This is a genomic window from Bacteroidota bacterium, assembly GCA_005882315.1.
GTDB lineage: Bacteria > Bacteroidota > Bacteroidia > Chitinophagales > Chitinophagaceae > VBAR01.
Genome location: VBAR01000001.1, coordinates 1 through 115,343, shown reverse-complemented (window position 1 = coordinate 115,343; position 115,343 = coordinate 1). Strand labels below are relative to the sequence as shown.

At 38.5% G+C, this 115,343-nt stretch carries 95 protein-coding genes, 1 tRNA gene and 1 pseudogene (1 of these 97 running past the window's edge); 46 read left to right on the top strand and 51 right to left on the bottom strand.

Annotated elements, in window-relative coordinates:
• A protein-coding gene (locus E6H07_00485) for an ABC transporter permease (GenBank protein TMI64428.1) crosses the window boundary here: on the top strand, positions 1-649 show its 3' portion. 596 nt of this gene lie to the left of the window's left edge; only the last 649 of its 1,245 coding nucleotides appear in the window; the start codon falls outside the window, past its left edge; the stop codon is at positions 647-649.
• A gap of 20 nt (positions 650-669) precedes the next feature.
• Here E6H07_00485 and E6H07_00480 read toward each other — a convergent pair whose 3' ends face one another.
• Positions 670-1,518: a transketolase gene (locus tag E6H07_00480; GenBank protein ID TMI64427.1), complete on the bottom strand. Its 849-nt coding sequence runs from the start codon at positions 1,516-1,518 to the stop codon at positions 670-672.
• Positions 1,519-1,738: 220 nt separating this feature from the next.
• Between E6H07_00480 and E6H07_00475 the strand changes: the two genes are divergently transcribed.
• Positions 1,739-2,872 (top strand): undecaprenyl/decaprenyl-phosphate alpha-N-acetylglucosaminyl 1-phosphate transferase, encoded by a 1,134-nt coding sequence (locus E6H07_00475; protein TMI64426.1) that lies wholly within the window; start codon positions 1,739-1,741, stop codon positions 2,870-2,872.
• Positions 2,873-2,981: 109 nt separating this feature from the next.
• Positions 2,982-3,545, top strand: a complete 564-nt coding sequence (locus E6H07_00470) for a ribosome recycling factor (GenBank protein TMI64425.1) — start codon at positions 2,982-2,984, stop codon at positions 3,543-3,545.
• Between the two features lie 29 nt (positions 3,546-3,574).
• Here the strand turns inward: E6H07_00470 and E6H07_00465 are convergent, their stop codons facing one another.
• Positions 3,575-4,495, bottom strand: coding sequence for a DMT family transporter (locus E6H07_00465; protein TMI64424.1), 921 nt, complete (start codon positions 4,493-4,495; stop codon positions 3,575-3,577).
• A gap of 84 nt (positions 4,496-4,579) precedes the next feature.
• Between E6H07_00465 and E6H07_00460 the strand changes: the two genes are divergently transcribed.
• The 5 genes from E6H07_00460 (at position 4,580) to E6H07_00440 (ending at position 8,242) form a co-directional block, all read left to right on the top strand.
• Positions 4,580-5,326 carry a polyphosphate kinase gene (locus tag E6H07_00460; protein TMI64423.1) on the top strand — a complete coding sequence of 249 codons (747 nt, stop codon included), beginning with the start codon at positions 4,580-4,582 and terminating at the stop codon, positions 5,324-5,326.
• Positions 5,327-5,422: 96 nt separating this feature from the next.
• Positions 5,423-5,821, top strand: a complete 399-nt coding sequence (gene mscL, locus E6H07_00455; protein TMI64422.1) for a large conductance mechanosensitive channel protein MscL — start codon at positions 5,423-5,425, stop codon at positions 5,819-5,821.
• A 124-nt stretch (positions 5,822-5,945) separates the two neighbouring features.
• A complete protein-coding gene (locus E6H07_00450; GenBank protein TMI64421.1) occupies positions 5,946-6,869 on the top strand; it encodes a DUF3078 domain-containing protein in 924 nt (307 codons plus the stop codon).
• A gap of 109 nt (positions 6,870-6,978) precedes the next feature.
• Positions 6,979-7,764 carry a chromosome segregation protein ScpA gene (locus E6H07_00445; GenBank protein ID TMI64420.1) on the top strand — a complete coding sequence of 262 codons (786 nt, stop codon included), beginning with the start codon at positions 6,979-6,981 and terminating at the stop codon, positions 7,762-7,764.
• A gap of 19 nt (positions 7,765-7,783) precedes the next feature.
• The gene (locus E6H07_00440) at positions 7,784-8,242 is read left to right on the top strand and encodes an OsmC family peroxiredoxin (GenBank protein TMI64419.1); all 459 of its coding nucleotides are present in this window, start codon (positions 7,784-7,786) and stop codon (positions 8,240-8,242) included.
• A 52-nt stretch (positions 8,243-8,294) separates the two neighbouring features.
• Here E6H07_00440 and E6H07_00435 read toward each other — a convergent pair whose 3' ends face one another.
• The 5 genes from E6H07_00435 to E6H07_00415 all read right to left on the bottom strand — a co-directional run bounded on the left by E6H07_00435 (position 8,295) and on the right by E6H07_00415 (position 19,549).
• Positions 8,295-8,936 (bottom strand): peptidase, encoded by a 642-nt coding sequence (locus E6H07_00435; GenBank protein ID TMI64418.1) that lies wholly within the window; start codon positions 8,934-8,936, stop codon positions 8,295-8,297.
• A gap of 233 nt (positions 8,937-9,169) precedes the next feature.
• Positions 9,170-10,543 carry a hypothetical protein gene (locus E6H07_00430; GenBank protein ID TMI64417.1) on the bottom strand — a complete coding sequence of 458 codons (1,374 nt, stop codon included), beginning with the start codon at positions 10,541-10,543 and terminating at the stop codon, positions 9,170-9,172.
• A 70-nt stretch (positions 10,544-10,613) separates the two neighbouring features.
• Positions 10,614-15,371 (bottom strand): CHAT domain-containing protein, encoded by a 4,758-nt coding sequence (locus tag E6H07_00425; protein ID TMI64416.1) that lies wholly within the window; start codon positions 15,369-15,371, stop codon positions 10,614-10,616.
• Positions 15,372-15,383: 12 nt separating this feature from the next.
• A complete protein-coding gene (locus E6H07_00420) occupies positions 15,384-17,333 on the bottom strand; it encodes a hypothetical protein (protein TMI64415.1) in 1,950 nt (649 codons plus the stop codon).
• Between the two features lie 284 nt (positions 17,334-17,617).
• Entirely contained in the window at positions 17,618-19,549 is a 1,932-nt protein-coding gene (locus E6H07_00415; protein TMI64414.1) for a 1-deoxy-D-xylulose-5-phosphate synthase, read from the bottom strand.
• 196 nt (positions 19,550-19,745) lie between these two features.
• On the opposite strand from E6H07_00415, the gene E6H07_00410 reads away from it, so the two are divergent.
• The 4 genes from E6H07_00410 to E6H07_00395 are packed head-to-tail and all read left to right on the top strand — an operon-like array spanning position 19,746 to position 24,139.
• Positions 19,746-20,792, top strand: coding sequence for a sensor histidine kinase (locus tag E6H07_00410; GenBank protein ID TMI64413.1), 1,047 nt, complete (start codon positions 19,746-19,748; stop codon positions 20,790-20,792).
• A 9-nt stretch (positions 20,793-20,801) separates the two neighbouring features.
• A complete protein-coding gene (locus E6H07_00405) occupies positions 20,802-21,530 on the top strand; it encodes a response regulator (GenBank protein ID TMI64412.1) in 729 nt (242 codons plus the stop codon).
• A 34-nt stretch (positions 21,531-21,564) separates the two neighbouring features.
• Positions 21,565-22,851, top strand: a complete 1,287-nt coding sequence (locus E6H07_00400; GenBank protein TMI64411.1) for a M20/M25/M40 family metallo-hydrolase — start codon at positions 21,565-21,567, stop codon at positions 22,849-22,851.
• Positions 22,852-22,864: 13 nt separating this feature from the next.
• Positions 22,865-24,139 carry a M28 family peptidase gene (locus E6H07_00395; GenBank protein ID TMI64410.1) on the top strand — a complete coding sequence of 425 codons (1,275 nt, stop codon included), beginning with the start codon at positions 22,865-22,867 and terminating at the stop codon, positions 24,137-24,139.
• A gap of 12 nt (positions 24,140-24,151) precedes the next feature.
• On the opposite strand, the gene E6H07_00390 is transcribed toward E6H07_00395, so the two are convergent.
• A complete protein-coding gene (locus tag E6H07_00390; protein TMI64409.1) occupies positions 24,152-24,907 on the bottom strand; it encodes a geranylgeranylglyceryl/heptaprenylglyceryl phosphate synthase in 756 nt (251 codons plus the stop codon).
• 602 nt (positions 24,908-25,509) lie between these two features.
• Here E6H07_00390 and E6H07_00385 point away from each other — a divergent pair.
• The gene (locus E6H07_00385; protein ID TMI64408.1) at positions 25,510-28,908 is read left to right on the top strand and encodes a vitamin B12-dependent ribonucleotide reductase; all 3,399 of its coding nucleotides are present in this window, start codon (positions 25,510-25,512) and stop codon (positions 28,906-28,908) included.
• 142 nt (positions 28,909-29,050) lie between these two features.
• On the opposite strand, the gene E6H07_00380 is transcribed toward E6H07_00385, so the two are convergent.
• The 3 genes from E6H07_00380 to E6H07_00370 all read right to left on the bottom strand — a co-directional run bounded on the left by E6H07_00380 (position 29,051) and on the right by E6H07_00370 (position 31,200).
• Positions 29,051-29,719, bottom strand: a complete 669-nt coding sequence (locus tag E6H07_00380) for a DUF664 domain-containing protein (protein TMI64407.1) — start codon at positions 29,717-29,719, stop codon at positions 29,051-29,053.
• A 112-nt stretch (positions 29,720-29,831) separates the two neighbouring features.
• Positions 29,832-30,845 carry a metal-dependent hydrolase gene (locus tag E6H07_00375; GenBank protein ID TMI64406.1) on the bottom strand — a complete coding sequence of 338 codons (1,014 nt, stop codon included), beginning with the start codon at positions 30,843-30,845 and terminating at the stop codon, positions 29,832-29,834.
• A gap of 61 nt (positions 30,846-30,906) precedes the next feature.
• Positions 30,907-31,200 (bottom strand): cell division protein ZapA, encoded by a 294-nt coding sequence (locus E6H07_00370; protein ID TMI64405.1) that lies wholly within the window; start codon positions 31,198-31,200, stop codon positions 30,907-30,909.
• Between the two features lie 122 nt (positions 31,201-31,322).
• On the opposite strand from E6H07_00370, the gene E6H07_00365 reads away from it, so the two are divergent.
• Entirely contained in the window at positions 31,323-31,577 is a 255-nt protein-coding gene (locus E6H07_00365) for a hypothetical protein (protein TMI64404.1), read from the top strand.
• 3 nt (positions 31,578-31,580) lie between these two features.
• Here the strand turns inward: E6H07_00365 and E6H07_00360 are convergent, their stop codons facing one another.
• The 3 genes from E6H07_00360 to E6H07_00350 all read right to left on the bottom strand — a co-directional run bounded on the left by E6H07_00360 (position 31,581) and on the right by E6H07_00350 (position 34,892).
• Positions 31,581-31,868, bottom strand: a complete 288-nt coding sequence (locus E6H07_00360) for a hypothetical protein (protein ID TMI64403.1) — start codon at positions 31,866-31,868, stop codon at positions 31,581-31,583.
• A 13-nt stretch (positions 31,869-31,881) separates the two neighbouring features.
• The gene (locus E6H07_00355) at positions 31,882-34,308 is read right to left on the bottom strand and encodes a phenylalanine--tRNA ligase subunit beta (GenBank protein TMI64402.1); all 2,427 of its coding nucleotides are present in this window, start codon (positions 34,306-34,308) and stop codon (positions 31,882-31,884) included.
• Between the two features lie 74 nt (positions 34,309-34,382).
• Entirely contained in the window at positions 34,383-34,892 is a 510-nt protein-coding gene (locus E6H07_00350; GenBank protein ID TMI64401.1) for a hypothetical protein, read from the bottom strand.
• 466 nt (positions 34,893-35,358) lie between these two features.
• On the opposite strand from E6H07_00350, the gene dnaB reads away from it, so the two are divergent.
• On the top strand, positions 35,359-36,912 hold the full coding sequence (gene dnaB, locus E6H07_00345; GenBank protein TMI64400.1) for a replicative DNA helicase: 1,554 nt from the start codon (positions 35,359-35,361) through the stop codon (positions 36,910-36,912).
• A 65-nt stretch (positions 36,913-36,977) separates the two neighbouring features.
• A complete protein-coding gene (locus E6H07_00340; protein ID TMI64399.1) occupies positions 36,978-37,688 on the top strand; it encodes a 16S rRNA (uracil(1498)-N(3))-methyltransferase in 711 nt (236 codons plus the stop codon).
• On the opposite strand, the gene mqnB is transcribed toward E6H07_00340, so the two are convergent.
• Entirely contained in the window at positions 37,685-38,332 is a 648-nt protein-coding gene (gene mqnB, locus E6H07_00335) for a futalosine hydrolase (GenBank protein TMI64398.1), read from the bottom strand. The two genes, E6H07_00340 and mqnB, sit on opposite strands and share 4 nt — an antisense overlap.
• A gap of 166 nt (positions 38,333-38,498) precedes the next feature.
• Here mqnB and E6H07_00330 point away from each other — a divergent pair, with 166 nt between their 5' ends.
• From E6H07_00330 to fabD, 4 genes are all read left to right on the top strand, one after another.
• Positions 38,499-38,912, top strand: a complete 414-nt coding sequence (locus E6H07_00330) for a 6-carboxytetrahydropterin synthase (GenBank protein TMI64397.1) — start codon at positions 38,499-38,501, stop codon at positions 38,910-38,912.
• Positions 38,913-39,003: 91 nt separating this feature from the next.
• Entirely contained in the window at positions 39,004-39,417 is a 414-nt protein-coding gene (locus E6H07_00325) for a 6-carboxytetrahydropterin synthase (protein TMI64396.1), read from the top strand.
• Positions 39,418-39,441: 24 nt separating this feature from the next.
• Positions 39,442-40,038, top strand: coding sequence for a GTP cyclohydrolase I FolE (gene folE / locus E6H07_00320; GenBank protein TMI64395.1), 597 nt, complete (start codon positions 39,442-39,444; stop codon positions 40,036-40,038).
• A 105-nt stretch (positions 40,039-40,143) separates the two neighbouring features.
• Positions 40,144-41,034 (top strand): ACP S-malonyltransferase, encoded by an 891-nt coding sequence (gene fabD / locus E6H07_00315; protein ID TMI64394.1) that lies wholly within the window; start codon positions 40,144-40,146, stop codon positions 41,032-41,034.
• On the opposite strand, the gene E6H07_00310 is transcribed toward fabD, so the two are convergent.
• The 4 genes from E6H07_00310 to E6H07_00295 are packed head-to-tail and all read right to left on the bottom strand — an operon-like array spanning position 41,027 to position 46,298.
• On the bottom strand, positions 41,027-41,479 hold the full coding sequence (locus tag E6H07_00310; protein ID TMI64393.1) for a GNAT family N-acetyltransferase: 453 nt from the start codon (positions 41,477-41,479) through the stop codon (positions 41,027-41,029). The two genes, fabD and E6H07_00310, sit on opposite strands and share 8 nt — an antisense overlap.
• 44 nt (positions 41,480-41,523) lie before the next feature.
• Positions 41,524-43,197: a D-aminoacylase gene (locus tag E6H07_00305; GenBank protein TMI64392.1), complete on the bottom strand. Its 1,674-nt coding sequence runs from the start codon at positions 43,195-43,197 to the stop codon at positions 41,524-41,526.
• Positions 43,198-43,199: 2 nt separating this feature from the next.
• Positions 43,200-44,999, bottom strand: a complete 1,800-nt coding sequence (locus E6H07_00300; protein ID TMI64391.1) for a serine hydrolase — start codon at positions 44,997-44,999, stop codon at positions 43,200-43,202.
• 21 nt (positions 45,000-45,020) lie between these two features.
• Complete coding sequence (locus E6H07_00295; protein TMI64390.1) at positions 45,021-46,298, bottom strand: PLP-dependent transferase; 1,278 nt, start codon at positions 46,296-46,298, stop codon at positions 45,021-45,023.
• Between the two features lie 65 nt (positions 46,299-46,363).
• Between E6H07_00295 and E6H07_00290 the strand changes: the two genes are divergently transcribed.
• The gene (locus tag E6H07_00290) at positions 46,364-46,909 is read left to right on the top strand and encodes a DNA polymerase (protein TMI64389.1); all 546 of its coding nucleotides are present in this window, start codon (positions 46,364-46,366) and stop codon (positions 46,907-46,909) included.
• A 137-nt stretch (positions 46,910-47,046) separates the two neighbouring features.
• On the opposite strand, the gene E6H07_00285 is transcribed toward E6H07_00290, so the two are convergent.
• Together E6H07_00285 and E6H07_00280 are read right to left on the bottom strand one after the other, a co-directional pair.
• Complete coding sequence (locus tag E6H07_00285; protein TMI64388.1) at positions 47,047-47,259, bottom strand: hypothetical protein; 213 nt, start codon at positions 47,257-47,259, stop codon at positions 47,047-47,049.
• A 95-nt stretch (positions 47,260-47,354) separates the two neighbouring features.
• Positions 47,355-48,350 (bottom strand): ketoacyl-ACP synthase III, encoded by a 996-nt coding sequence (locus E6H07_00280; protein ID TMI64387.1) that lies wholly within the window; start codon positions 48,348-48,350, stop codon positions 47,355-47,357.
• 143 nt (positions 48,351-48,493) lie between these two features.
• Here E6H07_00280 and ruvA point away from each other — a divergent pair, with 143 nt between their 5' ends.
• Positions 48,494-49,075 (top strand): Holliday junction branch migration protein RuvA, encoded by a 582-nt coding sequence (ruvA, locus tag E6H07_00275; protein TMI64386.1) that lies wholly within the window; start codon positions 48,494-48,496, stop codon positions 49,073-49,075.
• 42 nt (positions 49,076-49,117) lie between these two features.
• Positions 49,118-56,479, top strand: a complete 7,362-nt coding sequence (gene sprA, locus E6H07_00270) for a cell surface protein SprA (protein TMI64385.1) — start codon at positions 49,118-49,120, stop codon at positions 56,477-56,479.
• Between the two features lie 7 nt (positions 56,480-56,486).
• Here the strand turns inward: sprA and E6H07_00265 are convergent, their stop codons facing one another.
• Positions 56,487-57,020 carry a hypothetical protein gene (locus E6H07_00265; GenBank protein ID TMI64384.1) on the bottom strand — a complete coding sequence of 178 codons (534 nt, stop codon included), beginning with the start codon at positions 57,018-57,020 and terminating at the stop codon, positions 56,487-56,489.
• 135 nt (positions 57,021-57,155) lie between these two features.
• Positions 57,156-58,760, bottom strand: coding sequence for a phosphoenolpyruvate carboxykinase (ATP) (pckA, locus tag E6H07_00260; GenBank protein ID TMI64383.1), 1,605 nt, complete (start codon positions 58,758-58,760; stop codon positions 57,156-57,158).
• A 258-nt stretch (positions 58,761-59,018) separates the two neighbouring features.
• Between pckA and E6H07_00255 the strand changes: the two genes are divergently transcribed.
• The 7 genes from E6H07_00255 to E6H07_00225 all read left to right on the top strand — a co-directional run bounded on the left by E6H07_00255 (position 59,019) and on the right by E6H07_00225 (position 65,773).
• Positions 59,019-60,308: a M24 family metallopeptidase gene (locus tag E6H07_00255; GenBank protein ID TMI64382.1), complete on the top strand. Its 1,290-nt coding sequence runs from the start codon at positions 59,019-59,021 to the stop codon at positions 60,306-60,308.
• A gap of 53 nt (positions 60,309-60,361) precedes the next feature.
• Entirely contained in the window at positions 60,362-60,718 is a 357-nt protein-coding gene (locus E6H07_00250; protein TMI64381.1) for a four helix bundle protein, read from the top strand.
• Between the two features lie 48 nt (positions 60,719-60,766).
• Positions 60,767-61,531, top strand: coding sequence for a CDP-diacylglycerol--serine O-phosphatidyltransferase (pssA, locus tag E6H07_00245; GenBank protein TMI64380.1), 765 nt, complete (start codon positions 60,767-60,769; stop codon positions 61,529-61,531).
• Positions 61,528-61,773: a phosphoribosylformylglycinamidine synthase subunit PurS gene (gene purS / locus E6H07_00240; protein TMI64379.1), complete on the top strand. Its 246-nt coding sequence runs from the start codon at positions 61,528-61,530 to the stop codon at positions 61,771-61,773. Before pssA ends, purS begins: the two co-directional genes overlap by 4 nt.
• 85 nt (positions 61,774-61,858) lie before the next feature.
• The gene (gene rsmI / locus E6H07_00235; GenBank protein ID TMI64378.1) at positions 61,859-62,524 is read left to right on the top strand and encodes a 16S rRNA (cytidine(1402)-2'-O)-methyltransferase; all 666 of its coding nucleotides are present in this window, start codon (positions 61,859-61,861) and stop codon (positions 62,522-62,524) included.
• 139 nt (positions 62,525-62,663) lie between these two features.
• The gene (locus E6H07_00230) at positions 62,664-63,812 is read left to right on the top strand and encodes a M28 family peptidase (protein TMI64377.1); all 1,149 of its coding nucleotides are present in this window, start codon (positions 62,664-62,666) and stop codon (positions 63,810-63,812) included.
• A gap of 17 nt (positions 63,813-63,829) precedes the next feature.
• Positions 63,830-65,773 (top strand): M1 family metallopeptidase, encoded by a 1,944-nt coding sequence (locus tag E6H07_00225; protein ID TMI64376.1) that lies wholly within the window; start codon positions 63,830-63,832, stop codon positions 65,771-65,773.
• A 190-nt stretch (positions 65,774-65,963) separates the two neighbouring features.
• Here E6H07_00225 and E6H07_00220 read toward each other — a convergent pair whose 3' ends face one another.
• The 3 genes from E6H07_00220 to E6H07_00210 form a co-directional block, all read right to left on the bottom strand.
• On the bottom strand, positions 65,964-66,608 hold the full coding sequence (locus E6H07_00220; protein TMI64375.1) for a response regulator transcription factor: 645 nt from the start codon (positions 66,606-66,608) through the stop codon (positions 65,964-65,966).
• A 104-nt stretch (positions 66,609-66,712) separates the two neighbouring features.
• A complete protein-coding gene (gene rsmG / locus E6H07_00215; GenBank protein ID TMI64374.1) occupies positions 66,713-67,348 on the bottom strand; it encodes a 16S rRNA (guanine(527)-N(7))-methyltransferase RsmG in 636 nt (211 codons plus the stop codon).
• 67 nt (positions 67,349-67,415) lie between these two features.
• On the bottom strand, positions 67,416-68,543 hold the full coding sequence (locus tag E6H07_00210; protein ID TMI64373.1) for a glycosyltransferase: 1,128 nt from the start codon (positions 68,541-68,543) through the stop codon (positions 67,416-67,418).
• 97 nt (positions 68,544-68,640) lie between these two features.
• On the opposite strand from E6H07_00210, the gene tgt reads away from it, so the two are divergent.
• The 5 genes from tgt to E6H07_00185 all read left to right on the top strand — a co-directional run bounded on the left by tgt (position 68,641) and on the right by E6H07_00185 (position 75,599).
• A complete protein-coding gene (gene tgt / locus E6H07_00205; protein ID TMI64372.1) occupies positions 68,641-69,780 on the top strand; it encodes a tRNA guanosine(34) transglycosylase Tgt in 1,140 nt (379 codons plus the stop codon).
• A 191-nt stretch (positions 69,781-69,971) separates the two neighbouring features.
• Positions 69,972-71,249 carry a hypothetical protein gene (locus E6H07_00200; protein ID TMI64371.1) on the top strand — a complete coding sequence of 426 codons (1,278 nt, stop codon included), beginning with the start codon at positions 69,972-69,974 and terminating at the stop codon, positions 71,247-71,249.
• 3 nt (positions 71,250-71,252) lie between these two features.
• Positions 71,253-72,320 (top strand): S8/S53 family peptidase, encoded by a 1,068-nt coding sequence (locus E6H07_00195; protein TMI64370.1) that lies wholly within the window; start codon positions 71,253-71,255, stop codon positions 72,318-72,320.
• Positions 72,321-72,330: 10 nt separating this feature from the next.
• On the top strand, positions 72,331-74,325 hold the full coding sequence (locus tag E6H07_00190) for a hypothetical protein (protein ID TMI64369.1): 1,995 nt from the start codon (positions 72,331-72,333) through the stop codon (positions 74,323-74,325).
• Between the two features lie 170 nt (positions 74,326-74,495).
• Positions 74,496-75,599, top strand: coding sequence for a YjgP/YjgQ family permease (locus E6H07_00185; GenBank protein ID TMI64368.1), 1,104 nt, complete (start codon positions 74,496-74,498; stop codon positions 75,597-75,599).
• 11 nt (positions 75,600-75,610) lie between these two features.
• Here E6H07_00185 and E6H07_00180 read toward each other — a convergent pair whose 3' ends face one another.
• From E6H07_00180 to E6H07_00160, 5 genes are all read right to left on the bottom strand, one after another.
• Positions 75,611-76,402 carry a S1/P1 nuclease gene (locus tag E6H07_00180; GenBank protein TMI66424.1) on the bottom strand — a complete coding sequence of 264 codons (792 nt, stop codon included), beginning with the start codon at positions 76,400-76,402 and terminating at the stop codon, positions 75,611-75,613.
• 77 nt (positions 76,403-76,479) lie between these two features.
• Positions 76,480-77,232: a hypothetical protein gene (locus E6H07_00175; protein TMI64367.1), complete on the bottom strand. Its 753-nt coding sequence runs from the start codon at positions 77,230-77,232 to the stop codon at positions 76,480-76,482.
• A 49-nt stretch (positions 77,233-77,281) separates the two neighbouring features.
• Positions 77,282-77,680: a hypothetical protein gene (locus E6H07_00170; protein TMI64366.1), complete on the bottom strand. Its 399-nt coding sequence runs from the start codon at positions 77,678-77,680 to the stop codon at positions 77,282-77,284.
• 62 nt (positions 77,681-77,742) lie between these two features.
• Positions 77,743-78,264 (bottom strand): dihydrofolate reductase, encoded by a 522-nt coding sequence (locus E6H07_00165; GenBank protein TMI64365.1) that lies wholly within the window; start codon positions 78,262-78,264, stop codon positions 77,743-77,745.
• Between the two features lie 53 nt (positions 78,265-78,317).
• A complete protein-coding gene (locus E6H07_00160; GenBank protein ID TMI64364.1) occupies positions 78,318-78,926 on the bottom strand; it encodes a GNAT family N-acetyltransferase in 609 nt (202 codons plus the stop codon).
• 345 nt (positions 78,927-79,271) lie between these two features.
• Here E6H07_00160 and E6H07_00155 point away from each other — a divergent pair, with 345 nt between their 5' ends.
• A complete protein-coding gene (locus tag E6H07_00155; protein TMI64363.1) occupies positions 79,272-79,667 on the top strand; it encodes a hypothetical protein in 396 nt (131 codons plus the stop codon).
• Between the two features lie 155 nt (positions 79,668-79,822).
• Here the strand turns inward: E6H07_00155 and E6H07_00150 are convergent, their stop codons facing one another.
• The 4 genes and pseudogenes from E6H07_00150 to E6H07_00135 all read right to left on the bottom strand — a co-directional run bounded on the left by E6H07_00150 (position 79,823) and on the right by E6H07_00135 (position 81,812).
• On the bottom strand, positions 79,823-80,320 hold the full coding sequence (locus E6H07_00150; GenBank protein ID TMI64362.1) for an SRPBCC domain-containing protein: 498 nt from the start codon (positions 80,318-80,320) through the stop codon (positions 79,823-79,825).
• Between the two features lie 104 nt (positions 80,321-80,424).
• Entirely contained in the window at positions 80,425-80,835 is a 411-nt protein-coding gene (locus E6H07_00145) for a hypothetical protein (GenBank protein ID TMI64361.1), read from the bottom strand.
• Between the two features lie 7 nt (positions 80,836-80,842).
• Positions 80,843-81,585, bottom strand: a pseudogene (locus tag E6H07_00140) (hypothetical protein).
• A gap of 38 nt (positions 81,586-81,623) precedes the next feature.
• The gene (locus tag E6H07_00135) at positions 81,624-81,812 is read right to left on the bottom strand and encodes a hypothetical protein (protein ID TMI64360.1); all 189 of its coding nucleotides are present in this window, start codon (positions 81,810-81,812) and stop codon (positions 81,624-81,626) included.
• 86 nt (positions 81,813-81,898) lie between these two features.
• Between E6H07_00135 and E6H07_00130 the strand changes: the two genes are divergently transcribed.
• Complete coding sequence (locus E6H07_00130) at positions 81,899-83,224, top strand: citrate (Si)-synthase, eukaryotic (GenBank protein ID TMI64359.1); 1,326 nt, start codon at positions 81,899-81,901, stop codon at positions 83,222-83,224.
• Positions 83,225-83,488: 264 nt separating this feature from the next.
• Here E6H07_00130 and E6H07_00125 read toward each other — a convergent pair whose 3' ends face one another.
• From E6H07_00125 to E6H07_00090, 8 genes are all read right to left on the bottom strand, one after another.
• Positions 83,489-84,283 (bottom strand): 5'-nucleotidase, lipoprotein e(P4) family, encoded by a 795-nt coding sequence (locus E6H07_00125; protein ID TMI64358.1) that lies wholly within the window; start codon positions 84,281-84,283, stop codon positions 83,489-83,491.
• 51 nt (positions 84,284-84,334) lie between these two features.
• Positions 84,335-85,108, bottom strand: a complete 774-nt coding sequence (locus tag E6H07_00120; GenBank protein TMI64357.1) for an SDR family oxidoreductase — start codon at positions 85,106-85,108, stop codon at positions 84,335-84,337.
• 165 nt (positions 85,109-85,273) lie between these two features.
• Positions 85,274-86,098, bottom strand: a complete 825-nt coding sequence (locus E6H07_00115; protein TMI64356.1) for an amidohydrolase — start codon at positions 86,096-86,098, stop codon at positions 85,274-85,276.
• Positions 86,099-86,129: 31 nt separating this feature from the next.
• Positions 86,130-86,495 (bottom strand): four helix bundle protein, encoded by a 366-nt coding sequence (locus E6H07_00110; protein TMI64355.1) that lies wholly within the window; start codon positions 86,493-86,495, stop codon positions 86,130-86,132.
• An 87-nt stretch (positions 86,496-86,582) separates the two neighbouring features.
• Positions 86,583-86,915 (bottom strand): L-rhamnose mutarotase, encoded by a 333-nt coding sequence (locus tag E6H07_00105; GenBank protein ID TMI64354.1) that lies wholly within the window; start codon positions 86,913-86,915, stop codon positions 86,583-86,585.
• Positions 86,916-86,960: 45 nt separating this feature from the next.
• The gene (locus E6H07_00100) at positions 86,961-87,809 is read right to left on the bottom strand and encodes a fumarylacetoacetate hydrolase family protein (GenBank protein TMI64353.1); all 849 of its coding nucleotides are present in this window, start codon (positions 87,807-87,809) and stop codon (positions 86,961-86,963) included.
• A gap of 12 nt (positions 87,810-87,821) precedes the next feature.
• A complete protein-coding gene (locus E6H07_00095) occupies positions 87,822-88,586 on the bottom strand; it encodes an SDR family oxidoreductase (protein TMI64352.1) in 765 nt (254 codons plus the stop codon).
• Positions 88,587-88,688: 102 nt separating this feature from the next.
• Positions 88,689-88,765, bottom strand: a tRNA-Ala gene (locus tag E6H07_00090).
• Positions 88,766-89,233: 468 nt separating this feature from the next.
• Between E6H07_00090 and E6H07_00085 the strand changes: the two genes are divergently transcribed.
• The 5 genes from E6H07_00085 (at position 89,234) to E6H07_00065 (ending at position 93,950) form a co-directional block, all read left to right on the top strand.
• Positions 89,234-89,827 carry a c-type cytochrome gene (locus E6H07_00085; protein TMI64351.1) on the top strand — a complete coding sequence of 198 codons (594 nt, stop codon included), beginning with the start codon at positions 89,234-89,236 and terminating at the stop codon, positions 89,825-89,827.
• Between the two features lie 42 nt (positions 89,828-89,869).
• On the top strand, positions 89,870-90,805 hold the full coding sequence (locus E6H07_00080; GenBank protein ID TMI64350.1) for an NmrA/HSCARG family protein: 936 nt from the start codon (positions 89,870-89,872) through the stop codon (positions 90,803-90,805).
• A gap of 189 nt (positions 90,806-90,994) precedes the next feature.
• A complete protein-coding gene (locus E6H07_00075; GenBank protein TMI64349.1) occupies positions 90,995-92,062 on the top strand; it encodes a hypothetical protein in 1,068 nt (355 codons plus the stop codon).
• Positions 92,011-93,141 carry a hypothetical protein gene (locus tag E6H07_00070; protein ID TMI64348.1) on the top strand — a complete coding sequence of 377 codons (1,131 nt, stop codon included), beginning with the start codon at positions 92,011-92,013 and terminating at the stop codon, positions 93,139-93,141. The genes E6H07_00075 and E6H07_00070 overlap by 52 nt, the downstream gene beginning before the upstream one ends.
• Before the next feature lie 26 nt (positions 93,142-93,167).
• Complete coding sequence (locus tag E6H07_00065; protein ID TMI64347.1) at positions 93,168-93,950, top strand: response regulator transcription factor; 783 nt, start codon at positions 93,168-93,170, stop codon at positions 93,948-93,950.
• Between the two features lie 137 nt (positions 93,951-94,087).
• On the opposite strand, the gene E6H07_00060 is transcribed toward E6H07_00065, so the two are convergent.
• Positions 94,088-97,153 (bottom strand): hypothetical protein, encoded by a 3,066-nt coding sequence (locus tag E6H07_00060; GenBank protein TMI64346.1) that lies wholly within the window; start codon positions 97,151-97,153, stop codon positions 94,088-94,090.
• 266 nt (positions 97,154-97,419) lie between these two features.
• Here E6H07_00060 and E6H07_00055 point away from each other — a divergent pair, with 266 nt between their 5' ends.
• Positions 97,420-97,770, top strand: a complete 351-nt coding sequence (locus E6H07_00055; GenBank protein ID TMI64345.1) for a hypothetical protein — start codon at positions 97,420-97,422, stop codon at positions 97,768-97,770.
• A 66-nt stretch (positions 97,771-97,836) separates the two neighbouring features.
• Here the strand turns inward: E6H07_00055 and E6H07_00050 are convergent, their stop codons facing one another.
• The 5 genes from E6H07_00050 to surE form a co-directional block, all read right to left on the bottom strand.
• Complete coding sequence (locus E6H07_00050; GenBank protein ID TMI64344.1) at positions 97,837-99,888, bottom strand: acylase; 2,052 nt, start codon at positions 99,886-99,888, stop codon at positions 97,837-97,839.
• 15 nt (positions 99,889-99,903) lie between these two features.
• Positions 99,904-101,334, bottom strand: a complete 1,431-nt coding sequence (locus E6H07_00045) for an alpha-L-fucosidase (GenBank protein TMI64343.1) — start codon at positions 101,332-101,334, stop codon at positions 99,904-99,906.
• 219 nt (positions 101,335-101,553) lie between these two features.
• The gene (locus E6H07_00040; GenBank protein ID TMI64342.1) at positions 101,554-102,660 is read right to left on the bottom strand and encodes a lipid-A-disaccharide synthase; all 1,107 of its coding nucleotides are present in this window, start codon (positions 102,658-102,660) and stop codon (positions 101,554-101,556) included.
• A 72-nt stretch (positions 102,661-102,732) separates the two neighbouring features.
• The gene (locus E6H07_00035; GenBank protein TMI64341.1) at positions 102,733-103,038 is read right to left on the bottom strand and encodes a hypothetical protein; all 306 of its coding nucleotides are present in this window, start codon (positions 103,036-103,038) and stop codon (positions 102,733-102,735) included.
• Positions 103,029-103,808, bottom strand: a complete 780-nt coding sequence (gene surE, locus E6H07_00030; GenBank protein ID TMI64340.1) for a 5'/3'-nucleotidase SurE — start codon at positions 103,806-103,808, stop codon at positions 103,029-103,031. The genes E6H07_00035 and surE overlap by 10 nt, the downstream gene beginning before the upstream one ends.
• A 178-nt stretch (positions 103,809-103,986) precedes the next feature.
• Between surE and E6H07_00025 the strand changes: the two genes are divergently transcribed.
• Together E6H07_00025 and E6H07_00020 are read left to right on the top strand one after the other, a co-directional pair.
• Positions 103,987-104,736: a LexA family transcriptional regulator gene (locus tag E6H07_00025; GenBank protein ID TMI64339.1), complete on the top strand. Its 750-nt coding sequence runs from the start codon at positions 103,987-103,989 to the stop codon at positions 104,734-104,736.
• Positions 104,737-104,845: 109 nt separating this feature from the next.
• Positions 104,846-107,314, top strand: a complete 2,469-nt coding sequence (locus E6H07_00020) for a hypothetical protein (protein ID TMI64338.1) — start codon at positions 104,846-104,848, stop codon at positions 107,312-107,314.
• Here the strand turns inward: E6H07_00020 and pdeM are convergent.
• Both pdeM and E6H07_00010 read right to left on the bottom strand, forming a co-directional pair.
• Positions 107,311-107,982 (bottom strand): ligase-associated DNA damage response endonuclease PdeM, encoded by a 672-nt coding sequence (gene pdeM / locus E6H07_00015; GenBank protein TMI64337.1) that lies wholly within the window; start codon positions 107,980-107,982, stop codon positions 107,311-107,313. The two genes, E6H07_00020 and pdeM, sit on opposite strands and share 4 nt — an antisense overlap.
• Before the next feature lie 40 nt (positions 107,983-108,022).
• A complete protein-coding gene (locus E6H07_00010) occupies positions 108,023-110,599 on the bottom strand; it encodes a ligase-associated DNA damage response DEXH box helicase (GenBank protein TMI64336.1) in 2,577 nt (858 codons plus the stop codon).
• 382 nt (positions 110,600-110,981) lie between these two features.
• Here E6H07_00010 and E6H07_00005 point away from each other — a divergent pair.
• Positions 110,982-115,343 (top strand): immunoglobulin domain-containing protein (locus E6H07_00005; GenBank protein ID TMI64335.1); only part of this gene is annotated, 4,362 nt, incomplete at its 3' end.

Sequence of the window (115,343 nt, the reverse complement as noted above, 5' to 3'; positions counted from 1 at the left end):
ATCCAGCTTTGCCATCCAGCAGGATTTTGATAATAAATATGCCATCACCAGCATTGATTTTATGCGGAATGCATTAAAGCTTGGCGCAGATGAGTATAGCGGATTAGAAATTTCTTTGAATGATGCTTCAGCAACTGACCAGGTAAAAAGAAATCTCAAAAAAGTATTGGGCGATAAATACAAAGTGCAGGATAAATATGAACAGAACAAAAGCCTGTATTCAATAATGAACCTGGAGCGTTGGGCTATCTATGGTGTGTTCAGTCTTATACTTACCGTCGCAGCTTTTTGTATGATAGGTGCCATTACTATGCTTACGCTGGAAAAACAAAAAGATATTACCGTACTGCATGCAATGGGTGCTAATCGTAGTTTTATACAGCGAATTTTTTTAAGTGAAGGCGTTTTGCTTGCTTCAATCGGGTGTGTAGTAGGAATGCTGCTGGCCCTATTGCTTATTTATCTCCAAATAAATTTCAAGCTGATTAAAATTGGCGGCGTTTCTTTCCTGATCGATTATTTCCCGGTAGAGGTTCGCCTGAAAGATTTTATATTGATTGGTGCAACTGTATTTGTAATTGCAGTTCTCGCATCTTGGTTTCCTGCACGCAAAGCTGCATCGCTGGAGTTTTCGTTACGAAGTGAATAATTTCTATCTGCTTCAGGACTTTAATAATCTCCCAATGTCTCCGGGTTTTGAGCCAGTGCTTTTGCCAATTGTTCGTCATTTGGTGCAATACCATGCCATTCATGACTACCTTCCATAAAATCAACACCTTTTCCCATTGCTGTCTTCATTAATATCACGATTGGCTTTCCTTTTCCAATAAATGTTTTTGCTTTTTCCAAAGTAGCAACGACTTCGTCTACATCATTTCCTTTTTCAAGCTGAATAACCTCCCAGTCAAATGCTTTGAACTTAGCGGCAAGATCGCCGAGGTTCATAACTTTTGATGTGGGCCCATCTATTTGTTGTCCGTTCCAATCAATTGTTGAGATGAGGTTATCTACTTTATGGTGAGCAGCAAATAAAACTGATTCCCATATCTGGCCCTCATTCAGTTCGCCATCGCCATGTAATGAGAAAACGACATGCGGGTCTTTGTTTAATTTTTTTGAAAGCGCAGCACCGATGGCTACACTCATTCCCTGGCCAAGCGAACCGCTGGCGATACGAATACCGGGTAAATGTTCGTGTGTAGCAGGATGGCCCTGTAACCTGGAATTTATTTTTCTAAAAGTGGCTAATTCTTTTGCATCAAAATAACCGGCACGGGCCAGGGTCGAATAGTAAATCGGCGAAATATGGCCGTTTGAAAGGAAAAATACATCCTCATTCGGCGCATTCATATCAAACTTGGGGTTATGTTTCATAACCTTAAAAAATAATGCTGCAAAAAAATCGGTACATCCCAAGGAACCGCCCGGGTGGCCGCTTTGCACTCCATGTACCATTCTTACGATATCTCTTCGTAGTTGTGACGTTATCTGTCTTAGGTCGCTCATAATAATTTTGATTTTATTAAACTTTTAGTAACTTGTCGGCTCAAAACCTACCATTAGGAGGGTGCAAAAATGCAACCTTTTCCTATTTGAAATCCATTCGCCTGTATCAAACTATCCACAAATTCAATAGCCGTATGGTAAACTGTAAACACCGTTTACTAATTATTTAATGCAACCCATTGAAAACTATAAAAACTTAAACCTACTTTTGGCAACTTGAAAATTCTGTTTGATGCTTGATTTATTATTAACCTCCTCTGTCGCCTTTATCATTACATTCCTGGCTATTCCTGTAGTACTGCAGATAGCTGAGCAAAAGAAGCTCTTTGATGTACCTGATGAAAGAAAAGTTCACAAACTACCCGTGCCATCTCTAGGGGGTGTAGGTATTTTTGGTGGTTTTTTGCTCGCCAGTCTTTTGTCCGTACAAGGCTACCTGAATCCCGAATTCCAGTATTTTTTTGCAGCCGCATTGGTTATTTTCTTTCTAGGGCTGAAAGATGACCTAATGGTACTTTCTGCTACCAAAAAATTTATCGGTCAAATGATCGCTGCCTCCATTATCATTCATCTTGGAGGTATCCGGCTGGATAGTATGCATGGCTTATTTGGATTTGAACAACTACCGGAAGCTTTTAGTCTTGCACTGTCTTACCTGACTATAATAGTAGTTATTAATTCCTTTAACCTGATTGATGGGGTTGATGGCCTCGCCGGCTCACTCGGTACACTTACAATGGTCGTATTCGGTGCTTATTTTATTTCTATAGGCCAGGAAGCTTACGCTTTATTGTCATTTTCAATGGCAGGCAGTCTCGTTGCATTCCTGATTTTTAACCATAGTCCGGCAAAAATATTTATGGGTGATAGCGGATCATTAATGATCGGTCTTATCAATTCCATATTAGTTATAAAATTTATTACTGTTGCTGATTCAAAGGATGTAACAATACCAGTAACATCAGCCGTAGCGATAGGATTTGCTGTTTTGATCGTTCCCCTGCTTGATACTTTAAGAGTATTCAGTATCAGGATATTTAACCGCAAATCTCCTTTTACACCGGATCGTAATCATGTTCACCATCTTTTATTGGATCGTGGTCTGAGTCATACAGCAATTACATTTATTCTTACGATCGTAAATATTTTATTTATTGCATTTGCCATTTCTGCAAGAAATTGGGGAGCTACCTGGGTAATGTTAACGATGGTAGGGGCAGGATTTGCAGGAATAGGATTTCTTTATTATGGCAGGCCCCGCAGAACATTGGTGGTGGCAAAAGGCCTGAATGGCAAGGCTGAATTAAAAACTGCTTCAAAAGTGGTTGCAATTACCCAGGAAAAAGAAGCTGCAACTGCAGATTAATTTTATTTATAAAAAAATTATAAGCCGCCGGATCTGACTGGCGGCTTTTTTTATTAACATTGGTTTTGTTAGTTTTGCTCACTTTATTTTTAGAATAAAAAATAAGATTATGTCAGAAGATATTGGCTCTATAAAATCGAATGCAGCCGACCATATGCAAAAAGCGATCAGCCACCTGGAAGCGGAGCTGGTAAAAATAAGGGCTGGTAAAGCCAACCCCCAGATGATCGATGGAATTGTCGTTGACTATTATGGTAACCCTACGCCGATAAACCAGATAGGTAATGTCAGTGTGATGGATGCAAGAACATTGAGTATTCAGCCATGGGAAAAAAATATGTTGCAGCCAATTGAAAAAGCGATCATGGCTGCTAATATCGGGATCACTCCGCAGAATGATGGCAATATCATTCGCTTGTTTTTACCGCCATTGACAGAAGAACGCCGGAAGGAACTGGTAAAAAAATGCCAGGCTGAAGGAGAACATTGTAAAGTAGCTATCCGCAATATCCGTCGTGATGCAATTGAACATATTAAAAAGCTTCAGAAGACCGGTATGAGTGAAGATGCGGCAAAAGATGCTGAAGCAGACGTTCAAAACTCAACGGACAAGTTTATTTCTGCAGTAGATAAACATCTTGCTGCAAAAGAAAAAGAGATGATGGTCGTGTAACGGTGATTGATTAGTTAGTATCCGTGCATTTATTCAGGCGCAATAGAAATCGTATCATTCTCATCAATCTTGCCTTTTTTATCAGGCATATTGGCCAGATACACACCGGCCAATATCAATCCAAGACAGGCAATTTCAATCCAGGTGATTTTTTCGCCATCTAAAAAACCCCAAAACAGCGCAATGAATGGAATGCCATAAGTAACGAGTGAGGCAAATAAGCCCCCCGATCGTCTTACCAGTATGTAAAATAATGCCGTAGCAATTGCGCTGGCAACTATACCCAACAATGAAGAAGCGATCACTGAGTTTCTTACTATTTTATCAGTAAAGTCAAGCTCAAAAAAGCCGTTAAGCAAAAGTATAATGCCACTGGGTATGGCCATAAAACTGAGTGATATCGTTGCTATATGTACAGGGTTAAGTTTTTTCAGTTTATGTGCAACAATATTTACATTAAAGCCATATAAAATAGTAGCCAAAACAATCATTAAAGCATATGCAGAGTTTTGAAAACTCAAACCTTTTTGCGAAAGAGTAAGTATAACCAATCCGATAAACCCGACAATAACACCAATTATTTTCTTTTGTTTAATTACATCTTTAAAAAAAACTACACCCGTAATGACTACACAGATAGGTGTAAGAGAGTTCAGAATTCCTCCCAGTGAACTATCGATATTCTTTGATATTGCTTCTGCGAAAAGAAAGGCCGGAAGCAGGTTTCCTAATAAACCGGCCAAAAGAGTATATACCAATTTTTTCCGAGGAAATTTTGTTAATGCATAGATAGCAAATGGCAGCAAAACAACGCCGGCTGAAAAAATCCGCAAAGCAGCAATTTGACTTGCACTTAATCCATTCTTGCCGAGCTTCATTAGTATAAAAGAACTGCCCCAGATAAAACAAAGGACTACAAAGATCAGCCAGCTAATGGTTTTATTGTTCATTCATAAAATTGAAGTTGCAAATGTCTGAAATGAATGTGACAACAAACAGCTTTTTCTATAAATTGTGTCAAACAAAAAGCATTTATGGGTAAAATAAAGCTCAGTGATATCAGCACCCGTGCACCAAAAGATTTTGATAAAGCTGCTACAAAACAAAAAACCGAGAAAATACTCGAAGAGCTGGATGAATTGCAAAATCTTTTATATGCAGAACATAAACATGCTATACTGGTAATACTCCAGGGAATAGATGGAAGCGGAAAAGATGGGGTGATACGAAATGTATTTGGAGAATTGAACCCGCAAGGTGTAACTGTAAAATCATTTAAGGTGCCAACAGAAGAAGAACTTGCACATGATTTTTTATGGCGTATACATGCTGCAACGCCGGGCAAGGGTATGATACAGATTTTTAACCGAAGCCATTATGAGGATATACTTGTGACCCGTGTGCACAAATGGTGCGATGATAAAACTGCGGAGAAGAGAATGAAAGCCATTAATGATTTTGAAGATTTGTTGCAGCAGCATAACAATACACATATACTTAAATTTTACCTGCATGTTTCGAAAGAAGAACAGACTCAACGACTGACTGAAAGATTACATGAACCCAGTAAGATGTGGAAGTATAATGAAAAAGATCTTGAAGAAGCAAAGCTGTGGGATGTGTATATGGCGATGTATGAAGATTGTTTTAATAATTGTAATAATCCGTCCTGGACAATTGTACCGTCTGATCAGAACTGGTACAAAGAATTTATTATCGCTACACAATTACGGGACCTGCTGATAAATCTTAAAATGCAGTTTCCAGGGTTAAAAAAATAAACAGGTTTCGGGTAAATAATTTATTTTTAAATAAGCAACCATTTCTTGTTTCTAGAGAGGATATTCTTTCACTATACTAAAACCAATTTTATGGGAATGCTTAAGGAATTTAAAGAGTTTGCTTTAAAGGGTAACCTGATCGATATTGCTGTAGCCTTTGTGATGGGTGCCGCATTCGGAAAAGTTGTAACAGCATTTACCGGCGGAATTATAGCTCCTTTAATTGGCCTGCTTACCGGTAAAAGTCTTGCGGATAATAAATGGATAATTAAAGAAGAGATCAAAGATGCAGCAGGGAAAGTTACTCAAACAGAAGTATCCGTCCTTTGGGGTGCATTTATTACAACTGTTATCGATTTCATTATAGTAGCATTCGTCATGTTTCTAATTATTAAAGCCCTTAACACCCTTAAAAAGAAAGAAGAGCCGCCTCCGTCAGACACACCAGAAGACATCACATTATTAAGGGAAATACGGGATGCTTTAAAAAAATAAAATGATTTTTAAAACAAGCCGGGCTCATTCAATAGGTCCGGCTTTTTTTATGACGGAAAAGAACATTCTCTTATATTTGGAGAGGCGTTCAGCCTTTCTGATTGTAAACCTCAACTAACTTGATATGAGAAAACTTTTATTCTTCTTACTCGCAATTACTATTGCATTCTCTGTTGCTGCACAGGAAAAAGCAGCGACGAAAACAAAAAAAGTAAAACCTGCTACCGCATGGAAAGCTGGCGGAAGCATTTCTATTTTAGGCGGCGGTGGTAGCTCCAGTGATCATTATTCTGGCTTTAACCAGGACTTTGGCTTTGTTTATGGCGGATACCTGAAGTTACATGCTGACAAAAGCTGGGGCCGTAACGTATGGACCAACTCTCTGGTGGGCGGTTATCTACGTACTACAGCAGATGATAATGAGCCTGAACTGAACGAAAATAAAATTGAACTTAATACACGTTATGGTTATAAACTGAAGAATGAAAAATGGCAACCGGGGGTATTGTTCAGTGCCCGTACCCAGATTGTGAATGGGTATGATTATTCATACGCTACACCTAAAAGAACTTCCGGATTTTTTGCACCTGCATTTATCACATTCAGCGCCGGTACAAACCTGCAGTTATGTAAAAGCCTGGATGTGTTTGTAGGCCCTGCTGTTCGCTGGGTTACTGTAACCAACTCTCCTTACAGCCTCAATTACCAGGGAGGTGTCAAACCTGATGGCTCACCAGAACCAACACTTGCATCTTATTATAATGTTGATCCTGAAAAACAGGTTCGCTATGAGGCAGGTTTATTGGCTAATTTCTCATGGAAAAAAGAAATTGCAAAAAGAACGACTATAAAAAGTCGCCTGGAACTAATAAGCGATTTTCGTGATGGGGCTGAAAACTTTAATATGTACTGGACAACTGGTGTTGATGTTAACCTGGCTAAATGGTTTACCGTTGCCGGTAACTTTGATTTGATCATGGATGAAGACATTAGTAGCTCAGTAATGTACCGCGGTTTTGTCGGTATTGGGGCAATTTGCCGGTTTTAAGCACATTTTCCCTTAGTTTTGTCCGTCGAACGGCGGGCTTTTTGGAGATTCCCGTTTAGGTTCGGTTTCGCACCCAAACGGGAGTTTCTTTTAAATCAATCTATTTTTAGTGAATAATACAGCTTACCAGATAAAATTACCCCAGTTCGAAGGCCCTTTTGACCTTCTTTTGTTTTTTATTGAGAGAGACGAACTGGATATTTATAATATCCCCATCACTAATATCACAAACGATTTCCTGGATTATATACACCAACAGGATGAGCTGAATATTGAACTTTCAAGTGAATTTATTCTCTTTATTTCAACCCTTATGCGAATTAAGGCCAAAATGTTATTGCCGCGTAAGGAACTGGATGCACAGGGTAATGAAATAGATCCAAGACAAGAGCTGGTAAATAAAATTCTTGAATACAGAAGATTTAAGGAGGCATCGGCGCAGATGGCAGAAATGGAAGCTACCCGTATGCTAATGGTGAGAAGAGGAAATCTGCAAAAGGAATTAGCTGGCATCGGTGAAGAAGCAGGAGAGGGAACAGAGATTCAAACCATCACTATGTTCAGGCTGATGAAAGCCTTTGAACGTGTAATGCAGAAATACAGTGACCGGAGAAGCCGGCCGGTACATACGGTGGTGCAGTATAATTATACAATGGAAGAAAGCAGGGACAGTATGCTTTCGCTGGCACGCCAGCAAAAAACGGTTGCGTTTGAAAGGATTTTTAGTGAGTGTGAAAACAGGGTGCATGCTATTTTTCTTTTTTTATCATTACTGGAACTGGTGCAACTGAAGTTTTTGAAAATAATGATAGGTGAAGGGAAAAATAATTTCATAATCGAATACAACGAGCCGGAAAACAGGCTTGCTGAAATGGAAGAACAAACCCAACTTTAATAATTTTAAAAATTACATTATGAAAAGATCTGCAACAGCCAACTGGAAAGGCTCAGGTAAAGAAGGAAGCGGAAAACTGATCACACAATCAAAAGTGATCAAGAATAAAGCTTACGAATACCGCAGCCGTTTCGAAGACGGAACCAATACAAACCCTGAAGAATTAATAGCCGCTGCACATGCGGGTTGTTTTTCAATGAAATTAAGTTTTGTATTAGGAGCTGCTGGTTTTACACCAAGCCGTATCGAAACTACCTGTACTGTTACATTGGAGAATGGTACTATCACCAACAGTCATTTGGAAGTAAAAGCAAAGGTGCCGAAACTGAGAGCAAAAAATTTCCCCCAGTATGCTGAAGAAGCTAAAACAACTTGCCCGGTAGGTAAAGTGCTTAATTGCGAACAAACAATGAATGCACAGATCGTAAAAAGCTTTAAAGCCCAGGAAGAAGCTAGTGGTGGTGGAGAAGAAGCTTAATAAACTTTAGAAATAAAATATCGATCCCGTTCAGAACTTGAACGGGATTTTTTTATTCATAGATCCAAAGCAATACTGGCTTTGTAGATTCATCAATGATGGGTTTCAGTTGTTGTAAATAACCGGGAGCCACTGTTGGGCATCCATCACTTTGGCAGATATCATCTTTGATCTCTGTTTCCGGTACACACTCATGTGAATGCAATACAACAAATCTTTTAAAAGCATTGCTGTTTGTTTTATCAAGGCCATGAAGTTTGTAGGCCAATCCAAATCTGCCATAATACGAGTTGGCGATTTTATATTTACCCAAAGAGGTACAACCGCAACCGGGTTCATTACTGTATTTCCTTCCTTCTAGCCAGTTTTGATTGCAGCGGCCATGTGTAACTACGCCGGCATTCTTAATTGTATCTTTTTTTAAATCATAAACGAAAAACCTGTTCTGGCCTGAGGGTAAACTCATGTCAATTAAAAAACAGATCTGTTCATTGTATGATTTGTTTTTAATAAATATTTTAGCTTCTTCCACTTTTACTTTTAATGCCTCGAATGTTGAATTTGAAATTGCTCTTTTTTTCTCCGGGCTATTGAAATGAACAGCCTTTGTTCTTTTCCAGATACCGGAAGAACTAAACCATGAAAACGATAAGATCAGGATAAAAAGAATGAGGAGATTGCGTGGTTTCAGCATATAAGTTGGTTAAGCAAAAGGAGAGATGCTTAACTAACGAAAATCCATAGCTATGATTTTTGAATGATTGGTTAAAAAAAATGAAAGATAAATTACTTCATTCTTTTTAGGTGTTGTTGTGAAAAGCAATTGGCACAAAAAAATAAGTATGCAAGAAAGATTAGGATCTTTTGCATACTTATTTTTAATGAAACAAAATATAAACTGACGAACAAATAAATCCAGCAGCTTTCTTATCTCACAATACTCAAAGGCGATGATAACGAATAATACACCAGCTTGTCAAGCTTACCGCTGGCTGCATTATCCTGGTAAACCGTGAATTCCACCTTGAAATTTTTTCCTTTCAGATCCGGCATCTGGTCGTAAGGGAAATTTAACTCAAGATTTTTTACCAGGTTATTGTAACTGGCTTTTGTATTGGGCAGCAGGTTCATCCTTGCATATGTGGCTGCATAACCACCCCAGTTATATAAAGTACTGGTTGTAGAAAGATAATGCATGCCATCTTCAGTTGTTAACCTGGCAACAAAATAGGCATTGGCAAGTTTGGCACCGGTCTTTATGTCAAAAGTGGGACGTATTAAAAGTGTTTTGGCAACATCATCATTCTTTACCTCCAGCCGGGTGAAATTTGAAATGATTACTTTGGGAACAGCCAATGCTGATACTTTGGAATATTTTGGATATAAAGCTGCAATAATATTCTTGTCTCCCTGCGAAATTTCATTCGATTCAACGAGTGAATATCCGTCTGTTGTTTGCCATGATTCTACTGAATAGTGCATGATCGATTTAGGGTCATATACTGTACCGTTGGTGAAAAACTGGTCACTTGTTTCCAATACATTGAAATCAACTTTAGCTTTAGCCCAATGGTAGTTTTGCCAATAGTGTTTATAAATGGTATCCCTGTTCCATTTAATAGCACCGGGGAAACTTTGTTCATGTAATAGTCCTAATGCATGCCCGAACTCATGTAATGTAGTTCCCCGCATCAGATTATCGAGGTATTTTTTATTGGAAGAAGGATAGTAAACCAGGTCAGCATATAATTGCGAATAGGTATAGGTATCAAAGTTGGTATTCTTATTTACCAGGTATTGATAAAACGGGCCTTTGTCCTGGATTTCTTTTACATAATAATCAGCATCAAAAAAATCACTGGTGTCCAGGTTCATTGTTTGCTTAGTTTGCGGGCTTTTATTACAATCTACACCAACCAGTGAATTGTGCCCAAGTGAATCAAACTTGCTTCCTAGTTTTACCCGGATATTAGTAACCGGTGCGTAGTCGGTTACAAACTTAAGTGTGATATTGCCATATAATTCCCACTCTTTTGCATATCGCATTATCCGCTGTCTCATTGCCGGGCTTCCACTGTTGTCAAAAAATTTGACCAATATAGTATCGCCGTTTTCCCATGCTTTATAGTTGTCGGCTACATTCCGGCCAGGTGTTGTATCCACTTTTGCAAACATGAGATCTCCAAGTAATGTGGTACATGCCGCACCTATTGGTTTTTTACCTGCAAACAGTATTTTTTGAGAAAAGGCCAGGCCGTGGGAAATTGTAACTAGAAAACAAATAACTAATGCTTTTTTCATTTTTGGTGGTTTGAATTTGAGTAAAACTATTTATTAAATTAATATTTACAACTACACGCTACGTATTGTTTTATCTCCAGTCGCCATACATTGCAAATGCACCCCAGTAATTCGGATGGGTAAAACGTTTATCCTGGCTTAGTTTTATTTGCGCCTGTCTTAATGCTTCTGCTTTCTCCATTGATGCAGGGGACGAAAGATTTTCATAAAAATATTGCATTAATAATCCTGTAGGCTCATCAGCAACTTTCCATAAACTGGCAACAACTGTTTTTACATTACTAACCAGGAAGGAGTTGGCCGGTGAAATATTCCAGCCCTTTACCAACTGTTTACTTACGGCTGTCTGGCATGCAGATAGTATTACCATATTGCAATCTTTGATTCCAAGCGATTGAATTTCCCGCATAGTTAATTGCCCGTTATTACCATTACTGGTGTCTTTATCGGGTAATAATTTAAGATATGATTGCGAATAATCTGATGAATAGTTTAATACGCCATGTGTGGCAAAATGTATATATTTTTTATTACGCAGGCTTTGCTTAGCCATGCTTTCGGTAGCCCTTGCATCTGTATACACGGTGGAATCCGAGCCTACAATCTTCCCGATTTCTTTTACTTCAGTTATATTGAAACTCAGTACTGCATCCGGTACACCAAATGCTGCAAAAGATGTAAGGTTTGTTGTTTTTACAATTTCGTTTTCAGCATTATTAAATATCGACATTTTATTCGTGTAAAAAACATTATAGTCCTCTATTAAAAATTTAAAACCGTTATTAGTTGTCTTTGTGCCAAGACATTGAAAAGGCATATTGCTAAATACGCCGGTAGGAATAATGCATAGCTTTTTTTTGCCGATTATTTTATCTGATATGGTTTTGATGAGTATATTGTACAATTGATTTGAAAGATCTTTAAATTCAATATTGCCTGCAGGTTTGTCTTCATCTATCGGTTCGGATCTTAGCGTTAATGGCCCGGTACCCGTTGTCTTTGATGTGTTTTTTATTGCTTCAATAAATGTTTTCACTTTAGAGCTTATATCAAGTGTCATTGTATCTACAGAAAGATTTTCTCGTGTTAAAGAGAATATCATTAGTGTATTATTGTTGAGTAAGTATAACAATACTGCTACATCTTCTGGCAACTTGGCTTTATAATTATTAAATTCATCTGCATTTGATTTGCTGAAGTAAATACTTAACTCGGGGTATTTTTGCACAACATCCTCCAGGAAATTATTATAATCAGCTTCTACAATCTCTATTTTTTTCAGGGTTTCTTCTTTTGCCGATCCATCCTGTTTTTCCAGTGTGCTTTCCAGTGCCTTTTTAGATTGCTGAAAAGCAAGCAATTTTTTTAAGGCTTCGTTTTTTTCTTCGTTATTGGATGAAGAAGATAATGTACCCGACAATTCTTTCAAACCTGCAATATTGCTTCTGTTCGCATAAGCCCAGGCCTGATCGATATTGCCAAGGTTGTAGTAAGAAAATGTGATCTTATTATAGAGGTCGGATTTTTTCGGATCATTATTAAAAATTTTTAAAGCTTCTTCACCTCCGTATAAATTTTCTGAATTTTTATTAAGCAGCTCAACTGCTTTTTTAAAATATTGTATGGCGCTATCATATTTGTTTTTTGTATAAAACAGTAGCCCCAATTGATAAAAAGGTTCCCATCCCAGCGCAATTTTATATTCAATTGTAATGGCAATGGCTTTTCTAAAATCATCTTCAGCATCTTCCGTTTTGCCTTTGTCTTTATTGATTTGACCTAAAAAGTTTAATGCTTCAATTGCTTTTTCTTTTTCACCACTGCTGTTTGCATATTCGGCAGCATATAAAAAATAATCAATTGATTTGTCGGTTTTTTTTGTTTCGTAATACAATTTACCGAGGCAAAGTGCCATGCCTGATGCAACCCGGTGCAATTTTTTTCCTTTTGTAACCGGGTAAACTTCCAGCAATTCCTTTTCGGCTTCGCTGTATTTTTTCAAATAGAATAAATCTTCTCCAATATTTCCTTTACCCAAAAGATAGCTTTCATCAATTACCCCTTTTTTTAGCTGAGTTAATGCCAGCCTGTGGTATTTAAGTGCATTTACATAATCGTACTGGGTAAAATAAGTTACACCAATATTTGTAGAAACAGCATCTCTGTATTCTACTGCTTGTTGATCGACATATATGCTATCAGCGACTAGAAAAGCATTAATTGATTTGTTATAATCGCCCATGCTTTTATAGAGGGTGCCCCTGGATAGATAGGTGTTCGCTAAACGTAATATATTACCCGATCTTTTAAAAATTGCGAGGGCACTATCATTGTTTCTTAATCCTTCTTCAAACTCGCCATTGAGACCATATAAAAAAGAAGTTGCTCCTAATATAGATCCAAGGGCAATACTATTGTTGCTCATTTGCGCTAGCCTGGTTGCCTTGTTATAAACTTCTTTTGCTTTTAAAAAATTACCCATTGAAATATTTACTTCAGCGATACTATATAACTGCCAGATTACACCAGACTGACTTACCGTATCAAAAACCTGCATTGCCTGGTTATAATATTGTAATGCACTGTCTAATTGCAATTGTGTTTTAAAACCATAAGCTTTTAATGAAAGACAATCCCCATAACTCTGTGCAGTATTTAATTGTTTACTTAAATCAAGGCATTTTATATATAGCTTATCACCTGCTGCAATATTATTTGTGCGGTACGCAAGATTTGCCAGCGACCTTGTTGCATCAAAAAGATAAGCAGTGTTTTTTGTATTGTCGCTTAACTTGCTGCATTCGGTAAAATAATAACGTGCTTTAACTGAATCTATCTCAGACCATGCATTGCCGAGATTATATAAGGCCTCTACCGTGGCTTTACTATTTATCCCTTTTGCTTTTTCAAAAAACTCGACTGCTTTTTTATTGTTTTCATCATTATAGAAAACATTTCCTTTTTTATTGTAGGTTTCAGCAAGCCCGGAGCTGTCTTTTAACTGTTGATAGAACACAGCAGCAGAATCATAAGCAAACAAAGCCTTGTTTTTTTCGCCACTCAATAAATATAATTCACCAATACTTTTCCATGATTGTGCCTGGCCCGAAAGGTTATTTGCTTTTTCCCTTAATACGATAGATTCCTTGTGAGCAATTACGGCAGAATCATAATTACTCATTTCCCAATAACAGCTTCCCCGTAAAGATTTAGAATAGCCGGCGTCGTTAGAGTCATTGAATCGTAATAAATTTTCAAAAGCAGAATCGCAATAAGCTATGCTTTTACGATAATTGGCCAATTTGTAATAGCTATATGCCATATCATTTTGAACCTTAGCCCAATTCAGCGTATCACGATTTCGCCTGTAAATAAATGCAGCTTTTGTAAATGAATCCAGTGCCATTGATGGTTTTCCCTGGTCGTTATTTACACGGCCAATATATGTAAAGTATTCAGCATTTTTTTTTATTGACTCATAACTGTTTATTCCTTTATTTAATTCAATCAGTTGTCCGTAGGATTTAAGCGCAAGATCATAATTGCCTTCTGCATAATATATACTGCCTTCATATTCGTATCTATTTTTCCAGTTGCTGTTATATACAGATTCAGGCACTTTGGACCTGTATTCAATGATTTTTTTTTCAAATTCCTGTATCAATTTTTTAGATGCTGTGAACTGTAATAATTTAAAAAGACAAAATATTTTTTTTGAAATAGCAGCAAGCTCATATTCAGAATTATTTGCCAATACAGAATATTTTATTGCAGAGTCGCATAGAATAACGGCAATATCATATCTATCCTGTTTGTGGGTTATTTCTGTTTCGAATAGCCAGGAAAGTGCTTTACCGCTTGTGTCATTAAGTGCATAAGCCAGCGTTTTTATAAAATTAGTCAGCTCCGCAGCATCAGTAAGTTTACCAGCTGCAATTATTTGTTCAATTTCTTTAGCAAATATCGAGCAATAGGCTTGGTTAATAATATCCTGTTTATAAACGGGAAGCTTTTTTAAAAGCAGTGCTTTGTTTTTATAAACAGGGAACAACGCTTTTTTTACTTCGTCGGGACTATAGGGTGCCCCAAATATTATCCAGCCATTAAATTGACTTGTTAGTTTATTTGCTGCGCCTTTATATGGTTCAGGATGAGAGAATATAAAAAGCAAAAAACTTTCGAGGTCTTCTCTTTTAACATCCCGGTACATTTCAAGAGATGATTTTCCTGAATACCTTCCTCCTTTAATCTTTCGTGTTGTTGACTCATCTAAATCCGTTCTGTCCTTTATGTTTAAATACCTGTTATGCAAGTTGTTCAGCATTATTGAAAATATTGAATCTTCTTTATGCTTATTGTCGGCATAATATAAGTTGGATAAATCATAAAAAGGTTTATTATCATTGTCGAAAAAAAATATATTATTAAACGCCAGTTCTGAGAATAGGCTCCTGTAAGCTAACTTCGGAACATTTAGTTTTAATGAAAGCAGATCATCCTTACGAAGTGTATCTGCAAGCTTATTTAGTTTTACCAGCGCAGCAATAAAGCTGTCTGCTTTCACTATTCTGCCGGAACCAATAAATTTATATTGCCTGTTCACATTAAGATAACGATGAAATGCATTTACCGAATTACCTATTTGAACTCCCATGCCCTTGGATTCATCTATAAAAACAATCATGGTGTCATTTACCCTGTAGATAGCGTTGATGGAAAAGCACATTTCCTTTTCTTCTGTCTCAACAGCAGGCGTTTGAGCAGATGCAAATGCACTAATCAAAAGAAATTGGAGGAAGAGATAATATTTTTTAAAAATTGAATTCAATTGATAATATTATTACTGTTTAATAGTAAAGCTAACGCTAGTGATCCCGATTTCTTCTGCCTTAATGCTTGAAACATCAGCTCTTGTTGCAGCCTTTCCCTGTTTTTCATTAAACAAATCATCCAGTACAGTTTGAAACGATTGCATATTGTCTCTTGTGATTTTTTTCTCAAACACAGCCCTTAAATCCATCGGTTCCTTAGAAACAATTATTTTATAAAACTCAACTCCTGTTGGTGTGCCGGCACTTACCCGTAATCTTCTTTCTACAAAACTGTTTTTTTCAATCCTGTAATCCTGTGGCTCTTTTCCTGCTGTCGGATATAAAACCTCTACCCGATCATCCGGGTAAATATCCAGCACAGTATAAAACAGGCTCTGGCTGCTATTGTTATTTATTTTCAAGGTAAGTAGATCTCCACTGTTAAGTATTAAGTTTTCAGCAGGGTTGCCGGGCTTATCAGTTTTCAGTTCAGCGGAAACTACATTTGACAAATCACCTCCATCTGGCAAAGTGCGGAGATATTTTATTCGTAATGCATTTTTAATTCCGGCAACCATGTTTTTTTTGTCATCAGTTGCCAGCGTATCAGCATCGCTTTCTGAACCTGTCCAGATAATTTTTTTATTCCGGTCCTTGAGTATTGGTGTTTTGTCATTTTCAAAAATAAAATCAGCCTGGTCGGAAAACCGGATAAAACTATACTGGGAAAGAAATTGTTTAAGATTTTTTTCTAATACCGGTTTTGCGTTATTAAATTTTATATTGCTATGCAGGCTTCCGTAGTTTTCTTCAGTAAATCGGGCTTCATACAGTTCATCTTTTTTAAGAATTTTTTCAGCTACTCCAATGCTATTGAAGTGGTCCGTTCTTCTGATCGTAAAACTGGCAACAGGTTCATCTTTGCCGGGCTGGTATAATTTTCCTGTCATCCCTGCCGATAAATTATCCATCAGCCCAAGAGCAAGGGTAAATACGGAATCGCCAATTTCCGGCTGATTGATTTTTAGTCCAACATGTATAAAATTCTTTTTCTCTTTTGTTGAATATTTACCACTGAAGATTAACTGGTTTTCGTTTCCTTCTATCATCGGTAACTGATCAGGAATTACCGATTGAATAAAAGCTTTCATTTTCTGGAACAATAAATTATAATCGGCCCCAGCGGGCATCTCAGTAATCGCTTTATAAAATGAATAGGATAATGAGCCAACTTCTTCATGGTCTATCAGCATTTGTTTATTTACCTGGTGTGGGCCAGAGCCACTGATTACAACCATATTGGAAGCGCTGTCTTTGGGGTCATCAAAAAAACTGCCTTTGTTATCAATATCTGAAATGTCAGAAGGATCAAACGGATTTTCGGGATCTGTAAATGGAATTGGCTCGCCCCTGAAAGTTGGAAAATTTTCTTCTCGTGTGCCGGTACCCGAGTGACAGGCATCAATTAAAATTAATAAGCTGCCACCCATACCAATTTTTTTACGAATGTTGTTAAGTGGTACAACCAGGTCGTCATCTCTAAGGTGATTTTCGCCTTTATATTTTATTGGGTTATAAAATCCTTTTGCATCATACGGAAGCAGTGCTTCGTCATAACCGTCATCTTCATCCTTACCTGTTTCTATGGTACGCTGATCACGGATTTGCTGACCATGGCATCCAAAATGAATTACTACAATATCATCTTTCTTTGCTTTTACAGCCAATGCATTCAGTTTATTTAGAATAGCAATCTTTGTAGCTTTTGAATTTATAAGAGAATCAATATTCTTTAATGGGAACCCGTTTTTTAATAAACCCGCTTTTATGAACTTAATATCAGAGACAGATGCAATGGGGCGTAGCCTGCTTTCAGTTGGGTATGTACCTATTTCCACCAACAAAGCCAGTTTGTTTTGCGAATAAGTAAATGACAGTTGAATTAACAGTAAACAGGTGGTTAAGGACAGTTTCTGCATTGGTTAAAATTAAATATAGCTTATTTCTAAACAGCGAATCAGAAAAAATATTTCATGTGATTTCAAACAGTTGACTGGATATGACTTTTCACAGGAAGCTAAGCTCAATGATGACTCTAAAAACAGAAAGATGGTTGTAACTATAGATCTTATTATTTAAGCAATTCCATATACAGAGTTGTTAATGGTTTATTAAACAGGAACCGCCCGGGATGAAATTGAATTTAGAGTAAATTAAAAATCCGGCCTTTTGAGCCGGATTAACTTTTATGCAAAGAAATATTTCATTTATAAACTACAGCTCTCACTTTTCCCTTCATCATTTCCAGCACTGTTTCTTTTATTCCCTGTGCATCATAACCACATTCATTGTGAAGTTCTTTAGGAGTGCCGTGCTCAACTAAACGATCAGGGATGCCCAGCATTTTTATTTCAGCTTTGTAATTATGTGCATTCATAAACTCTAAAACAGCAGAACCAAAACCACCTACTATTGTTCCATCTTCAACGGTAATTATCTTTTCAAATTTTGCAAAAACTTCATGCAGCATTTCTTCATCCAGCGGTTTTACAAAACGCATATCATAATGTGCAGGGTTCAATCCATCTGCTTTCAGGTCACGGATAGCAGCGGCTGCAAAATTTCCCGGATGACCTAATGAAAGAATGGCAATATCATTTCCATCTTTCAACTTTCTTCCGGTGCCGATCTTTATTTCTTTCATTTCTGTTTTCCACTCAGGCATTACACCTTCACCTCTTGGATAGCGGATGACAAATGGATTTTTTGTAGACTCCAACTGCGCTGTGTACATCAGGTTACGCAATTCGCTTTCATTCATCGGTGCACTTACGATCATATTAGGTATGCAGCGCATATAAGGGATATCATAACAACCATGATGTGTCGGGCCATCATCACCAACCAAGCCGGCACGGTCCAAACAAAATATCACGGGTAATTTTTGTATTGCGACATCATGTACTACCGAATCATAGGCCCTTTGCATGAAGGATGAATAAATATTGCAAAATACTTTCATGCCTTGTGTAGCCATGCCAGCACTTACGGTTACTGCATGTTGTTCAGCAATACCCACATCAAATGCACGATGCGGCATTTTTTCCATCATATATTTTAAGGAAGAACCCGATGGCATTGCTGGAGTGATGCCAAAGATCTTTTCATTCTTTTCGGCTAGTTCAATAATTGTATAACCAAATACATCCTGGTATTTTGGCGGTTGTGGCAGATCAAATTTCTTTTTTTGTATCTCACCGGTTATTTTATCAAACAAACCCGGCGCATGCCATTTGGTTTGATCTTTTTCTGCCAATTCATATCCTTTACCTTTTACCGTAACGATATGTAAAATTTTCGCCCCAGGGATATCACGTAAGTCTTTTAAAGTATCTACCAACTTCGTGATATTATGTCCATCAATAGGGCCGAAGTAACGGAGATTAAGCGCTTCAAAAAGATTACTACTCTTGCTTACCATTCCTTTTAAACCAGCTTCCATTTTGCTAGCCATATCACGGGTAAATTTTTTACCAACTGGTAATTTGCCCATCAGGTTCCAAAGTTCATCCCTGAATTTGTTATAAGTAGGAGAGGTAGATATATCTGTGAGGTATTCTTTCAATGCACCAACATTCGGATCAATGCTCATGCGGTTATCATTTAAAATGATAAGCATATCAGCATCTGCAACACCTGCATGATTCATGGCTTCAAAAGCAAGACCCGCTGTCATAGCCCCATCGCCAATAACAGCAACGGATTTTCTATCCTTTTCGCCTTTGTATTTTGCTGCCATCGCCATGCCCAGTGCAGCGGAAATAGATGTAGATGAATGGCCAACTCCGAAAGTATCGTACTCACTTTCGCTTCTTTTTGGAAAACCGCTCAGCCCTTTATATTTTCTATTAGTTGGAAAATTATCACGACGGCCGGTAAGAATTTTATGTCCATATGCCTGGTGACCAACATCCCATACCAGTTGGTCGTAGGGTGTATTGTAAATATAATGGAGTGCAACAGTAAGTTCTACAACACCCAGGCTAGCTCCAAAATGCCCGCCGCGTACGCTTACTACATCAATAATATACTGACGCAATTCATCACAAACTTGTGGTAATTTTTCACGGGTCAGCTTCTTAAGATCGGCTGGAGAATTGATGCTGCTCAACAAAGTTCCCGGGGTTATTTGCATGGTTTTCTTTTGGCGGTGTAAAATTAGTCCTTTTTTGCAGGCCGTTTGCTAAAGATTGTATAACAATAACTCCTTTAAAAGGTTTACGCTTTTTCTTGCATATTTGTGTCAGTTATCTCCCATTTGTAAAACCAATCTGCCACTGGTATATTTACGGAAGATAACTGGTCAAAGGATTGGTTAGATTGCGACAATTATGAATTCACATTATTCCAAATATTGGTTGTTCCAGGCAGCTGGGTGGCTAGGTTTTGCAGGTATTTATTTATTCATAGCTGCAAGCCTGAATATTCTATCCTCAGCTTATGTGGAGAGGATGGGCATTTTTGTAACGGTGGGTACATTGATTACTCATATGATGAGATGGTTTATACATAGGGTAGATCTTTTGTTAAAACCATTAAATAAACAGGTAATAGGATTTGTACTCCTTACATTCATTTGTGCAGTTATATTTTCTGGCATTGAAATAGGTGCTTATAACTTATTTAATCTCGAAACGCAGGAAATGCGGCGTGATAATTTCGTGAGTGAATTGGTGAAGTTCAGTTTTAATGCATTTATCCTGATCTTTATCTGGAACTGTATCTACTTTATTTATCATTTTGTTGAAAAATCCAGGAAGCAGCAATTAGATACTCTTAAACTTGAAGCTTTGGTAAAAGAACTTGAGCTGCAAACAATCAAGGCGCATATCAACCCTCATTTTATTTTCAATTCATTGAATGGCATCCGTGCTTTGGTGGTAGAGAACCCGGAAAGAGCCAGAAAGGCGATCACAGAATTAAGTAATATTTTACGCAGTAGCATGCAGGTGGAAAAAGTGGAGTCAGTTACTTTGGAACGTGAACTTAATATTGTGAAGGATTACCTGGCATTGGAAAATATGCGATTTGAGGACAGGTTGAAAATAGTATACGAGATTGATGATGATACTTTGGATCAACAAGTGCCGCCCATGATGTTGCAGACACTTGTTGAAAATGCGATCAAACATGGCATCAGCAAACAATTATCTGGTGGTGTGGTAAAAGTGATCTCTGATTTTAAAAATAATCATCATGAACTGGCCGTTCAAAATACCGGCAAGCTAAATGGTACTATTAACAAGGAAGGTTTTGGATTGTCAAGTACATTGAACCGCTTGAATATTTTATATGGCGACAATGCAAAATTTGAATTGAAACAAATAACACCGCAGATAGTAGAGGCAAGGGTACAACTGCCTGTAACCATACATTAAAAACTTAACATGAAAGCATTGATCATTGACGATGAAAGACTGGCCCGTGCCGAATTGAAAAAATTATTACAGGATTTTCCGGAAATTGAAGTGGCTGATGAAGCGGCCAATGCTGAAGAAGGAATTGCAAAAATAGAATCATTACAGCCGGATTTAATTTTTTTAGATATTCAAATGCCCGGAAAAACAGGATTTGATATGCTGCGTGAACTGGACCGTGCACCGCATGTCATCTTCACTACTGCTTACGATGAATATGCATTAAAAGCATTTGAAGTAAATGCTTTGGATTATTTATTGAAACCTGTTGAGCCTAAAAGATTAGCTGATGCGATTCAAAAAATAGGTTTTGTCGAATCAAAAGAAAACAGGATAGCTGTTGAGAATATCAATAATAGTATGCTGGCTGAACACGACCAGGTATTTGTAAAAGATGGAGAACGGTGCTGGTTTGTAAAGCTGAACGAGATCCGTTTGTTTGAAAGTGTAGGCAATTATGCTAAAGTATTCTTTGGTCCTAATAAACCGCTTATCTTAAAATCTCTCAATGCACTCGAAGAAAGACTGGATCCTAAAATGTTTTTCCGTGCAAACAGGAAGCATATTATCAATCTTCGCATGATTGAGAAAATAGAACCTTACTTTAATGGCGGGCTGCTACTCGAATTAAAAGGCGGAGAAAAAATTGAAGTAAGTCGTCGCCAAACAGTAAAGTTTAAGGAAATGATGAGTCTTTAATTATTGTTATTTAAAATTTTCAATTTAATATTTAATGAAAAAAGTATTTGTAACCGGGTTGTTCATAGCAACAACCTTTTTTATTTCTGCACAGAACATTGATGCTATTATTAATGCAAAAGAAGTAGAAAGAATAGAAAAAGTATTAAGTGCTGATGATATGATGGGCCGCCGGACATTTACACCGGGTATTGAGAAGGCTGCTGCATTTATTGCTGATGAGTTTAAGAAAACGGGTTTGCAAACTGTGCCGGGTAATAATGGTTACCTGCAGGAGTTTGCAATGATTCGTCCTAAATTCATTAGTGCATCAGCTACATTAGATGGCAATGCAATTGACCAGAAAAACGTTATTGTTATTACCTGTCAGCCACAATTAAAAGCTGATCAGGGCTCAGGTTACAATATAGTAATTATTAAAAGTGACATGAACCTGCAACAGGAAGCAAGAAAACTGGTAAAGGAAAACAAGAATACAATTGCTTTCGTGAATACAAGTTTTGCAAATGGATTTGGCAATCTTGCACGGTTAAAATCTACAATGTTTAAAACAGCTACTAATGTAATTTTTATTCTTACGGATACCGAACCTAAAAATTATTCAGTAGAAGCTGTTCATGAAATTACAGAACAAAAGTTGACGAATGTAGTTGGAATATTACCGGGTAAATCGAAGAAAGATGAATATGTAATCTTCTCAGGACATTATGATCATTTGGGGATTGGCAAACCGGTGAATGACGATTCTATTTATAATGGCGCTAATGATGATGCGGCTGGTACAACAGCAGTGATGATGCTGGCAAAATATTTCAAGGCATTAAATAATAACGAAAGGACTCTTGTATTCGCCGCTTTTACTGCAGAAGAATCAGGCGGCTTTGGTTCCCGCTATTTTTCCACTCAGTTTGATCCGGAAAAAGTAATGGCCATGTTTAATATTGAAATGATCGGTACTGAAAGTAAATGGGGAAAGAACTCAGCTTATATAACGGGTTATGAAAAAACGGATATGGGAATTATCCTTCAAAAAAATCTTGAGGGCAGCGGGTTTACTTTTCATCCGGATCCTTATACTGATCAGCAATTGTTTTACCGTTCGGATAATGCAACGCTGGCAAGATTAGGTGTGCCTGCACATACGATCTCTACTTCTAAAATGGACAGCGAGCCCAACTATCATAAAGTAACTGACCATATTGAAACACTGGACATGGAAAATATGGCGCAGATCATAAAGTCAATTGCTATCAGCTCCAAAACGATCATTGCAGGAAAGGATTCGCCTTCGAGGGTGAAGACGGAAGAATTGAGACAATGAGTATTTTTAGGGTATGAGAATATGCAGATTTTTATTGGTTCTCTTTATTTCATTGCCGACGTTTAAATCATTTGCACAAAATGAACTTGTATCTGCTGAGTTAATAGATCAGCATTTGAAAGTGTTAGCATCAGACTCATTAAAAGGGCGCAAAAATTTTTCACCTGAGCTTTTTAAAGCTGCTAATTATATTGAAGTGGAATTTGCAAAGGCTGGTCTGCAGCCATTAACCGGTTTTTTTGATTATTATATTCCTTTCAATGCCGGCACATTCAAAACTATATCACGGGATCTGCTTAAATGGAATGGACAGCGTTTAAGCCAGGATCATTTTTTTTATTTTACAGGAGAAAAATATCCGGCACGACAAACACTTTCTGATTTCAGGCTGATCGAGATAGAGGGCAAGTTGCCGGATTCAATTTTATATACTTATTGGAACGAAACAGAACCTGTGCTGATATGGTGGAAAGGAAACAAAGACAAATCAGAAAAGATCAACAGTAATAAACTATTGGTTCCAAACCTTGTTCCATTTTCAAATGTATTACTGGTTTCTTCCAAACAAAAACCCGAAGAAGTTGATATATCCACCGATAAGGATTACACCAATAACGTTATGTTTAATATGGTGGGTTTGCTTAGAGGAAAAACCAAGCCATCTGAGATTATAATCTTCTCTGCGCATTATGATCACATAGGTGTTAACAAGCAATTAGCAGCTGATTCGATTTTTAACGGTGCTAATGATAATGCTTCAGGCGTAGCGTCTATGCTTTCGCTGGCTGCATATTATGCTGCAAGAAATGATAATGAACGTACACTGATGTTTTGCGCCTTTGCAGGAGAAGAAATAGGACTGAGAGGCTCTTATAATTTAGCAGATATATTAAGACCTGAAAGTATCAAAGCAATGATTAACCTTGAAATGCTGGGTAAATACACTGAGGGAAAGCCAGGTGAATTTTTTATTACGGGAGAAAAAAATTCAGACCTGAAAAAAATTATGCAGGAGTCGCTAAATACTCCAGGACACAAAATATTGGAAGAACCAGCTGCCGACAATCTTTTCCTGCGTTCGGATAACTATCCATTTGCACTTAAAGGAGTTCCGGCACATTCTATAATGACCAGTTATGATAATGATCCTTGTTATCATAAACCTTGCGACGAATTGATAGGTTTGAATCCAGGAGTAATGTCAATAGTCTTAAAAAATATTATTGCCGGATGTGAAAAAATTATTTCAGGAGAGAAAACACCAAAAAGAGTTTCAGGAAATTTCTAATGTAAACCCGGTTTATGCCTTCACAGGAACACTATGTACCGCGGCCGCCATCTCTTTGATCAGTGAAGCATTTTTTTCTATTGCGTTGCCGACAACAATTACGTCAGCGCCGGCTTTACAGTTCATGTAGGCTTTTTCAGGTTCTATAATACCACCACCAACAATCAGGGGAACAGCTATGCTTTTTGCAACGGATTCGATCATGTTTTCAGTAATTGCTCTTTTGGCGCCGCTGCCGGCATCCATATAAATTAATTTCATGCCCAGCATTTCACCAGCCATTGCTGTACACATAGCTATTTCATTTTTATCTGCCGGGATAGGCGAGGCGTTACTGATATAAGACACCGTTGTAGGGGCGCCGCCATCAATTACCATATAACCAGTGGGCATAATTTCCAGTCCGCTCATTTTTACAAATGGAGCAGAAACCACATGCTGACCTATCAGCAGTTCGGGATTACGTCCGGATATAAGTGAGAGATATAATAAGGCGTCAGCATATTTACTTACTTGCGAAGGGCTGCCAGGAAACAATATAACAGGGATATTGCAGTTCTTTTTGATATGCTGAATACAATCGTCAAGATGGTTGGAGATAACGAGACTGCCGCCTACCAGGAGATAATCAACTTTTGCCGCAATAGACAGATCCATCAATTCATCCAGCATAGGATGATTCACTTTATCAGGGTCGATCAGTACGGCGAATGATTTTTGTCCCCGCTTCTTTCGTTGTTCCAGTGATTGATAAATGCCTGTCTTCATATTGCCCGGTTGGGTATATGCAAAAATGCAAAAACTTTTCCGGTTTACCCATTTCAATTTTACGTTTATCTTGAGAGTAAATAAGCGTAACCTATAACGGGAAAGGTTTAATCTTATATAGTCTTTAACTGTGTTTACACTCATTTTCTTTTAGCCAAAAAATTATTTAGGGGATATAAAAACCAGGTTTGAATCATATCAGAAAATTCAATAATTAATATTTAAAAACAAGTATTTGGTTAAACCCTTACTTATCAAGGCTTCCGGCTGTCAAATTCTATAAAACGCCGGCCTGACAAGGCTTTTAAAGGGCACATGACCTTAAAAGCCTTACCGGAGTTATGTTTAAAAAGACGATGTTTAAGTAATAGATACGAGTACGGACAACTATGAAATTTTCCAAAATTTTTTTTCAGATATTTTCAATGAAACTGTGCAAAAGGCATGAAACTTAATACAGGCGGGCTTTTAAAAAAATTCCACATCCCTTATCCACTTTTGTGGATATTTGCAAATAGGAAATACTGATTGTAAAAAATACTTTCGTTAGAGACTTTCGCCAGAAGGTCTATCGACCAAAACCCAATAAATTCTTTTTAGTTATGGCAAGTAAAAAAGGAGCATCCGCTCAGAGCGGATTGCAGTTTCGTCGTCGCTTCACTCGTGAAGATATTAATGTATACGACCAGTTTGAATATGATTATCGTACTTCAGTTATCCGAAACCCGAGTGGTGAAGTAGTGTTTGAAATGAACAATGTGGAAGTGCCGAAACAATGGAGCCAGATTGCCACAGATATTTTAGCACAAAAATATTTTCGTAAAGCAGGTGTACCACAAACCGATGGTTCACTAGGTCGTGAGACATCTGCGAAACAAGTAGCTCATCGTCTTGCCAATTGCTGGAGAGTATGGGGCGAACGTTACGGATATTTTTCATCTGAAAAAGATGCACAGGTATTTTATGAAGAGTTAGTATACTCTATATTAGACCAGATGTGTGTACCCAATTCACCACAATGGTTTAATACCGGCTTGTATGAGAGCTATGGTATAAAAGGAAAACCACAGGGACATTATTATGTTGATCCTGTTGATGGCGAATTGAAGAAATCAACTTCAGCGTATGAACGTCCGCAACCGCATGCATGCTTTATATTAAGTGTAAGTGATGATCTCGTTAATGATGGTGGTATCATGGATCTCTGGATCCGTGAGGCACGCATCTTTAAATATGGTTCAGGTGTTGGTACTAACTTCTCTCATATCCGTGGTGAAGGCGAAAAATTAAGTGGTGGTGGCACATCATCCGGTTTAATGAGTTTCTTAAAAATTGGTGACCGTGCCGCAGGTGCTATCAAATCCGGCGGTACTACACGCCGCGCAGCTAAAATGGTTTGCTTGGATCTGGATCATCCGGAGATCATTGACTTTGTAAGCTGGAAAGTAGAAGAAGAAAAGAAAGTAGGTGCATTGATCAATGCCGGTTACAGCAACGATTATGAAGGCGAAGCATACAAAACAGTAAGTGGTCAGAATTCTAATAATTCAGTTCGTATTCCCAATTCATTTTTCGATAAACTGAATAATGATGAAGATTGGGAACTGAAAGCAAGAACTGATGGCCGTACAATGAAGAAGATCCCTGCAAGGGAACTCTGGAACCAGATAGCTTATGCTGCATGGCGTTGCGCTGATCCCGGTGCTCAATATGATACTACTATTAATGAGTGGCATACCTGCCCCGAAGGTGGACGCATCAATGCATCTAATCCTTGCAGTGAATATATGTTCCTTGATAACACTGCATGTAACCTCGCATCAGCTAACCTGATGAAATTTTATGATTCAGGGAAAAATGTGTTTGATGTAGAGGGCTATGAATACAATTGCCGTTTGTGGACAGTTGTATTGGAAGTGTCTGTGTTAATGGCGCAGTTCCCTTCAAAAGAAGTAGCCCAATTGAGTTATGAATATCGTACTCTCGGTTTGGGTTATGCAAACCTCGGTACATTATTAATGGTAAGCGGTATTCCTTATGATAGCGAAGAAGCAAGAGCAATAGCCGGAGCTATTACAGCTATTATGACGGGTGTTTCTTATAAAACATCAGCAGAGATGGCGCAGGTACTTGGCGCCTTCCCCCGATACGAAGAAAACAAAACTCATATGATGCGGGTAATGCGCAATCATCGCCTCGCTGCATATGATGCGGATGAATATGAAAACCTGAGCTTGAAACCACAGGGTCTTAAATCTCAGTATTGCCCTGACTATATGCTGAAGGCTGCATGCAAAGCATGGGATGATGCAGTAGAAATGGGAGAGAAGTATGGTTACCGCAATGCACAGGCAACGGTTATTGCACCTACAGGCACCATCGGTTTGGTAATGGATTGCGATACAACCGGTGTTGAACCTGATTTTGCATTGGTAAAATTTAAAAAACTTTCCGGTGGTGGTTATTTTAAGATCATCAACCAGTCAGTACCGACTGCATTGAGAAATTTAGGTTACAGCGAAAAAGAAACTGATACCATTATTAAATACGCAATCGGCACGGGTTCATTTGCCGGCGCACCTTTTATTAATCACCAGGTCTTGAGTGAAAAAGGATTTATTGCTGAAGAGATCAAGAAACTGGATGCTGCGGTTACTACTGCTTTTGAAATCGGTTTTGTATTTAATAAATATGCATTGGGCGAAGAATGCCTCAAGCGTCTTGGATTTACTGAAGAACAGTATAATGATTTTGAATGGAGCCTACTTGAAGCATTAGGATTTACCGAAGAGCAGATATTTGCCGCCAATGACTATGTATGTGGTACCGGTATGCTGGAAGGAGCTCCATATTTGAAAGATGAACATTTGCCCGTTTTTGACTGTGCCAATAAATGCGGAACAAGAGGTCAGCGTTATATCCACGCTAATGGCCATATACGTATGATGGGTGCCACACAACCTTTTATCAGTGGTGCTATCTCGAAAACAATTAACCTGCCTAATGAAGCTACCGTAGAAGAAATAGCAGATGCATATTACCTGAGCTGGCAGTTGGGCTTAAAAGCAAATGCATTGTATCGTGATGGTTCTAAATTGTCACAGCCATTGAGCAACAAATCTGATAAGAAGAAAAAAACAGAAACAGTTGCAGAAGTTGAAGAACAACAACCGGTAGCCATCAATCAGCAGCCAGAAAGTAATATTGTAGATCTTGGACAGCTCACTGTTGAAGAACTGCTTGATGAAGTAAACCGCCGTGTACAAAACAGCGCTGATACAAAATTGAAACGCCAACTGGCACGTATCGTTGAGCGTCGTTCACTGCCTGCAAAACGTCGTGGCTTTACACAAAAAGCAAAGATCAACGGCCAGGCTGTATTCGTAAGAACAGGAGAGTACGCAGATGGGACGCTTGGAGAAATTTTTATTGATATGGCGAAGGAAGGAGCTACTATGCGCAGCATGATGAACTGTTTTGCTATTTCAATCTCTATCGGTTTGCAATATGGTGTGCCGCTTGAAGAATTCGTTGACAAATTTGCCTTTACCAAATTCGATCCAAGCGGATTTGTTGAACATCCGAATATTAAAACCACGTCGTCTATAGTGGATTTTATTTTCCGTGTACTTGGTTATGAATATCTCGGAAGAACTGATCTGGTGCATGTGCTGGATAAACCCGAAGTGCTGAACACAGGTTCTGATGACTGGGATGAAATTCCTTCCAATCTTGAATATGTACCGGCACCTGCGCAGGAATTATCAGGAGTACGTATCATTGGTTCTGCCACGGGTGGTGTGGTACCACAAGTAGCAAAAGCGCAGCGTTCAACTGTATCTGCATCAACAAAAATGGAGAATGGATTAGATGCAATGAATGCTGCTAATAAAAATATGCAGAGTGATGCGCCGGCTTGTAATGTTTGCGGTCATATCATGATGCGTAGCGGCACTTGTTATAAATGTCTGAACTGCGGTAACCAGGGTGGTTGCAGTTAAACAATATTGGTGTTAGTAAGAAGGATGGGTGTCTGGTAAGTACTAACTATACCGGACATTGGAAAACCAAATAAAAAAGTACCCATTAGTTCTAATCCCAGCTGATCGCAGCTGGGATTTTTTTATTCGTACATTTTTTTATTTAATCATTCCCTGACTTTGCTCCCGGCAAACGGCTCTTGATCCATTTGACCTGCCCGTTATGATTGGATTCATGTTCTACTACATGAAACCATTTACAATAATTATTGGTAGGGCCCCAAGGCCATGTTGTATCTGCTTTCAGCAGCCATGCATCATCCCGTTTTTTGAATTCAGCAATTGATTTTTCTCTGCCCTCCTTTAAAATATCCAGGTAATATTCCAGCTTGTTTCCTTTTATCTTTTTTCTTCCTTCATCACCCAAACTCATTGGTGTATCCCATTGCTTTTTTATGCTTTCATCCCAGCTTCCCCATTTCATATCATCGAATGTATTGAGCTGGTAATATTTTTCAGTGGCGGCTAAATGCAATAACATAGCTCCGATCGTATTAGAGTTTTTATCAAACAAAAAATCCAGTTGCTCCATTGTCATATCTTTTACAGGGCTTAGTACAACATTTCGCATCCAGTTCATCATCGAAACCAATGTGCCTACTTGTGGCGAAAAACCTTCTTTGGGCCCGATTATATTTATTTCATCAGCCGGAAGCTTATCCATTGAAAAGCCCGTTTGAGGAAAAAGAGTAATACCTGTAAAAACTGTAGTAAGTGTTGCTGTAGTTTTTATAAAACTCCGGCGGTCGGAACCTTGTATTGATTTTGACATAAAAAAATGTTTACTGTAAGTTAGGAAAATTAGGGGAGTTGTTTCTTTATTCATACTGCGAAGGGGACAATAAGCACTTATCTGTGTCTCTAACATATAACGAAAGGATTATTTAATTTCCTTTTATTCTCTTGAACAATGCTCTTAGAGATTCCCGGTTCCAGCCTTGCAAGCGGCCACGTTGTACTACCAGTAAATTTCCACTTGGGTTATCCAAAAAATAATGAAAGGCAAACTTAGCTTTTGGGTTTTGCCAACCGGCTACCTGGCCAAAGATGAGGTCGTTAAAAATTAAAGTATCATTCCAGTACTCGATGGTGTAAAATCCTCTTGCAAACCGAAGCAGGTTCTGGGCATCCTCATTGTCAAGTACAGATTTCATTAATGAATCGTTTCGGGGAAAGTAGGTAAAATAAATTGTCGGGTTTTTGTCGAATACTGACCGATAACCAATATTATAACCGCTATCACTTTTTGCTACCACATACCAAAGCCAGTTATTAAAAGGTGTTGGTGTAGTAAAATAATCAGTATGCTGAATTTTTTGTACTGTAAACGCAGCTTGTACATCTTTATCAATTGCTATTTTATTGAAACCAGCATAACCGAGATAGAGAAGAGGCAGGGTTAAACCAATCCTCATCCAAAATGCTCGTAGTTTGCTTTTACTGTTTTTTAAAATAAATAAAGCTGCTACGGCCAGGCCGGGTGCTATTGAAAACAAAGGATCAGCTACAAAAAGGATATTGAATGAAATACGTTTATGACTAAAGGGTTCAAACCACCCGACACCATAACTGTTCATTGCATCAAGGATATCATGAATAAATACCTGTGCAGTAAAGAACAAAATGAATTTCGTAAAACGGATATTATGGGGACGGTGCCAGTGATCAGCTGCCAATGACATTGAAAGTGAAATAAATATGGCAAATAAAAATGAATGCGTAAAGCCACGATGAGCCAGTAAGTTTTCTGATGGATCAAGCCAGAAAGATGCAATAAAATCTATATCCGGAATTGATTGGGCAAGTATTCCCCATAGCAACGCTTTTTTGCCTATCTGTTTATGTAAAACAGCTTCTCCTATGCAAGCGCCGATGGCTATATGTGTAAGTGTGTCCAATAAAAATCCCTTAGTTATTTTTTATACACCTATTTAAAGTGAACAGCTTGCAAAGGAATTATTATTTCTGCGCTGCCTGTCCTTCCAGCATTTTTTCAATCAGGCTCAGTTTTGCGGATATATTATCTTCATTCAGCTCATTGGCCAGCGATGCGTTTTGCTCGGTTGCATACCATACCAGCACCATAGCGATATAATCCTGCATATCCTTACCCGCAAACATAGTTTTGAACTCGATGATCTTATCATTGACCACCTTTAATGTCCTACGGACTACTTCTTCATCCTTGGGTTGTATTTTTATCCTGTAGCTTCTATCGCCGATAATGGCGGTTATTGGAATAAGTTCTTCCATGGTTTGCATTTTTAAATTAGTTGTTCTATTTTAGTTGCCCCTCGAAAACTTTACTACCCCCATTACCGTTCCCCTGAAATTTATTGTAACAGGTTAAGCAATCAAAATTAACAGGGATATTCATGTTTGCCAAAGTTAAATCAACTGTCTTTATTGACACGTTACGTCTGCATCTATCTGCAAAAGCCGATTCTGTATTAAAAGCTGTACTTAAAGATGACAAAGGCAGTGCATGCAGTAGCATGGAAACGATAATGCCAAACGAAGATCATGAAATGGAATGGACCGGGTTAAGTACATTGCCTTACGGTGTTTACACACTTGAATTATCGGATGGTATAGAGGAAATGCAGATGCGCCTGGTAAAACGGGTATAGTGATCAACTGCTGAGCATCGCAATACAACGATCAATCTCTTTAATGTAGTGGTTCAGCCTTTTTTCAAATTCTTTTTTATCTGAATCATTCATCTCCACCGAATTCATTTTTAAAATACTGGCCTGCTGCTTCAATTCATCAATCGTTGATTTTTGAGTGGCTGCATCTTTCTTAAAGGCATTCAATTCGTTCTTTAGTTCATCATTTTCTTTTGACAAAAGCTGTTGCTGCTTCAGCAATTGCTGAACTTTATCCTGTATGCGTTTTACCTGTTTTTCTAATTCAGACATTAATACTGTGTATTTATTTTCTTATTTCAGCGTTCAATTCTTTTTCCAGCGTCGTCATGATCTTAGCCATCCAGCCGTCAATCTCTTTATCGGTCAGTGTTTTTTCCTCATCAAGGAAGGTAAAGTTAACCGCCATTGATTTTTTACCGGCTCCCAGCTTTTCACTTTCAAATATATCAAACAGCTTTACTTCACGCAGATTATTTAGTTTAATGTTTTGCACTGATTTCTCCACCTCACCATAACTTAGTTCTTTTGCAACGATCATTGCAAGGTCACGTTGTACAGCTGGGTATTTAGATAATTCTTTAATTGCATTATTTTTTTGAGAAGATAATTCCACTATATCAGCCCAGCTAAATGCTGCATAGAAAACAGGTTGTTTAATGTCGAATTTCTCAAGCATTATTTTGCTTGCTTGTCCTGCACCTGCAATAATTTTTCCAGCTGATTTAAGTACGATATGATTATCCAACTTCGGTACTGGCATTATCTCTATTGAGTCTGCATTTACACCCAGTAGTTTCAGAATTCCATTTACTACACCTTTCAGGTAATAGAAGTCAGAAACATTGGCTTTTTCTTTCCAGTTATCTTCCGTTACATTACCTGTTATCACTACACATAATTGGTCCATTTCCTGGTACTTGCCGGAGCCTGATGTTGCATATCCTTTTCCGAACTCAAATAGTTTTAATGAACTGTTGCGACGGTTTAGGTTATGAGCAACTACAGCAAGACTTGTTTCAAATAATGATTGACGTAAAATATTTAAATCAGCACTCAGGCTGTTCATCATCTTTACCATGCTTTGCTTTTCTTCATCAGAAAAATAAGCGGCATTTGTGATGGAGTTGGTCATTATTTCATAGAAACCTAAGCCAACCAGGTAGTTTGATGCTTTCTCTTTTAAAATTTCTGAAGAATAATTTTCTTCAACAGAAGGAGTAATAGTAATAGCTCCGGGTATCTCAACATTATCTAAACCATCAATTCTTAAAACTTCTTCAACGATATCTGCGGGCAAACTGATATCCGGTTTATGAAATGGAACAGCGATTATTAAATCATCAATACCTTCTCTTACAATTTCAAAACCCAATGCTGTCAGGATCTTTATAACTGAATCCGGATGATAATTTTTACCACTCAATTTTTTCAGGTAATGATATTTTATCGTTACCTGTGTTTTTTCTTTTGGCTTTGGATAAATGTCAACTATATCTGAAGAAATTTCACCGCCACAAATCTCTTTTATCAGCAAAGCTGCTCTTTTAAGCACATTCACCGTGCTTGAAATATCAGTTCCTTTTTCAAAACGGCTCGCAGCATCGGTTCTCAGCCCATGACGGAAAGATGTTTTGCGCAACGTAATGCCATTGAAAAATGCACTTTCAAGAAAAATATTTTTTGTTTGATCAGTAACACCACTGTGCAGCCCACCAAATACACCGGCAATACAAACTCCTTCTTCACCATCACAGATCATAAGATCTTCGGCACTGAGTTTCCTTTCTTTTTCATCCAGCGTTACAAACTTTGAACCTTCAGCCAGGTTTTTTACAACGATCTTTTTGCCTTTCAGCATATCTGCATCAAAAGCATGCAGCGGTTGACCCGTTTCATGCTGAATAAAATTAGTGATGTCAACAATATTGTTGATCGGCCGCTGCCCGATAGATTTTAATTTTTGTTTTAACCAAAGCGGCGATTCTTTTATGGCAACATTTGAAATACTTACACCGGAATACCGTGGACAGGCTACTGTATTTTCAACTGTAACATCAATTTTCAAATTGTTATTATCAACCTTGAAGCTATTTGCATTTGGTAATTTGGGTTTATAATTCTTTTTATCATGATGAGAAAGATAAGCACAAACATCACGGGCAACACCCCAATGGCTCATTGCATCCATGCGGTTGGGTGTTAAGCCAATTTCATACACATAATCAGAATAAGGATTAAAATATTCTACTGCTGGTACTCCAATCTTTACATCTGTCGGTAGAACTATTATACCTGCATGTGAGCTGCCAATTCCTATCTCATCTTCGGCGCAGATCATTCCATGACTTTCAACGCCACGGATCTTTGCGATCTTCATCGTCAGGGGATCACCGGTTGTTGGAAAAATAGTGGTTCCCACTTTTGCAATAATCACTTTTTGGCCGGCAGCAACATTAGGTGCGCCGCATACGATCTGCAGCGGTTCACCATTACCTGTACTTACTGTAGTTAAAGTAAGTTTATCAGCATTGGGATGTTTCTCAGTAGTTAAAACTTCACCGATCACAAGTCCTTTCAGCCCACCTTTTACTTCTTCATATTTTTCAAAACTCTCAACTTCCAAACCAACTGAAGTAAGGATACGGGATAATTTTTCAGGCTCCACCTCTGCGGGGAGATACTCACTCAGCCATTTGTACGAAATCGTCATGTGTTTACCTCGTCTTTAGATTAGCTGCGAAGATAAGAAAAGGCTAAGAGCAAACACGGACAATAGCGATGGAACTATGCGCAAAGCTCGATCTTAAACACAAGGCTGAAATAAGAATAGAAATGTCCTTTCTTATCGCCAGAATCAGCTTTCCATTCCTGGCCAAATGCAAAAGGTTGTTTTGACGGACTGGCTGCTTCACCAATTGCCACCATAGCATCATTAGTGTTCAACCGGAAGCCATAGCTCTTGCCGGATTTAAGTTCTATAGCCGGTAAATCAAAGCGGATCCATTTTGACTCGTCATTTCGCTGGATATTCACTTTTGAATTGCACAGCACATCACCCCATGTTTTTGATAAGGTGTCAAATGCGTGAAGACTTAGGGTTACTTCGCCGGGTACCTGCACTGCATCGGCAAATATTTGGATATTGTCCAGTTTACCATCGGCATTGCAATGAAAAGTCTGGCCGGCAAAATGGTCAGTCGGGTCGGACTTAAGATGCCCGATCCACAGTGTAGTGTTGTTTTTGGTTTGGGTGAGTAAGGGTCTTGTGGGGCCTGCATGTTTTGAAATTTCCATGGTTATAGGTTTTTTAAAGTGAAAAAAATACATGCGGCAGACAGTTTGGTTAAAGAACTACTTTTTATAACTCCCGAATCGGGGCTTTATTGTGTACTATTTTATGAGCAAAAAATGGCCCAATTGAAAATAAACGCATTGGTGGCAGGCCGTTGATTTTTTCGAGGTAAAATCACCTCAGTTTTAACAACCAAAGTGTACATCTTTCCCGGAAAATAACAATTGATTTTTTTAATTTACATCAATACAAAGACCCGGATAATTGTGGATAACCGGCAATTGATTTTGTAAAATTTGTGAAAAAAGAAAAATTTTTCCTGATGATTTTATCAAGCTTATATTCGCTGTCTGACTTTGAGGGAGACCATCCGAACAGAACCAAAAATTACCGATTCAAGTATGGACCTGATCACCCGATAGTCGTTGATAAACATCAATGAATAACTCTTTATCGCTATAACTGAACATGGCAGTACCGAATATCAATAAGGACAGGACACAAAGAAAAAAATCAGCAGTTGACCTGGGAACAATGGTCTATGGAAAAATTCCACCGCAAGCCAAACAATTAGAAGAAGCTGTACTTGGCGCCATCATGCTGGAGAAAGATGCATTTGATAGTGTGGCTGAAATTCTGAAGCCTGAATGTTTTTATGTAGAGGCACATCAGCGCATTTTTAAAAGCATGCAGGGTCTTGCTAATAAAAGCCAACCAATAGATATTTTAACAGTAGCAGAAGAATTAAAATTTCGTGAAGAACTGGAAATGGTTGGTGGACCTTATTATGTAACCCGGCTTACCAATATGGTGGTTTCTTCTGCCAATATTGTTGCGCATGCAAGGATCATCCTCCAAAAATTTATACAACGTGAACTCATCCGCATCAGCGGTGAAATAATTGGTGATGCTTACGAAGATTCAACAGATGTATTCGATTTATTGGATGATGCCGAAAGCAAACTGTTTGAGATAACAAATAATCACCTGCGTAAAAATTTTGATTCAATCGATTCTGTATTGGTAAAAACAATTCAGCGGATTGAAGATATGCGTCACCGTAATGAAGATATTACGGGTGTGCCGAGTGGTTACTCTAGCCTTGACAGGGTTACTTATGGATGGCAACAAACTGACTTAATTATCCTTGCCGCAAGACCTGCGGTTGGTAAAACAGCTTTTGCATTGAATCTTGCTCGCAATGCGGCCTTGAGTGTAAACAAGAAAACACCGGTTGCATTCTTTAGCTTAGAGATGAGTGCAGGCCAGCTTGTGCAACGTATCCTTTCTGCTGAAAGTGAAATATGGCTTGAGAAAATTGCCAGAGGCAAAATGGAAGAGCATGAAATGAAACAGTTGTATGCCCGCGGTATCCAGCGTTTGTCCGAAGCCCCCATTTTTATTGATGATACTCCTGCGTTGAACATTTTTGAGTTGCGTGCAAAATGCCGCCGTTTAAAAAACAAACATAATATTGGCTTGATCATTATTGACTATTTACAGTTGATGAGTGGTACTGGAGAAAACAGGAACAGTAACCGTGAACAGGAGATCAGTAATATTTCAAGAAACCTGAAAGCACTGGCAAAAGAATTGGGAGTACCCATTATTGCACTTTCACAGTTAAGCCGTGAGGTAGAAAAAAGAAAAGAAGGAAACAAGATGCCGCAACTGAGTGACCTGCGTGAATCAGGAGCCATCGAACAGGATGCGGATATGGTTATGTTCCTCTATCGTCCGGAATATTATGATATCACCACCAATGAAATGGGTGAGAATAACAGGGGTGAAACTCACGTAAGGATAGCTAAACACCGTAATGGTTCGTTAGAAACAATTAAGCTTCGTGCCTTATTGCATATTCAGAAATTCACAGAAGATGAGGGCGGCGATTTTACCGGTATGGGTTTACCTCCGGGTAACTGGACACCTGTGAAGGATGATACAGGTGGCGCCAAACTGTTTATACAAACCGGAAGCAAGATGAATGATAGAAATGAAGATGATGAGAATCCATTTTAGATAACAGGTAAAACTTAATAAATAATAGCTCCTTAATTTCGGGGAGCTTTTTTATTTTTATAAGAATGTCACTCCCTTTTTTTTATATAGAATCTTATGATGCTTCGGCAAAAACAATAATACTTGATGAGGACACTTCACGTCATGTTGTGCAGGTATTACGTATGCAGAAAGGGGAGAAGTTAAACCTTACTGATGGAAAAGGTAGTCTGCTTAATTGTGAGATCAGTGATGCTCATAAGAAACATTGTACGGTAAAAGCAGTAGCATCCAGTATCCAGCATCCAGCATCAAAGAAAATTACTGTCGCCATATCTCTTGTCAAAAACACCAGCCGCTTTGAATGGTTTTTAGAAAAAGCAACGGAGATCGGCGTAAGTGAAATCATTCCTTTGATTTGTGAAAGAACCGAGAAGCAAAAATTCAGACATGATAGGATGAAAACTATTTGTGTAAGTGCTATGCTGCAATCTCAACAAACATGGTTGCCGGTTTTGTCTGAGCCAAAACAATTTGCGGATTTATTAATGTGCGAATTTGCGGATTATAAGAAACTCATAGCTCATTGTATTGAAGGTGAGAAGCAAGCATTAAGTCATTCGCACATCCGCACATCTGCACATCAACTAATCCTCATCGGCCCTGAAGGTGATTTCACTTCGATAGAAATAAATCTTGCTCTTGAAAATAATTTTATTCCGGTTAGTTTGGGCGAAACAAGATTGAGAACAGAGACTGCAGGTATAGTGGCTGCTACATTATTGAAACTTGGTTAGCTGACTTTTTTAACAAGCTTTATTAATTCCTTATTCAGATTCTTAATCGAATCCTGCATATCCCACTTTTTTTTATTCCGTTCGCCGATATAATTTGAAATGCTTCTCAATTGAATAAATGGAATATTTTCAATCAGGCATACATAATGCAATGCTGCACCTTCCATCGATTCAGTTACAGGATTAAATGTTTTCCTGTAAAATTTTATCATTTCAGCAGATGTGCTTATCTGGTTCACTGAAATACCCTTTACTTGTTTAATGCCCGGTAAACCAAGAAATCTATTCAATGGATTGATCAGCCATCCACTTGTATAAGGATGCTGATCATGCGGAACAAGATTCAGATCAAAAAGAGTTTTTAGTTTTTTTAATTCAACTACACTTTGATCGGCAATTGTATCCTGCTTTATCATCAGCACTTCACCCAATTCGACTAACGAATCAAAGCAACCTGCCACACCGGCTTGAATTACAAGATCAGGTTTTTTAATGGTGAAATGTTTGGTCAATGAATAGGTGGTTGCTGTTAACCCAATGCCTGTGATCAATACATCAATATCAGCTTCATCCTTTCTTTTTTTAAGGTATTGCAGAAAAGGCTTGATTTCTATAGCTGTTGCAGCGACAATAAGGATATTCATACTGACAAAAATATAGTTTATTTAAAAGCCATACTACCGGGCTCATTGGCTTATATTTGAAGCCCTGTTTTTACAGGACTAAAAACAATCTTACGCATCTTTAATTAGCAGATGCATCACAAATTTCCCCCGCCCAAACTGCTGTGGGGAAATAAAAAAGTAAAGCATGGTTTACTTAACAAGAATAGAACATTTTAACGCTGCCCACAAGCTGTACAATCCCGACTGGACTAAGGAAAAAAATGATGAAGTGTTTGGCAAATGTGCCAATGAGAACTGGCATGGACACAACTTTGAACTCTTTGTAACCATCAAAGGCGAGCCAGACCCGGATACAGGGTTTATTTATGATGCTAAGAAATTGGGTGCCTTGGTAAATGAAAAAGTAGTTGATAAACTCGATCACCGCAACCTGAATGTGGATGTTGAGTTTATGCGGGGTAAAATGTGTTCCATCGAAAATCTTGTGATCGCAATCTGGAATGAACTGGAACCACATTTGCCAGCGGGTGTTCAATTGCACTGTTTAAAGTTGACAGAAACTTCCAAGATATATGTGGAATATTATGGCGGGCAGTAACAATTAAATAATATTGCTCTCAAACAATTTCATTGGTCGACTGTTTTATTATCCAACGTCCTGCAGGTAAATATTTTCGTAAATTCAAATTATGAGTAAGAAAGTAGCAGTAATACGAAAAGAGCAATTCAATGCGGCCCACCGGTTGTTTAACCCGGATTGGGATGATGCAAAGAATACAGAAGTATTTGGTAAATGTGCATTACCAAATTATCACGGCCATAACTATGATCTTGAAGTAAGGATAACAGGTAAGCCAGATAAAAAAACCGGTTATGTAATGGACCTGAAAGAACTGAGTGATCTGATCAAACAGGAAATAATTAATCGGTTTGATCATAAAAACCTGAATCTTGATACTGAAGAATTCAAAGAATTAAATCCGACTGCTGAAAATATTGCAGTAGTGATTCATGATTTGCTACGGCCGCATATCAGCAAAAAAAAGGATTTGATGATCCGTTTATATGAAACACCAAGAAACTATGTGGAATACCCGGCATAACATTTAATATTTTAAATTTCTCCAATGGCATATAAAAAGACAGAGCATTACGACGAGCATACTACTTCAAACCTGGTAAAAAATTATAAAGATATAATTGATTTGCTCGGAGAGGATTCAAACCGCGAAGGATTGTTGAAAACACCGGAACGTGTGGCAAAAGCCATGCAATACATGACACAAGGTTACCAATTAGATGCACATGCCATTCTTGACTCTGCTAAATTTCATGAACCGGTAAGTGAAATGATTGTTGTAAAAGATATTGAGATATACAGCATGTGTGAGCATCATATGTTACCCTTTATTGGTAAAGCACATGTGGCCTATATACCCAACGGATGGATAACGGGGCTGAGTAAAGTTGCAAGAGTGGTAGATGTATTTGCAAGAAGATTGCAAGTGCAGGAGAGGTTAACCGTTCAGATCCGCGATGCGATCAAAGAAACATTGAATCCTTTGGGTGTGGCTGTGGTAATAGAAGCAAAACATTTGTGTATGATGATGCGGGGTGTGCAAAAACAGAATTCGGTGACTACTACCTCAGCTTTTGACGGGGAGTTTTTGAAAAATTCTACAAGAAGTGAGTTCCTGAAACTGATAACTGCCAGTTTAGATTAATCCGATATATTTGCAGCAATGAGGTTTGATTACATTCAGTTATCAAACCTTTTTTGTCTGCTGAAATAATCTGCGGATAGGGTAGGGGTAGTAAAACTTTCTGTTATGAAACATGCTTTCGTTTTTCCGGGACAGGGGTCACAGTTTCCGGGAATGGCTAAGGAACATTTTGAAAATAGTTTTTTTGCAAAAAAATTATTTGAGCAATCAAATGAAATTCTCGGTTTCCGAATCTCCGATATCATGTTCAACGGTACAGAAGATGACCTGAGACAAACAAGAGTAACACAGCCCGCCGTTTTTCTTCATTCTATTATCGCTTATAAAAGTATAGAGAGTTTAAAACCTGATATGGTAGCAGGTCATTCACTCGGTGAGTTCTCTGCATTAGTTGCAAATGGTACCTTGAGTTTTGAAGATGCTTTGCAATTAGTATCCGTGAGAGCTACTGCGATGCAAAATGCATGTGAGATAAATCCTTCAACTATGGCCGCTGTTTTAAATCTTGCTGATGATAAAGTAGAAGCAATTTGTAAAGAAGTACAGGATGAAACAGGAGAGGTGGTTGTTCCGGCAAATTATAATTGCCCTGGCCAGTTAGTAATAAGCGGAAGTATAAAAGGAATTGATATTGCTTGTGAGAGAATGAAAGCTGCAGGAGCAAAAAGAGCTTTAGTATTACCTGTTGGCGGGGCCTTTCATTCTCCATTAATGCTACCAGCAAAAGAAGAATTGCAAGCGGCAATTGAATCAACGAAATTTCATAATCCAACCTGTGCAGTTTATCAAAATGTAGTTGCAAAAGCAGTAATGGATAAAGAAGAAATAAAACAAAACCTGATTGAACAATTGACTGGTGCTGTAAGATGGACGCAATGTGTACAATCCATGATTGCTGATGGAGCATCTAAGTTTACTGAAGCAGGTCCAGGAAAAGTATTGCAGGGGTTGGTTTTAAAGATCAATAAAACAATGGAAGTTTCTGGCGTCAGCTAACATTCATACTGCAGTTCACCCACTCTGAATCAAAATTTACATTGTACTTCTTATAGAAATTGATAGCAGGTTCATTCCATTCCAATACCTGCCATACAATTCGTTTAAATCCTTTTTCTTTTGCTTCCTCGATCAGCCGGTCGAGTAATAATTTGCCGATTCCTTTTCCTCTTGCTGATTCAGTTACTAAAATATCTTCGAGATATAGTGCCTGTCCTTTCCATGTTGAGTACCGGATATAGTACAATGCAAAACCCAGGATCAGTCCATTTTCTTCGGCAGCAAAACTCCACCACACCGGGTTTTCTCCAAAACCACTTTCAATGAAATGCTCTAATGTTACTGTTACTTCATTTGGCGCTTTTTCATAAATGGCTAGTTCTTCTACCAATTCCAATAATCGTGGACAATCTTCTTTTACAGCTCTTCGAATAGTTATGCTCATTTTATATTCTAAATTTTAATCCCGATAGCTATCGGAACAACATTTTACATTTTGAATCCAGGTCCTTTCACAAATCTTCCTGGTTTTGCGCCTGTATGCTCACCTTCTTTTAAAACCTGTACACCATTTACAAAAACATGTACCATGCCTTCAGCATATACATGTGGTTTTTCAAAGGTTGCATTGTCTTTTACTTTAGCCTGATCGAAAATAACAACGTCAGCATAGTTGCCAACTTTTAACTCGCCACGTTTTTTTATTTTTAAATTCTTTGCAGGTAAATTGGATAGTTTTCTGATAGCTTCCTGTAAACTGATCAGTTTTTCATCTCTGCAGTATTTTCCAATTACCCTTGCAAAATTTCCATAAGCTCTCGGGTGTGCATTTGATTTTATAAATACACCTTCGTTAGTATAAGAACCTTCATCGCTTCCAAAACTTACCCAGGGAATAGCTATTTGCTTTTTTACATTGTCTTCATTCATTAAAAAATAAATACATTCAACTCTTGTGCTGTCTTTAATAATTAAGTCCATTGCAGTTTCTTCCGGCGATTTCCCAAACATTTTTGCGATCTGGCCAAGTGTTTTTCCGGTATACTTTTTCAGGCTGTCCTGTTTGAAGCCAACCACTAAAATATTTTCAGGTGTGCCTACGCCATAGAAAAAGTTTTCCCATTTATCAGTTTTGATATTCATTTCCGATTTCAACTGCTTTCTTACAGCCGGATCTTGTAATCTTTCTCTCAGTTTACCAAAACCACCGTCTTGTAAAGTAGGGGGCATCGTAGCTGTAAGGCCAGTACCACCTGCAATATAAGTGTACATATCAGCAGTAACATCCTGACCTTCTCTTTGTGCCCGTTCAATTCTTTTAATTACACTGTCCATTTTGCCCCAGTTATCTTTTCCTGCTGCTTTTAAATGATAAACCTCTGCATGAATATTTGCTTCTTTTGCAATAGTGATCAGCTCTTCAATTGCTTCATGTAGTTTGTCCCCTTCGCTGCGCATATGACTGATATAAGAACCACCATATGATGATGCTACTTTACACAATTCAACCAGTTCATTTGTTTTGGCAAAAAATGCAGGCGGGTAAATGAGTGATGTGCCTACACCCATTGCGCCTTCTTCCATTGATTGCTTCACTAGCAATTTCATGCTGTCCATTTCAGCAGGAGTGGGGTCACGGTTATCTTCACCAATTACATGCATACGGACAGTAGTAGCGCCGATAAAGGATGCTACATTGCAACTCACACCTTTCTTTTCTAAAAAATCCAGGTATTCACCTAATGTATTCCATTCGATCTTGAATTTAATATCGCCCTGTGATTCCTGTTGTTGTTTTTTTAATTGTTCATTCAAAGGGCCCATGCTCCAGCCTTCACCCATTACTTCCAGCGTTACACCTTGCCGGATATCACTCTGGCTTCTTCCGTCTTCAATTAATGTTTCAGTTGCCCAGCTCAGCATATTAATAAAACCCGGGGCAACTGCATTTCCTTTTGCATCCACTTCATCTTTTCCTGAAGACTTTGACAGATCACCAATAAAAGCGATGGTATCATTCTTTATTCCAATATCGGCTTTGAAAGGTTCACCGCCATTACCATCATAGATCACTCCATTACGAATGATGGTGTCGTAATCCTTTTGTGTAGATGTACAGGAAAAAGCTATTGAGAGGATAGCAACCCAGGCTATTCTTTTCATAATTATTTCTTTTTTGCTTTAAATGTTCCGTTGGGTTGTACAAAATTCACAGCGATAATTTCTCCTTTTTCATTCTCGTCAAATTGAACACTGTAGCCTTTCAATGCTTTTAGTTCAAACTTATTTTTTCCTGAAGCCATCAATTCATATTCCGGCTGGCCTTCAATAAAAGCATATAATGTTTTTTCTCCTTTTATATAAAATTTTGCTATCACACCTGAACCAAGATCGAAATCGCCTTCATATTTTTTTAGATCTTCTTTTCTTAATTCAACCTCTGGTGGTAGTTTTTCAAAGACGATATCTTTCACAGCAGGTTCCATTTTCGTTTTCAGTGAAACGATCTCACCTTTTGCATCCATATTGAAATAAACTTTTGGTGCATCCTTAGGTTCCGTTGTTTCTTCTGTCGAACGAATTCTGAAAATATCAAAATGATAATGCTGGAGGTATGATTGTGTTCTTTTGCCTGCTTCATTATAATCAATCCATAGTGTATCACGTTCAATAAAAAGCTTTATTTTACCGTATCCTTTATTTTCATAAGTGCCTGCATAGCCGTTTATCTCATTTGATGGCTTGGTTCCCTTTTTTTGATTGAGACTGTCGGTATTTGGAGCTGCTTTAGCCAATGAATCTCCTTTCATTTTTTCGGTCAATCCTGTTTTGCCCCAGGTGCGATAAGAAAGCTTCATCATTTTATCAGCAATAAAATTTCTAATGCTGGTACTCACACTTCCCTGGTTTGAGGAAACGAATATGCCGATGCTATCACTCGGATAAAAACCGGTTGTAGTAATGAAACCATCAATACCGCCGCCATGTTCCACCCGGTAATGACCGCGATAGCTACTCATGCCCCATGCCAATCCATATCCGCTCATATGAATATCCGAATTTTCTGAACCAGGTATGCCGCCACCAGTGGCCATTTGCACCTGGATGGCCTGGTTTCGGTACGAAGAAGGAATAATTTCCTTTCCATTGTATTTACCATTATTGATCCATGTGATCAACCATGCTGCCATATCCTTTGCGCAACTGTTGATAGAACCTGCTGGCCCAATTCCATCAATATTACGGTAAGGAATTACTTTGAGTTTATTATTTTCTTCTGTGTAAGCCAAAGAACGGTCAGCAGATTTCTCCATCTCAATTACTGACAAATTTGTGTTGCTCATTCCAAGAGGCTGCAGTATTCTTTCTTTTAAATTTTCTTCCCAGCTTTTACCAGTAAGTTTTTCAATTACCATTCCTTGGGCCATGAACATAAAATTGTTGTACTGGTATTTTTCTCGTAGTTCAAAAGAAGGTTCCTGGTATTGTATTCTTTCCAGCAATTCACTTCTGCTTGCAGTAGAACCGTACCATGAGTAATCATGCCGCGGTAAGCCAGTACGATGGCTCATCATATCTCTTAGTGTAGCATGGTCATTTGTATATTCATTTTGAAATTTTAATTCGGGTAAATAATTACGAACAGGCTTATCAAGATCTACTTTTCCTTCTTTTACAAGCATCCCAAGCATGCTTGCAGTAAATGCTTTTGTACATGATCCGATTGCAAACAATGTATTTTCTGTTACAGGTAATTTCTTTTCTGCATCACGATAACCAAAACCACCGGTATAGACTACCTTATTTTTTTCAACAACGGCAATTGTAACACCGGGAGCATTCCAGTCTTTCAAGATCCGGAGGACAAATGTGTCAAGACCTTTCAGTCTCACATCGGCAGGAGGTTGGGAAATTAATGCTGTAGATATCAGCAAAAGAATAATTGCAGGGAATAACTTTTTCATAATGCAGTTTGTTTAAAAAATTTAATCGAGGGCTTGTGACAGATCGTTTATTATGTCCTGGAGGTTTTCAATTCCTACATTCATTCTTATCAATCCGTCGGTGATGCCATATTTTTCTCTTTCTGCTTTTCCTACGCCATAATGCGTCATAGATGCAGGATGCGAAAGCAAGGTATCAACTGTTCCGAGTGAAACTGTTCTTATACACATTTTAAGTTTATTCATAAAATCGATACCTCCCTGCAATTGCTTTTTCAATTCAAAGCTTAGCATAGCACCGGGATGACGCATTTGTTTATTCGCGGTATAATGATCCGGATGAGAGGCAAGGCCAGTGTAATTTACTTTTGCAACTGCATCATGTGTTTCTAAATAGTTGGCGACCTCCATTGCATTATGGCAATGCCGTTCCATTCTTACCTCTAATGTTTTTATCCCCTGTATCAAAAGAAATGCATCAAAAGGATTTGAATTGCCGCCGAGCAACCGATGCACTTTGGTCACTTTTGTTTTCATCAGTTCAATATCCTTTCCCAGTAAAATACCACCAATTGCAGTACCATGACCATTTAAAAATTTAGTTGTCGAGTGCATTACAAAGTCAACACCGTATTTAAATGGTTGCTGCAGAAAAGGAGTTGCAAAAGTGTTGTCACATGCTACAACAAGGTTATATTTCTTGGCCAGCCTTGTCAATTCTTCAATATCCACACATTGAATAGTAGGATTAGCCGGTGTTTCGATATACAGCAGTTTTATTTTTGGGTCAGCTTTTATAGCCGCCTCAGCAATATTCAAATCTCTTAGATCCACGATCACTCTTTCAATTCCAAAACCCGGCAGAATATTCTGTGTTATTTCTTCTGTGCCACCGTATAAGGAGTAATGCGAAAGAATTTTATCCCCAGCTTTCAGCGTTGCTAAAAGCATCGTAGATATTGCCGCCATACCCGAAGAATGAAGAATACCTTTTACTTCAAGTGGTGAGCCATCTGGATTCGTAACACCAAATGATTCCAGCGCTGCTATTTTTTGTTCTGCGTCTGTAAAAGTGGGATTGCCCCAGCGGCTATAGATATAACCCTCCTCTTCACCTTTGAACCGCCGCATTCCTTGTTCAGCTGAATCGTACACATAGGTGCTGGATGCATAAATGGGAGTTTGGTGAGCATATCGTGGGTCTTCTTCATGTCCGCCATGTATTGCAAGAGAACTGAACCCTGTTAGTGCCCGGCCGGATGACCTCTTCTCAGAGGATTCCCCATTAGGACCGGTCGGACGGGGAAAACTTTTATCCATTTTAAAATATGTTTTGATAAATTTTGTTTCTTAAAACCTTCCGATGGCTATCGGAACAAAAGTAGATGATTTCAACCTTACAGCACCACCACTCAAAAAACCTGCCTTCACATTCAGCTATGAAAGAATTATTATCCCAATCTGCAGCCTATAATGCATGGGCCAACCTGAAACTATTGGAGGTGATCAATGGCTTAGCCGAAGAAAAACAAAAGGCCGAAGTGCCCAGTAGCTTTAGTAGTTTATACAAAACAGTACTGCACATGTGGGATGCTGAAAGTGCATGGTGGCAACGCATGAAAATGCATGAAAGGATCATTATACCTTCTGAGAATTTTAATGGTAGCATGAAAGATGTAAGCAACGGATTGATGGCCCAATCTAACCAATGGAAAGATTGGATAAATAATGCATCAGAGATGGCATTGGAGCATGTCTTTCAATATTACAATACTAAAAGGGAAATGTTTAAGCAGCCTGTTTTCCAGGTTATACTGCATGTTTTCAATCATGATAATTATCACCGCGGCCAGTTAGTAAACATGCTTCGTCAAGTAGGCATTGAGAAAATACCGCAAACAGATTTTATAATTTGGTCAAGAAAAAAGTAATCTTAATTGCGGGATTGATCTTTAAAATAATTATTTGTAATCTCTGTGAGTATAATTGAAAAGGAATTGGAGGTAGTTACTTTATGAGTATTGCAATATTGTTTTGGAGTTTTAAATCACAAACGATTTGATCAAGTTTAATCTACTGCTTCCGGATCAGGATCAGTCTCCAGCAATAAATTATAAATAAAAGAAGATGCGCTGGCTAGTAAGCCTACCTTAATCAACAGCAACCTGAAATCACCCGAAGGATTTTTTTCAATTACGAAAATGATCAGGAAAAAGGCAATTGAAAATACGGTTGTAAAAAACATAAATCGAAGCCAGAATGGAAAGCGTTTGTTGTTCATAGGTAGAAGAATTATGATTTACAAAATAGAATCAATAATTATTCCCTGCAACTTTTTTCAGAACCAATTTAATACGGAATAGTAAAAAAATAATATCAATAAGCCCATTTTACTAAGGTAGCTCCCCATGTAAATCCACCGCCGAATGCAGCTAATACGAGTAAATCTCCTTTATTTAATTCATGCTTCCATTCCCAAAGACATAATGGAATTGTTGCAGCAGTTGTATTGCCATAGCGTTCTATATTCAGCATTACCTTTTCGGGATCCAATCCCATACGGCTTGCAGTTGCATCTATGATTCTTTTATTTGCCTGGTGAGGTACCAGCCATGCTATATCATCTCCGGTAAGATTATTTTTTTCCAACAACTCTGCACTTACATCTGCCATTCCTTTTACAGCTGCTTTAAAAACAGGTTGTCCATCCTGGAATGCAAAATGTTCTTTATTCGTTACCGTTTCGATCGAAGCTGGTTTTAATGAACCCCCAGCTTTCATATGCAAAAATTCTGCTCCGCTTCCATCGCTTTTTAATAAACTATCCAGTATGCCAAACCCGTCATGATTGGGTTCAAGCAAAACCGCTGCTGCACCATCACCAAATAAAACGCAAGTATTCCGGTCTGTGTAATCGATAATAGCACTCATTTTATCGGCGCCGCATACAACCACTTTTTTATAACGGCCACTTTCAATCAAGGATGCACCTAATGTAAGTGAATATAAAAAACCAGAGCAGGCAGCAGACACATCAAAGCCCCATGCATGTTTTGCGCCTAATTTATGGCAGGCAATATTCGCCGTAGCAGGAAACACCATGTCCGGGGTTACTGTAGCAACTATCAAACAATCAATTTCATTTGGGCTAATACCTCTTTTTTCGCAGAGCTGTTTTACGGCTGGTACTACCATATCCGATGTGGCTTTACCCTCACCTTTCAGTATCCTTCTTTCCTTTATGCCTGTTCTTGTTCGAATCCACTCATCGTTAGTTTCCACCATTTTTTCAAGATCAAAATTGGTAAGCTTGTCTTCAGGTACATATCCTCCCACGGCTGTAATTGCGGCTGTCGTTTTCTGGTGTATCATGCTGAAAATTTGAGGGCACGAAGATAAATGTTTCATGTTTAAGGTTTAAAGTTTCATGTTTTAGTGCCTTATATTGGACTCAATGACAACATTCTACATTCAACTTGAAGCTTTGAACAACAGTTTCTCTTATATTCGCAACCATGATATCCTTTTTGAAAGGTGTTTTTGTTTTTAAAAGTCCAGCCGTTGTTTCTGTGGATGTAAACGGCGTGGGTTATGAAGTACATATCAGCCTCAACACATATTCCAAAATTCAAAACCTTGAGCAGGGTACCCTTTTCACACACCTGCACATAAGAGAAGACGCCCACCTTCTTTATGGCTTTTATGACAAGGCAGAAAAAGAAATTTTTCTTAATCTTATCAGCGTTTCAGGTATTGGTGCATCAACAGCCAGAGTTATGTTGTCATATGCAAAACCTGACGAGTTGGTTGGGGCCATTGTTACGGGGGATAGCCGGGCCCTGGAAGGGATAAAAGGGATAGGGAAAAAGACGGCAGAAAGGGTCGTCCTTGAACTCAAAGATAAACTTGCTAAATTGCCACAGGAATCAAATATTTCTCCTATGAAACACAATAGCTTGCATCACGATGCGTTAAATGCTTTACTGGCTTTGGGCATCAACCGCCAGGCCGCTGAAAAAGCCATTCAGCAGATAGTAAAAACCGACCCTAACCAAAAAATTGAAGACATTATCAAACAAGCCTTAAAAACAGTGTAGCCTATAGCCCCTATCTCTACCTAAACTAATTGTCCGGGAACATTGAATCTTGCTGCTTACATATTCCGTCTATCGGCTACCATTCTTTTTGCTTTTTTACTTAACACAAAAGCTGAAGCCCGTACCCGTAATTATTCAGGAAATTACTTTTTCCAGGATACCACAGTTCGTTTTCCATTAAATGACCGCCGCAGCGATGCCTATTCCAACCCCGGCCGCAATACTTTTGATTTCCGCGATACTTCTTATATCAAACGCAATATCGAGTACGATCCAAAAACAAAGCAATACTACATTATTGAAAAAATAGGAAGTAGTTACTACCGCACACCTATCTCATTTTCCATGCAAGAATTTCTCAATATGCAGGGAAAAAAAGATGAGATCGATTATTTCAAAAAGCGGAGCAATATGCTCGCCAACATGAACCGCAAGATCGATAAGCCAAAATTCAAGGTAAAACCTGATTGGTTTAACCGGATCGTGGGTACGGGTAAAGTTGAGATCAAGCCATCAGGTTATGTCGATTTGCTTGCCGGTTACCAGGGTCAGAAGATTGCAAACCCAACCTTACCTGAGCGGGCAAGAAATAATGGGGGCTTTGATTTTAATATGAGCTCACAGTTGCAGGTAGATGCTAAGATCGGTGATAAACTAAAACTCCCGATCAACTATAATACATTGGCCAATTTTGATTTTGAAAATCAACTCAAACTGGATTATGAAGGAAAATCTGATGATATTCTTAAAGTATTTAAAGCAGGTAATGTTGAATTCAATTCAAAAGGAACATTGATACCTGGTGCACAAGGTCTGTTTGGTTTGAAAACACAATTGCAATTTGGAAAATTTTATGTTACCGGAGTAATGGCCAATATGCGTTCGACACGACAGACAGCCGGTTTATCAGGTGGTACCGCTACACAAAATTTTTCTTTGCGGGCCGATGATTATGAGGAGAACCGTCACTTTCTTTTATCTCAATACTTCAGAGCTAATTATAATAAGGCTATGAAGCAATTGCCGATCGTAAACTCTCCCATACAAATTTTGAGACTTGAAGTATGGGTAACTAACCGGCAGGGTGCTACAACCGATACAAGAGATATCGTAGCATTAATGGACCTCGGGGAAGGCAAGCCTTTCGGGCCATGGGGTGGAAGTAATAACGACAATGCATTTCCTGGTAATAATGCAAACTCACTGTATGGTTTGCTGACGAGCAACCCGGCTATCCGCAACTCATCCACTATTACAAATTTTTTAAATACCAACGGGTTGACCCCTGTTCAGGATTTTGAAAAAACCTATGCAAGAAAATTACAGCCGAGTGATTATATCTTCAATCCGCAGATCGGGTTCGTTTCATTAAACCAACCATTGCAGCCAGATGAAGTATTAGGTATTGCATTTCAATATGCCTATAACGGAAGATATTACCAGGTGGGTGAATTCTCTACAGACGTACCACCCGATACAACAGGTAATACACAAAATGTTTTATTCCTGAAATTACTCAAAGCAACATCACAACGTACTTATCTTCCTATTTGGGAACTTATGATGAAAAACGTTTATTCTGTTGGCTTTGGTCAATTGGAAAGACAAGATTTTAAACTTGACATAAACTACGAAGAACCGAGTCTTGGCGAAAAGAGATTTTTACCTGCAGAAGATGTAACTAACCCTTTATACAAGGGGCAACCCCTCATTCAGCAAACAAATCTTGACAGGCTAAATAATCAGAACGATCCACAGGTAGATGGTGTTTTTGACTTCATTGAAGGATTTACTGTGCTTTCAACGCAAAGCCGGATCATTTTTCCTGTCTTGGAACCTTTTGGTCACGATCTAGATTATGTCTACGATGATGTGGATAGTTTGGCCAAGCGAAAGAAATATTTATACTACCCGTTATATGATACGATAAAAGCCATAGCACAAACTTATGCCAACCTCAATCGCTTTAAACTGGTGGGTAAATCCAAATCCAGTGTTTCGTCCGACTATCAACTAGGATTTAATATTCCGAGAGGTTCTGTAACTGTTTCGGCAGGCGGGCAAATATTGCAGGAGAATATAGATTACGAGATCAATTATGACCTGGGTACTTTACGTGTCACAAACCAGGCAATTATCAACTCTGGTGTGCAGGTAAACGTACAATATGAAAACCAGGGGACATTTGCCCTGCAACAAAAAAATTACCTTGCTGCACGTTTCGATTATCTCGCAAGTAAAAAACTTTCTTTAGGAGGAACAATTGTACGCCTTGGTGAACGACCCTTTTTTGTAAAACAAAACTATGGGGAAGATCCAATCCGCAATACAATGTATGGCTTGGATGCAGATTACCGGAGTGATATCCCCCGTTTATCAAAATGGCTTGATAAACTGCCCTGGTATAATACAAAAGAAATGTCTTCCATTACAGCCTATGGAGAGGTAGCATTGTTAGACCCTGGCCACGCAAAACAAATTGGTAAAGGTGAGGATGGTGTAATCTATATAGATGACTTTGAGGGAACCCGTGCACCGATTGATCTGCGTTTTCCAATTATCGGATGGACGTTAGCATCTACTCCGCAAAAATCACCCAACCAATTTGGTACTGTAATGTTCCCCGAAGCAGAACTGAGCAATAATCTTAATTATAATAATAACAGGGCTAAATTCTCATGGTATAATATTGAATCTGTTTTGCAGGAAAAAGGCAACCCTAATAATCCGTTGCGTAATGATTTGAATGAAATATCGAAACCGGAAACAAGACAGGTTTATCAAAATGAAATTTTCCCGAAAAAAAGCACTGAGTACGGCCAGGGATTACTTACCACTTTTGACCTGCATTATCAACCAAAGGAAAAAGGCCCCTATAACTATGAATCCAGGAATACAAGAATAAATGGGAATGGTACTTTACTCAATCCACGGAATGCATGGGGTGGTATTATGCGCAATATTGATCAGATCGATTTTGAAACCGGCAACGTAGAGTTTATTGAGTTCTGGTTACAGGATCCGTTTATTAGTAATCCTTCAAGCCAGGGTGGAGACTTATATTTCAATCTTGGAAATATTTCAGAAGATATTTTACGGGATGGTAAGCGGATGTATGAAAATGGTTTGCCTACTACATCTACACCTAATGTACCAGTTGATAATAATACCGTTTGGGGAAGAGCTCCTTCTAATCCTTTACAGGTTACAAATGCATTTACCAACAACGAAGATGAAAGGGTACAACAGGATGTTGGTCTTGACGGATTGAATGATGATGAGGAAAATTTAAAACAAGCGGCTTACTTAAATACCCTCTTGACGAATTTTGGTGCAGGCTCATTAATTTATCAGGCGGCTTTAGGTGATCCGAGTGCAGATAATTTCGTACCGTATCGTTCACCAACATATGACCAGATAAATGCTGGTATTATTCAGCGCTATAAAAATATCAATAGTCCACAGGGCAACTCACCAACTTCGCAAGAGTCAGAGATCAACAATCCTGAATTTGTAAATGCGTTTACACAGTATCCCGACCAGGAAGACCTGAACAGGGACAACACGATGAATGAGGTGGAAGAATATTTTCAATACCGGGTGAAATTATCACCAAACATGATTGTTGGAACAAACTTCATCACTGATAAAAGAACAGTGCAAGTAACACCGCCCAATGGTATTACAAGACCTGAAACATGGTATCTTTTCCGCATACCCGTATCACAATACCATGCTAAAGTGGGTAATATTCCCGATTTCAAATCCATTCGTTTCATCCGTATGTTCCTTACAGATTTTTCAGATTCTGTTACACTTAGATTTGGTAAACTGGAATTGATACGTAATCAATGGAGAAAGTTCACTTACCAGATAGATACGCTGGCTAACTATGTAAACCTTCCTGCTAATGATCCTGTAGTTACAAATACGCTGGCTGTAAATATTGAAGAGAATGATCAGCGTCAACCTATACGTTATGTAATACCACCAGGTATAGAACGCCAGCAACAGTTGGGAACAACTAATACACAGATCTACCTGAATGAGCAATCGCTGAGTTATAAAGTTTGCGGGTTGCCAAAATTTGATTCAAGAGGTATTTTTAAAAATATGAACCTGGATATGCGGCAGTATGGTAAACTACGCATGTTTGTGCATGCTGAGAAAGCACCACTAACTGACCTTGATGACCGGGATCTAAATGCGATCGTAAGATTAGGCAGTGATGCTGTAAGTAATTTTTATGAAATAAAAGTTCCCTTGAAGCTTACTGATTTTGGCGAAACCGATTCAACGAAGATTTGGCCGGATGTAAACAATCTCGATTTCGATTTGGAGGAACTCACCCGTTTGAAGACAAGAAGAAACAAAAGTGGAATTTCAAATTCGCAATACTATAAAGAAACAGATGCCAATGGTAAATCCTATGCTATCATTGGTAATCCGAATCTTGGTGAAGTAAGGATTATGTTGATGGGTGTTGAAAATGTGGGTAAGGAAACTGCCTGTGCTGAAGTTTGGTTTAATGAATTACGTTTTTCCAACCTGGATGAACAAGGTGGATGGGCAGGTATAGGACGATTGAATATCAAAGGTGCTGATCTGTTTGATTTATCGCTGTCTGTAGCGGGGAAATCGACCGGCTTCGGTACACTGGAGCAGAGAGTGAATGAGCGCAGCAGGGAAGATATTTATACAATAGATCTATCAGCTAATATCAATGCAGGATTGCTGTTCCCTAAAAAATTCGGATTACAAATACCTGTATTTGCCGGGGTCAGTAAAGTGGTAAGCAGTCCTGAGTATGATCCGTATGCACTTGATTTGAAATTGAAAGATGTGATCAATGAAGCGCCGGCAGGTAAACAAGACTCTATTAAAAACGATGCGCAAACAATTACAACAATAAAGACTGTTAACCTTACCAACGTAAAGAAATTAAAGACTGACGGGAAAAAGCCGAAGCCATGGAGTGTTACCAACCTCGATTTTAATTATTCTTATCTCGCAACCGAAAGCCATGACCCGCTGATAGAAAATGATTTGGTGCGTCGTACCCGTGGGGCTATTGCTTATAATTATTCTCCACAGGTAAGACCGGTTGAGCCATTTAAGAAAATGATCAAGTCTAATTCTAAATGGTTAACGGTTATAAAAGATATTAATCTTACGTATGCACCAACGCAAATATCTATTAGGGCAGATGTATTCCGGCAATATGGCTCATTGCGTGTGAGGAATGTTGGAGGCGGTCCCTATAAAATTCCTGAAACGTACAACAAGTATTTTACCTTCGACAGATTTTTTATCATACAATGGCCACTCACTAAATCAATTAATATCGATTACAATGCGATCAATAATTCAAGGATAGATGAACCGTATGGACGCATTGATACAAAAGAAAAGAAAGACAGTGTACGTAAGAATTTTTTCAAAGGAGGAAGGAACACCAACTTCCAGCAGAATATCAATTTCTCTTACAATGTACCTACGCAAAAAATTCCATTCCTGGACTGGACAACTGTAAGGGCCAGCTATAATGTGAGATATAACTGGCAAGCTGCATCGTTGCTTGCAAGAAGCCTGGGTAATACATTAAGTAACGGCAATACAAAGAATCTTAATGGAGAACTGAATTTTGAGCAACTGTATGATAAATCGAAATTCCTGCGGGCGGTATATAAGCCGAAAGAACAAAACATTAATCCTAATCCTGCACCGGCAGATCCTAATAAAGGAGGCGGGGGTAAAAGCGGAGGAGGAAAATCCACTGGAAAGAATAAAAATGATAAAGCAGCTGTACCTGCCGCTGTTCCGGGTGTAAAACCTATACCGCAGTCACTGATTTCGCCTTCGGATACAGCTGGCAAAAATCTTTCTCCAAAGCAATTAAGAAAACTGATCAGGCAAAAAAAGAAGGAAGCAAAAAAACAAGCCCGTGAAGCAAATAAAAACAACTTACCTGAAGTAGGCGGAGTTACAAAAGCTTTTTTCCAAGTGTTAACTTCTGTAAAACATGTAGGCATTCAGTATACAGAAGAATTGGGTACATCATTGCCAGGCTATCTTGATAGTACAAGGTTTATGGGTCATAATTTTAAAAGCGGAGAACCTGGCTTGGATTTTATTCTCGGTTATCAGCCAGATACTAACTGGATAAACAGGATGGGTGCAAAACAATTATTTTCACAGGATACTTTAGTTTCTGCATTGTTACATCAACGCTATAATCAGCGATTGGGAATAACTGCACAGGTAAGTCCATTCCGCGATTTTAATATTGACCTGAATCTTGATAAAACATATGATAAAAATTATTCTGAATTATACAAAGACACAAGTAAAGTAGATAATATTGGCTTAACAAGATTGAGTCCTTACTCAGCAGGTAGTTTCAGTATCAGCTTTATCGCTTTCAATACATTGTTCCAGAAATTTAATCCCAATGAAGTTTCTGAGACATTTAAAACATTTGAGTCTTACCGGCAGGTATTGTCAAATCGTTTGAAAGAAACGAACCCCTATGCAAGCGGTAATACTGTTGGGGCAGATGGTTATGTAGAAGGTTATGGACGTTATGCACAGGATGTAGTGATACCGGCTTTCATCGCTGCATATACCAAGAAAGATCCTTATTCGGTCTCTCTTTTCAAAAGTGCCAATACAAGTATCCGTTCAAATCCTTTTAGCGGACTGATTCCAAGACCAAACTGGGCATTAACATATAACGGTTTGTCGAGACTGCCTGGAATGGATAAAGTGTTTACGAATTTCAGTGTTCGCCATGGCTATCATAGTACATTTAACATGAACAGTTTTAATAAAGCCTTATTCTTTGAAGACGCTTTCAGGATCGGTTTTCCATCCTTCCAGGATACCTTGACAGGAAACTATGTTCCTTATTTCCTCGTTCCAAATATTACTATCCAGGAAGCATTCGATCCAATGTTTGAATTAGATATGACATTTGCAAATCAAATGTCATTCAGAGTTGAATACCGTAAATCAAGAACATTAAGTTTGAGTTTGATAGATTACCAGTTGGCTGAAAATCGTTCTGAGGAAGTAACGGTTGGATTTAACTGGAGAAAAAGAGGAGTGCCGTTCCTGAAGAATACGAAGATCGGTGCAAAACTGGATAATGATGTTACATTCAAATTTGATTTCAGCGTTCGTGATGATGCTACTGCAAATACAAAACTTGATCAGCATACCTCATTTGGTACTGCGGGTCAAAAAGTAATACGGATTGCACCTTCTATTGACTATGTATTGAATAAAAGAATAAACCTGAAGTTTTACTTTGAACAAAACAGGAATATTCCGAAGATCAGTAATTCATTCCCCATAACAAATACCCGTGCAGGTGTACAGGTACGGATATCATTGAACCAATAAAAAGAGATTAATAATTTTTGTAAGATTCTAATTCATCAAGCAGGTCTTCGATCTTTTCATTCCATTCAGCCTGCTTTGTTTTGTTGATGCTGTGATTGGATTCGCTGTCATATAAAGATTGCATATCTCTTTTTTCCAGCATTAGTTTTGAATAAATGGGATTCATACCTTCATGGCTATTGCTTTTTGCCAGGTATTCTTTGATCTCTTTATTCAGTTTGCGGGCAAATATTTCTGCAATATCAAAATGTCCCTGCTCATGTTTAAGTATATAATCAGTTTTCACCCGACCCCATGACCTGCTTTTTTGAAACTTACATTCAATTTTATAATTGATCACATCACGGCTTTTTGAAAAACTAAAACCTACATAAGTAGTGGTGAGGGCTGCATCACTTGTATTGCCGGGGGCAGGGGCTAAAAAGTCTTCCCATGAGAGTTTCCTTTCAGTATTCCAGGGTATATAATCTTCATTACCCTTTTTTGTAAAAGAAAAAAATAGTGAAGAGACTGTAAATACAATAATGAAATGTTTGAGCATGGCTTATTAATAACAGCAATTTCCGAAAAATAGTTTTAAGAAAATGGTAAAAGAAACAAGCCTGGCAAAAGGAAGCCCTCCCGTTTTACCGGGAGGGCTAGGCAAACAACCATTGAGGTCGTATATCGAAAAGAATTAAAGCTTTGGTGCTGCGCTCAGTATCTCTTCATTTACACCGGCAGCATATTTTTCAAAATTGCGGATGAATAAGCTGCCCAAATATTTTGCTTTTTCATCGTATGCATTTTTATCGGCCCATGTATTACGTGGATTTAGTACTTCAGTCGGTACATCCGGGCATGATTTCGGGATAGCCATTCCAAATACCGGGTGAGTCTCAAACTCAACATTATTCAGTTTACCTTCCAGTGCAGCGGTGATCATTGCTCTTGTAAATTTCAGTTTCATCCGGTTTCCTATTCCATGAGGGCCACCTGTCCAGCCAGTATTGATCAGCCACACATTCACTTTATGTTTTTGCATTTTTTGTCCGAGCATTTCTGCATACTTGCCGGGATGTAATGGAAGGAACGGAGCTCCAAAACATGCACTGAAAGTAGGTTTAGGTTCTGTAACCCCAGCCTCCGTACCGGCGACTTTTGCCGTATAACCGGAAATGAACTGGTACATTGCCTGGCCGGCATTCAGTTTAGAAATTGGCGGCAATACACCAAATGCATCGCAGGTAAGAAAGAAAATGTTTTTTGGCAAACCGCCAACAGAAGGTTCCAGTGCATTGCTGATGAAATTTAATGGATAGGAAACTCTTGTGTTTTCAGTAACCGAGCAATCGTCAAAGTTTATCTTATTCGTACCCGGATAGAAAGTGATATTTTCTACTAATGCACCGGGACGAATGGCATTAAATATTTCAGGTTCTTTTTCTTCAGTAAGGTTAATGGTTTTTGCATAGCAGCCGCCTTCAAAATTGAAAATGCCATCATCGGTCCAGCCATGTTCATCATCACCGATCAGTTTACGATTTGGGTCGGCGCTGAGTGTTGTTTTACCGGTTCCGCTCAATCCAAAAAATATCGCTGTATCTCCATCTTTACCCATATTAGCGCTGCAGTGCATACTCAGCACATTTTTATCATGGGGTAAAATATAATTGAGGATTGTAAAAATGCTTTTCTTGGTTTCACCGGTATAACCAGTACCTGCGATCAGGATCATTTTCTGTTTGAATGAAACGATCGCAGCATTGTGCTGCCTTGTCCCACATTCTTTAGCGTCGAGTTTTAATCCGGGTGCAGAAAGAATTGTCCATTCTGGTGAAAACTCTTCCAGTTCTTCTTCCGTTGGGCGGATAAACATATTGTAAGCAAAAAGGTTGATCGCCGGCTTTTCATTTACGACCCGAATACTCATACGATAGCGGGGATCAGCGCAGGCAAAACAATCACGGACCCACAGTTCGGGACGCTGATTCAGGTAATCAAGAATTTTCTTTTTTACGATATCAAAATATTTTTCTTCAATTGGAATATTAAAATCATTCCAATGAACACTGTTTGCTGTAATGTCATCTTTTACTGTAAACTTATCCTTAGGAGAACGGCCTGTGAACTCACCTGTATTTATAACCAGGGCACCTGTATCATTCAATATACCTTCACCGGTGCGAATAGTATCCTGCAAGAGTTCCGATGGACTTAACTGGTAGTGGATATTGTCAGAAAATTTGAGGCCCAGGTGAATTAATTTTTCAAGAGGAATAACAAAGACGGGGGCAGACATAAGCTAAATTTGTTTAATTACGCAATCGATTGCGTGTGCAAAAATAAGGGCTGGCAAAACAACCCCCAAACAGATGTTAGTTAAAGTGTGGGAAAGGCTCCATCTTTGCACGGTTTAAAAGGAATTTTACCCGGCTAAGCAGGTGATTTTGAAGGAGACATAAATTTTTCAACAAGGGTGATAAAAAAATGATTTTTTTAAAACAATTCTTTGCGTTATAAGCAGCCTGATTATCTTTAAAAACTTAAAAAACAGATCATGAAATACTATCCAGTAAAGCCTGAGTTATTTACAAAAAACCGGGAACGGTTTATCAATTCAATGCAGAAGAACTCCATCGCCATTTTTGTTAGTAATGATGAGGTGCCATCTAATGGAGATGCATTGTTCCCCTTTAAACAAAACAGTGATCTATTCTGGTTAAGCGGTGTAACGCAGGAAGATAGTATGGTAATTTTATTTCCTGATAATCCCGACCCAAAATTCCGTGAGGTGCTGGTGTTGGTTCGCCCTAACGAACTAAAAGAAAAATGGGATGGTAAAAGATTGAGGGTAAGCGAAGCACAGGCTACCAGCGGCATCAAATCAATTGTATGGCTAGATAGTATTGACGCTATGTTGCAAACATGGATCCATCTCGCAGATACAATTTACCTGGATACAAATGAAAATGATCGTAAAGCAAGTTTGGTACGTTCAAGAGATTACCGGTATGTTGATGAAGTAAAAAGCCGTTATCCTTTGCATAATTACCAACGAGCAGCAAAAATTATGAAAGAGCTGCGTGGCATTAAAACAGAAGAGGAAATAGAGATGATGCAAAAGGCAATTGATATTACTGATGTTGCTTTCAGGAGGTTGCTGAAATTTATTCGCCCCGGGGTAATGGAAAATGAAATAGAAGCAGAGATCTATCATTCTTTTCTTTCACAAAAATCAAATGGCCCTGCATACGGTAGCATTTTAGCAAGTGGTGACAGGGCTAGAACACTTCACTATGTTGCCAATAATGAAGAATGCAAAGATGGTGAGCTGCTACTTATGGATTTTGGTGCTGAGTACGGAGGATACAACGCTGACCTGACAAGAACAGTTCCTGTAAATGGAAAATTCACCCGCCGTCAAAAAACAGTTTACAATGCCTGTCTGCATTTACATGATTATGCAAAAAGTATTTTAAAACCCGGCATTACTATCGTTGATTACACAGATAAAGTAGGTGAGGAAGCGACACAACAGTTTTTGAAAATTGGTTTGTTGAAAAAAACAGATATAAAGAATGAAGACCCTGAGAACAGGGCTTATAGGAAATATTTATATCATGGTATTTCACATCATCTCGGTGTGGATGTACATGATCTGGGAACAAGAACGGCACCGGTAAAAGCAGGTATGCTGTTCACTGTAGAGCCAGGCATTTATATTGAAGAGGAAAGAATGGGAGTAAGAATAGAAAACAATATCTGGCTTACAAGAAACGGACATAAAGACCTGATGAAAAATATCCCCATTACTGTGGAAGATATTGAAGCCTTAATGAAAAAGTGATTTTAGTCTATGGTCAACAGACGACAGACCACAGATGTTTAAAATAATTTGAAATGCCTTTTAAGTTTGAAAAATTAAAAATCTGGCAGGCTTCGCTGGAAATTGCGGATGAAATTGACGAAATGATAAAGCTTTTTCCTGCCTATGAATTGTATTCACTTTCATCACAAATACGCAGGGCTGGCAATTCAATTTCATTGAATATAGTAGAAGGCTCAACTGGCCAATCAAACGCCGAATTCAAACGGTTTCTAAGATTTGCAAACAGGTCGGCTTTGGAAGTTGTAGGTTGTTTATATTTGGCAAAACGGAGAAAATATATTTCTGAAGACGGATTTACCAGCCTTTATAACCATATTGAAGAATTGGTAAAAATGATTCAGGCTCTAATTAATTCACTAAATGACTAATCAGCCAATCTGGTCTGTGGACTGTTGACTGTGGTCTGTTGACTAACAATGAAACAAATACCAAATTTATTTACACTGCTAAATCTTTTCTTTGGCTCCATAGCAATCATCCTGATCCTTCAAACAAACGAAGAGTTTGTTTCTTTGAGTGGAGAAGGTGTGAGTACTGTTCATCTTCCGGAAAAAATAACCTGGGGATGTTTATTCATTTTCTTAGCCGCTATTGTTGATTTTTTGGATGGATTTGTTGCAAGATTATTTAAAGCTACATCCGAAATGGGCAAGCAACTAGACTCGTTGGCTGATGTAGTAAGTTTTGGCGTGGCGCCGGGTATGATCTTATATCAACTACTTCGCATCAGTTTTGCAAGAGAAGCAGATGGATTGGATGCTTCAGTTGTTTGGTTATTTCCAGCATTGGTTCTCCCCTGTGCTACTGCGTGGCGGTTGGCGAAATTTAATATTGATACAGAACAGCAATTTTCATTTAAAGGATTGCCATCACCAGCATCAGGTTTATTTGTTGCTTCATTGCCGCTAATTATTTTTTATGACGAGATCGGTGTAACCGGTATTTTGTACAACAACTGGGTACTTTATTTGATCATACTCCTGCTTTCCTTTTTGATGGTATGCAATCTTCCGTTGATGAGCTTGAAGATCAAAGATTTTTCGGTGAAAAATAATCTTCCTAAATTCATTTTGATCGGCGTAGGAATAGTGTCTGCAATCCTTTTGCAATGGCTCGCTGTTCCCATTGTTATCCTTGCTTATGTTATCTTATCTTTGGCGCTTAAAAATAAAACGACATGACATATACAGTACAGGTAAAAGTGATGCCGCTAAAAGATTTGCTTGATCCACAGGGAAAAGCGGTAATGGGTGGCCTGCAGTCACTTGGTATAAATAATGTAGATGATGTAAGAATTGGAAAAAACATTACTATGCAGGTAAGTGCAGATACACCGGAAAATGCAAAGGCTATAGCTGAAGAAGCAAGTAAAAAATTGCTCAGCAATCCTGTAATGGAATATTTTGAAGTATCGGTAAACTAATTTGAAAATGTGCTGATGTGCGAATTTGCGGATGGGATATTTATTTGTACATTTTCAAATTCGCAAATTTGCTCATTGGTTCTGTATGCTATACCTTGTTCCCACTCCCATAGGCAATCTTAAGGATATTACTCTCCGTGCATTGGATGTACTGAAGGAGGTTGATTTAATTCTTGCTGAAGACACAAGAACAAGTTCACACTTGTTGAATCATTACCAGGTCACCAAACCACTTTCGCCGTATCATCAGCATAATGAACATAAAATTGTTCAGCATCTCGTTACCCAATTAAAAGAAGGGAAAAAAATTGCATTGCTGACAGATGCGGGTACACCCGGAATTTCTGATCCTGCTTTTTTACTGGTACGGGAATGTGTAAAAAATGATATTAAAGTAGAATGCCTTCCCGGGGCTACAGCTTTTGTTCCTGCATTGGTTAATAGCGGTATACCCACTAATCGCTTTTCATTTGAAGGATTTCTTCCTCTAAAAAAAGGAAGACAAACATTATTAAAAGAACTGGCAGAAGAAGAACGAACCCTGCTTTTTTATGAGTCTCCTATGCGTCTGGTAAAAACGCTGGAAGATCTTATTCAGTATTTCGGTGCAGATAGACAATGTTGCGTATCAAGAGAGCTTACAAAAATGTTTGAGGAAAATAAAAGAGGTACACTGGCTGAAGTATGTGAGCATTTTAAAAAGAAGGATGTGAAAGGGGAGATTGTGATAGTGGTAGCGGGTAAAGACTGAACTATTTAGCATCATTCTGAACTTCAATCACAACTTTCTTTTAAATAATTCATAAAGAGGTAACCATCCATCATCTTTACAGTACTCATAACACGAATTTTTCTGAAAATTGGTATTTTCACCCCCTACATTCATACACATGAAAAAAACACTTAGTGCACTTGCCATCTTGATCACAATTACTGCGCAGGCACAGAGTTTGTCTTTCGGAAAGAAAATGGTAGACACATTAGCTTCTTCTTATTTCTGGGGCCGGGGCTATACCAATGAGGGTATGAAAAAAGCGGGTGATTTTTTAGCAGCACAATTTCAGTCATACGGGTTATCGCCAATGAATGGGAAAAGCTTCATGCAAGAGTTTACACATTCAGTAAATACGTTTCCGGGGAAGATGGAAGTAACAGTGAATGGAAAGGAACTGGTACCCGGAAAAAATTATATCATAAGCCCTGAGAGTAAGGGGGTGAAAGGAGAGGGGAATTTAATGCAAGCAGATAGTGTGCAATTCGTAAATCAAAAAGATAAGTTGATCTTTATTCTGGAGAATAAACTTACCTGGTCGGTATCGCAGGAAGAGGTTGGTTTTACTTTAGTACAATTGGATAAAAAATCAGTTTCGCTACCGCTTAGTTCTTACAAAGTGAATATTGAAAATAAGCTTGAGAAAAAATTTAAAGCAAATAATATCTGTGCTATTGTAAAAGGAACAGCAAAACCTGATTCAATAATTTTTATCACTGCACATTACGATCATCTTGGAGGTATGGGAAGTAATACTTTTTTTCCCGGCGCTAATGATAATGCCAGTGGCGTTTCGTTATTAATGAACCTGGCTCAGTATTATGCAAAAAATCCACAGCGGTATTCAATCGGGTTTATTTTATTTGCCGGTGAAGAAGCAGGATTGCTCGGTTCAAAATATTTTACGCAAAATCCTTTAGTGCCATTGAAAAATATCCGTTTCCTTATTAATACTGATTTGGCAGGAACAGGGGAGGAGGGAATTACGGTGGTAAATGCTACAGAGTTTACAAAAGAATTTGAGTGGATGAAAAAAATAAATGATGAACAAAAGCTATTGGCTGCTGTTAATATAAGAGGTAAAGCTGCCAACAGCGATCATTATTTTTTTACAGAGAAAGGTGTACCGGCATTTTTCTTTTACACATTGGGTGGTATCAAAGCTTATCATGATGTTTTTGATAAACCGGAAACATTACCGCTGAACGAACATGAGGATTTATTTAAACTGATCATCGCTTTTAATAATAAACTGATGGGTAACTAACCTGTGAAATTTTAGAAATGAAAAAAATAATTATAGTTGTTCTTATCGCACTTCCTTTTTTTGTTCAATCGCAATCTTCGCAGATACAACCCGTATCAACTTACTGGCAGCAACGGGTAAAGTATGATATGACGATTGATATGAACGTTGAGACAAACCGGTTTGCAGGTAAACAAAAACTTGAATACTGGAATAATTCTCCTGATACATTAACAAGGGTTTTTTATCATTTGTACTGGAATGCATTTCAACCCGGCAGTATGATGGATGCCCGCAGCCAAAGACAGGGAACAATGGCTTCACCCCGAGGGGCGGATTGGGATACAAGAGTGAAGGATCGAATTGCCAGCCTGAAGGAAAATGAGATCGGCTACCAGAAAATATTTTCGTTGAAAATGAATGGCAAGCCACAAGCTTTTAAAGTGCTGGAAACAATCCTTGAAGTAACACTGGATAAGCCAATAGCTCCAAAAGCAAAAGTGATCTTTGAAATGGAATTCGAAGCACAAGTGCCTAAGCAAATACGTCGCAGCGGAAGGGATAATGCAGAAGGTGTACGTTTAAGTATGACCCAATGGTATCCCAAATTATGTGAGTATGATAAGGAAGGATGGCATCCCACGCCATATATCGGTCGTGAGTTTTATGGTGTATGGGGCGATTATGATGTGAAAATTTCAATCGATAAAAAATATATCATAGGTGCGACGGGATATTTACAGAATCCGGATAAAGTGGGTTATGGTTATGAAAAAGCAGGAACAACAGTCAATCGTCCTGCGGGTGATAAGTTATTCTGGCGTTTTGTAGCGCCGAATGTTCATGATTTTGCATGGGCTGCCGATCCAGAATTTATTCACCAGACAAAAATGATCCGGGATAGCCTGGTACTGCATAGCTTTTATAAAGTCAATCCCGATTCCATACGTAAGCAATACAATAATTTGCCGACCAACTTAAAAGCACAACTCGGCAATAATGCGGATAGTTATGTAAAACTTTACAGGGAACAATGGGAACGAGTATTGGATGAAGCGGCCTATGCTTTTCCATTTATTGATTCAGTATTTGGAAAATATCCTTACAAACAGTTTTCGTTTATCCAGGGTGGTGATGGTGGTATGGAATACCCGATGGCCACATTGATCAATGGTGCTGCAACGGATAATTGGTTGCATGAGATGCTTCACAACTGGTATTATGGCGTGCTGGCCACTAATGAATCTATTTATCCATGGATGGATGAGGGCTTTGTTACGTTTGCTGAAAATGTTGTGACGGCTTATTTTACGCAGGATACCAGTTTTGCCCATGGCCCTACTTATAACGCTTATTATAGTATTGTAAAAAGCGGTAAGGAAGAAGCATTGAGCACACATGCGGATCATTACAATCTGAATTATGCATATGGTATTGCTTCTTATATCAAAGGTGGAGTTTTTATGGAGCAGTTAGGATATATTACCGGGGCACCTGTACGGGATAAAATTTTATTGGAGTATTTCAAGCAGTGGAAATTCAAACATCCTGATATCACAGATTTTTTAAAGATTGCTGAGAAGCTAAGCGGCATGAAACTGGATTGGTATAAAGAGTATTGGATAAACACAACTAAAACGATCGATTATGCTATCGACAGTTTATGGAGTGATGGGACAGTAACAAAGATCCGTTTACGCAAAATAGGTATGATACCTATGCCTGTTGACTGTCAGTTAACATTTAAAGATGGTACAAAAGAAATGCATTATGTGCCGATGTATTTACAGTTTGGCGCTAAGCAAAATGAATGGGGTGATGCTGTTGCATTTAAAACCTATGATGCATGGAAATGGACACATGCTACTTATATTATTGAAACCAAAAGAAAACTTACCGATGTAGTGGTAGCAGAAATAGACCCGAGTTTAAGAATGGCGGATGTGGAAAGGAAAAACAATAAGATTGAGTTGAAGTGGTAAGGATTGAATAGAAAAGAGCCCCGGATTAAGAGGCTCTTTCTTACGATTAAGGGTTTTCGATTGCTTACTCTGATATGAAGAAGGTTTAACGGACATCAATGCTTTGCTCAGATAGGTGATGCAACAAAAAAACCTTAATCAAAGCTAAGTGAGTATCCCACACCGGACAATACCCACTTAGTGGTATTTTTTACCGTCCATAATACTTGTTTACAGCCTCTACCCGGTTGCCTACATGCAATTTCTCGTAAATATTATATACATGTTTCCGTACTGTTTCCGGGCTGATAAATAAGGATGCAGCAATCTCCTTATACATCATTCCTCTTGACAAATGTTCCAATATTTCCTTTTCACGGTGGCTGAGGTCATGCAGGTCTTTTTCAGCTTTTGCTTTTTCTGCTTTATTAGAAAAGGCTGCCACTACTTTTCTTGCAATCTGGCTGCTCATGGGTGCTCCTCCCTGGTAGAGTTCATTGATCGCTTCCATCATTTTTTGCGGAGGTGTTTTTTTGAGTATATAGCCACTTGCGCCGGCACTCAATGCATCAAAGATCTTTTCATCTTCTTCATACACAGTACACATCATAAAATTGGTAGCTGGCATTTTGGGTTTCAGTTCACGAACACAATCGATACCGCTTTCCACTGTGCCCAGGTTTATATCCATCAACACTACGTCGGGTTTCAAATTGGGTAACTCACGAATAGCTTCAATGGCTGTTGGAATAGAACCAATGCATTTATAGCCATCCGACAGGGAAATAATTTCCTCCAGCATTCGTCTCAGGTCATTGTTATCATCAACAATGGCCACTGTGATTTCTTTATTCATTTTCCAAAATTGAATGTAAATGACAAAATAAACAATACCACTTAGTGGTATTTTTTATATTCTATGCTAAGGTGTATTATTTTGATAACTTAGAAAAAACTCGCCTAAACGTATAATAGGAATTTGTCAGCAAAAAAAGGTTCAGGAAATATCTCAAACACGGGCATTACTTTCGGTCTCGTCCCGCTTTCATTGATCTCGTTTGTTAGATCCCCGCCTTTCAGGCATATTAAGCCAGGTTTTTGAATTGACTCCATGTTCCCAATTCCTGACTTCTGACTTTTTAAAAGTGGTTTGCTCCATTTCCACAATTCTTTCAGTGGGGCGACAGCTCTTGAAACCGCAAAGTCGAATTTCCTGTTTTTAATTTCTTCGGCACGGGTATGCTGGGTGGTGATATTTTTCAAACCGATTGCATCTGCTACGCCCTGCACAACTTTTAATTTTTTAGCGATGCTGTCAACCAAATGAAATTTTACTTCGGGGAAAAAAATAGCCAATGGAATACCCGGAAAACCACCGCCTGTTCCGATATCGATTATTTCTGAACCGGGTTCAAAATCAAAAATAGCAGCAATGCTCAATGAATGCAGCACATGTTTCTCGTAAAGCCCTTCAATATCTTTTCTTGAAATAACATTGATCTTACTGTTCCAGTCTTTATATAATTCATCCAATGCCTTCACCTGTTCCAGTTGCTGAGGTGTAAAATCAGAAAAGTATTTTAAGATAATTTCCATTGTAAACTACTAACTGTTTAAATCAAAACGTTTCTCCTTACTACTAACTCCTGACTCCCGACTGATCCTACCATTCATTCCTCGTCTTCCTGAACAATGTCGGTGCAAAGATGATATAGTAAAAAAACATCCAAAGATCAAAAAACAGGAACCATGGCCAGAGATCTTTTTCATCTAATTTTTTCATGGCAAAATAATAAATGGTGCCCTGTGTTAGCAAACGGATACCGAAAACGATCAAAGCCCACTGCCAGCTAAAAAAGATCAACGTAGCTGCCAGTAAAGGATAAAAAAGAAAATGAGTGGCGCTGTATAGACCCAGTAAAAATTTATGAATGGGTTTATAGAATTTTGAAGTTGAATAATGCCTTGTCTTCTGCCGCATCCATGTGCCAAATGAATTTTTAGGTGTGGAATAGGTCATTGCTTCTTTGTCAATTATTATAGCCGTATTTTTTCCCGTAGCAACTTTGTTGATGAACAGATCATCATCCCCGCCCGGAATATGATTGATGGATGAAAACCCTTTGGCCCGGAAGAATAGGTCTCTTTTGTATGAAATATTCCTGCCCACACCCATATACGGCAGCCCCGCTAATGCGTACGATAGATATTGTATAGCTGAATGAAAAGTTTCGAAACGAATCAGCTTATTCAATAATCCTTTTGTTTTATGGTAAGCACCATAGCCCAATACAATTTCTTTTTGCTCATCATAAGCAGCCTGCATTTTATATACCCAATGCTCACTTGAGGGCACACAGTCTGCATCGGTAAGCAGCAACACTTCGTGATTAGCTTCTTTGATACCTACACTCAGCGGATATTTTTTCCCGGTTATCAATTTGGCTTCCTGTGTAAGCCCTACTACCATTAGCCGGTCTTTAAAAGTTTTTTTTAACTCCTGTAAAATATATTTTGAATCATCCACTGAGTTATCGTTTACTACTACTACTTCATAAGTGGAGGAATACTCCTGTACCAATACCCCCGGAAGATTGCGGGCAAGATTTTCATCTTCATCTCTTGCGCAGATGATAACGGAAACAGGATGTTGCTGGGATTTTAGTCTCGGTTTTAATCTATACAAAGGCACACGTATAAAGAAAAAAAGATAATAAAAAAGCTGGATGAGTGTGACAGCGGCGAATACAAAAAATAGCAGTTCTGTCCAGTGAATCGAAATGGGTGGCATAGCGGCGAAGATAAAGAAGAGTTTCTGGTTTCTTGTTGCTTGTTACTTGTTTCCGGTTACAGGTTTCTGGTTATCTTGCGGACTTAGTATTTTGATGATGGCAGCACTGCAATTTGAAGTAAATAATATTGATAAAGAGTCAAAGGCAAGAGCAGGAAAAATAACCACTGATCATGGCGAAATTCTTACTCCCATCTTTATGCCCGTAGGTACAGTAGGCAGTGTAAAGACGATCACACAACAGCAGTTGAATGAAGATGTAAAAGCACAGATCATCCTTGGTAATACGTATCATCTCTATCTCAGACCCACTCTTGATGTAGTGGAGAAAGCTGGTGGTCTTCATCAATTCATGCATTGGAATAAACCTATACTCACAGATAGCGGGGGCTACCAGGTTTTTTCTTTAGCAGGAACAAGAAAGATAAAAGAAGAAGGTGTCACTTTTCAAAGTCATATTGATGGCAGCAAACATTTATTTACACCCGAAAAAGTAATGGATATACAGCGAAGTATTGGCGCTGATATTATTATGGCATTTGATGAATGTCCTCCCGGGGGCAGCGATCATAAGTATGCTAAAAAAAGTATGGAACTTACACATCGCTGGCTCGACCGCTGTTTTAATCAGTTTAATGCAACGCAGGATAAATACCAGTACACACAAAACCTTTTTCCGATAGTGCAGGGTGGCGTGCATAAAGATCTGCGAAAAGAAAGTTGTGAATACATCGCTTCAAAAAATGCAACAGGTAATGCGATCGGCGGCCTCAGTGTAGGTGAGCCGGAAGAAACAATGTATGATATCTGCAATTGGTGTTGTGATCATTTACCTCAAAACAAACCCCGCTACCTGATGGGTGTAGGAACACCGTGGAATATTTTAGAATGCATCAGCATGGGTATTGATATGTTTGACTGTGTAATGCCAACCCGTAACGGCCGCAATGCAATGCTCTTTACTACGCAGGGTGTTATTAATATTGACAACAAAAAATGGGAGTATGATTTTTCTCCGCTTGATGAAGGGCTGGATTGTGAAATGAGTAATTATTACAGCAAAGCCTATCTCCGTCACTTAATGAAGTCAAAAGAAATATTAGGATTGACAATTGCCAGCATTCACAACCTTACTTTTTATCTCTGGCTGGTAACTGAATCGAGGAAGAAGATTCTAGAAGGAAGTTTTAATAGCTGGAAAAATGAAATAACAGGAAGACTTCAACAACGTTTATAGTTACAAAGCCATTATTCTCTCTACATCAAAATACTACTTTCGTGGTATTGCCTTCAGTTGTATATACTCCTAATTTTAAATAACATATTCCTTCTCCCTGTAAAACTCTTTCCTGTTATTTGAATGTTATGCATGATGGTTTGCACACATGATGATTAAATCTGTTTTCTGTAGTCATTAAAATAATTTTTATGTTTTATAATACGGTACTGGATGTTTTCATCGGTTTAATTTTCGTTTTCCTGTTATACAGTTTACTTGCCACCATTCTGCAGGAGTTTATAGCTACACGATTTTCTTTGCGTGGCCGCATGTTGCAAAAGGCATTACGTCGTATGTTGGAGGATGGTGATAACAATGCTAGTAAGTATGGAGTAGTAAATTATTTTATTGAAGCGAAGGAAAATATCAGCCGTTTTCTTAAACCAATTAGGGAAGGGGAGAATCTGATCAAAGAATTCTATAATCATCCTTCTATTAAATATCTCGGCGAAGGGAAACTATTTAAGAAACCCAACTACCTGCATGCTCATAACTTTTCACAAACCATAATTCATTTGCTTCGTGGGCCGGATTATGATGGCCGAAGCCAGAACGAGTCTGAATTAATAAAAAAAGAATTAGAAAACCCCAATACCATTATTAACCCGGAAACTTTAAGCCAGCTCAAATTGCTTTTTGCTGATGCCCGCCAGGATAGTTATGTTTTTAAGCATAAGCTGGAAGAATGGTTTGAAGAAACGATGGAAAGGACCGCCGGTTGGTATAAAAAACAAACGCAGGTAGTGTTGATTTTTATAGGTTTTAGTTTGGCCTGGGCGTTTAATGTCGATACGATCGCTATTTCTAAAATCCTGATGAAGGATAAAAAAGTCCGCGAACAAATGGTAGAACTCGCTGTGAGCAAGCAGAAAGAGTATGGGTCAATATTAGACTCTGTTAGAACAACTGTAATTCGAAAAGAAATAAAAGATAGTAATGGAACTACTATAACTATCGATTCCATTGTAAAATCAAAGCCATCAGTTGACTTCCTGGACTCAGTTAAAAATAACCTGATGAAAGACGCAAAGGATGTACAGGGAATTCTGGGGCTTAGCGGTATTCCTGATGAAGCAGATTCGATGCAATGTTTAAAATCGGTAGAGGCATTGGATGCTGCAATTGCAAAGGAAACAAATGCTACAAGCCGGAAAAGACTGGGTAGCCTGCGGCAAAAAATTTACTACAGTTGCCTGAAAGAAGGAAAAGTAAGATCACCTTATCAGACAAGCGATTTTTTAAAAATTATCGGATGGTTGATCACAGCATTGGCCATTTCCCTTGGTGCACCATTCTGGTTCGACTTATTGAACAAACTGGTAAAGATGCGGGAGTCAGGTCCAAAAGCAGGTGCTTCAACTTCAGGGAGTAATAAAACAGCTACAACTCCTGTAAAAGATAATTCTAACAAAGACATAAGAGGATAAAATTTGAAAGCAATACTTAAATACCCCTTGTTTCGTCGTACAGCTCCTACCAACGAAGTAAAAGCAAATGACTTTTTACCTGAAGGGTCTGTAATAGATGTGGAGGAGATCATCAACGGGACGGCCATTGATGGTATCTCAATATGGCACAGAGCTAAGGATGGTTTTTTTTATTGGGGAGGTGGTGTGATAGAGATGCAAGAAATGTCAGCAATTATTGAAAGGAAATCTTCATGGATAACTTCATTAGGTCTCGAACATATTTGGGACAGAGTTGGAGAAAAAGGGGCCAGGGCAAAAATTGCTATTCTGGATTCGGGATACAATATTGATAATTCTGATTTATCGGAAGCAGTAAAGGATTCTAAAGTTTTTTTTGCTTCGGTTGCCGGAAAGATTATTACTGTTCATGATACTTTCGGACATGGTTCACATTGTGCTTCATTAATTGGAGGGAGAAATAAAAACTTTATAACAGGATGTGCACCAGAGTCGGAATTATATATTGCCAAGATCTGCTCACAAGGTTCGGTTAGAAGTTACTCAATAATGGTAGACGCAATCAAATGGGCGATTGAAAAAGAAGTAGATGTAATATCCATAAGTTACGGGGGCGAAACTTCTGATGATGATCTGGAAAATATTATTGATAAGGCAGTTAATGAACACAATATAATTGTGATTGCATCTATTGGCGACTTTATTAGAGACACAGCTAATATGCCATGCTTTCCTGCTCTTTTTAAAAATTGTATTGCTGTTGGAGCCACTAATGAAGCAGGTAAGATATCTTCTGTTACAATCAGTAATTCTAAAACTCTTATTAATGCGCCTGGTGAGGATATTCCTGGTTTTTCACTTGGCATGGCACCGGAACCAATGACGGGCACATCTCAGTCATCCGCTATAGTAGCGGGGATAGCGGGATTGATCATTTCAAGACATAAGCAATTGCAAAAACAATATACCGTTGCATCTATTATCAATTTAATAATTCAAAACGCTGATGATATTCAGGATGTTCCCGGGCAAAAATTAATATCGCCGAAAAAAATATTCTCCAAAATTTAAAATTACGATAATGAGAAAACTGTTATTTATAGCATTCATTATTCTTTTCGGTGTTTCTATAAAAACATCAGGCCAAAAGGAAAGCAGATCACAGGTTGGAGATGCGCTTTTTATACGAAATAAATGTTTTAGTGAGGATGATGGATTATTTAAAAACAGGGAGGACCTTTTTGCTGTTTTGAAGTATTATTATCCAGGTATTAATTTGTCGACAACAGAAATAAAGAAGAACCCTTTTTTTAAAGAATTTACTCCTGAAATTGTTCCTCAATCAATAGTCGGGTCGATTTTTAGCGGAGCATTATCTTCAATTGGCTCAGCCGATGTCACACAATTCGCAGATGGGTTAGCCAAATTCCTGGTAAAGCGAACTAAAGAAGAATTGTCGGCAGCTTTTTTTAACCAATTTAAAGAAGACTTGAACAGTGATAAGTATAGCGATCTGCGGATACTGTTTCCGCAGACAGCAAGGCTGCTTAACCTGATCGATGAAAAAATTTATCAGTTCTCCGCTTATCTTACAGAATTGCGTGAAGCATTTATAATTGATTTAAATAGTATCCCTTCTTCGGCTTTAGTGGTTATTAATCTTCCCAAGTACAACGATTATTTTAAAAAACATCCTGAATTTAAAAAAGCATTTCAAACCGGATTATTTCTTTCAAACCTCATCCTGCAGAAAGATTCATTGCGCCATATCGGGAATATTGTAGAGGCGATGCCAATTGATCAGTATTTTTCTTTGGGTAATAAAACTACTTACGATACAGCTATCAATGGGGGGCTAAAAACGCTTCAGCTATTATCCAATTCATTACGTTCTTTAGATACAACCGGAACAGCATCAAAAACACAACGCTATTGGGTATCTGCTGATTCACTTTTTATGATGCTGAATGACCTTATAACATTTAAGATATATCTAGGGCTGGTATACCAAGAAGCGATCAAAAAAAATATTTGTTACCCGACAAAAGTTACCCTTATCAGATTGCTGGATGAAGCGGCTGGTCAAATTGCGAAAATCGAGGAAATTAAAAATACACTTACTGATTTTTATGCAGCAGTAAATGCGTATGATGATTATAAAAAACAATGGAGCAATATAAAACTGGGCTTCCAAAAAGACAGTATCCGGCTTTATACATACGGATTGTTTACTTCTTCTTTTTCTATCATTGAAATGGGTTTGCAATTACCTTTTAAATTCAGCAAGAAAACAGTGAGTGCAGTTACCAATACATTTATACCTATTTTGAAAGATGCTGGGGATATTTTTATGTATGTCAACCAGAAAAAATACGGTCCGGCAACTTTGTCGTTGGTTAAATTGTATAAGGACATTTTTCACGATGCGGATCAAGAAGAAAAAAAGGAATTTGGAATGGTTAAATTGATAGCACATCTCAGCACTTATGGGTCATTTATATCTCAAGTGGCTAAAGCAGAAAGCTCCGACCAGGTTGCTGATATCATAGCGAAAACAGTATTGCCCACGGGCAGTTCATATATAAAAAAGCATTCAGTGTTTAATATTGCATTACAAGCTTATACAGGATTTTATGGGGGACAACAACGACAAGCTACTGACTCTACAAAAATTTCGGCTGCAGGTGTATATGCACCAGTGGGTATTTCTTTAAGCTGGGGATCGAAAACTCACAAGAGAAACGGCGATAAAAAAGACCCATCTTCTTTCTCTGCTTTCTTTTCAATAATTGATGTAGGCTCACTGGTATCATATCGCTTTTCTAATACTAACGATTCATTAGCAAATGATATAGAGATTAGACTAAACCAAATATTGGCGCCAGGTCTTCATTTAGTTTACGGGTTCCCTAAATGGCCAATCTCATTTGGCATCGGGGCTAATTGGACGCCGCTGCTTACCAAAGTAGAAACAAACGCAATCAGTGTATTGAATATTGATACAAGACCATTCAGATGGCAGGCCTTTTTAGCAGTGGATATTCCATTCCTGAATTTTTATAACAAACCAAGATGATTTTTTCAATATTTTAAGTATAGCTTGAAGCGCTTCTACTTCAAGCTATACTTTATAAAGACTATCTTTTCTTCTTTCACACATCACCAACAGTTTTTCAGTTACTTTTGGGCGCAAATAAGCTAAAATGGGTAGGCATTTGACCCATCCGACTTATTGACTTTTATTTCATGCATAAACTCGACTGGTATATACTGAAAAAATTCGTCGTCACTTTTATTTTCTGTATGCTGCTGTTTACCATTATTGCAGTAGCAGTGGATAGCAGCGAAAAGACGGATGATTTTGTAAAAACAAATCTAAGTACAGCACAAATCATCAAGCAGTATTATTTTGGGTTTGTGCCTTTTATATGGGGGTTGCTTTTCCCGCTGTTTGTTTTTATTGCGGTAATATTTTTTACCAGCCGTATGGCTACCCGCAGTGAGATCATTGCTATACTGGCAAGTGGCACCAGCTATAACCGTTTTTTGCGTCCTTATATTATCGGTGGAATATTGCTTGCTGTTACGCTTTGGTTTGGTGCCAGGTATCTTATTCCTAAAGCCAATGGAATTAAGGCAAGTTTCCAGACAACTTATTTCGACAAGAGCGACCCCACTAAGAACCGGAGTTTTTCAAGTTGCTATAATTGTTATTACAAACGGATAGACTCCATTACTTATGTTGGTATTAAGGAATGGGATACGGCTAATAAAATATCCCGCAGTTTTTTTATGGAGAAAATAAAAAATGGAAAAGTAATTTATAATCTTCGTGCCAGTACGTTGAAATGGGATACTACAGGAAAAAGAAACCGCTGGTTGGCACAGGCTGTAGTGGAAAGGTTTGTTGACAGCATCGGTGAACGTATTAACAGTGTGTCTGAGATGACCATCAAAATGACTATTAAACCGGAAGAACTGCGAAGAGATGAATACCTGAAAGACAAACTAAGCACACCGGACCTGACGGCATTTATAGAAAGAGAGGAACTGCGTGGCACAGAAGGTCTGAGTGTGATGAAGGTGGAACGCTATCGCCGAACTGCCAGTGCATTTACAGTTTTCCTATTAACGATCATTGGTGTGGTGATAGCAAGCCGAAAAACCCGAGGAGGTAGTGGCCTGCATCTTGCATTGGGTATCACCATCGCAGCATTATTTATTCTTAGCGACCGGTTCTCCACTGTGTTTGCTACCAAAGGAAATTTTCCTCCGTTACTGGCAGCATGGATGCCGAATATTGTTTTCGTATTTGTAGCCTGGCGACTTTACCTGAAGACACCAAAGTAACCAGTTGAATTTTACCCGAAAATTTCATTGAGTAATCCCGCAAGGCGAACACCACCTTTCAGCAATTGGCTATTGAGCATATCTACATGATCAAAATTATATCGGTAGCTGAGTTTGGGCTCTGGTCCGCTAACACTTGCATATACTTTTCCTGCCAGCGTATAGGATTCGTAAAACCATTCACTCATCGGCTGCTGCTGCCACTGATTGCGTTGTGTTTTGGTAGTGTGGTTGATCGATCTTACATATTCTGAATAACTCAGTTTCTGAAATTCGATCAGTTTTTCATCCCACAGGCTATGCAGGTTGGTGTTCTCGCCGAACCATTGCAGGCGGACATTGTTTCCTCCCCGGTCTTCAAACTGGCCCACATGCAGGGGCTGATGAATATCGCCGCAAATATGAATAAGCATTCGCAGGTAAAGTTGTTTTTTATCAGCAGGCAATTGTTTATTCTTCAATTCAGCAATCAGGAAATTCATTTTAGTCCACGCATCAGTGGTAGTGTCGTTTTGTAAACGGGTATTGAATTCGGCTTGTGTTAAACCCTGTTTGACATTGACATAATGCCAGGTCCCCAAATAATTATAAGTGGAATCTGATTTTATAAAATCAGCCCAGTTGCTGGTTATAGCAATCGATTCATTACCGAGAATTTCACTGATAGCTGCTTTTGCTTTTTTACTGAGATAGCTATCAGCAATTTCTCCGACTATACGATGACCTGTCGGTCCCCACCAGGCAAATGATGAATTTAAAATAAACAGGAAAGCTAAGGCTGCGAATATTCTTTTCAGGTGCATATAAAAATATTTTCCCGGCGAAGTTAGTTCTACAACAGCAAACATGATTACCACAGATAAAATATAAGTAAGTAGTTTTATGCACCCGGCTCCCAGCCCTTAGCCCTGCCAAGTATAAATCTTACCTGTTTAGTATTTATGCTTTTAAAGCAAATAGACCAGGGCATATTTGGGACTGCCATTGCAGGCATTGTTTTTCCGAGAGATTGCCAGTTTGAGGATGCTACCTCCGGGTCTGAACCACCTGCATAGCGGATCAGGTCCATTTTAAAATTGACTCCATCATCTCCAACGTATTCGGCAAAAATTTCAATTTCATATAAATGGCCATCATCACCACGTAAACGGGTTTCAAATTTTTTTGTATCTCCTTCTTTTAGTTTCAGGTCGTACTGCCGGATGCCGGATTGTGAAATAACAGCGCAGAGAATTTCTTTTAATTTTTCAAGGCTGCCGTCATATATAAAATGACGGAAAGGTCTTAAGTCAAAAGGAACTGAATCAATGGAGTCGGAAATCAGAACAACCTGGTTGCTGTTTTTAAAGCTATGCGCAATTCCGAGTTCATAATACACATTCGGGTTCTGCACATTTACAACCACAATTACCAAGCTGGCTTCGCCGATTTTTTCCATCACATCCGTCATTACATAACCGGGGTGATCAAACTCATCGGCACGTTCGCATTTTAAATTAAATGGTGAAGATTCAGCTGTTTCTTTAATCAACTTCCATTCCGGGTCAAATCTCGGGTCAAACGGCATCAATACAAAACAGAGGCCCGGATCGGTTAGCGGCTTATTAGCCCCGAAAAATTCTTTGGCATACATAGGTGGTCATTTAAAAATTAATAATATGCCTTAACCTGGTTTACTAAAGTTATGTATTTCGCGAATGTAAAAATGATTTCAGCCGGGATTTTAAATCAACGGTACTATTGTAAATGATGGTGCAGTCTGTTGTACCGCCGATTGTGGTAGAATGTTCTGCGCCGACGGCTCTCAGGTAAATGATAGTTTTCTTCTTTGCTTTTGCATAACCCACTTCAATACCGATGCCAATGGCCTTGTCTGAAACTTCAGCAATCAGTAAATCACATTTATTGATCTCAGCGAATGCAGCCTGCATCATTTCTTTTTCCTGCTTAGCATCGAAATTATAATTATCAACAAAGACAAAAGGGATAATCGAATATTGTTTCAATACTTCTTTGATTGCATCAAGTTCGGTTTGCAGTTGTTTTCTTTTATTATAGCTGATGGCGATATAAGCTTGCATGAGGGAAAGATAAAAAAATACAAGGCGTAAATTCAAAACATCTTTCATTATTCATGTCTGAATTATTTCTTTAAGGTATAAGTAAGCATTAAAAGTCCGTTGGGATATGTTTTAGTATCAGTTAAATTAAGCCAGGTTCTTTCATTAATATTTTTAAATAAGGGTGTGCCGCCTCCTAGGATTATTGGATGAACAGCTAGTATCAATTCATCCACCAATTCCATATTCATTAGTTCGGAAATAATTCCTGCGCCTCCGAATAACCAAATATCTTTTCCTTCACTGCTTTTTATTTCTTCCACCTTGGTTTTTATATCACCTCTTAGCAATACAGCATCTTCCTTAACTGTATCAAGTGTATTAGAGAAAACATATTCTTTGAGTTGAGGAAAACCGGGTGGCAGTTCATCTTGCACAGCTTGTGTAAGGTCATAACTTTTACGGCCCATGAATACTGCATCAATACGTTTGAAAAAATCAGACATACCATAATCCTGGTCTGTAAAACACCAGTCATACTCACCTTTTGGGCCATTAATAAATCCATCCAGGCTGACAGCAACTTGCAGAAGAAGTTTACGCATATAGGAAAGGTAAGAATTATATATGCATGTCTAATTCGTTTCGCATACTAATATTATTCCATTCTTTTTATCCGGGTAAAATCAATGATCCTTCTTGTTTTATATCCCAGCAACTCATAAATTTTTATGGCCCGTTCATTATCAGAACCTGTATGCAGAAACGGAATGATGCCTGCTGCTAAATTTTTATTGCTTGTATGTGCAACAAGCTGCTGCGCATAACCACGTCCTGTAAAATCCGGATGAGTAACCACAGCGCTTATCTCTGTTAATCCATTCATTCGCATTCGTTCCCCTGTCATGGCAACCAATTCGCCATTTACACGGATGCCATAATAATCTCCCATGAGCCTTGTGCCCCGAAGATAATAGCCGGGCAATGTTTTATTAATTAATGCGATCATCTCGTCATCATCTTTTTCACTTAAAGTTTGTATTGGAGTTGTAATGTTTGTTTTGATCTCAGTCTTGCAAACCATCTGTGCACAGGGTAAAACTGTTTCAACAAAATAATTCGATGGTAATCCAGAGAACTCTCCAATAAGAAAAAAAAGATTCTTCAGGTTGCATCCAGTTATCCATTTCAGAAAATGCATCTTTTTTATTGGGATCAAAAGCAGCAAAAGAAACAATTGCCGGCTGGTAGCGTTTGAATGCATCATTGCCGATAGCAAAATGCTTATGTGTTTCCTGTAAAGAATGCCAGGCAGGGTTGTCGAGTTTATAATAGCTGGTTGAATTCAATTTTTGTTTCTAAGATCAACTAAAATACAAAGGAAAAAAATAACCATTACTTCCTTTGTTATTTCAGAGGATAAACAAAGTTTTTCTGATGTTGCGCCGGATATTTTTTGTAAACACATGTTGTGGATTATTTGTCTAGTAAAGTAAAACTGATTAGTTAACCTAAATGTCTGTGTTTCATTCAAAAGTTCAGGATTGATGGAATAGGCACAGTGTTTGGCTTATGACCAATGAATAAATTAACGTTAAACAAAAACCAGTTTATGAAAAAGTCAATATTTATACGCACAGCAGCAATTGGAGTCTTTTCATTTTTTATACTCGCCGGTTGCAACAAAGAAAGTATTAATGAAAATAAAACTACCAATAGTAGTAATAGCGGTTCTAGTTTGGTAGCCGGTGATGATCCGGAAGGTTATGGTTCAGTTACTGGTACTATTTTACCACCTGATGCAAAAGCCACAGTTTATTTATACGGAAATGTTACGCTGAAATTATTTTTATCTGAGAAAGGGGAAATATTACCCAACTCAGTGCCTGCAGGAGATTATGATGTAAGGATTGTACCGGCTAATACAGCTTACAGTGTTTATGTTATTAATGATATAAGAGTAACTGCTGGTGCAGTAACAGATCTTGGAATAATTACTTTAAAATAATTGTTTATTTAGTAATGTTCAAAACCTGTCTTCTGTTGCAAAATAAGGTGAAAGTTTTGGTCGGTTAATGGTGATGGCATGTCTAATTTAAATATAAACCGTTTTCAAGAATTTATAAAAGGGAGATTAGAGTCTCCCTGCTACTTCAAAATTTCTTATTCTACGTTGCTTTCTAACTTATCAAACGATGACTGCCATCCGGCAATACAATCATCCGCTATTTCAACTGGAAGACCGGCATGTTGAAGCGTCATATTTGTTTTTCTATCTACTTCTTCAAATTCTACTGTTATCAGAAGCTCCTGATCCCATTCCCCGGGCATATTATAAAAAGAAGCAGGAACTATATTGCCTTCGCTATCGGCAAAACTGTCTGTCAATACAATTTTTCGCAGGGGTATAATTTCTTTATACCTGCCTGTTGACCAAATTTCTTTTCCATCTGCAGACTTCATGCAACTTAAATATTTGCCACCCACTTTAAAGTCAATTATGCACTCAGGGCAGGTATATTCTTTAGGACCCCACCATTTTTTACAATCGTCCGGGAATGTCCATGCTCTCCAAACTGTAGTAATTGGAAGATCAAACAATCTTTTAATTGTAATTGTTTTTTGTTTTCCTGCTGTTGCAACGTCGTTACTTGTTGTCATGACATTTGATTTTATTTATTCTACACTACGAAAGTCATGCCTTAATCGTAATAATTGTTACACAATTTGAGGAAAGAATTACATCGGTCACAGATTTGGATACATTATTTTTTCGTTTTCTGTCCAAGTCCCCAAAGCCTTTCGTTGGTTGCTTCATCAATAAACCACAAAGTTTTAGTTGTAGAGTCAATAACACATTTACTGGATAGGTAGTATTTGATTTCTTTAGGGTCAGTGTCAAGCCAATTAAGATACAAAGTGTCATTAGTTTGAGAATATCGTCCAATGTTTTCTCCTTGTTTAATGCTTACTATAAGCCATAATTTTTGATAGAATTTGAAATAACCGTTCTCTTTTAAAAGCAAATACCCGTCCTGAAGTTCGTTCGCCATTCCTGTATATGTTGCAAGAATTTTTGATTTCCTGTATTTTCTTTTGTCAAAGCTTTCGTTAGTAGCCGCACAAGAAGAAAGTATCAAGGCAAGAAGAAAATATTTAAGAGTCATTTTTTTCATTTTGCCTTTATATTGGCTTTAATTGCGGGTTCACTTTATCAAAATAAACCTCATAATCCTTATCATATTCAAGATTTGTAATTCTAGAGAATCCACAATTGTCAAAGCATATTCTCAAATAATTTATGAATGTCGTGTTATGTTCTTCGTATAGAAATTGTCCGTCAATACTTGGTGTTGGTGTGAGTTGCAAAGAATAAGGTTGTCCACCACTAATATTGTCTTTATGTAAATAGTCAGCTGAAAGTTGCAATGAAACAAAGCCATCATCTTCATAATAATCTTTCATGTTGTTTAAATTGTATCTATCTGATACTTCTGCAACAAGGTCGTCAAGGCTTACTATTTGTATCGGGTCTGCACATTCCCAAATAAAATCTTCGTTGGTATCATAGTCCCACCAAAATTACAAGCACCAACAATTCTATAAAACATTTTCAGAGACAGCGGCACAAACCCAAAAGGTTTAACCGCAATTTCTAACTTCTCCAAAAATTGTTCGGTGTTCGCCAAAGGTTTGACTAATGGACGTTGAAAATTATATTCAAATCTTGTCTTGAAGAGATAGTCGATGTTTTTAAGTTCGGAATAAATTATCTCAAGATTATACGCAACTCTTTGAAAAGTTTCTGTCAACACTTTTTCAATGTCCTGCAAATTGGCTGGCAAAAATGCGTCTTGTCCCAAAGCGTAAATATCTTGGTAAACTTGTTCTGTTTGTCCATTAATGTATCTGTCGTAAAGTGTCATACTTGAAGTGGTCGAAATAATGGCGGCTGCTAATTTATTTATGTAATGCCTTCTTCCAAATTTAAATTAATTCCTAAATCATTGCCGAACAGAATTCCTTCAGCCCAAAGGCTGCCGGATAAAAGTGGCACCGAAGCGAAGCGGAGGTATAGTCCCGCTTGCAGCGGGATAAACTCCAGCCGGAACTGAAGCTGATCAGTATCATCCTGCCCACAGCCCCAAATCATTTTCCAAATTTTGCCACCCACCCTTCATCTGTTACCTTTGAGGCAATCCAACGAAATTACTCCACAGACTATAAAAGCAATTTAAGATGGGCGTTTTAAAAGATACGTTTAAGCAGAAAGCAGATGCGGCCGGCGCCGAAATAAAAGACATACTGAAAGAGCATGGCAATAAAGTAATAGGAGAGGTGACACTATCGCAGGCCTACCAGGGTATGCGTGGCATTACCGGGCTGGTAAGCGAAACTTCATTGCTCGATTCGCAGGAAGGTATCCGCTTCCGCGGTTATTCCATTCCTGAACTGCGTGATAAACTGCCTAAAGCTCCCGGTGGTTCGGAGCCATTGCCAGAAGGGTTGTTTCACTTAATGTTGATTGGAACCTTACCGACACAGGATGAAGTGAACCACGTTACCAATGTATGGCAACGCCGCAGTCATGTGCCGAGCCATGTGTTTGAAGCGATCGAGGCATTGCCAGTAAGTAGCCACCCGATGACGCAGTTTGTAGTGGCCATTATGGCGTTGCAAACAGAAAGTCATTTTCAGAAACGCTATTCCGAGGGCATGAATAAAAAAGATTATTGGGATGCTGTGTTTGATGATTCTATGGACCTTATTGCCCGCCTGCCCCGTGTGGCTGCTTATATCTATCGCCGCAAGTATAAAGATGGAAAGCATATTCAACCGAATGGTTTGCTTGACTGGGCCGGCAATTTTGCCCATATGCTCGGTTATGAAAATGAAGAGTTCAAAGAACTGATGCGTTTATATATGACCATTCATGCCGATCATGAAGGTGGTAATGTGAGTGCACATGCTACACATTTGGTGGGTAGTGCATTAAGCGATCCCTATTTGAGTCTTGCAGCTGGTATGAACGGGTTGGCTGGTCCTTTGCATGGCCTCGCTAATCAGGAAGTGATAAAATGGATATATGAAATGCAGGAAGAACTGAATACCGATCTACCTACAAAAGATCAGATCGCAGAATATGTAAAGAAGACATTGAGCCAGGGAAAAGTGGTGCCGGGTTATGGTCATGCCGTGCTGCGCAAAACCGATCCACGTTTTACTGCACAGATGGAGTTTGGAAAAAAACATATGCCGGATGATAAACTGGTGCAGACTGTATGGAATGTGTATGATACAGTGCCACCGATATTACAATCTCTAGGTAAAATAAAAAATCCGTGGCCAAATGTGGATGCACATAGTGGTGCATTGCTTGTACATTTCGGTATGAAGGAATTTGATTATTACACAGTGCTGTTTGGTGTAAGCCGTGCACTCGGTGTAATGGCCAGCCTTATCTGGAGCCGTGCATTAGGCTTCCCGATTGAAAGACCAAAATCAGTTACGACTGAGTTGGTAAAGAGATGGCTGAAGGGAGAGGATAATATTTGGGGGGAGTGAGTTTTTGAATGATGAACTATGAGCCTGCCTGCCGGCAGGCAGGTTATGAATTATAAATGAATCCTGGTTTTGCCGGGATTTTTTATTTAACCGCAAAGACGCTAAGAGCCGCTAAGTAAGCAAAGGAATTTACAATAGTCGAAATCTCTTTGCGTCTATGCGATAAACTTTGCGCCTTTGCGGTTAAATTTTTATGGACTTAGCTTTATGCTACTATCATCGTCTGTTGCGTCGCACACTTGTACGTTCTGTTCGCTATTCGGCTTATTCTCCTGGTGGGAGAATAATTTTTTCCTTTCGTTTTGCTTCTTTTTGTTCTGGCGATAAATTTCTTTCATAATCATAGATCGCATTTTCCCATTCCCCATATGCAGCATTGGGTATTACAATAAATTTTTTGCCCCATTCAGCTTTTACTTTATCTGTTTCGGCAAAGCGATCAGTTATGTTCTTCTTTTCAAATGCCTGCATAAAATCATTCAGGTTATCGCCCAGCAACATTACTACATTGTATTTTTTCATCACCAGTTGACGCCTTGCTTCTTTGGAAGAGGTACCGGATAAAAAGAGCATATGAGCAGCATCAGCGTTCGGTAATTTTAATTTTTGCAAATTGAGTAGAGTGCTTTTTACTTCAGTTGTATCCCGGTTGCTGATATAAAAAATGGTGATGCCTTTTTGTTTTGCTTTTTGTAAAAACTCAACAGCGCCGGGTACGCCGGTCGCCGCTGACTTATCTGTCCATTCCTTCCACGATTTGCCGGTATAAGGTTGGTTATTGACGATCAATTCGGCTTGCTGGTAACTATTATCGAGTATGGTCTCATCAAGATCAGTAATGATAGCTCTCCGGGTGTTTGTTTTTGGCAACATACTTAATCTTAAAGCAGCGAGATTAAAAGCCTGGTAGCATAATGCACGGTATTCAGCGGCCCGCTGTTGAAAAAGGATCGGGTACTCTTTCATTTTAAACTCGCAGGAATCGGTGCATGTGTTGTTTTGAGCAACCAGCATGCTTATCATTAAAATGAAAGTGCAGCTAAGCAGTAGTTTTTTCATGATCAAAACTATTTGATGAATAAAAAAATATTTATTGCAATGAGTAGTAGTTTATAACAAGGCCCTGTCTAAATGTGTATAACCGCCATCTACATATATTAATTGACCGGTAGTATGAGATGATTTTTCTGAAAGCAGGAACGCAACCATATTGGCAATTTCTTCAGCAGTTGTCATTCTTTTTCCCAAAGGAATTTTATCGGTGATGGATCTTAGTTTTTCTTCGGGGTTGGGTAGTGTCTTGATCCATTTATCATATAAAGGAGTGTAACATTCTGCTACTTCAACAGCGTTTACTCTTATTCCATATTTCAACAGATCAACTGCCCATTCTCTTGTGAGTGCATTGCGTCCGCCATTGCTGGCAGCATAAGCAGAAGTATTGCCTTGTCCTGTTACGGCCACTTTGCTCCCGATATTTACAATGGCGCCTTTTGATTTTTTCAATTCAGGCAATGCATGATGAACGATAAGATAATAATGCACCAGGTTTTTATGCAGTGATGCAATGAATTTTTCATAATCACCGGTTTCAATACCTACGCCGTCGTTTACACCGGCATTATTAACTACTCCGTCAATACGACCAAATTTTTTTATCGTTTCATCTACTGCTTTTTTACATTCATTGGGATCGGTGAGTTCAGCTGCTACTGCAAAACCATTTGCGCCGATCTCTTTCAGTATTGCTTCATTGTCATTAGCATTTCTGCCTACAACTACAGGAATAGCTCCTTCTGCTGCCAATACTTTTACAATGCCAGCACCAATTCCCTTGGCGCCACCTGTTACAATAATGATCTTGTCTTTTAAATGTAGATCCATATTTATGAGTTATTATTTTTTTTGTTCTCCGGCCTGAAGGCCGGAGCAATTCAGGCTGGAGCAATTCAGACTGGAGCAAGTTAGATTTTTTTGCCCTGGCCTTTAGGCCGGGGATATAAAATACAAACAAAAATAAATTGGGCTTTAGCCCACAATCTCTTTCAATTATAAGTTATAAAACGCAACCGCATTTTCTCCAAATACTTTTTGCCTGTCGTCTTCAGTAAAATTTTCCATGTATTTTTCCAATAAACTTTTCCATTGTACATAAATACCGGAGAGCAGCATCACCGGCCAATCACTACCAAATAGTAAACGATCTGTACCGAATGCATCAAACACTGTATCGAGATAAGGATAAAAATCTTTTGCACTCCATGTTTTCCAGTTTGCTTCAGTAAGTAACCCTGAAATTTTGCAATGAACATTAGGGTGCTTTGCCATTTCTTTCACCAACTTACTCCATTCGTCAATATTTTTTGTTTTGATATCCGGTTTACCACAATGATCAATGATGAATTTCTGCCCCGGAAATTTTGAAACAAACTCCAGTGCCGGTTTTAGTTGATGATGATAGATAAGGATATCATAAGTGCAATCATATTTTGCCAAGGCCCTGATTCCTCTTTGAAAATTATCACGCAGCAAAAAATCTTCTGGTTCGCTTTGTACTATATGCCGCCATCCTTTGATGATAGAGTATTGAGAAAAATATTCAAGGCGTTGTTCAACGTTTTCATTTTGCAGATCAACCCAACCTACAACGCCTTTTATTTCTGAATGTGTTTTTGCAAGCTCTGTGAGAAAATGTGTTTCGTATTCAGTTTGACTTGCCTGTACTGCTACGCATCCATCAATATCATTTCTTTTGAGTGATTGGATCAAATGTTCCGGTAAATAATCCTGCTTTAAGATCTTCATGTTATCAGTGATCCATGAATCTCTTACTTTATCATATTTCCAGAAATGAACGTGTGTATCAATTGTCATAAAAAAGAATTCAGGATTCAGTAGTCAGGATTCAGAAGCCGGAGTTTGTTTCAATTGATGAAATATAAGAATCAAGTATTTTGCTAATCTCTTCTATTTGACCCATCAATTGTGTATTCTCTCCATAGTTTAAATCTGTTGCAAGAATAAGATAATACTGGCATTCCTCAAGTGAACCTTGCGAAATATTATAATACTTGATCTTATCCTTATTTGATATTTTCTTAAAACCTTCTGCAATATTTGCCGCAATTGATACTGCAGCCCTTCTAAACTGGGAAGTCAATGCATAAATTTCCTCTTTTGGAAATTTCATAGTGTATTTATATGTAGCTAAAACAAATAAGTGAGTTTTCTGCCAAACAATCAAATCAGTAAAGTTCTTTGCAGGACTCATAAAGTTATGTTTAATGTTAATGAAAGTAAAGTAGGTTCGTTCTTATTACTACTGAATTCTGAATCCTGACTACTGGATCCTATTAAACTAATCCAAACTAAAAATCTTTTCCATCAAAATCCATTTTTCTCCTTCCTTCGCCCATGGTAGTGCTTGTTGGAATTTCCACATCAGTTCTTCCCATTCCTGCACTTTCGGATTAGAGTTATCCATTGCAGCTTTCTTTTCAAAACTAAAATCATCTTTTGCTTCAATGATCATAAACATCCTGTTGCCCGTTCTATAAATATCCAGTACTTCAATACCGGAGTCTTTGATGCTTTTAATTATTTCCGGCCAAACATTTTTATGGTACTGCTCGTATTCTGTTATCAGTTTAAGATCAGCTTTCAAATCTAGGGCGAGACAAAATTTTTTCATACATTTTCTTTAATTCGCTAATCCGCACATTCGCAAATCTGCTAATCATTTCCATGCAACTGCAGTTTGTTTACTACTTCCCAATCCATCAATTCCTAATTCTATCACATCTCCTGCTTTGATATAAACAGGTTCTGGTTTTTGCCCGAGTCCAACTCCGGCAGGAGTACCTGTTGAAATAATATCACCAGGCAATAAACTCATAAACTGGCTGAGATAGGAGACAAGATGCGGAACATTGAATACAAGATTTTTTGTATTACCATCCTGCATCATTTTTCCATTCACAGTTAACCAGAGGTGAAGATCATTTACATCAGCTATTTCATCCTGCGTAGCAAGAAAGGGGCCAAGAGGTGCAAAAGTATCACAGCTTTTTCCTTTTACCCATTGTCCGCTGCGTTCCAGTTGAAATTCTCTTTCACTGTAATCATTATGCAGTACATAACCGGCAACATAATTCAGCGCATCAGCTTCACTTACATAACTTGCTTTTTTACCAATTACAATTGCAAGCTCTACTTCCCAATCTGTCTTTTTACTGTTTTTAGGAATAATAAGATCATCATTCGGTCCAACGATAGCAGATGTCGCTTTAAAGAATACAACAGGCTCCGGAGGTAATTGCATATTACTTTCTTTTGCATGGTCAGAATAATTCAAACCGATGCAAATAATTTTTGATGGCCTGGCAACAGGTGAACCCAATCTTGTATTTTTTGGAACAGGCTTGAACTCCGCTTCATGAACAAGTTTGTTCAGCAGTTTAATGCCATCATTTTCAAAAAACTCCTCATCATACTCATCAATGTAGTCTGATACATCGAGCCAGTTATCATTAATAATTATACCAGGTCTTTCATTACCGGGTTCGCCAAATCGTATTAGTTTCATTTCAATCTTTATTTAGTTATTCAATTTTACAAATCCACCATCAATAGGGTAATCACAACCTGTAATAAAAGAAGCTTCATCACTGCAGAGGTATAATGCCAGTGCAGCTATTTCGTCCGGTGTCCCCATTCTTCCTATTGGTTGCGTTTTAGAAAGTTTATCAAACATTTCTTGTTCTTTACCGGCATAATTATTTTTTAAAAAGCCATCTACAAATGGTGTGTGCACTCTTGCCGGTGAAATAGAATTGCAACGGATGCTTTCTGCGATATAATCTTTTGCTACACTCAATGTCATTGCCATCACTGCACCTTTGGCTGTACTGTATGCAAACCGATCGGGTATACCAACCAGTGCTGCAATAGAAGCCATATTCATAATAGAACCGCCGCCTGCTTTTCTAAGCTGAGGTATAGCAGCATAAATACAATTGTAAACTCCTTTTACATTTACCAGCATTACTTTATCAAAATCTGCTTCACCGGTTGTATCTGCTTTTCCAACATGCGCAATGCCGGCAACATTAGCAAGAATATTAAGTGTGCCAATTTTTTCAAACAGGTCAACAACATTTTTTTGATCCACTACATTGCAAGCATGTGCATGAGCAATTCCGCCTGCGTCTTTTATTTCATTTGCTGTTGCTTCAGCAGTTTCTGCATTTAACTCAAGAATATGAACGGTTGCTCCTTGTTTTGCAAAAAGAACGGCAATTGCTTTCCCGATACCACTGCCACCTCCTGTTACTACCGCTGTTTTATTTTTAAGACTAAACATTTGCTTTAATTATCTGCGTTGAAAGTAGTAAAAAAGGGAATTGAAACTGTCTTGAGCCGTCTTGATTTTAAAAACAAAAAAGGTTCTGAGTATTCAGAACCTTTGTGGAGGTTACCGGAGTCGAACCGGTGACCTTTTGCATGCCATGCAAACGCTCTAGCCAGCTGAGCTAAACCCCCATGGGGGTGCAAAAATAGGAGAATGGACTTTCCACGACAAAATTTTATCTACAGGAGCCAATCCATTCATTGTTGAGAGAAGTTACCAGTAGAAATCATCTTTTTCCGGCTCTCTTCAAAACGATTCATTCAGGATTTTGTGCCGTTTACTAATCAAAACTGACAGTTCAATAGGTTATACTAAAATAATTCAGTGCTGCCATGTTTCTTTGTGTTGTCATTAAAGGTCAGAAACTAAAATACCATTAACCTTATCATTTCTGATTTAAATGATTTTAGCTCTTTTATTCTCATAGCAGTACAGTATTTGGTTTTCTCATGTTACTACGGCCCCGCTTTCTAGTGGGGCCTTCTTTTTTTTCATCACTTCATGCAGGGCTTGTATCAATTCATTCATCTCTTCATTGCCTTCATTTATTTCAACTTTTATCTTGCTTCAAAATCATTAACCAACCTTAAACCTCTTTTATGAAGAAAACTACCTTAACCACGGGCATTGTTACATTAAGCATTGCAGCAACCGTTATCATGTATGCTATAAGCAGTGGTGACAATAATCCTGAACAACCTAAACCGATGACACAGGAAGAAAAAATAAAACGCGGCGAATATCTTGTTAACGCTGTGGGCTGCGATGATTGTCATTCACCTAAAAAAATGGGGGCACAAGGACCTGAAATAATTTCAGAACTAAGATTTTCCGGTTCTCCTTCAACAGCTCAATTGCCTTCTGTAAATACAGGAGAAATTAAAAAAGGCTGGATGATGTTTGCACCAGATCTTACATCTGCGGTCGGTCCATGGGGCCAATCTTATGCTGCTAACATAAGCAGCGATGCAACAGGTATTGGCAACTGGAAAGAAGAACAGTTTCTTAAAGCATTGCGTGAAGGAAAATACAAAGGTCTTGATAATACCCGTCCTTTATTGCCACCTATGCCATGGTTTGTTTATAAAAATTTCAGCGATGATGATCTGAAATCCATTTTCGCTTATTTGAAATCAACTAAGCCTGTACATAATGTAGTGGCGGCACCCAAACCTTTTTCAGAATTAAAATAATCAGTCCGGGGATTGCTTCGGAGTAATTAAAAACCATTAATCATGAAACAGAAACCAATCATTTTAGTTACCGGTGCTACCGGTGCGCAAGGTGGCAGCGTTGCACGAACCTTATTGGCTGAAGATAAATTTACTGTCCGCATTCTTACACGTAATGCTTCATCAGAAAAAGTTATTGCATTAAGAAATGCAGGCGCCCAGGTAGTAACCGGCGATTTGGATGATATATTCAGCCTGCTGCGTGCCATGAAAGATTGTTATGGTGTATTCGGTGTTACTAATTTCTGGGAGCATTTTGCAAAAGAATATAGCCAGGGGGAAAATCTTATTCATGCAGTTCAGCAATCAGGTATCAAACATTTTGTAATGCATAGTTTGCCTAATTATTATAGACTAAGCAGGGGAGCATTTGCTGTTCCGCAATATGATCTGAAAGCAGAATTGCAGAATTATGCTGAATGGTTAGATGTTCCGGCTACATTTATTCATATGTCTTTTTATTACGAAAACTTTTTTAACCTTTTCCCTTTACAAAAAGGTGTGGGCAATGAATTTTATTTTGGTTTTCCGCAAGGATCCACCCGGTTGGCGATGACGAGTGTAGAAGATACTGGTGGAATTGTTGCAACTACTTTTAATAACCCGGTTAAATATATCGGGAGAACAGTTGGCGCCGTGGGTGCAGATGATAGCTGTAGTGATTATGCAGACCTGATGTCGGAAGTTTTAAAAAGAGATATTTTTTACAAGTACATACCGAGAGATGATTATGCAGCGTTTGGTTTTTCGGGTGCGGAAGAACTTGCCGATATGTTTGAAGTGCAGCGTTTATTTATTCCCAACCGCTGGGCCGACCTGATGGAAAGCTATGAAATGAATCCTGCGATGCAAACCTTTGAAAGCTGGTTGATAAAAAACAAACCCAGGTTTGATGCTTATTTTAATTCACTATTGAATAACGCTGCTAAGGCAGCATAATTTTCAGGATATGTCCCGGCTGAAATTTAATCCCGGCCGGGATATATTTAACCGGCCCTTTACTGGCAATTGATTGCCCCCTAACATTTGTTTTCCAGTTCAGTCCTGCTTTTCTCCAATTCATCCGCCCCCCCTGACAAACCAATCAATACCAGCCTGCTCGAATCAATAAAAGATGGTAATTTGTATATGGTTATGAAGCTCAAACTTCCTCAATATAGCGGCAAGGATTATATGGTACTGGCGATTATTGTGCTACCCCTTACCATCATCATGAATGCGGTGCTTTTTGGTACCCAATATTTTCAGAACTGGTTGTTTTTTCTTTCTTCAACCGTGATAACAGCAATTGCCTTCAGTCTTTATTTTATCCTTTGTGGAACTGTTGCGGTATTAATGAAAAAACGATTTCCTCATGAACACCAGGCTACACTGAAGATCACCCTGATGATCCTCACATTTGTAACGATGACGGGTTTATTCCTGTTGTTATTGTTCAGGGGTTATGAAGCATTTCACTTTTACGATTATCGTTTCAATGAGCATGGATTTATCTGGGCCTATATCAGCATGGCGATTGTAAATATTTTCCTTACACTATTACTGGAGGGTATTTCAAGATTTGAAGACTGGCGCCGTAACCTGAAAGAAACGGAACAGTTGAAAAAAACATTTAAACAAAGCCAGCTCCATGGATTAAAAAGCCAGGTGAACCCCCATTTTCTTTTTAATAGCTTAAATACACTTTCAAGCCTGATCTGTGAAGATGAAGACAAAGCAGAAAAATTTCTGAATGAAATGACCAAGGTTTACCGGTATATGCTCCGCAGCGATGATGAACAATTGGTAACGGTGGAAGAGGAATTGAAATTTATCGAATCCTATCAATACTTGTTGGAATCAAGATTTGGTGATGGATTAAAGATACATGTGAATGTAGGTGAACATACAAAAGGTAAATTAGTTCCTGCTCTTGCGCTGCAGACATTAATTGAAAATGCATTTAGTCAAAACACCATCAGTAAAAGCAATCCCCTCATTGTAACACTTGGTTGCGAATGTCCTGAGAAGATATGTGTGAGTTATAACCGCCAGGCGAAAGCATTGACCGAACCGATGGGCTATGACCAGGAACTGGATAACCTTGTAAAAAAGTATACCCTGCTTAATCAACCGGCTGTAGTAATTGAAGAAAGAGAAGATGAATGCTGTATTTATCTTCCATTAATAACACAAGAAGAGGAGGTAGCTGTATGAAAACCTGGATGAAGCCCACAAAGCTGCAACGCTTTACCTTTATTACATCAATGCCTTTTATTGATGTGCTGGCGAATTATATTTTGTTTGATGAAAGGTTATTTAAGGATATTAATATATGGCTGATCTCGTTCCCATTGATAATTGTTGGTGGTTTCTGTATCTGGAGAGTCCAGGTGATATTGGGAAATTATATAAAATATCATTACCCCGAATTGCGGCAAACAACAAAGAGAGTTCTTTTTAATATTTTGTTTATTGTTCCCTGTATGGGGCTGGGTGTGGCGTCCATTTATTATGTATATGCCGGCTTTGGCATATTAGGTTACCAGGATAATCCCGAAGATCTAAAGCTCTGCCTGCTCATGGGATTTTGTATCAACCTTGTTTTTGAAACATTGTACGAGTCTGATTTTTACCTGGGACGTTATAAAGAAACGGTACAGGAAAAAGAGCAACTGCATCAATTATCTATTCACCATGAATTTGACAACCTGAAGAACCAGGTAAACCCGCATTTTCTTTTTAATTGTTTTAATACTTTATCATCACTCATTACTGAAGATAAAAAGAAGGCCGAAAAATTCCTTGATGAACTGAGCAAAGTATACCGGTATTTATTGCGCAATAATGAAAGCGGATTGAGTACGGTTGAAAACGAGATAAAATTTATCCAGTCTTATTACCAACTTTTGCAAACAAGACATGGCGAAGCTGTAAAACTGAGTATCGATATTGATAAACGATATGAACCGTATCTGATGCCATCACTCACTCTCCAGTTGCTGGTAGAAAACGTAGTGAAGCATAATGTTCTTTCAAAAAACAAACCGCTGATCATTGATATTTTTACTGCAGCTGGTAATAAATTGGTAGTAAATAATAACCTGCAGCGCCGGTCGATGAAAGTGCCAAGTGGTAAAGTAGGACTGGAGAATATTAAATCAAAGTATAAATTGCTTCAGCAAAACGGGTTCCAGGTAATTGAAGATGGAAAGAATTTTACCGTGGTATTGCCACTTATCTGGAACAACAGTATGCAGCAAACAAAAATTGACGGTAAGTTGCAAATAGTATAGATCATTCACCATTTAACACACACAATATGAAAGTCCTGATAATAGAAGATGAGGAATTAGCCGTAAAGAAATTACAGAAAACATTGCAATCAGTAGATGAAAATGCAACAGTGGTAGGTACAGCCGATAGTATACAATCAGCTGTAGAATGGCTGCAGGAAAATAACCCACCGGATCTGATACTAATGGATATTGAACTTTCCGATGGACAAAGCTTTGAAATATTTAATCTTACTGAAGTAAAAAGCCCGGTCATTTTCACTACTTCTTATGATGAGTTTGCATTAAAAGCTTTTAAAGTAAATAGTGTTGATTACCTGCTGAAGCCGGTACAAAAGGAAGATCTTGAAGCAGCTTTGAATAAGTTTAAAAAACTAAAATCGGCATTCGGTAGTCCCGAAACTGCCGGTAAAGATCTGAGTATTGAAAGCTTGGTAAAAGAACTGAAACAAAAACTACAGCCAAAAGAGCATCGGAAGCGTTTTTTGGTGAAACATGCACAGAAGCTTGTGTCAATTGGCTGCGACGAGATCACTTATTTTTACAGTGATGGCCGCCTGAATTTTTTCAAAACAAAGGATAATAAAAAATATGTAGTAGACTATACTATGGATGAGCTGGAAGAAATGCTTGATCCTGAAATTTATTTCCGTATCAGCCGCTCCTTTTTTGTATCCGTTGGTTGCATTGAAAAGATCGAAGATTATTTTGGCAACCGTTTAATTCTCCAGTTGAATCCTGCAGTTGATAAAGAAGCATTAGTAAGCCGGGAAAAAGTAACAGAGTTTAAGAAGTGGATGGGGAAGTAGGGAAGTAGGGAAGTCAGGAGTCAGGAGTCAGGAGTCAGGAGTCAATGAAAAATAAACGTTGTAAGATAAATACTGAATCTTTATTTTGGATTAGCTTAAATATCTAATATCCCAATATCAAATATCTATTCTTACCATCACAATACCGGTATTTGCAATACGATCAGCGAACTGCTTTTATGTACTTCTACTTTTAATGTAGCACCGATGGCTGCAAGTCTTTTTTCCATATCCTGGCGGTGCAGCAGGTTGTGCAATTGCTGCATATCGCAACCATCATTATCAAATTGAATAGTAAATATCATGCGGCTGCTTTCAAGCCCGATATGTATCTGGCAGAATTTTGTACCTGCATCAACAAGGCTTTTAATTCCGTCTTTAAACATTACAAATGCTTCATGCCGCAATTTCATGTTCAGTTCGAGGTTCTCTACTTTTTTATCTACGAGTAAATCAATTTCGACTTCATGACGGTTCTTCAGTGAGTCAATATATTCTTTCATGCGTTCAACAGTTCGTTCCATATTATCATTCGACGGATCAATACTCCACAGCATATCATCCACCGCTATGATCATATTATGGCTCTTGGTATGTATCTGTTCAATATATTCTTTTGATTTTTGGGGATCGGTATCGGCCTTCTTTCTTGCCATCTCACTCAGGATATTGATATTGTTCAGGGAATTGTTTACTTCCTCGTGAAGGTTATCAGCAATATCATTCCGCATTTTCTGTATAGCTTCTTTTCTGCTCATCCGCTCACGGTCCCACCAGAAAAGAAGAACAGCGATCAATAAGATCTCAAGGCTATAAAACCACCATGCTTTCCAGAAAGGAGCTTTCACTTTGATCTTAAGCGTAGTGGTCATCTGTTCCATCAACTGCCCGTTCTCATCCACGGCGGCAACCATGAAAGTATAATTACCCGACGGCACATAAGTATACACAGCATGAAAATCCTTATCAGCGATCTTCCAGTCTTTATCAAGCTTCTCTAATTTATATTTAAGCAGATATGCGCCGCTATAAACTAATGGTGAAAACTCGATCACAAACGAATTTTCATTATACCTGAATTCTGCTTTATTCAATTGCTTTAGTGAATCAACAAGTAACGGTTTATTCATTACCTCAAAATTTGTAATAACTACTTCGGGTGATGATGTATTAATTACAACTTTATCAGGATTGAAAGCAATGAACTGTTCACTGCTACCGAAAAGTAGCCGTCCATCAGGTAATTGCGTAGATGCAGCCAGTGTAAAATTATCATTCTCTATTCCATCGTGCCTGTCAAACCGGATAAATACACCTTTTCGGATATTGATACGGAAAAGTCCTGTTGATGTACCGATCCAGAGATAACCATTCTTATCTTTTTCAACAGCACCTATATAACCTGAGATTTGTTCTGCACTGCCAACATTGAAAATTTGTTTTTGCAAACGATTATAAACGTAAATACGATTGGTTGTAGTAAAAACCATCAGGCTGTCATTATATTCAACAACAGATGAAAATCCATCGTCCACTAACTTCATTTCATTTACTCCCTGTGTACCGAAATGCATCTGAACCGAATTGTTGTCTGGGTTAATGGCATACACTCCATTTCCAGGGGTAGCCACCCAGACCAATCCTTTTGAGTCAATAGAAATTTTATTGATCGTTGTTTTTGGAATTCCGGGAAAATATTCCGGTTCATCAGCAAGTGTCCCGGTTCGTTTGTTTCTTCTCCATTTATAAACAGCCATACCCTGCATACCGAGCCAGAGATCACCATTTTTATCTTCAACAACCTGTCGTATTGTTCTGTATTGTAAAATCGGGGGATTATAATATTCGGCAGTTCTTGTATCCTGGTTTATTTTATAAAGCCCCGGTTGTGCGGTCATCCAGATCGTTTTTTTATCACCCGATGCAAACATGGACCAGGGGATGAAATTGTCTTTTTCATTAATACCTTTTATATTAATAGGGATCTTATTGAGATCTTTATCATAATGATAAAGACCATCGCCCCAGGCGCCGGCAAAAATGGTTCCCCATTTAGTTTGAATGAAAGATAATAAACTGCCACTTCCAATTTGTTGTGTAGCCCGGTTAGTATGACTGATATTGGTAAAAAATTCCTGTTTAGGATTAAAACGGTATAAACCGTTATTGCTGGTGGCTACCCAAATATTTTTTTCCCTGTCTTCAAAAAGGCAACGGATATATTCATAAACAATACTGCGATCATTAAGATAACCGTTGCGTACTACCTGGAAATCTTTTTCTTTTTCACGATACCTTGCGAAAACTTTTGCGCCCATCACCCAAATAGATCCATCCTCCTGCTGAAAATTGCCTTCGAGTTCATAATAAATTTTGAGCGCATCATTGAAATAAATTTTACCGGTGACTGGTTTGTTATTTATAACATCGTAGCAGGCAATATATGGCGAGAAACCCTGCCAATCGCTGTACCATAACCTTCCGGATTTATCAAAGAACAAATGATAATATGCAAACTTTGTATTGAATGCATCAACTGTAGGTTCTTTTTCAATATTATCTTCAGGGGTACTTAGTTTTCCGGTTGCTGCATTGTATACCATAAAACCGCCTGTTTGCCGTGCAAACCAATATTTTTTTGTGCCCGGTTGCGGAGCAAACCCGGAAATACCACAATCAAGATTTATTTTAAAAAGGTTACCAGCATCAGAAAACTCATTCAATGTTTTATTGTATACAAATAGCTCACTTCCTCTGAGCAGTAAAAAAACATTTCCCTGATCATCTTTTATTAATTTTTTAAAAGTATAGGTCATCTTTTTAGGGTCTTTTGATTTTATGGCTACACTGCGAAAATTAAGCTTATCAGTATTAAAAATCCCTATATGACCTTCTGCTGTTAGTACCCAAAGATTGTTGTCATTATCAATGAACAATTGCCAAATAAGATTAGAGGGTAATGATGCAGGATCGTTTTTGTCATGCAAAAAAGTTTTATAGCGAACGCCGTCAAAGCGCTGCAGGCCGGCAGCCGTAGCAATCCAGATATAACCATTTTTATCCTGCGTTACTGAGTTCACTTCATAAGATCCAAGCCCTGCAGCAGGAGTGTACTGCGTAAATTGAAACTGCAATGGCTTCTGTTGTGCATTTGCAAAACCGATGCACCAGGTAATAATAAGAGCCAGGATGGTGTGTTTCAATTGATGATTTTAAGACATACAAATTTAATGAACAGTCGGGGTAGAACAACCCGGTTCATACACGGAATATAACAATCCATCTGCTTTAACAACAATTGGTCTCGGGAAAAATTTACCGGTATTGAACAACTGTTCATATTTCTTAAAAAAATGTAAACGCATTTCACCCTCTTATTTCCGCACTTCATCCGGAACACTATTCTCAATTGTAACAAGATGAAGCAGCTTTACGTCATAGAATCACTGATTAAATTTTATAACAGGCTATGGCATCTGATCTCATTAAAACTATTACAAGACTAATTAAACCAACAGTTATGAAAAGCGGTGATGTACAAGTAAAGAAAAAAGTGTGGCGGAGGTATTCCGATGCTGAACTGGCTGACAGCGACCAGAAATTCTCTATCGGCAAGCCTTATGATAATATGGCGCCTTATAGCAAATGGTCTGTTCGTGGCCTCAGCAATGAAGAAATTTTGAACTGGTTACGCCAGGTAAAAATGAATGCGCCTGATTTTATGTACAAAGGGTTACTGGCAATTACAGAAAAAGAAGTAAATACCAGTCGCTGGGAAAATATCAGAAATTTATTAGTAAAAGAATTCAGATTTATGTAAGCGTATATAATCAAAAACCATAAACCGTTGACCCTGGTCGTTATGTTTAAACATAGCGACCTTTTTTTATTGCGGATGATAAACTCTTTTAGCGGTTCTGTAAACTTCTTTTTTATCCAGCGTCATCTTTTTTGTTTTTTGTTGTAAATACATTTCCACCTGGTCATCAAAATGTTTATTGCCTGGATGAGAAGATGCGCCATACATATTCACCGTTTCAATAATTGGTAAATTATTTTTTGGAAAACGGACAAACATGATCAATCCATCACCACCTGTTGATTTTAGCTTGCCATCTTTATACGGCGATGTCCATTGTGGCGAAAGCAGGTCCGGAAAGCCACCGAGTGGCCAGTCTTTATCGCCTCGAACCAGTTTTTGCAGATCACCCAGCATAATATCTGTACGTCCGAAATGAGTGGTCAGATAATCTTTTACATATTTATAAGTTTCAATTGCCTCAGCTTTAGTAATAGGTTTTGAAGCCTGGCCATTCAGTGATTTTGCAAGATGCTGATAAGTTAAAAGAAAGATGGCGGCACCTTTACTGTTTGCATCACCTTTTTTATTCCAATTTTTAAATTCTGTGATCAATGATGCGAATTCGGGATAGTCGTTTTCCTTTAGCAGGTTCATTGTATCAATGCCATAAGGATAACGAAGTTGTGTTGGCAGCTGTTTGTCAAATTTTATTTGCTTGAATTTTTCAAAACTCAATTTTTCATTTTGCGGAAATAATTCAAGAAATCTTGCACTGCGGTTGTTATGATAAGTTTCCCAACCATCTATTGCAGGAAAAGATTGAGGTTTCAGGTTATCGTTTGCGCTAGTTGCGAGAAAAGATGAATGATTCGTATTGAATAAAAACCCGCTGGAAGGGTTTATATATTGCGGATGTTCTTTCACAGTCCTGAATTCCGTCCATAAAGTATTTGAAGTATTACCGGGCACTGTGCGGCGCCAGTTATATTCAGGTGATTTTCGTATTGGAACCAAGCCACTGTTGATATAATAAATAGTATCATGACGGTCAGCATACATGATGTTGAACATAGAAAGTTCCTGTGAACTGATGGCTTGAGAAAACTCAGTAAAGTTTTTCGCTTTATCCATTTTATACCATTGTTCCAATGCACCGATTCGCATCCATCCTCCTAAACGGATAGAGAAAAAGCCTTGTTTGTTTTTCATAGTAGGGCCATACTTGCTCCAGTAAACCTTTCTTTTTATAGTAACCGGTACACCTTTTATTTTCAGTTTCACTGTTTTTACTTCAAGGTCTATCCATTGCCCGTCAAATTTGTATTGAGTTGAATTGCCAGGATTCATTTCAAGTTGATAAATATCCATGCGATCGTTATAGTTAACAGTGTGTGCCCAACCTAAATTTTCATTTACACCATGCAAAATACAGGGGCCGCCAGCAAGCAAACCCCCAAGTACATTCAGGCCTTCTTCGCTGCAAATATGCGCTTCATAAAATGCCTGCGAACCGGTATTGGGTTGATGAGCATTTATCAGTAAATAGTTTTCACCTGTTTCTGTTTTTGAGTTATGAACTGCCGATGAGTTGCTTCCTTTCTTGTCCAGTTCAGGCACAGTAAATTCTTTATTGGCAAAAATGCGTTGCAATGCATCACCGGCACCATTAAAAACAGTGAGTGCAAGTACCGATGAAGAGATATATTCTTTGGGAGTAACAGGAAATATTTTTTTATGCAATACTTCAGATGGGTGACTGGCGGCATAAGCGTTAATGCCCTGTAAATAACCTTCTATCAGCTTTATGAATTCAGGAGAAAGTAAGCTCCATCTTTCTTCAGTTATTTCTTTACAACGAAATAAAGCAAATGCATAATCACCGGCAGCACCGGCTTTGCCTTGCACTTTTCCCATCAGCCCTTTAGCAGGCAACACTACTTCTTGTATACTTTTAAAATCATCTTCTGCATTTGCCCAAGCCAATCCATAAGCAACTTCAGCATCTGTTTTAGCAAAAATATGCGGCACACCAAATGAATCACGGACGATATCAATTTTAGAGGGATCAATTCTTGACTGCCCTTGTGAAAATAAAAAACTGCCAGCAGTACAAATTAATAACAGTATTTTTTTCATAAGTGTATATGATTATTAGCCGTTGGTAATTTTAATTACAATGGCATGAGAAGCAGTAGTTCCTTTCGGTAAAACTATTTTTGTAACCCCATTTTCTTTTTTCCAGATCAACTTTTTCCCTGTTGACACCAATGAAGCAACCGACTTGCTGCCGGGCTCTGTTCCTTTAAAAATAATTTCAGATGGAATTGACTCATTTTCCTTTAACAAATAATGTACATAAATTGTTTTGCCATCCTTGCTTTGTGTAAAACAAATATTATTTTCTTTATAAGGAGCAATCGGTCTTGTATTATAAATCGCTTCACCATTCAGCTTCATCCATATGCCGATCTCTTTCAGTTTTACATACGCATCATCATGCCATTCTCCATCAGGGCCAGGTGCTATATTGAGTAAATAGTTTCCACCTTTTGAAACAATATCGATCAGGTTATGAATGATTGTGTTCGTGGGTTTATATTTATCATTTGGTACATAACTCCAGCTACCTGCCATCGTCATACATGTTTCCCAGGGATAGGGAAGGGGTTTATCAGGAATTTGCTGCTCAGGTGTATGATAATTTTCATATGGCCCCGGCACCCAACGGTCAACGATGATAATGCCGGGTTGCAATTGACGGCACATTTTTGAAATTCGTGTCATGTCCACATCCTGTCCGGCAGGAATATTTTTTTGCCAATCTATATTTTTATCAACCACTGAATCGGGCCGCACCCATGCACCATCCAGCCAGAGAATATCAACCTTGCCATAATCAGTCATCAGCTCTTTGATCTGGTTATAAGTAAAGTCCTGGAAATTTTTCCAGCGCTGCGGGTATTTTTTAATATCATAATTCACATTCCTGTTCATCGGCGGAAAATAGGGCCACCAGAAATTTTCGTTATGCCAATCCGGTTTACTGAAATAAGCGCCGGTGCTGATACCTTCATTTCTGAAAGCATTAAAAATTTCTTTTGTTACATCTGCTTTCGGATTACTATGAAACGGCACCCAGGGAGCTGTGATCTTATAATCTGTTTGTTTAGTATCGAACATACTAAAACCATCATGATGTTTGGTAGTAAACACCATATACTTCATGCCCGCATCCTTAGCAGCGGTGGCCCATTTAGCCGGGTTAAATTTTACAGGATTGAATTGTGCCCCGAGATTTTCATAATCTTTTTTATACTCGGCATAATTTTGAAAGCTGCCTTTTTTACGTTCACACCATCCTTCATCTTCGGGGCACAGACTCCAGCTTTCTACAATACCCCAGATAGAATAGGCTCCCCAATGCATCAGCAAACCGAATTTCCAGTCTTTCCATTCTTCCAGTTTTTTTATAGCCAATGGATCTGTTTCATGCACGAACGGATAATTTTCCTGAGCATTTAAAAATGAGGAACATAATAACAGCGGTATTAAAAAAAACGATTTGATGACAACTTTATACATGCTTATTTGTTATCATTCTAAGATAAGTGATAACTTTATTTTCCAACGATAAACTATTACACAATGGGAGTGCTTAAACAAATTGCTGAATATCTTTACCTGCGCAAGCCAGATCCCAACCGGCCCAAAACAGATTTCATCAAAAAAATGCATTGGATCAACCGGACAAGCATCCTGCTGTTCTTGCTGGCATTGATAATAATGCTGATAAAATTTCTGTCACGATAGAAAGTTAAAGATCGAACTAGCTGCTTTTTCAGATGCATGCCCGCCCTGGCTGAGTAAAGTTTTTAGATCTGAATAATCTTTTTTTACCTGCTTAATTCGTTCTTCGTTGGAAAGCAATTCCTGTAATTCGTGTTTCAAATTTTCGGGAGTAAGTTCATCCTGTATTAACTCTTTCACCACCGGTTTATCCATAATAAGATTTACAAGTGAGATGTATTTTACTTTGATGAGCCGTTTTGCTATTTGGTAGGAGATAGATGAACCTTTATAGCAAACAACTTCTGGTACATCAAACAATGCGGTTTCTAATGTTGCAGTTCCCGAAGTAACCAATGCAGCTTTTGATTCCAGGAGTAAATTGTAAGTCTCATTTCTTACCGATGATACATTAGGGTAGGGTTTTATCAGTTCATTATAGAAACTATCATCGACAGCCGATCCTTTTGCAATTACAAATTGATAGCCAGGAAATGATTTTGAAACCTCTAGCATGATCGGCAACTTCTTCAGTATTTCCTGCTTGCGACTACCCGGCAACAATGCAATATTTTTTTTGTCACTTGAATTTTCACTTTTCACTTTTATCATTTCACTTTCTACTACTTCTACCAACGGATGCCCTACATATTCCACTTCCCAGTTCCATTTGTTTTTAAAATAATCTTTTTCAAATGGAAGTATCACCAACATTTTATCAATGCATTCTTTCATCATTTTTACACGACCTTCTTTCCATGCCCAAACCTGTGGCGAAATATAGTAAATGACTTTAATGCCCTGTTCTTTTGCCCATTTCGCAATTCTTAAATTAAAACCGGGATAATCGATCAGTATAATAGCATCAGGTTTGAATGATAAAATATCTTCTTTGCAGAACTTCAAATTGCGTAGAATGGTTGGCAGATTCATCAGCACTTCAGTAAAACCCATAAATGCAAGGTCACGGTAATGTTTTACAAGATCACCACCTGCTTGTTGCATGAGATCGCCGCCCCAACAGCGGATATTTGCTGCCGTATCTTTTTTCTTTAATTCTTTTATAAGATTGCTGCCGTGCAGATCACCGGATGCTTCACCGGCTATTATATAATACTTCATTGAAGCTGCAAAATACTATAACATTTGCCAACGTGCACACTGGAAATAAAAGGGGGGAAATAAATAGCCTTGTTAGTGAACAAAAACTTTCAACAACAGAATTGCAATACCATAAACAAGTGTGATCAGGAAAATGCCTTTAGCGGTATTGTCCCGGTGTGTATTAATATAAAGAGTAAATAAAATTACATTGGCCAATAAAGAAAGTGAACCAATGGCGGTGATCATACTCCTGGTATTTATAAAGAGATCAAAAAAATCTCCGAAGCTGACTTCGCTGTATTTGACAAAATAAATGACCACTAAACCTAATACGGGTCCGACAAGACCTAATACCAATCCGAGTTTTAAACTATCTTTTTTAAATATCATTTCCATGTTTTTTCAAGTTTCGCTTTAAGAACGTAATTCGTCAGATCAAATTGTACAGGAACCACACTTACATAATTATGCGCCAATGCCCACACATCAGTATCTTTTGCTTTGTCAAAATTTACAAACTCACCAGTAAGCCAGTAATATCGTTTGCCACCGGGGTCATGACGTTCAATGAAATCTTCTTCATATTTAGCATAAGCCTGCTTGCATATTTTTATTCCCCTTATCTGGTCTGCCGGTAAAGCCGGAATATTCACATTCAGTACAGCATGTTTATCCAGCTTTGTTTTCAGCATTTTTTCTACAATGATGCGGGCATATTTTTTTGCTGCTGTAAAATCTGCATCAATGCTAAAATCGAGCAAAGAAAAACCAACGGAAGGAATACTTTCAATAGCAGCTTCCAATGCGGCACTCATAGTACCCGAGTAAATAACATTGATACTGTGATTAGCACCATGATTAATTCCACTCAGGCATAGATCAGGCTTGCGGTGTAATACTTTATCAACGGCAAGCTTTACACAATCTACGGGTGTACCAGTACAGGCATAAGCTTCATCAGCTCCTGGCACCTGTACTTTATGCAAGCGTAGCGGGGAACCAATAGTGATCGCATGCCCCATCCCGGATTGTGGTTTATCTGGCGCCACTACTACGATCTTTCCAAGATCTTTAACTGAATCTACAAGATTAATAATACCAGGAGCTGTAACACCATCATCGTTTACGATCAATATTACCGGTCTTTCTTTTTTAGCTTTTGCCATAATGAAAGGCAAATGTGCGGAATAATTCTTAGCGCATCAAACCCCATAGTTCACAGTTGTTGAAAAGCAGGTTTTAAATAAACTTCATAAATGCCTTATATACGATCTATGTCAAATTGAACAGAAATTTGGAGAAACAAAAAATTTTAGTATTTTGCAGCTAATTAAATTAGCCTTTATGTCATTTGCTAATCAGAATCTGAAATACCTGCGCAAGTTGCGCGGATGGACACAGCAGGAATTTGCTGATAAGTTAAGAGTGAAAAGAAGCCTTATAGGTGCCTACGAAGAGGAGAGGGCCCTGCCAAATATGGAAGTATTGGAGATGGTCTGTGATATGTTCAAGATCACGATGGACGATCTGCTCAGAAGAGATTTAAGTGATAATAAGTCCAACTACCTGGCCCGACGTCGTGCAGCCAAACTTGCACAGGGCAGGAATGATATTCCATTCGTGCCGGTAAAAGCAGCCGCTGGTTATATGGCAGGTTATGGCGATCCTGAGTTCATTGATGAACTCAATACTTTTACTTTACCGATGATGAGTGGTGGTGATTATCGTGCATTTGAAATTGTGGGTGATAGTATGTTGCCGGTGCCGAGCGGCTCCATCATTGTTTGTGAAAAAGTAGATGACCCGGATGATTTAAAAAATAATTCAGCCTGTATTTTAGTATCCCGTACGGATGGTATTGTTTATAAGCGGGTACAAAAAAATATTAAAGCAAAAAACAAACTGACTCTCGTCAGCGATAATCCTTCCTATCAGCCCTACTCAATTGACCTCGGTGATGTCGTAGAAATATGGGAATCCAACTATGTTATTTCCAAAGCAGGTCAACAAGCCCGTTGGGATGTAAACCAGTTGGCATCATTGGTAAATAATCTGCAGGAGCAGGTAGTAACATTAAAGAAAAGGATGAATTGAGAGGTAAAATTACGGTTCAATTACAGCTATTTTGGTGTATTTTGCAGCCTTTACTAAATGGTTAAGGTCTCTGAGCTTTGTACCCTTGTTTGTAAACCCAATTTACTGTATGAAGACCGGAGTTTTGGTTCTGTTTACTTTATTGTTTGCCATTCTGACTGCTCAATCACAAAACAAATCTGTCGAGGCGGTTAAGACTTTATCGGTGCCTAAAATTGATGGTAACCTTGATGATGCTGCATGGGTAAATGCTACTATTCTTACCGGCTTTATACAAAATTCTCCAAACGTAGGTGAACCAGCCACTAAAAAAACAGAAGTGCGTATTGTGTATGATAATGCAGCCATTTACATCGGCGCTTATTTATATGATGAGCCTTCACAAATAAGAAAACAATTTACTTCACGAGATGATGAGGGGAGAAAAGATGTTGATTATTTCTCTGTTTTTTTTGACACGTATGGTGACAAGCAAAATGGATTTCAATTCCTGGTTACTACTGCTAATGTGCAAACAGATGCCCGTTTGTCGCCTAATGCAACAACTGATTTTGATTCTTACGGTGATAAAACCTGGGAGGCTGTTTGGAACAGCCAGGTAAGTATGAAAGCTGATGGATGGGTAGTGGAAATGCGGATACCTTATTTATCACTTCGTTTTCCCAAAGCAGAAGTGCAGACCTGGGGTTTGCAATTCATGCGTTTTATGAGAACGAACAATGAAAGAAGTTTCTGGCGACATGTGGACCCGGAGATCAACGGTTTTGTAAACCAGTTTGGCGAACTGGTATCACTTAAAAATATTGAACCACCACTCCGTCTAAGTTTTTCACCATATGTATCTACCGGTTTCAGTTCATCACCTCATAAAGATGGCTTTAATAACAAATGGCTCCGTAATGGCGGAATGGATATTAAGTATGGATTGAATGAAAGCTTTACACTTGATGCCACATTGATCCCTGATTTTGGCCAGGTAATTTCTGATAATGTGATCAACAATCTCACACCTTACGAACAAAAATTTACGGAGAACCGTCCTTTCTTTACTGAAGGAACGGAATTGTTTAATAAATCTGGTTTGTTTTATTCAAGAAGGATAGGTCGGACACCTACCGGGTATTTTTCAGTAAGGGATATGGTTGATACAGACCCGAACCTCGAATTGGTAAAGAATCCATCCATCACACAATTATATAATGGTATTAAATTTTCCGGTCGTACAGATAAAAAATTAGGCATTGGTGTTTTTAATGCGGTTACTGCACCGATGTACGCAAAGGTTAAAGATAAAACGACCGGTGTAGAAACAAAGATCAATACAGAGCCGCTGGCAAATTATAATATCATTGTATTTGATCAGGCATTGAAAGGAAGATCTTATCTCACGTTTACCAATACCAATGTGCTGCGCAATGGCATGTCCCGTGATGCCAATGTGAGTGCATTCGATTTCGCCTTGTACAATAAAAAAGGTTCACATCTTTTACAGGGCACTACACGATACAGTAAAGTATGGACAGCTTCACCCTATGATGGTTTCAATACTATGCTGAAATTTGCCAAAGTAAGCGGCTACTGGCAGTATTCATTTGCGAATAATATTGAATCGGCTAAGTATGACCCGAACGATATGGGCTTTCTCGCAGCTGCCAATGAAATTGCCAATACTGCTGCTGTAAGCTATAACCAGATCAAGCCGACAAAAAATTTTATTACGTATAGCTACAGTCTTTCGATGAAGTATAATCTCAATTACGATCCCCGTATGTATGCGATGTACCAGATCAATACCCGTGCTTTCTGGTTGTTTAAAAATTTCTGGGACGTTTCCGTAACTACTGCTATTAATCCCGTCTGGTACCGCGATTTCTTTGAGTTACAGACCCCTGGCATGTTTGTCCGCTACCCGGCAAATTATTATTTCACATTAGGTGGTAGCAGCGATAGCCGGAAAAAATTCTTTTTCAGTTTAGAAGGGATCTATGCAATTACTCCTGAATTTGATAACCAATATTATGGTTTGGAAGTTGGTACCCGGTACCGTTTCAGTAATAAATTTTCACTCGGGCTGGAGGCTAATGAAAGTTTTGAAAATGATAATCGCGGATATGCATTTATGCGGGAAACAAATGGTGATCCAATTGCCGGCCGCAGAGATGTTACCAATGTAACAACCCTGCTAACGGGTATTTATAACTTTACATCAAGGCAAAACCTGACACTGCGTGTAAGACATTACTGGAGCAAAGTGACCTACAATAAATTTTATAATATTGATGACGAAGGCTATTTTATTGACAGGCCCGATCCTGTTCCACCCGGTGGTAATGATGAAAACTTCAACCTCTTTAACCTCGATGCATTTTTTACATGGGACTTCCGTCTTGGCAGCCGCCTGATCCTGGGTTATAAAAACTGGTTGGGTGAATACGAAGAAGTTGATGGCGTTGTAAACCCCAAATACTTCGATAACCTGAGTGGAGTATTTAGTATACCACATGGCAACGAGATAACTGCCCGCTTTATTTATTTCCTAGATTATAACCAACTCAGGAAAAAGAAGAAGAAGTCTTAACTCACTTGCAGCACTTTACCTTCTGCAATGGCAAAAATATTTTCATTGGCAGCCGCTTTTACAGTTGAAGTGCCGCAGAAAGCACTGAAAGCAGGCAACACACAATAGCCACCGGTAAAATGAAAACAAGGAAGTATAGCAGAATCTTTTGCACGGATACTTCTTAAGCGGATGCCCGGGTGTTCATGCCCGCAGAAATAATAACGGGTAAGCGGATGCTGTACATCATAAATATCATGCACAAAACCAAAAGGCCCGATGATGAGCTGCGGTTGGTGTATTTCAATATGATTTTTTTTGTACCAGCCATTATCAAGGATATCATGATTGCCTTTTACAAGATCAATTTTAAGTGAAGGAAAATCTTTCCGCCATTTTTCAAAAAGCGGCAATTCTTTATTGGCTTTACTGTGAAAAAAATCTCCTACGACTACCAGCCTTTCCGTTTTAAAATAATAGACCATATTCATCAGCGTCATCAGGTCAGATACGGTAAGCTTTTGTGTAATGCCGATGCCAGCTTTGCGGAATGTGCCCACCTTACTGAAATGTATATCCGCAACGATCAGGGTTTTTTGTTCTTCCCAGAAGATCGTTTTATCGGCGCTAAGCCAAAGATGCTGGTCGTTGATACTGAAAGGAAGAAATTTTCCGCTATGTTCGATCATAAGCGGCAAATTTATCGTAAAAAACAAAAGGCATCATTAATTAATGATATAAATCGATCGTCATTCGTTTAATGCGGTCCTCCAGTTTTTCTGAGGTCAGGTCTTCCCGCATACTATCTACTTTTATCGGGAAGCAAAAAGGAGTGAGTTGCTGCGGAACAGTGATGACGATATTCGAATGCTGGATACGCTGCAGCATATCACGCAGCCTTTCTTCTTCCATTTGCTGCGCAAATACTTCATTATAGGATTGGCGCAATAATAAATTATGCGCATCATATTCATTGAATACATTAAACAGTAATGAAGCTGAAGCCTGCAGGTGTCTTGCTTTTTTCTGTTCACCGGGATAACCCTGTGATATCAACCCGCCGATAACAGCGATATCACGGAATTTCCGTTTCGCCATTTCGGTTGCATTCACACTGCGCTGTATATCGCTAAGTAAATTATCGGGAGAAAATAATTCATACACATTCGTATCATCCACGGGGATTGGTTTATCACTCAGCAGTTCAAATCCATAATCATTCATGGCAAATGAAAAAGTGATAGGCGTAATACGACTGATACGATAAGCAAGAATAGCGGCCATCGCTTCATGCACCAGCCTGCCTTCAAACGGATAAACGAATAAATGATAACCATCTTCGGTTTCTATATGTTCGATCAGCAATTCATTTTCCTTCGGCACATGAGATAGTTCTTCCTGCAATTCAAAAAGAGGTTTTAATACTTCAAGTTCAATTGGGATATTGTGAATGGTGAATGGTGAATTGTGAATCGGGGGCATGTTATTCACCATTGACAATTCACCATTCACTACTGCCAGGTTCAACGTTTCCCGCAACTTCTTTCCAAGATTCGCCGATAGCGGCATTCTCCCTCCATTCCAGCTCGGCACAATCGACTTTTTCGCATTCGATTTTTTTACATAGGCCGTCATGTCCTTAATAGAAACCAGTTCAAGCTTTCTTCCTGCCAATGAAAAAACTTCTCCGGGTTCAAGCCGGCTGATAAAATATTCTTCGATCACACCTACGTAGCCACCGCTCATCCACTGTACTTTCATCATTGCTTCGCTTACAATGGTGCCGATGCTCATGCGGTGCATCATGCCAATACGCCGGTTGGTTATTTTGTATAAACCAGTTTCATCCACATCAAATTTTTTATAATCATCATATTGCTGCAGGGCATGACCACCGGTGGTGATAAAGTGAATGATCTTGTCCCACTCTTCTCTTTCCATTTCACGATAGCAGAAAGTGGATCTTATTTCGTCATACAGTTTATCGGGAGTAAAACCATCTGACAAAGCCAGTGTACTGAGGAACTGGATCAGCACATCATAACAAAGCAACATCGGTACACGGCTTTCGATCAGCATTTCCGCAATTGCATTTTTCAATGCAGCTGCTTCAGCCAACTCTAAAGAATGAGTTGGTAAAAAATAAATTTTACTTACCGCATCAGGCGCATGACCACTGCGGCCTGCACGTTGTAAAAACCGGGCAACACCTTTTGGCGAACCGACCTGTATCACTGTTTCCACCGGGCGAAAATCAACACCCAGATCAAGACTTGCTGTGCATACAACGGCTTTTAAATTTCCTGTATGTAAATTTTCTTCTACCCAGTTGCGCATTTCCATATCAATAGAACCATGATGCAAAGCGATACTGCCAGCCAGTTCAGGACATATATCTAAAATTTTCTGGTACCATGTTTCACTCATTCCTCTTGTGTTGATGAAGATGAGTGTGGTCTTACTGTTTTGAATAATGGGAATTACTTTCTCCGCCAGCTTTATACCCAAATGCCCGGCCCATGGATAGGTTTCTATTTCATCCGGAAAAATGGATTCTACTTCTATCTTTTTTTGCATTGTGGCCTTTACGATCACTCCTTCTTTTTTCAATGGTAATAGCAAAACATCTTTTGCTTCATCAAGATTTCCGATAGTTGCTGAAATTCCCCAAACGGAAATTGGTGAATGGTGAGTGGTGAATTGTGAATTGACTGTTCCTTTTTGATCATTCACCATTGCCCATTGACCATTGACAATCCTCGCCACCGCCAACTCCACCTGCACACCCCGCTTACTGCCCAGCAACTCATGCCATTCATCAACAGCAATAATTTTTAAGGAAGAAAAATGATCTGTATAATTTTTTTGCGCCAGCAGTAAATGCAAACTCTCCGGTGTAGTGATCAGCACTTCCGGCATTTGCTTTTTCTGTTTGTTACGTTCAGTGGTGGTTGTGTCACCATTGCGGATGCCGACTTTCCAGTTCATTCCTAGTTCATCAATCACTTCTTTCATGGCACGACCAATATCTTTTGCTAAAGCACGGAGTGGTGTGATCCAAAGTAATTGCAACCCACAGTTTTTTTTCTTTTTATAATCAGTTGGATGATGATCAATAAAATCAATAATAGCCCCAAGGAAAACAGAATAGGTTTTTCCGCAGCCTGTTGGTGCATTCACCAAACCGCTTTCACTATTGATGATATGTTGCCAGGCCTGCTGTTGAAAAAGAAAAGGATGATAGCCTTTTTTTTCCAGCCAGTCCGATATAACACTGTAACCTGTTGAAACATCAATGGAATTCATGATACAAACTTAACGGACTCCGGTTAATACAGGCCACTGAGAACCAAAGAGAATAATAAATAAAATAAAGTACCCGTTACCTGTTGCATCACTGAAATAGATCGTGAACAATCCTCGTGTTCATTATAAAAAAATGTGGATTAGTAATTCTACGAGAGCTATTGGTAATTCCGGAAAACACGGCTACTTTAGCAATCCGTTTGTACCTGGCTAACTCTACAAACAGCACCGAAAACTATCCTCTATCTCTGAAACGCACCTGGAATAATCAACATGTATAGAACAACGTGAATTGAAAAAGAAATGAATGAATTTCTTTAATTGCATGTGCACTATCCATTGAATTGCCAAACATTAACTTCCACCATCCACTGATGAACTGATGATGCATTGCATCATTAACAAGGTCACCATTTCTCATTTAAAACTATACTGCGATATGAAATTCTTCGCATCCCTCCTGAGAGCTAAGTTTGTTATTACAAACTTCCTTCTCGCTATATCTTTTCTTTTTGTAAATAATGTTTTTGGGCAAGCAACTGTGACAAGTGATTATCAGGATTATCCTCCTTTGTCAACAGCCACATTTTATGGTACTGGTTTTTTACCAAATGAGACTGTGACTTTAAGAGTTAAAAATCTTTTTCAACCTTGTCATACAGTTAATCCAGACTCATCTTATCTGCCATGGAATGTAATAGCTGATGGAAATGGAGAATTTACTACAACATGGACTGTATGTAATTGTCCAAACGATTCATTAAGATTAAAAGCAACTGGAGACACATCCGGGTATATAGCTTATCTGTATTTTAAGGATGATCCATCTAATGGCGATTATAGAACTGTAGCCAATAACAGTTGGACTCAAAATAACACATGGGAAAGATTTGATGGAACAAATTGGGTAGCAACAAATGTTTTTCCTGGACAGGGTGCTGGTGCAGGTAATGTTTTAATTCGTCATAACATAACTCTAAATACCTCAAATACACTGGCTAATACAATTGGATCATTAACGATAGGAGAAGCGGGTAGTGGAAGTTTAGTAATTGGAGATAATAATACAGATAGAACTTTGTTCATTTCTGGTGATATTACCATTAATTCTGGAAGATCACTAATAACCGGAGGTAATGGTGGAAACGTTTTAAGTATAAAAGGAAATCTTATAAATAATGGAACGTTTGATGCAAACATTGCATCAGCAACAATGAATGTACAATTTACTGGAGCAGCTAATCAATCAATAAACGGGACAGGAACAACAACTGATTTTAATTTAATAACAGTCAATAATACTGGTATTACCAACAATAATATTATTGAAATTTCTTCATCAAGTTTTACGGCAGCAGCAGGATTTCTAACACTTACCGATGGTATTCTGAAAATGTCGGGCAGTTATACATTCAGTAATACATTTTTTAACGGGATTGGCTATTCTATACCGGCGGGCACAGGTATTTGGTTAAATAATTCAAATGTTACTGTAACAGCACAAAGTGGTACTCCGGGATTAATAGGTTCTATTCAAGTTACAAGCGGCTCTTATAATATTGGGACTACTTCATTAAATGCTTTGGTTTATGGTGCAGGGTCGTCATTGTTGCTTGATGGAGGTACAATGACTATTTCGGGAGGACTACAAAGTGGTGGTGGGGGAGCAATCAACTATAATCAAAGTGGTGGAGTATTGACTGTTGCAAATGTCGGGAATACTTCGGCTTCTGATCCAAGTTTTGATATTTCTAGCAGTTCCTCTTTTACCATGAGTGGCGGTGTAATAATTCTTAAAAATGAAAATACAGGTGCAGGCTCTCCTCGTGATTATCGGAATCTTGCACTTACATTTAGCATTACTGGGGGATCAGTTCAATTTGGAACCTCAACAACTGTAGGTTCTCCAAGTTTTGTGGTTAGTAATATTGCTGTGACACCCAATATCGCTCCGAGCATTTCCATTGTTAAGGCAACGATATCAACAAGTGTTATAATTGAAGGATCTATTGAAATTAGAGGAAATGTTGCTATAGAAAGCGGAACTACATTAGACGCAACCAATCAACAGATTTTTATAAGAGGAAATTTATCTCCTCCAGGAAATTGGATAAATAATGGGACATTTACGCCTGGTACCGGAACTGTTACATTCTTAGGTGGTGCACAAACTATCGGGTTATCATCATCCTCATCAACTTCGTTTAATAATCTTACATTAATTGGTGCTTCAGATAAAACATTAGGTACTGATATTACTGTTGGTGGTGCATTATCCCTATCCACCGCCAACTTAAACTTGAATGGAAAAACGTTGAATATTACAGGTAACTCAATAAGTGTAACAGGAACAAAAACTATATACAGCACTGGTAATGGTATTGTTTATTTTCCAAATGGAAGTCCTGCAACGACAGTTTCAGGAATCGGTATACCATTATTAGGTTTTGGAAATACAGTTACCGTACAGGTTGCTAAGGGACTTAATTTTGGTGCTACCATTTCAACAATTAATGGTACTCTTGAATTAAATCAGTTTGCTTCAATAAATACAAATGGACCAACTTATGCAAATGGTTCAACCCTTCACTATAAAAATGCCACTTTCTCATTTGGTAATGGTGCAGAATGGAATGCATTAAGCGGCCCGGGTTTTCCTCATCATGTCATTATTGATAATTCCGGGGTTCAGTTAGCAGCAGCTAACAGGGCTATTGCAGGGAATCTTAGTTTAATAAATGATGGTTCAATAACGGGTCAATTCTTTAATTCAATAACAGTACCCGGTAATGTGCTGATCAATCAGAATAGTGCGATCACTATGGGATTTGGTGCTGGTGCTGATTTTTATGTTGGTGGCAACTGGACTAACAATAACAGTAATATTTCTGCAGGCTTCAAAACAAATGGCGGAAATGCTGTATTAAGATTTTATGGCGCTAATAACTCTGCTATTAATGTGCCTACCAGCGCAGCTCAACAGTTTGAGCGGTTATCAATAGAAAAAACAGGGAGTGCTACTACCACACTTAATAACAATATACAGGTAAATACCAATCTTGCTTTGGCAAGTATATTAACAACTGCGGGTTCTAATGTGGTAACAATGCAGCAGAATGCAACGGTTACACGTACTACAGGACATATAAATGGTAATCTCGGTTTAGCTTTTGCAAATTCTGTACTCACCCGTACATACGATATTGGTGATGCTACTAATTACACACCTGTTTCTATCACAATGGGAAGTGTAACGACACCATCTCATCTTGTTGTAAGAACTGATCAGGGTGATCATCCTTCAATTGCTACATCAGAACTTGATCCTGCTAATAGCGTAAACAGACGCTGGACAGTTACTAATAATGGCGTTGTATTTACAAATGCAGCTGTCACGTTTAATTATATAAATGGTTCTCCTGTTGATCTTGACCCGGGAGCTACCGTTGCTACATTTAGGGTTGGTAAATACGACGGTTCTACATGGACCTATCCCAATGTTGTTGGTACACCCACTAATACTACAACATTAGCTAATGGTATTACAGGGTTCAGCTCATTTGCCGTAGCAGCCTGTGATCCTCCATCAATCACATTACAACCTATCAACAGAACAAAATGCGTTGGCGATTCTGTTAAGTTCAGAGTTGATGTAACGGGTCAGGGTATTGGTTCATATGATTACAAATGGTATAAAGAAAATGGCGTTACAGATATTCTTTTAACTGGTGGCGACTATAGCCAGGTTGATGGTTCAGGTACTTCTACATTAACTATAAGCAATCTTGATGCTTCTGATATAGCTACTTATTATGTAATTGTTGAACGTCCTTGCGGCGGCAGCGTTACTTCAAATAATTTTACATTATCATTGGATCAAACAGCACCGGTATTGGTAGATGTTCCTGCAAACACAACAATTGGATGCAGTGATCCGCTTCCTTCAGTTCCAACAGTAACTGCAACAGATAATTTTGATCCGGCTCCTGTAGTTTCTTATCTCGGTCAATCAAGCTCACAAGGCGCTAACCCGGCTAACAGTAATTTTTATAACTACACAGTTACCCGTACATGGAAAGCAACCGATGCTTGTGGAAATAGTTCAACACAGAGCCAGGTTATCACTGTACAGGATCTAACAGCACCGATCATCACCTGTCCAATAAACACAACTGTAAATTGCCAGGATAATAATACATCAGCAAATACAGGAGTAGCAAGTGCAACAGACAACTATGCAGATCCAGATAACATCACGATCACAGAGTTAGAAACAAGTACACAAGGAGCAAACCCTGCACTGGCTGGTTATTATAACTATACGATCACAAGAACATGGAAAGCAACAGATCCATCAGGTAACAGTTCAACATGTGTACAGACAATAACAGTACAGGATGTAACAGCACCGGTGATCACATGTCCATCGAACGCAACTGTAAATTGCCAGGATAATAATACATCGACAGCAACAGGCACAGCAACAGCAACGGATAATTGTGCAACGGGTAATGTGACCATCACACAATCAGAAACAAGTACACAAGGCGCAAATCCTGCGAACAGCAATTATTACAACTATACAATTACAAGAACATGGAAAGCAACTGATCCATCAGGTAATAGTTCAACATGCGTACAGACAATAACTGTACAGGATATAACAGCTCCGATCATTACATGTCCAGGCAATACAACAGTAAGCTGCCAGGATGATAATACATCCGGAGCAACAGGCACAGCA

Excerpts from the sequence above, each read along its gene's own strand:
- E6H07_00105 (TMI64354.1), bottom strand. The coding sequence starts at position 86,915 with ATGAAAAAATTTTGTCTCGCCCTAGATTTGAAAGCTGATCTTAAACTG.
- E6H07_00370 (TMI64405.1), bottom strand. The coding sequence starts at position 31,200 with ATGGAAGAACTTATTCCAATAACCGCCATTATCGGCGATAGAAGCTAC.
- E6H07_00070 (TMI64348.1), top strand. The coding sequence starts at position 92,011 with ATGCTGTATTTATCTTCCATTAATAACACAAGAAGAGGAGGTAGCTGT.
- E6H07_00185 (TMI64368.1), top strand. The coding sequence starts at position 74,496 with ATGCATAAACTCGACTGGTATATACTGAAAAAATTCGTCGTCACTTTT.
- E6H07_00380 (TMI64407.1), bottom strand. The coding sequence starts at position 29,719 with ATGTCAAAATCAATACAAGGTTCCGACCGCCGGAGTTTTATAAAAACT.
- E6H07_00135 (TMI64360.1), bottom strand. The coding sequence starts at position 81,812 with ATGATTTGGGGCTGTGGGCAGGATGATACTGATCAGCTTCAGTTCCGG.
- E6H07_00160 (TMI64364.1), bottom strand. The coding sequence starts at position 78,926 with ATGATGCATTCAAACGCTACCAGCCGGCAATTGTTTCTTTTGCTGCTT.
- E6H07_00200 (TMI64371.1), top strand. The coding sequence starts at position 69,972 with ATGTTTTATAATACGGTACTGGATGTTTTCATCGGTTTAATTTTCGTT.
- E6H07_00460 (TMI64423.1), top strand. The coding sequence starts at position 4,580 with ATGGGTAAAATAAAGCTCAGTGATATCAGCACCCGTGCACCAAAAGAT.
- E6H07_00165 (TMI64365.1), bottom strand. The coding sequence starts at position 78,264 with ATGCGTAAACTTCTTCTGCAAGTTGCTGTCAGCCTGGATGGATTTATT.
- E6H07_00355 (TMI64402.1), bottom strand. The coding sequence starts at position 34,308 with ATGACGATTTCGTACAAATGGCTGAGTGAGTATCTCCCCGCAGAGGTG.
- E6H07_00150 (TMI64362.1), bottom strand. The coding sequence starts at position 80,320 with ATGACAACAAGTAACGACGTTGCAACAGCAGGAAAACAAAAAACAATT.
- ruvA (TMI64386.1), top strand. The coding sequence starts at position 48,494 with ATGATATCCTTTTTGAAAGGTGTTTTTGTTTTTAAAAGTCCAGCCGTT.
- E6H07_00125 (TMI64358.1), bottom strand. The coding sequence starts at position 84,283 with ATGAAAAAACTACTGCTTAGCTGCACTTTCATTTTAATGATAAGCATG.
- E6H07_00325 (TMI64396.1), top strand. The coding sequence starts at position 39,004 with ATGAGTAAGAAAGTAGCAGTAATACGAAAAGAGCAATTCAATGCGGCC.
- pssA (TMI64380.1), top strand. The coding sequence starts at position 60,767 with ATGAAACAAATACCAAATTTATTTACACTGCTAAATCTTTTCTTTGGC.
- E6H07_00280 (TMI64387.1), bottom strand. The coding sequence starts at position 48,350 with ATGATACACCAGAAAACGACAGCCGCAATTACAGCCGTGGGAGGATAT.
- E6H07_00100 (TMI64353.1), bottom strand. The coding sequence starts at position 87,809 with ATGAAACTAATACGATTTGGCGAACCCGGTAATGAAAGACCTGGTATA.
- E6H07_00145 (TMI64361.1), bottom strand. The coding sequence starts at position 80,835 with ATGAAAAAAATGACTCTTAAATATTTTCTTCTTGCCTTGATACTTTCT.
- rsmI (TMI64378.1), top strand. The coding sequence starts at position 61,859 with ATGCTATACCTTGTTCCCACTCCCATAGGCAATCTTAAGGATATTACT.
- pdeM (TMI64337.1), bottom strand. The coding sequence starts at position 107,982 with ATGATCGAACATAGCGGAAAATTTCTTCCTTTCAGTATCAACGACCAG.
- E6H07_00250 (TMI64381.1), top strand. The coding sequence starts at position 60,362 with ATGCCTTTTAAGTTTGAAAAATTAAAAATCTGGCAGGCTTCGCTGGAA.
- E6H07_00405 (TMI64412.1), top strand. The coding sequence starts at position 20,802 with ATGAAAGCATTGATCATTGACGATGAAAGACTGGCCCGTGCCGAATTG.
- E6H07_00035 (TMI64341.1), bottom strand. The coding sequence starts at position 103,038 with ATGGAAATGATATTTAAAAAAGATAGTTTAAAACTCGGATTGGTATTA.
- E6H07_00285 (TMI64388.1), bottom strand. The coding sequence starts at position 47,259 with ATGAACAACAAACGCTTTCCATTCTGGCTTCGATTTATGTTTTTTACA.
- E6H07_00395 (TMI64410.1), top strand. The coding sequence starts at position 22,865 with ATGAGAATATGCAGATTTTTATTGGTTCTCTTTATTTCATTGCCGACG.
- E6H07_00340 (TMI64399.1), top strand. The coding sequence starts at position 36,978 with ATGTCACTCCCTTTTTTTTATATAGAATCTTATGATGCTTCGGCAAAA.
- E6H07_00055 (TMI64345.1), top strand. The coding sequence starts at position 97,420 with ATGGCATCTGATCTCATTAAAACTATTACAAGACTAATTAAACCAACA.
- E6H07_00465 (TMI64424.1), bottom strand. The coding sequence starts at position 4,495 with ATGAACAATAAAACCATTAGCTGGCTGATCTTTGTAGTCCTTTGTTTT.
- E6H07_00045 (TMI64343.1), bottom strand. The coding sequence starts at position 101,334 with ATGTATAAAGTTGTCATCAAATCGTTTTTTTTAATACCGCTGTTATTA.
- E6H07_00130 (TMI64359.1), top strand. The coding sequence starts at position 81,899 with ATGGGCGTTTTAAAAGATACGTTTAAGCAGAAAGCAGATGCGGCCGGC.
- E6H07_00170 (TMI64366.1), bottom strand. The coding sequence starts at position 77,680 with ATGCAAGCTTATATCGCCATCAGCTATAATAAAAGAAAACAACTGCAA.
- E6H07_00230 (TMI64377.1), top strand. The coding sequence starts at position 62,664 with ATGAAAAAAACACTTAGTGCACTTGCCATCTTGATCACAATTACTGCG.
- E6H07_00310 (TMI64393.1), bottom strand. The coding sequence starts at position 41,479 with ATGAGCATAACTATTCGAAGAGCTGTAAAAGAAGATTGTCCACGATTA.
- E6H07_00390 (TMI64409.1), bottom strand. The coding sequence starts at position 24,907 with ATGAAGACAGGCATTTATCAATCACTGGAACAACGAAAGAAGCGGGGA.
- dnaB (TMI64400.1), top strand. The coding sequence starts at position 35,359 with ATGGCAGTACCGAATATCAATAAGGACAGGACACAAAGAAAAAAATCA.
- rsmG (TMI64374.1), bottom strand. The coding sequence starts at position 67,348 with ATGGAAATTATCTTAAAATACTTTTCTGATTTTACACCTCAGCAACTG.
- E6H07_00435 (TMI64418.1), bottom strand. The coding sequence starts at position 8,936 with ATGCTGAAACCACGCAATCTCCTCATTCTTTTTATCCTGATCTTATCG.
- E6H07_00305 (TMI64392.1), bottom strand. The coding sequence starts at position 43,197 with ATGAAAAGAATAGCCTGGGTTGCTATCCTCTCAATAGCTTTTTCCTGT.
- E6H07_00410 (TMI64413.1), top strand. The coding sequence starts at position 19,746 with ATGAATTCACATTATTCCAAATATTGGTTGTTCCAGGCAGCTGGGTGG.
- E6H07_00020 (TMI64338.1), top strand. The coding sequence starts at position 104,846 with ATGAAGACCGGAGTTTTGGTTCTGTTTACTTTATTGTTTGCCATTCTG.
- E6H07_00265 (TMI64384.1), bottom strand. The coding sequence starts at position 57,020 with ATGCTCAAACATTTCATTATTGTATTTACAGTCTCTTCACTATTTTTT.
- E6H07_00085 (TMI64351.1), top strand. The coding sequence starts at position 89,234 with ATGAAGAAAACTACCTTAACCACGGGCATTGTTACATTAAGCATTGCA.
- E6H07_00420 (TMI64415.1), bottom strand. The coding sequence starts at position 17,333 with ATGCAGAAACTGTCCTTAACCACCTGTTTACTGTTAATTCAACTGTCA.
- E6H07_00180 (TMI66424.1), bottom strand. The coding sequence starts at position 76,402 with ATGCACCTGAAAAGAATATTCGCAGCCTTAGCTTTCCTGTTTATTTTA.
- E6H07_00120 (TMI64357.1), bottom strand. The coding sequence starts at position 85,108 with ATGGATCTACATTTAAAAGACAAGATCATTATTGTAACAGGTGGCGCC.
- surE (TMI64340.1), bottom strand. The coding sequence starts at position 103,808 with ATGGCAAAAGCTAAAAAAGAAAGACCGGTAATATTGATCGTAAACGAT.
- pckA (TMI64383.1), bottom strand. The coding sequence starts at position 58,760 with ATGTCTGCCCCCGTCTTTGTTATTCCTCTTGAAAAATTAATTCACCTG.
- E6H07_00350 (TMI64401.1), bottom strand. The coding sequence starts at position 34,892 with ATGGAAATTTCAAAACATGCAGGCCCCACAAGACCCTTACTCACCCAA.
- E6H07_00470 (TMI64425.1), top strand. The coding sequence starts at position 2,982 with ATGTCAGAAGATATTGGCTCTATAAAATCGAATGCAGCCGACCATATG.
- mqnB (TMI64398.1), bottom strand. The coding sequence starts at position 38,332 with ATGAATATCCTTATTGTCGCTGCAACAGCTATAGAAATCAAGCCTTTT.
- E6H07_00415 (TMI64414.1), bottom strand. The coding sequence starts at position 19,549 with ATGCAAATAACCCCGGGAACTTTGTTGAGCAGCATCAATTCTCCAGCC.
- E6H07_00050 (TMI64344.1), bottom strand. The coding sequence starts at position 99,888 with ATGAAAAAAATACTGTTATTAATTTGTACTGCTGGCAGTTTTTTATTT.
- E6H07_00365 (TMI64404.1), top strand. The coding sequence starts at position 31,323 with ATGTTTGCCAAAGTTAAATCAACTGTCTTTATTGACACGTTACGTCTG.
- mscL (TMI64422.1), top strand. The coding sequence starts at position 5,423 with ATGCTTAAGGAATTTAAAGAGTTTGCTTTAAAGGGTAACCTGATCGAT.
- E6H07_00295 (TMI64390.1), bottom strand. The coding sequence starts at position 46,298 with ATGGATAAAAGTTTTCCCCGTCCGACCGGTCCTAATGGGGAATCCTCT.
- tgt (TMI64372.1), top strand. The coding sequence starts at position 68,641 with ATGGCAGCACTGCAATTTGAAGTAAATAATATTGATAAAGAGTCAAAG.
- E6H07_00225 (TMI64376.1), top strand. The coding sequence starts at position 63,830 with ATGAAAAAAATAATTATAGTTGTTCTTATCGCACTTCCTTTTTTTGTT.
- folE (TMI64395.1), top strand. The coding sequence starts at position 39,442 with ATGGCATATAAAAAGACAGAGCATTACGACGAGCATACTACTTCAAAC.
- E6H07_00385 (TMI64408.1), top strand. The coding sequence starts at position 25,510 with ATGGCAAGTAAAAAAGGAGCATCCGCTCAGAGCGGATTGCAGTTTCGT.
- E6H07_00300 (TMI64391.1), bottom strand. The coding sequence starts at position 44,999 with ATGAAAAAGTTATTCCCTGCAATTATTCTTTTGCTGATATCTACAGCA.
- E6H07_00095 (TMI64352.1), bottom strand. The coding sequence starts at position 88,586 with ATGTTTAGTCTTAAAAATAAAACAGCGGTAGTAACAGGAGGTGGCAGT.
- E6H07_00330 (TMI64397.1), top strand. The coding sequence starts at position 38,499 with ATGGTTTACTTAACAAGAATAGAACATTTTAACGCTGCCCACAAGCTG.
- E6H07_00475 (TMI64426.1), top strand. The coding sequence starts at position 1,739 with ATGCTTGATTTATTATTAACCTCCTCTGTCGCCTTTATCATTACATTC.
- E6H07_00075 (TMI64349.1), top strand. The coding sequence starts at position 90,995 with ATGGTTATGAAGCTCAAACTTCCTCAATATAGCGGCAAGGATTATATG.
- E6H07_00155 (TMI64363.1), top strand. The coding sequence starts at position 79,272 with ATGAAAAAGTCAATATTTATACGCACAGCAGCAATTGGAGTCTTTTCA.
- E6H07_00040 (TMI64342.1), bottom strand. The coding sequence starts at position 102,660 with ATGAAGTATTATATAATAGCCGGTGAAGCATCCGGTGATCTGCACGGC.
- E6H07_00175 (TMI64367.1), bottom strand. The coding sequence starts at position 77,232 with ATGTATGCCAAAGAATTTTTCGGGGCTAATAAGCCGCTAACCGATCCG.
- E6H07_00450 (TMI64421.1), top strand. The coding sequence starts at position 5,946 with ATGAGAAAACTTTTATTCTTCTTACTCGCAATTACTATTGCATTCTCT.
- purS (TMI64379.1), top strand. The coding sequence starts at position 61,528 with ATGACATATACAGTACAGGTAAAAGTGATGCCGCTAAAAGATTTGCTT.
- E6H07_00440 (TMI64419.1), top strand. The coding sequence starts at position 7,784 with ATGAAAAGATCTGCAACAGCCAACTGGAAAGGCTCAGGTAAAGAAGGA.
- E6H07_00290 (TMI64389.1), top strand. The coding sequence starts at position 46,364 with ATGATTTCAACCTTACAGCACCACCACTCAAAAAACCTGCCTTCACAT.
- E6H07_00430 (TMI64417.1), bottom strand. The coding sequence starts at position 10,543 with ATGAAAAAAGCATTAGTTATTTGTTTTCTAGTTACAATTTCCCACGGC.
- E6H07_00255 (TMI64382.1), top strand. The coding sequence starts at position 59,019 with ATGAAATACTATCCAGTAAAGCCTGAGTTATTTACAAAAAACCGGGAA.
- E6H07_00115 (TMI64356.1), bottom strand. The coding sequence starts at position 86,098 with ATGACAATTGATACACACGTTCATTTCTGGAAATATGATAAAGTAAGA.
- fabD (TMI64394.1), top strand. The coding sequence starts at position 40,144 with ATGAAACATGCTTTCGTTTTTCCGGGACAGGGGTCACAGTTTCCGGGA.
- E6H07_00010 (TMI64336.1), bottom strand. The coding sequence starts at position 110,599 with ATGAATTCCATTGATGTTTCAACAGGTTACAGTGTTATATCGGACTGG.
- E6H07_00065 (TMI64347.1), top strand. The coding sequence starts at position 93,168 with ATGAAAGTCCTGATAATAGAAGATGAGGAATTAGCCGTAAAGAAATTA.
- E6H07_00110 (TMI64355.1), bottom strand. The coding sequence starts at position 86,495 with ATGAGTCCTGCAAAGAACTTTACTGATTTGATTGTTTGGCAGAAAACT.
- E6H07_00400 (TMI64411.1), top strand. The coding sequence starts at position 21,565 with ATGAAAAAAGTATTTGTAACCGGGTTGTTCATAGCAACAACCTTTTTT.
- E6H07_00025 (TMI64339.1), top strand. The coding sequence starts at position 103,987 with ATGTCATTTGCTAATCAGAATCTGAAATACCTGCGCAAGTTGCGCGGA.
- E6H07_00220 (TMI64375.1), bottom strand. The coding sequence starts at position 66,608 with ATGAATAAAGAAATCACAGTGGCCATTGTTGATGATAACAATGACCTG.
- E6H07_00080 (TMI64350.1), top strand. The coding sequence starts at position 89,870 with ATGAAACAGAAACCAATCATTTTAGTTACCGGTGCTACCGGTGCGCAA.
- E6H07_00210 (TMI64373.1), bottom strand. The coding sequence starts at position 68,543 with ATGCCACCCATTTCGATTCACTGGACAGAACTGCTATTTTTTGTATTC.
- E6H07_00360 (TMI64403.1), bottom strand. The coding sequence starts at position 31,868 with ATGTCTGAATTAGAAAAACAGGTAAAACGCATACAGGATAAAGTTCAG.
- E6H07_00190 (TMI64369.1), top strand. The coding sequence starts at position 72,331 with ATGAGAAAACTGTTATTTATAGCATTCATTATTCTTTTCGGTGTTTCT.